The sequence below is a fragment of the Tessaracoccus pujii genome (assembly GCF_055326215.1).
The window spans coordinates 382,078-476,354 of record NZ_JBUZNP010000001.1; the positions used below are offsets into that span (position 1 = coordinate 382,078).

The window sequence follows — 94,277 nt, forward strand, 5'->3', positions numbered from 1 at the left end:
CGGGAAGTGCGAGAACAGGAAGACGAGGATGAGGAAGGGCAGGATGCTGAGGAACATCGCCTTCGAGGGCTTGCGCCGCGACGAGGTGGACCCGGCGGGGGCGTCGCCTCGGCGGAGCTTCCGCTTGGCCGAGGCGACCACCTCCGGCTTCGGGGGCTGCACCGGGGCCGCGACAGTCATCGGCCCCTGCCCTCGGGCCGCGACACCGGCGCGAGCGCGTCGGTGCCTGGATGGACACCCGGCGTGGGCGCTTGTTCCTGGTTCATATTCACACTGCCTCCGTTGGCGAAGCGTTTCGACGACTCATGGTAACCCGAGAGTATCCTCAGCGCAATAGCCCTTGTAGAGCGCTCTCAATCTCTCGAATCGCAGCGACGATCCGCCGCCCACCTGAGCACGACACGCCGTCGCGCCCCCACCACCCGGCCGCCGCCCCATGAGCACGACACGCCGTCGCAACCCGCCCCCGACGCCCATAGCAACCTCGACCCCCAACTCCGACGGCGATTCGTGCCCACCCCGACCGGGCACAACCCGCACCCCGCCGCCCCCACCGTCGCGCCCCCACCACCCGGCCGCCTCCCCCTGAGCACGACACGCCGTCGCAACCCGACCCCGACGCCCCCAGCGACCTCGACCCCCAACTCCGACGGCGATTCGTGCCGACTCCCACCTAGACCTGGGCGCGCAGAAAGACCGACGGGGCCGCGCGGTCGGCGCGGCCCCGTCGGTCGGGGAGGGGGGATCCCCGCTCAGCCAGGCAGAACCTGGTAGTTGATGGTGATCACGCCGGCGGAGGTGCCGCCGAGGATGGTCATGGCCCCGCGCGAGAGGTCCATGCAGCGGCCGTCGATGAAGGGCCCGCGGTCGTTGATCCGGACCGTGACCTCCTTGCCGTTGGCCGGGTTGACCACGCGGACCATGGTGTTGAAGGGCAGCGTGCGGTGGGCGGCGGTCAAGCCGTCAGGGTTGTAGCTCTCGCCGTTGGCGGTCTTGCTGCCCTGCCAGTAGTACGAGGCCTTGCAGGTGGTGACGGGGGCCGACGAGGGGTCTGGCTCGACGGGGAAGCCCTCGATGTCCGGGGTGCGCGGCGGGATGGCGGTCACCGGGGCGGCGCCGTCGGAGGAGAAGTGCACCAGGTTGTTGAAGACCTCGGTGGCGTACTGCACGTAGCGGCCGTTCTGGTAGCTGACGACGGTGGACTCCGCGTAGGTGCGGCAGCCGTTGCCGCCGGTCACCTCGCTGTCGCAGTCGGTGCGCCAGGCGCGGCCGTCGGCGTCCGTCCAGGTGCCCTTGTTGCCCAGGGGGTTGCCCTCCCACTGCGCGCGGTCCGAGGCCAGGTACGTCAGGTTGTTGAACACCCACCCGTTGCGCTGGCGGTATGCCCCGTTCTCCTTGACCACCTTGGTGGCCCAGATCTCGGTGCGGCACCGGATGACGGTGTCCGAGTAGTTCTCGCATTCCGTGCGCCAGTAGCGGCCGTTGACGTAGTGCTGGCCCGGCTGCGTGTAGGGATCGGTGGCCGCGTGCGCGACGCCGGGTGCGACGGCGCCGAGGGACACCGCGCCCATCAGCGTGGCCATGGCCGCGAGGAGGAAGCGCTTGAACATGGTGGTGGGTCCTTTCCACGGATCCGCGAGGGCCCGACCGTAACACCCGATACCTGAGAATTCCAAGAATTTCTCAGATGTAATTCTCAGCTTGGTTCACCCCCCGCCTCTGGCCAGGGCTTTTCCTCACGCGCAACAGGGCACCAACTGAGAAGCCTCAGGCGAGGCTTGAGGTGTCGGCAGCTCGAGGCCCTGCGACCGCCCGAGTGATCCACGGCCGGACCGGCTGGCCGCTAGCCTGAAGCGTCGGCCGCAACGTCGCGGCCCGCGACCCCGCAAGGAGCGACCCATGCGCATCGGCGTGCCCCGAGAGACGAAGAACAGCGAGTTCCGGGTGGCCATCACCCCCGTCGGGGTGCACGAACTGACCGCCCGCGGACACCGCGTCCTCGTGGAGCACGACGCGGGGGTGGGCTCGTCGTTCAGCGACGACGACTACCGCGCGGTGGGCGCCGAGATCGTCAAGGACGCCGACACCGCGTGGGGCGACGCCGAGCTGGTACTGAAGGTGAAGGAACCCATCGCGGAGGAGTACCACCGGCTCCGAGAGGGCCTGGTGCTGTTCACCTACCTGCACCTCGCCGCCGACGAGCCGCTGGTGGATGCGCTGCTGGCCGCCGGAACGACGTCGATCGCCTATGAGACGGTGCAGCTGTCGTCGGGGCTGCTGCCGCTGCTCTACCCGATGAGCGAGGTGGCCGGCTGCCTCGCGCCCCAGGTGGGCGCGCACGCGCTGCTGAAGAACCAGGGCGGCCGGGGCGTGCTGCTCGGCGGGATCGGCGGGGTGGCCAACGCGAAGGTGGTGGTGCTCGGGGCGGGCGTGGCGGGCCAGAACGCCGCCAACATCGCGCTCGGCATGGGCGCCGACGTCACCCTCCTCGACACCGACCTGCAGAAGCTGCGGATGAGCTTCTGGAGGTGGGACAACCGGGTGCACCAGATCGCGTCGTCGACGCTGGCGGTGCGCGAACAGGTGCTGGGGGCGGACCTCGTCATCGGCACGGTGCTCGTGCCTGGCGCGCGGGCGCCGAAGCTGGTCACCGACGACTTGGTGGCCTCCATGAAGCCGGGATCGGTGCTGGTTGACGTGTCCATCGACCAGGGCGGCTGCTTCCAGAGCTCACGCCCCACGACGCACGAGAACCCCACGTTCCAGGTGGAGGGCTCCACGTTCTACTGCGTCTCGAACATCCCCGGGGTGGTGCCCAACACGTCGACGTGGGCGCTGACGAACGCGACCCTGGCCTACGTCGAGGCGATCGCGGACCACGGCTGGCGGGAGGCCATGCGTCGCGACGAGGCACTGGCGAGGGGGTTGTCCACGCACGGCGGGGCGCTGGTGTCGCGGCCGGTGGCGGAGGCGTTCGGACGCGAGTGCGCGAGTGTCGCGGCGGTGCTCGGCGCCGACTGAACCATCCGGCGCGCCTACACCCGCGACAGCACCTCCATCTGCTGCACCACGAGCTTGACCGCCTCTTCGGAGCGGTCCGGCGGGTACTTGTACTTGCGCAGCAGGCGCTTGATCTTGGCGCGGATGGACGCGCGCACGTCGTCGCGTACCGTCCAATCCGTCTTCGCGTCGCGCCTCAGCAGCTCGACCAGCTCGCGCGCGATCTGCCCCAGCACGGGCTGGCCCAGCACCTCCATCGCCGAGTCGTTCGCCGCGACGGCGTCGTAGACGGCCAGCTCGTCGGTGCCGAGCGGCGGGTCGAACTGCTCCCCCCGTCGAGCCTCGGACGCGATCTCCTCTGCGGTGCGCCACAGTTCAAGCAGCACCTCGGCGGAGGTCAGCTGCCCGTTGGTGTAGCGGTTGATGACGTCTGCAACCCGGTCCCCGAAGGTCTGCTGCCGCACCAGGTTGCGGCCGGACACGCGCGCCGCCTCCAGCAGCAGCGCGGCGCGCAGCGCCTCGATGGCCAGCTGCGGGTTCTGCGATGCCTGCGCCTCCTCCAGCACCGACGGTGCCAGGTGGTCGAAGTCGGGCGGGGTGATCTGCGCCATCTGGTAGATGTCGATGACGTCGCGCGAGTCGGTGGAGTCCTCGACGACGGCGAGCAGCGCCCGCGCCACCTCCTCCGGCACCGGCCGCCCGGTGGCCTCCCGCTCGGCGGCGTCCAGCTTCGCCACCCAGGCCCGGACCTCCACGTAGAACCGGACTTCGTCGGCGATGTCGGCCAGATTCTCCGCTCCCGCCGACAGCGCCCAGGCGCGGCCGAGCTGAGTGGTGAGGTGCCGGTAGCGGTCGGTGAGCGTCGCGTGCCCCTCTTCGACGCGGTTGCCCGGGTTCCGCGGGTCCCGCAGCCAGGCGGTCAACAGACGGGCGGCGTCCATCCAGCCGCGGGGCGTGCCGAGCTTGGCGCGCCAGTTCACCGGGCGGACGAGCTCGCGGAGCTGGTCCACGAGCGCCCGCGCCAGCTCGACGGCCTCGCCCACGTCGCGACCCATCGGGCGTTCGCGCTGGTCGGAGAGGGTGTACTCGGCAAGCGCGTGGGCGAGGTTGTCGGTGAGCGGCGCGTAGGCCACCAGCAGGCCGGCGGACTTGCCCCGGAACGTCCGGTTGACCCGGGCGAGGGTCTGCATGAGCAGGGCGCCCTTGAGCGGACGGTCGAGGTAGAGGGTGTGCAGCGGCGGGGAGTCGTACCCGGTCAGCATCATGTCCTTGACAATGACGAGCTCCAGCACGTCCTCCGCGGTGGCCAGCCGCTTCTTGATCACCTTGTTCTCGGACTCGCGGCGCACGTGGTCACTGATCGGCGGCTGGTCCGAGGCCGTGCCGGAGTAGACCACCTTGATGCGTCCGCCGTCGATGGCATCCGAGTGCCAGTCGGGCCGCAGCTCGACGATCTGCCGGTAGAGGTTGGCCGCGATCTCGCGCGTCGCGCACACGATCATCCCCTTGCCCGGCCCCTCGATCTCCGCGACCACCCGCGCTCGGCGCTTCTCCCAGTGCTCGACGATGTCCGCGGCCAGGGTGCGCAGCCGCTCGGGCGCGCCGTAGATGGAGTTGATGACGGCCACCGACCGCTCGACCTGTTCGCGCTCGGTCTCGTCGAGGTCGCGGGTGAGCTCGTCGGCGGCCGCGTCGAGCTGCTCCGAGGTGACGCCGTCGTCGAACCCGACGGTGACCAGCCGCGGCTCGTAGTACACCGGCACGGTGGCACCGTCCGCGACGGCGCGGGTGAGGTCGTAGATGTCGATGTAGTCGCCGAACACCTCGCGGGTATTGCGGTCGGTGAAGCTGATCGGGGTGCCGGTGAAGGCGATGAGGGTGGCATTGGGGAGGGCATCGGCGAGGTGGCGGGCGTAGCCGTCGAGGTCGTCGTAGTGGCTGCGGTGTGCCTCGTCGACGATCACCACGATGTTGCGCCGCTCCGACAGCAGCGGATGCTCGCGGCCGGCCTCGCGCTCCTGCTGCGTGCGGCCGAACTTCTGCAGCGTGGTGAACAGGATCCCGCCGGAGTTGCGCTCGGTGAGCGCCGTGCGGAGGGCCTCGCGGGTGTACACCTGCTCCGGCTTCTCGGGGAACAGCTTCGAGGCGGCGAAGCCGTCGAAGAGTTGGCCGTCGAGCTCGGTGCGGTCGGTCACCACCACGACGGTGGGGTTCCGGAGGCGGGTGGTGCGGAGGAGGAGGTTGGCGTAGAACTCCATCTCCAGCGACTTGCCGGAGCCCTGCGTGTGCCAGACGACGCCAGCCTTGCCGTCGCTCTCGACGGCCTGGACTGTACGGCCGACGGCCTTGGTGACGGCGAAGTACTGGTGCGGCTTGGCGGTGCGCTTGAGGATGCCGCCCTCCCCCTCGGCGAAGGCGGTGAAGTTCCGCATGAGCTGGCCGAAGCGCTCTAGGTTGGCCACGCCGTCGAGCAGCGATTCGAGCGCGGGCGCCTGGTCGGCGAGCGGGAGGCCGTCGTCGTCGACGTTCCATTCGGCGTAGTGGTTGAGCGGAGCGAACGGGTTGCCGTACTTCGCCACCACCCCGTCGCTGATGAGCGTGACCACGCAGGCGCGGAAGGCCATCGGGAACTCGCGCAGGTAGGTGGCGAGCTGGGCGTGGGCGGTGGCGACCGTGGCGGACTGGTCGCCGGAGTTCTTGAGCTCCACGATGCCGACGGGCAGGCCGTTGCAGTAGAGGACGAGGTCGAAGCGACGGTGGGCGTCGCGGTCGCGGACGATCACCTGGCGGGCGGCCAGCCAGTCGTTGGCCGACGGGTCCGGGTCGATCAGCCGCAGCGTGGGGGTGCGCTCGGTGCCGTCGGGCTCCAGCCAGCTGACCCCGCGGTAGCCGTGCACCATGAGTTCGTGGAGGCGCAGGTTCTCCGAGGCGGCGTCCTGCGACGCGGGTGCCAGGATCTCTGTGACGGCCTGGTCCAGGAGTGTCGCGGGCACGGCCGGATTGAGGCGCGCCAGCGCCGCGCGGAAGTCGACGACGAGCACCGGGTCCGCCGCCGACGCGCGGCGGGCGTTGAGCTCAGAGCCGTGGACCGGACGCCACCCGAGTTCGCCCAGGTAGTCGTGGGCGAGAAGTTCGAGGTCGTCTTCGAGCATGAGCCCTAGTCTGCCCGCATGTCCGTCCGCATCCGGCGCGGCGTGCGAGAAGGCCCGTTATCGGCGGCCGCGGGCGCCACTATCGCGCTGCGGCAGGAGACAAGAAAACCCGCCTCTACTGCGTGCTACCGCACAAGCCGAGCAGCTCCTGGTAAGCCTTGAAGAACGCGTCGTTTGCCTGGGCAAAATCCCCCATTGCGTCCATGTTCTTCTCGACGTACACCTTCTCCAGAACGTCTGTCAGAGCGTGACCGGTATCTCCGACAGAGGCGGACAACGCGGCGACCTCGGGGTTGGCGGCAGTCGCGCCGAAATCCTCGAATGCCGCAGAGAGCGCTCGCCACGAGTCCACAGCCGACTGCGCGTCGTTGGTGGCTGACTCCGTGATCTCAAGCATCGCCGAATTGGCCTTCTGGAGCGGCTCTGCCAAACTCAGGCAGGCGCTCGCGAGCGACAGATCGGGGGCATCGGCTTCCTTCTCCACGTCCGCCTCTTCCGTGGCTGCGGCCTCGGTGGGCTCCGAGGTGGTCGTCGTCGCCACGGTAGTGGGTTCGACGGTTGGGTCTGCCGAACCAGAGCATCCAGCAAGGACCAGGGCTGCGGTACCGACCAGAATGAGCGTGAACGTGGTTGCTGCGCGTCGCATAAAAGATTCCCCCAAATCTGCCGAGGGCATCATTGCCTCCCGAATGAAGGGAGGTTAGCATACGGCTCCCAGGGATCGGGCCGGGACATCATTGCCCTCAACGATGACACCGACCTCGCTTTCCCAGGCGAACCTGCCCCACGATGCATTCCGTGGCGTCCAGATCGATCATGTGGCCAATGAGGACCTCCTACCGCTCGCGTGCCGACCTGAGTGCCTACTTCTGACGCCGACGCAAGGGCGCAGGTACGACAGTTCCGCCCCGGTAAACTACGTCCAGGACGGGACCTCCCTCACGCACGGCCACACGGCGGAAGGCGGCTTGTGAGCACCACCAACAGAAGCAGGGACGGCAGCGTCCACGTGACCGACGAGCGGTTCAACACCCTCTCGCACCTGGCGGCCTTCTGTTTCTCGGTCTTGGGGACGGTCCTGCTCGTCTCCCAGGCCGTCGCTCTAGGAGACCCCTGGAAGGTCGTCGGCTTCAGCATCTACGGCCTGTCGCTCATGACGCTGTTCGCGGCGAGCACGCTCCACCATGGGCTCGATCGTGGGCCCCGGCTGAATGAAGCTCTGCGGACGGTCGACTACGCGTCGGTCTTCTTCCTCATCGCCGGCACGGTCACGCCCCTGGTGCTGGTGCTCTTCCGCACCGTGTACGGATGGGCGGTGTTCGGCGCGGTGTGGGTGGTCGCGATCCTTGGGATCGTGCTGCGCTCCGTGTGGCGACGGGTCCCGAAGTACGTCACCAACACCCTCTACATCACGCTGGGCTGGATGGGCGTCGTGCTGATGGGTGCGGACGTCTCACTGCCGCCCATGGCGCTCGTCCTGCTGGCGGCGGGCGGCCTGGTGTACAGCGCGGGCTTCGTGATCTACGTGATCGAGCGCCCGAACCCCTGGCCCGGGACATTCGGCTTTCACGAGATCTGGCATGTGCTCGTGGCCGTGGCGGCGTTCCTGCACTACCTCTTGATGTACTTCTACGTGTTGCCCGCGTGACCTGGCTCACTGCAGCTCGCTGAGGTCCAGTGTGAACAGTGACGGCTGGTCACCTAAGCGGTAGGCGCGCAACCGGCTACTCGGAGGGGCGGTCGGAAGCACGGCCTTGGCCTCCACGAGGCCACGGAGCGCCGTGCGAAGTGTCCCGACTGGCCGGCCTGTCTTCTCATTGAGGTCCTGCACAGTAATAGGACCATCTGATGCGCTCATCGCCGCCAGGATGTCCAGCTGTGTCGGAGACCAGGGACGGGGCGCCAGAACTGGCGTCGGACGCGCGTACCTGTCAGTTCCCAGTTCGACGAGGAGCCCGAGAGCCGCCAGCTGTTGAAGGTCCGCTCGAGCGTCATCACTGTCGATGCCCACCTGACGCCTGAGCTCCCCCACCGTCACCACTGAAGACTGCTCAGCGAGCACCAGCGCCATCTGCTGATGCGGGGGAAGCCCGGAAGCCCCCTGGACCTTGAGCCACTGCGCTGTGTCCTCGTCCAGTAGTCCGTGCCGGAACAGCGTCACGGTCACGCGGTCGACTGCTGCGGTGAACTCCGGCCTGGGCAATCCTGCAGTCTGCATGGCGTTGAGCATCAAGGGAACACCAGAGCCCTGGTTCTCGACCACCACCCCACCACCAGGCAACGGCACCCACGTCAGAAGCTTGGCAAGTGCGTCGTTACGTGAGCGCGACTGGCCGCTGTCGATGTTCTCGGTGGTCACGCCTCCCCAGAGCCCCCCTGGGCTGCTGATCTCAACGCGATTGGGATACACATCGACTGCAACCTGCTGCCCGACCGCTTGAGGGCTGTAGTCGCGGTGAACGAGGGCGTTGGCGATCGCCTCACGGAGCACCTCGGGGGGAATCTCGGGCACGTCCTGGCCGACGGCCCCTTTCACCACCCGTCGGGTCTTGAGGTTGGCGAGGGTCGCGGACACCGCCTCCGCAACCATGTTCGGAATGGCCCCGTCCGCCTCGCGTCTATCCACGAAACGGACTCCGTCACTCAGGGCAGACTTTGCATTTCCAGGGTGCACAGTGATGTCAACGAAGAGCTGTGGAAAGAACTGCTGAGGATAGGTACCGACCGCCACCAGACCGGCCAGCGTGGGGATGCCGTCGGGATCGAGGATGTTCAGCCGCCGCAGTGCCTCGATGGTTGACCTCGTCCCGTCCACTGCCCGCGACTTGGCGCGGCTGATATTGCTGAGCAGCCGCTCTACCGTCTGGGAGTCGAGGTCCTCCACGCGAGCCTGGGGAACGGGTTGGCGGTCAGTTCGCACGTACTGATTGCGGTGCCGCAGCAGGTAGATCGCGTACGTGGACAGGTGCTCGTTCTGGTCATCCCGCCGCCTGAATGATCCGTTCTCCAGGCCTTTGTCGACGACGAAGCACGGGGCCTGCTGATCGCTGCGCAGGGGCTCGATCCGGAGAGCAACAACCTGCCGCCCAGCAACCTCGACCCTCTCGATCTCATGGTCGGGAACCGGTTCGACTCGAGGAGAGGCGGTGTTGGGCGAGACGGGCATCCCCGCGGTCAGCGCGTCGATGATCGGTTGCGCTTTGAAACCTGCGGCCGGGGCGAAGCCCTCCGCCTCATTCAGGCCCAGAAGGATCAGACCACCATCGGTGTTGGCGAAGGCGCTGACGGTGTTCCAGACATCCTTGGCCAGTTTTCCGACGGAGCTCTTCGCCTCCGCGGCAGCGTCGTCGCTCCCTTGGCGGCGTAGCCGCGCGACGGTCGCTTCGACATCCATGGGCTCCCCCTCACTGCATAATCACTGTACATCAGTCGGTCCTCACTGTATACAGTGAGGAAGTGTGGGAACAGTGAGGGAGAGCGGGGAGGAGGCTCTTTCAGTGTCTCTCAGTCTCTTTCACTCTTGATCAGCAGACTGTCGAACTGACGCTGCACGCCGCCAACGAGACCTTCACCGGTGGAGGGTCGCACGTGCACCACGCCTGCCTCTCACCCCGGCGACGGACATGGCCATCTCCCTGCGGCGTCGCCGCCACCTTGTACGACACAAGGCCCCCCGACTTTGCGACCCCATCGGCAGGCGTCGGTCGTCAACGTTGTGCTCACTGCACATCTCTGTTGTTGAGTGAACACTCAGTGACGTGCAGTGAAGGACTCAACGCTCGAGACACGAGCGCGCCATCCTGTCAGCTTTCGTTTTGTTCGTTTCGCGGTATCCTTGGTGCATGTCAACTCTCACCCCGACGGACTTCGTGTTCCTCGATGAAGCAAGCGCTGACGCGTCGGCGGAGCTGTTGCTCGAGGGCCGCAGCTACCGTCTGTCACCCCGTGCGCTCCAGGTGGTCGTGGAAATCGTCGACGGCTTGGAGGCAGGTGACGACGTCGTCGTGACGAGGGCAAAGCCCCTCCTCTCGACCCAGGAAGCCGCCAACTTGCTCGGGATCAGTCGTCCAAGCCTTGTACGCCTCCTTGACGAGGGCCTGATCCCGTTTGAGAGGCCGGCAGGCGTCCACCGCCGTGTCACCAGGGCCGCCATCGAGGCCTACCTCAAGGAGGCTCCCGCGAGGCGGGCGGCGGCGCTCACGGAGCTGGCTAAGACCTACGCGCCTGAGCTTGAGTCCGATGGGTTCATCGAGATCCGGTGAGACCCGTCGTCAACGGCTGCCCCGTGGTGTGCTCCACGTTGCGGGGCTGATTCAGCCATCCCAGGTCCCTCAGTGCGGTCCACGCCGTCTCGATGTGGTGGGCGGTGAACAGGTCACGCTTCCGCGGGTTCCAGCGCCACACTGCAGCTGTGCAGTCCTCAAGGCTCCGAGCCCCATCGTGAGTGGCAACCCAGTGGGTGCTCGCGAGCAGCTCCATGCCGAAGGGCGTCGCGAACCCGGAGCAGAGCTCCATAGTGCGGTCTAGACGCTCCGCGGACTCCGGCGTGGGCTCCGGGGCAACGGCATCGGGACGGAGCCTGATCGGTCGGAATTCGGTGACGGCGTCTGTGCCGTCTCCATAGCCGTCGACGTAGTGCCCCTCAAGCTCGACGAGCACGTGGCGCAGGTTGTCGGCGTGGGGACCGTAGTGCACCTTCGCGAACCGCAGGTTCAGCGGCTCGCCCGCCGCCTGGAGGAAGTACAGGAGGTGCCCCAGCTCAAGTTGAGAAGCGTCCTCTAGCGTGACGTCCCGGTAGCGGGTCAGGCAGTTGAAGGTCAGAGCCTCTGGCGCAGTCATAATCCGCCCCACTCAGCGACCCGTTCGGTAACGGCAGTAGTCCCGCGCTGGATGATGGTCGCAGGTCCTATCGCCCACCTCTGGCGTGTTGTGTTCATCGCACCGAATCCTCCAAGGTTCTGATCGGGAGCCGCCCGGACATGAGCTCGGGGAGGAGTGCGTCGCGGGTCGCGGCGAGGCGGCGTGACTCCTCCGCCGCCACCGCTGCCCGCCTCCAAGCCGGGCTCATCTGAGCCTCGAACTCGCCCAGCACTCTCGCTTCAGGCAGGGGAATGGGCGCCCCTAGGAAGACGGCCGCGTTCGTTGCGGGGTACGCGGAGCCCGTAGAACCAGCGACCAGGAAGTCCACGAACTCCTGGGTGCGCGTCGCCTCGTAGAGGAAGGCTGACCCAACCTTGGTCGGCGTGATCGTGATCAGACCAGTGGAGCAGACCAGATCACTAGGGGGATCGAGAATCAACGCATGGGACCTGCGCTCGGGGCGAACAGTCGACCAGATGATGTCGCCGTCCTGAACGCCGCGCCGGGCACGACTGGGCGCCTCCGACCATGCAATCTCGATGGGTTCAGCAAACTCGCCTACGCCGACAGACGAAATGTCGAGGTACCGGATGGAGCCTGAGCCAGGCTTGAGCGGTCGTTCATTGAGCTTCGCGCAGTCTCCGAGTCGAGTCGTTCGGGAGTCGCGGGTAGCGGAGGCAAACAGCACGGACGACAGCGCCCCAACAGCCCGCCTAACCCGCTCGTTGGCGGCGATCTTGTCGTCCAGCGCTCCCAGGACGTCGGCGATGGCGGTTTGGGTGGCGAGGTCAGGGAGATCTACATCTAGATTCCCGATGTCTTTGAGGCTCAGATAGGGAGCCATGTCAGTGGCCGACATCAGGTAAGAGGCTTGGGCCCAGAACTCCTGGCTCCTGAACCAGGAGAGCAGGAACTGGGCGTTCAACACACACGCGTCCAGCACCCTGAAGTAGCAGATCTGTGGGCTGTAGACAGCGGGTTCAGGCACATCACCGACCAGCGCAGCGCGCCCGACCGTCCCCTTGGTGGTGAGGGCAACGTCACCCGGCTGGACGACCTTCCGCCCGATTCCCTTGACCATGCTGGGGTTGATGAAATCTGGCCCGTCAAAGTGCACACGTCCCGAGTGAAGATCCCCGGCTCGAACAATACGGAAGCCGCTCCGGCCAAGCTCATCCTTGCGAGTGCGATACCCATCGCTGAACTCGAGAACGCCTCTGGCGGCCAGCTTTGTAAGCGTGGTTCTCACGACAGCCGTCCAAGCTGCTCGCGGACGACGGCGTCGAGGCGGGCAGACTCGTCCATCGCCTCGAACAGCTCCTTGGTCAGCCGCTCGATCTTCTCGTCGAGGGGTTCGCCGTCGTCCTCGACCGCCGCGGTGCCGACGTAGCGACCCGGGGTCAGGGCGTAGCCGGCGGCCTTGATCTCCGCCGTCGGGACGGACCGGCAGAACCCGGGGACGTCGTCGTACTCGCCCTCGATGCCGCGCCAGGCGGCGAAGGTGCCCGCGATCCTGGCGATGTCGTCGTCGCTCAGGGCGCGCTCCGCACGGTCGACCATGTGGCCGAGGTTGCGGGCGTCGATGAACAGCGTCTGGCCGCGGCGGTCGGTCGTCGCCTCGCCGGAGGCGCCCTTGTTCTTGGCCAGGAACCACACGCACACGGGGATGCCGGTGGAGCGGAACAGCTGGGTGGGCAGCGCCACCATGCAGCTCACCACATCGGCCTCCACCATCTCGGCGCGGATCTGGCCCTCGCCGCCGCTGTTGGACGACATCGAGCCGTTGGCCATCACCACGCCCGCCTGGCCGTCGGGGGCGAGCTTGCTCAGGATGTGCTGCAGCCAGGCGTAGTTGGCGTTCCCGGCGGGCGGCACGCCGTAGGCCCAGCGGGCGTCGTCCTCGCGGCGGGCCCAGTCCTTGATGTTGAACGGCGGGTTGGCCATGACCGCGTCGGCCTTGAGGTCCGGGTGGAGGTCGCGGGCGAAGGTGTCGCCCCAGGTGGGGCCGAGGTTGCCGAGGATGCCGTGGATGGCGAGGTTCATCTTCGCCATCCGCCAGGTGCGCTCGTTGAGCTCCTGCCCGTAGACCGAGATGCTGCCGGGCGAGCGGTGGTGCGACTCGAGGAACTTCTCCGCCTGGACGAACATGCCCCCCGACCCGCAGCAGGGGTCGTAGACGCGGCCCGACGTTGGGCGCAGCACCTCGACGAGCACGCGCACCACGCCGGCGGGGGTGTAGAACTCGCCGCCGCGCTTGCCCTCGGCGCGGGCGAACTTCTCCAGGAAGTACTCGTAGACCTCGCCCAGGAGGTCGCGGGCCTTGGTGGCGCCGGCACCGGTGAAGCGGGCGCCGTTGAGCAGGTCGATCAGCTCGGAGAGGCGCCGCATGTCGACGCTGGACCGGTTGAACACCATGGGGAGCGTCCCGGCCAGCGACTTGTTCTCCTCCATCAGCCGGCGCATGGCGTCGTCGACGAGTTCGCCGGTGGACTTCTCCGGCGTGCCCTTGGCGTGCGCCGCGAGGTAGAACCACCGGGCCTCCTGCGGCACCCAGAACACCTGGGAGCCGGTGTACTCGTCGCGATCTTCCAGCGTCTCGGCGACGGTGGCCTCGTCGTAGCCCTCGATGATGAGTTCCTCGCGGATCTGCTCGCGGCGCTCCTCGAACGCATCCGCGACGTACTTGAGGAACACCAGCCCCAGCACGATGTCCTTGTACTGGCTGGCATCCAGCGAGCCGCGCAACTTGTCAGCCGACTTCCACAGCAGGTCTTTGAGCTCCTTGGCGGTGCTGGGCGCGGCGGGGGCGGCGGGTGTTCTGGCCATGGTCAGCGGGTCTCCAGGGTGAGGGTGGTGGTCTCGCACGCTTCGAGGAGGGCGTCCTCGAACGAGTTCAGGGCGTCGAGCTGGGCCGTGAGCTCGGCCCGACGCTGCCCAATCCTGTCAGCCGCCGCCGACAATGCGGCGCGCTGCTCGGGATCGAGCGGGGTGAGCCGCCACTGGGGCGGCTTGGTGCCGCGCGGCGCGGAGGCGACGGCGCGGGCAAGCTGCTGCGCGGTGACGGGCGCGTCGGCGGTGAGGCGCAGGGCCCGGGCAGGGGTGGCGACGAGGGAGCCGCCGTGGGTGTCGACGACGGCGCTGGGTCCCGGGCCGAGGATCACGTCGCCCGGCTGGGTGAGCCAGGTGCGGGGACGGGCGAGGGCGGTCAGCCGGTCCACCGTCGCGGTCCGGGAGAGGCGTCCGGCGTCGACGGTCCAGACGGTGAGGTCGCCGTCGCCGAGCTGATCGGGGCCGAGCCTGGAGCCGGGGAGGAGCTTGAGCCAACCGTCGGCGAGGCCAACCTGCGCCGTGGTCCCGGACGCGGCCCGTCCAGGGCCGGGCGTGAGCCACAGCGGGCCGAGACCCACCGCCGCGGCGCGGGCCTGCAGCTCCTCGGGCGTCAGTGTCATCGTGGGCCGTCCGAGCGGCGCCTGGGACGTGGCGACGAGCGAGCCGCCGCGGGCGAGGAGATGCCGGGTGAGGGCTGGGCGCAGGACCCGCCACGCGCGATGCTGCTGGGCGGGGAGGTCCTGCGCGGCCACCGTGAGGTCGACGACGAGGTCCGCGACCACCTGCGGGGTCAGGTCCACGCCTGTGAGGTCGGCGACGAAGGTGCGGTGCTGCTCGAAGGGCAGCTCGTCGCGCTCCGCCACCAGCCACAGGGCCAGCGCCTCGCGCGGGTGGACGGGGCGGCATCCCGCCGGCAGCTTGACGACGGCGCGCACCACGCCATCGCGGAGGAGTTCGTCGCGGGCGGCCGCGTCTCCGGCCGGATCGGTGAGGAGCCTGGCGGGGCCGAGCACCAGGCGGACCTGGCCGTCGTCGCCCAGCGCGGCCCGGCCGAACAGCTCTGCGGGCTCGGCGTCGATCGCGGCGTCGACGGCGAGGGCCCATCCCCGCTCGTCGGACACCGCTTGGGCATCCCACTCCCCCACCTGCAGGACGCGGCGGGAGTGGCGCCCGACCGCCGAGTCGTCGACCGCGATCCCCACCGGGGCGGGCCACTCCGGGGGGAGCTGCTGCAGCCAGGAGAAGCCGGTACCGGCGGCATCGAGGAGGTCGGGGCGCGGGGAGAGCTCCGCCAGGGCGACGGCGGCCCTGGCCACGAGGCCGGCGGCCAGCCGCGAGAGCGACAGAGAGGCGACGGCCGGGAGGTGCCGCACGAGGCAGTCGTCGGTCAGCCAGGCCATGGCGTCGGCCGCGCCGAAGCGCTCGTCCAGGAAGGCGTCGACGGCCGCTGCGGTCTCCGTGAGGCGGCCACCCAGATCCCGGACCTCGCGACCGAAGCAACGCAGGCTGTCCAGCTCCTCCAGGACTCCCCGGTCTGGTGCTCCTGCCCTGGTGAGGTCCTCGACGAGGGCCTCGCCGTAGGCGGCGCGGAAGGCGAGCACGGCGGACAGCTCCATGGCCCGCGCCACATCCGTGCGCGCCTCGAGCAGCATTCCGAGCAGCGGAAGCGCGCGTTCGGGCTGGGGGTTGTTGCCTCGCCCGTGCTCGGCGAGCCAACTCACGACGAGATCGGCGTCGAAGCGCCCGCCCTGGGCCGGCGGGAACGCGTCGGGGCCGGTGTAGCGCTTGCGCCACATGGTGACGACGGGGCGGCGGACGCGGGCGATCATCGCCACGTCGGCAGCCGTGATGAGCATTGCGCCCTCCCCTCGTCGCCCACCCTAGCGGGATCGGCCGATCTTGAGCGCCTCTTCCTGATAACCCTCCTTATCGGCTCATCGCATGACTAGAACGTCTAGCCCTGGGACCGTGGAACCATCGTCGACCCGAAGGAGAAACCATGACCACCACCCCCCAGTGGCAGCCACCCACCGGCCCCGCCCCGGCGCCCGTCCGGCCGTGGTACCGCAAGAAGCGCGTGCTCATCCCCGCGGGCCTCGTCCTGCTCGCCGGCATCGGCGGCGCCCTGTCGGAACCGGCCGACACGGCGGCCCCGGCGGCCGCCCCCGCCTCCACCTCCGCGTCCGCCGCGACGACTGAGCGGGCCGCTTCGGCCTCAGCCCCTCCGAGCGCCTCCAGCGCTCCGGCGAGCACTGCCGCGGCCACGCCGACGGAGGAGATCACCGAGCCCGTCGTCGACCCGTACACCGAACGCTTCGGCACCTTCGCCACCATCTCCGAGAGCGGCACCGGAGACTCCGTCATCCAGCTCCCGGCGGAGGCCGAGGCCGCGCTCGTCACGGCCACGCACCAGGGCAGCGCCAACTTCGTGCTCCAGACCCTGGACGCCTCCAACCAGATGAGCGACCTGCTCGTCAACGAGATCGGCAGCTACTCGGGCGTCGTCTCCTACGGCCTCATGGGCGCCGAGAGCGCGATGCTGCAGATCACCGCCGACGGCGCCTGGACGGTCCAGATCGATCCCATCACCAATGCCCCCGTCGCGACCGCTCAGCTCAGCGGCACCGGCGACGCCGTGTTCAAGTACGAGGGGGCTGCCGCGGTCGCGGCCGTCACCCACGACGGCAGCTCGAACTTCGCCGTCCACCAGACCGACGGGACCTGGCCCAGCCTGCTCATCAACGAGATCGGCACCTACCAGGGCAGCGTGCCCGTGATGGCCGGACCGTCGCTGCTGTTGATCAAGGCCGACGGCGCCTGGACCGTCGGCACCTCATGACCGAAGGACTCCACATGCCAGATACTCACTCGGCACCGACGGTGGCCCCACGCCCTGAACCGGCCGCTCTGCATGCCTACCGGGCCATCGTCTGGGCCGCTGTGCTCGTCGCGCTGATCGTGCTGGTCAGGCAGCCGTTCCCGGCCCTTCCGGAGGCGCCCGATCAGACCCGGACAGCCGCCCTGCCCGACTTCGTCGGCGACTTCAACGGCGCGGCCTCCCTGAAGCAACTGCGCGAGTACACAGCCGACAGCGCCCCGAAGCAGCAGGTGGTCAACGGTTGGTACACCAACGACATGCTCGAGATCATCGGCCGGCAGAACGACTCGCTACTGCTCGGCCAGGCTCAGCTGCTCGAGTCTCAGGCGGCGGCCACTGCGAGCGCCTACGAACTCGGCCGCTGGCAGATCACGGACCGGCGGGTGGAGTCGCTGCTCGTCATCCTGGGCTTCGGGGTCGCGGCACACGTAGCGGGGTCGTCGCTCATCCTGCTCCTCGCGCGGCGGACCCGCCGCACCCCCGGCGGCGAACCGGACGACGGCGCAGGTCCCGCTGAGCCCGAGCTGGCGGCCGCGGCGACCGACCAACCCTTCGACCCGCGCCCGCACGGGTGACGTACCCCTGAGCCGCCGTCGGCGAGCCTGGTGAACATGGGGGGCACCCGGCTCGTCGACGGCCCACGCCGACAACCCCGGCCGACGGTTGGCCTTCGGGTCAGCCGGCGGAGGACAGGAAGGGGGCGACCGCCGTCTTCGGGCGCCCGATGATCGCCCGCGGGCGGGCGCCGCCGCGGCGGATGAGGACCGGCCGCTGGGCGAGCGCGGGGTTCTCCGCCAGCACCCGCGCCACCTGGTCGGCGCTGGCCACGTCGTCGTCGCTCAGGCCCAGCTCGTCGAAGGCCTTGTCGCGGCGCACCATGTCCGTGGGGTCGGCGTCGAGAATCTCCAGCACCTCCAGCCAGGCGGCCTCGTCGAGCGGCTCCTTGAGGTAGTTGCGCACCTCCAGGCTCAGCCCCGACGCCTCCGCGGCCTCCAGGCCGGCGCGCGAGGTGGAGCAGCGCGGATTGTGCAGGATGGTCAGGTCCTTCATGCGAATCTCCTTGTCAGTCGGGGACGTTGTCCTTGAGCTCCGCTAGCCACGCCGTCGCCGAGACGTCCGACGGCATCCGCCAGTCACCTCGCGGCGAGAGCGCGCCGCCGGAGAGCACCTTGGGCCCGTTCGGGATGGCGGAGCGCTTGAACTGGTTGCCGAAGAAGCGGCGCAGGAACACCGCCATCCACTTCTTGATGGTGGGCAGGTCGTAGGCCGTCCGGTCGGCCTCCGGGTAGCCGGAGGGCCAGTGGCCGGCTTCGATGTCGCGCCACGCGTGGTGCGCCATGAACGCGATCTTGCTGGGCCGGTAGCCGCGGCGCAGGAAGCCGAAGAGGGTGAAGTCGTGCAGCGCGTAGGGGCCGATGGAGTCCTCCGTCGACTGCGGCTTCTGCCCCTCCCCCACCGGGATCAGCTCGGGTGAGATCTCGGTGTTGAGGATGGAGGCGAGCGTCTCGTTGACGCCGGTCTCCTCGAACTGGCCGGTGTTGATCACCCAGCGGATGAGGTGCTGCATGAGCGTCTTCGGCACCCCGGTGTTCACGGCGTAGTGGCTCATCTGATCACCCACCCCGTAGGTGCACCAGCCGAGCGCGAGCTCGGACAGGTCTCCGGTGCCCAGCACGATCCCGCCGCGCTGGTTGGCGGCGCGGAAGAGAAAGTCCGTCCTTATGCCTGCCTGCACGTTCTCGAACGTGACGTCGTAGACGGGCTGCCCGTCGCCGGCCGGGTGGCCGAGGTCCTTGAGCAGCTGGGTGGCCATGGGCGTGATGTCCACCGTCTCGAACGTGACGCCCAACGCCTCGGCCAGCAGCGTGGCGTTGTTCTTCGTGTGCGACGACGTGGCGAAGCCGGGCAGCGTGAACGCCAGGATGTGGGTGCGCGGCAGCGACAGCCTGTCGCACGCCTTGGCCGCGACGATCAACGCGTGCGTGGAATCCAGGCCCCCGCTCACGCCGATCACGATCTTCGGCGCCTTCGACGCATCGCCCCCGCCGATGGCCTTCATGCGCCGCTCGAGCCCTGAGACCTGGATGTTGTAGGCCTCGTAGCAGTCGTGATTCAAGCGGGCCGGGTCGTCGGGCACGAACGGGAAGCGGTCGTGCGGGCGGCGCAGCCCCAGATCCCCCGAGGGTGGCCGGACCGCGAACTCGATGCTCCGGTACTCCCCCACCCCCACCGCGCGCCGGTTGTCCTCGAACGAGCCCTGACGGATGCGCTCCTGACGAAGGCGGTCCAGGTCCAGGTCGACGACGGTGCGCTGGGCCGCGTGCGGGAAGCGTTCGGTCTGGCCGAGGAGATCGCCCATCTCGTAGACCATCGTCATGCCGTCCCAGGACAGGTCCGTGGTGGATTCGCCGAAGCTGGCCGCGGCGTACAGATAGGCGGAGTTGTTGCGGGCACTCGACGAGCGGGCCAGCAGGTGCCGGTCCTCGGCGCGGCCCACGGTGATGGGGGAGGCGGAGAGGTTGAGTTGCACCGTCGCACCGGCCAGCGACGCCAGAGACGACGGAGGCACCGGCACCCACATGTCCTCGCACACCTCCACGTGCACCGTGAGGCCGGGCACGTCGCGCGCGTCGAACAGCAGATCGGTGCCGAACGGCACCTCGCCGAACTCGGCGGGCCAGCCGGGACGGTGGAGCGTGCCGAGGTCCAGGTCCGCACCGTCGGCGAACCAACGCTTCTCGTAGAACTCGCGATAGTTGGGGAGGTACGCCTTGGGCACCACGCCGAGCACGTGCCCGCGGTGGATCACCACCGCGCAGTTGTAGAGCCTGTTGCCCGCGCGCAGGGGCGCGCCCACCACGAGCAGCGGCAGGAGGTCCGCCGTCGCGTCCGCCAGTTCGACGACGGCGCGGTCCACCGCGTCGAGCAGTACGTCCTGCAGCAGGAGGTCGTCGATGGCGTAGCCCGAGAGCGACAGCTCCGGGAACACCGCGACCGCCACCCCGTCGTCGTGGCAGGCCCTGGCCTCCACCGCGATCGCGTGCGCGTTGGCCGACGGGTCGGCCAGGGTGACCGGGAGCGTGCAGGCCGCGACCCGCGCGAACCCGTGCCGGTAGAGCGAGGTGAACTCCATGGGCGTCAGTCTTGCACGGAGGATTGTGCCCCACCTGCGAGTTGCACTAGCGTGACCCTCGGACGCGGGGTGCCGCCGTGACGCTAGGTCACTGTCGGCTGAGATCACACCCGTTGAACCTGATCCAGTTAGCACTGGCGAAGGGACGTCGTGTGATTTCTCACCCCTCGTCATCGGCCATGCCCTGTCGGCAGGCCGAGCGCTCCGCCCACAGGGGTCGAGCGCCGTCCACGGACGCCGGCTCGCCCGGCGAAGGAGGTGTAGCTGTGCGGGTGAACGGTGAGGAGATCCCAGGAGCCGCCGGCCAGTCCCTGCTCGACCTGCTGACCAGTCGGGGATTCGACGTGCACAGGGTCGCGGTGGAGCTCGGCGGGCAGATCGTGCCCCGGGCCAGGTACGACTCGGTGCGCGTCGGCCACGACGACATCGTCGAGGTCGTCGCGTTCGTCGGGGGCGGGTAGATGGGCGCCACCGCCGTCCGGGACGCCTATGTCGAGGGGCTCATCGACCGCCACGGCTGCGACGTGTACGAGCGGCTCGCCCGGGCCCGCGTCGCGATCGCCGGCCTCGGCGGGCTCGGCTCCCACATCGCATTCGCGCTGACCCGGCTGGGTGTGGGGCACCTGCGCCTCATCGACTTCGACATCGTCGAGATGTGCAACCTGAACCGCCAGAACTACCTCCTGCGGCACATCGGCATGCCGAAGACCGAAGCGCTCGCGGAGCAGCTCACAGCGATCAGCCCCCTGACCACGGTGGACATCGTCACCGTGAAGCTCACCCCTGACAACGTACCGACCCTGCTCACCGGATTCGACGTGGTGTGCGAGGCGTTCGACCTCGCCGACCAGAAGGCGATGCTGGTCAGCAGCCTGCTGGCCGACGTGCCCGACACGCCACTGGTGTCGGGCTCCGGGATGGCCGGCTACGGCAGCTCCAACACCATCACGACGAGGAGGGCCCTGGACCGGCTGTACCTCTCCGGGGATCTGGAGAGCGGGGCGACGGCGGGTCGAGGCCTCATGGCGCCCCGCGTGCAGCTGTGCGCGGCCCATCAGGCCAACACGGTGCTGCGGCTGCTGCTGGGACACGCCGATGTCTAGCGCGACGCTCGCCCCGACCGCCGTCGGGGATTGGTCGCTGGGTGGGCGCAGCTTCGGTTCCCGGCTGATCCTGGGGTCCGGCAAGTTCTCGCTGCCGCTGATCCGCGCCGTCGTCGACAACGGCGGCGCCGAGATCGTCACCGTCGCCCTGCGCCGCGCCAACGCCGGGGGGCTCGAGGACATCCTCGACCACATCCCCGGTTCGGTGACGCTGCTGCCGAACACCTCGGGCGCCCGCACAGCCGACGAGGCCGTCCGGATCGCGCGGCTGGCCCGGGAACTGGGCTGCGGAGATTTCGTGAAGGTCGAGGTGATCAACGACTCGAAGTACCTGTTCCCGGACAACGCGGAGACGGTCCGCGCCACCGAGATCCTCGCCGCCGACGGCTTCGTCGTGCTGCCCTACATGCATCCCGACCTGGTCGTCGCCCGGGCCCTGGTGTCGGCGGGCGCGGCGGCCGTGATGCCGCTGGGCGCCCCGATCGGCAGCAACAAGGGCCTGGTGGCGCGCGAGTTCATCCGGATCCTGATCGAGGAGATCGACCTGCCGATCATCGTCGACGCCGGCATCGGCCGCCCCTCTCAGGCGTGCGAGGCCATCGAGCTGGGTGCCGCCGCCGTGATGTGCAACACGGCCATCGCGACGGCCGCGGACGTCGGGCGCATGGCGACCGCGTTCCGGCTGGCGGTCGAGGCGGGCCGGGCCGGGCACCTGGCAGGCCCGGGGCGCGTCCTCGACCGGGCGGAGGCCTCCAGCCCGCTCACCGGATTCCTGGAGGACTGATGGCCGTCGCGCTGCGCGACCCCATGTCGTACCGCCCGGGCATGGAGTCGCTGGAGTCGCCGGTGATGGCGGAGGTGATGGCCGCGGTCGCCGGATACCATCCGGGCCACTACGGCGAGGCCGACGTGCGGGCCGCGCTCGCCCGGGACGAGGTGACGACCGAGGACTTCGCCGCGTTGCTGTCGCCGGCCGCCGACCCGCACCTGGAGGCCATGGCGGCCAGGGCGCGGGAGCTGACCCTCCGCCACCACGGCAACGGGATCGCGATGTTCACGCCCCTGTACCTGGCCAACTACTGCCAGAACGAGTGCACCTACTGCGGGTTCAGCGCCTCCAACCGGATCCACCGGGCGTCGCTGACGCCGGAGGAGATGGAGGCGGAGCTGGCGGAGATCGCCGCCACCGGCCTCCAGGAGGTGCTGCTGCTGACCGGCGAGTCCGAGCAGCGTTCCGGCGTGCGGTTCATCGGCGAGGCGGCGGAGAAGGCGGCGCGCCACTTCGCCGTCGTCGGCATCGAGGTGCAGCCGCTCAACACCGAGGACTACGCCTACCTGCACGACCGCGGCGTGGACTACGTGGCCGTCTACCAGGAGACCTACGACCTCGACACCTATTCGCGGGTGCACCTGTTCGGCCCCAAACGGGTGTTCCCGTACCGGTTCGACGCACCCGAGCGGGCCCTGAAAGGCGGCATGCGGGGCGTCGCGTTCGGGGCGCTGCTGGGGTTGGGCGATGCCCGCCGAGATGCCTTCGCCGTCGGCATGCATGCCCGCTCCATCCAGCGCCGCTATCCGCACGCCGAGATCACCTTGTCGGTGCCCCGGTTGCGGCCCTACATCAACCACGACGGGGTGGAGATCAACGTGACGGAGCGGCAACTGCTGCAGGTCATGCTCGCCTACCGCCTGCTCCTGCCGTACGCCGGGATCACCATCTCGACGCGGGAGCGGGCGGGGTTCCGCGACAACGTCGCCGGGCTGGTCGCCACCCGCATGTCGGCGGGCGTCAGCGTCGGCGTCGGCGGACACGCGGCCGAGGAGAAGGGCGACGAGCAGTTCGAGATCTCCGACACGCGCAGCCTGGCGGAGATCCATCGCGTCCTCGTGGATCGCGGCCTGCAGCCCGTCTACCGCGACCACATCCGGACCTGACCCGGCGCGGACGCCCCTCGTCCGCGCCGGCGGGCCCTGCTAGCCGACGCCGCCATCGGCCCAGGCGTCCAGGAGGGCCGCTGCCCGGGCGCCCGGGTCCTCGGCGTCCATGACGCACCGCACCACCGCGACCCCCGCGACCCCGGTCCGGCGCAGGGCCGCGACGTCGCCCGGCCCGATGTCGCCGATGGCCACGACCGGCAGTTCGCTGGCTGTCACCAGCGGCGGGTAGCCGTCGAGGCCCAGGGGTGGACGGCCCGAGTCCTTGGTCGGGGTGAGCCGGTACGGGCCGGCCCCGAGGTAGTCGACGACGTCGGCCACGTCGTTCGCGGCGCGCACCAGGTCCAGGGTGCCTGTCGTCAGCCCGATCAGCGCGCCGGGCCCGAGGAGGTCGCGGGCGGAGCGCACCGGCAGGTCGTCCTGCCCGAGGTGGACGCCATGGACGTGCGCCCCGCGTCGCATGGCGGCATGGGCGACGTCGGCCCGGTCGTCGACGAGCACGCGCGTCGCCGGGTTCGCCGAGGCCACACCGTCGGCCACCCGCAGCACCAGGTCCAGCAGGTCCCGCGCGGACAGTTGTTTCGCCCGGACCTGTACGACGCCCGCACCCGCGGCCGCGGCGGCCGACGCGGCTGCGACGGTGGCGGGGCCGGCGCCCGAGGTGACCAGGTACAGCCGGTAGTCGGGGAAGGCACCGGGCGACGACGGACCGCCGGGGAGGGCCACCGGCCCCTCACCGCTTCCCGGCCGCGGTGACGTCCAGGTAGACCTGGCCGCCGCTGGCACGGAACTCCACTGACTTCTCCTTCAGACCATGGGCGGCCCTGATGTCCTGGCTGATCCGCATCGAGCAGAACTTCGGCCCGCACATCGAGCAGAAGTGGGCGGTCTTCGCCGGCTCCGCCGGCAGCGTCTCGTCGTGGTACGCGATCGCGGTGTCCGGGTCGAGCGACAGCGCGAACTGGTCGTGCCAGCGGAACTCGAACCGGGCCTTCGACAGGGCGTCGTCCCGGATCCTGGCCCCCGGGTGCCCCTTCGCGACGTCGGCGGCATGCGCGGCGATCTTGTACGTGACCACGCCCGTCTTGACGTCGTCGCGGTTCGGCAGGCCCAGGTGTTCCTTCGGGGTGACGTAGCACAGCATCGCCGTGCCGTGCATCGCGATGACGGCGGCCCCGATGGCGGAGGTGATGTGGTCGTAGCCAGGAGCGATGTCGGTCACCAGCGGGCCGAGGGTGTAGAACGGGGCGCCGTGGCACCAGTCCTGCTGCAGCCGGACGTTCTCCTCCACCAGGTTCAGCGGCACGTGCCCGGGGCCCTCCACCATCACCTGCACGTCGTGGGCCCAGGCGCGCTGGGTCAGCTCCGCCAGGGTCCGCAGCTCGCTCAGCTGCGCCTCGTCGTTGGCGTCGGCGGTGGCGCCCGGACGCAGCCCGTCGCCGAGGCTGAACGCCACGTCGTACCGGGCGAAGATCTCGCACAGCTCGTCGAAGTGCGTGTAGAGGAACGACTCCTCGTGGTGCGCCAGGCACCAGGCCGCCATGATCGATCCCCCGCGCGAGACGATGCCCGTGACCCGGTTGGCGGTCAGCGGCACGTAGCGCAGGAGCACGCCGGCGTGGATGGTCATGTAGTCCACGCCCTGCTCGGCCTGCTCGATCACCGTGTCGCGGAAGATCTCCCAGGTGAGCAGCTCGGCGCGCCCGTCGACCTTCTCCAGCGCCTGGTACAGCGGCACGGTGCCCAGCGGCACCGGGGCATTGCGGATCACCCACTCGCGGGTCGTGTGGATGTCGTCGCCTGTGGACAGATCCATCACGGTGTCGGCCCCCCACCTGGTGGCCCAGCGCGCCTTGTCCACCTCCTCGGTGATCGAACTGGTGACGGCCGAGTTCCCGATGTTCGCGTTGACCTTCGTGAGGAAGCGCCGCCCGATGATCATGGGTTCGCTCTCCGGGTGGTTCACGTTGGCCGGGATGATGGCCCGGCCGGCCGCCACCTCGCTGCGGACGAGCTCCACGTCGCAGCCCTCGCGCAGCGCCACATAGCGCATCTCGGGAGTCACCAGCCCCTGGCGGGCGTAGTGCATCTGCGTGACCGTCCTGCCCTGCCGCGCCCGCAGCACGGTGCGCTCCGGGCCGCGCCACTCCTCGGCCGACCCGCCTCGGCGCAGCGCGGCGCGTCCGTCGTCGATGAGTTGCCGCGCGCGCCGCCCCTGCCAGGGTTCGACGTCGTCGCGGGCGAGGATCCAGTCCGTCCTCAGGGGAGGGATGCCTGTCGTCGGATCGGTGTCGGGACCGCAGGTGCGGTAGACGTGCACGTCGGGGTTGTCGGTCCCATCGGGTGACGGATCCAGCGACACCGCGGTGACGGGGACGCTGATGTCGTCGTCGAGCAGGTGGACGACACGGTGTTTCGGATGGATCTCACTCACGAGCGAGCCTCTCTTCCTTCGCCGGCATAACCCGGGCAGGTTCGACGGTCCGGGCGGCATCAGCCCGATCTCAGCCCTTGCCTGGGCTCCCGTGGGGACAACAGTGACTGTAGCGGGTGCCGTCGCCGGATCTCGTCCGGGCCACGATGAGGTTTGCCTGCAGCACGACGCGGCAGGCGAAGCTCTACGGCTGCGCGGCGCTCACGCGCGCCGGGCAGGCCGACCTCCGGGAGGGGAGTCGGCGGTGGTCCACCTGGCCTTCAGCCACTCCCAGCCCCGCCTGATCCGCGACATCAACACCCACGCCAGCCACATCATCGCGATCAGCAGGACTCCCGCGACGACCGCGGCCGCCACGGGGAAGAGCACGGCCAGCGTCGTCACCCCGACGACGCCGACGTCGCCCGCCGCCGACGCCGCGACATTGGACACCGGCTCCGGCGAGGTGTTCACCGCCAGCCGGATGCCGGCCTTGGAGAGGTGGCTGAGCAGCGCCGTCACCCCGCCGACGGCGGCGAGGGAGATGGTGAGGATGTCGCCGTTCGCGCCGGCGATCAGCGCCCCGATGACGGCGCCGGCGATGGGGCGGATCACAGTCGAGGGCACGTCCCAGATGGAGTCGACGACGGGGATCTTGTCCGCGATCAGCTCCAGCAGGGCGAGGACTCCCATGACGATGAGCACGTCCGTGCGCATGAACCCCTCGGGCACGCCGCCGGTCCCGGCGTAGCGGCCGAGCAGCCCGAGGATGAACACCGTCGCGTAGGCGTTGATGCCGGATGCCCACCCGGAGGCGAACGTCATGGGGAGCAGTTCCATGCCGCCATTATGGCGAGCCGGCCTGGCCGCGCGCTGGGTCCGGATCGCCAGGGACGCGTTGAGCCGGACACGGCTCTCGCGGTGGAAGCTTGAGCCGGACACGGCCCTTGCGGCGGACGCTTGAGCCGGACTTCGGCCTCAACCGCCGATGCGGCCAGTTTGATCGATCCAACGCGCGACGAGTCCGAAGCCAGGCTCAAACCGTCCCCGCGAGAGCCGTGTCCGGCTCAAACCGTCCCCCTCGCGGGACAGCGGACGCCAGGGGCCGCGCGTCAGGCGGCGGGCTCCCACCCGGGGGGCATCATCACCCGGAGCGCCTTGGGCTCCACGTGCACAGAGAGCGACACCACCTTGCCGAAGTAGTCACCGTCGAGCTGGATCGACTCGGGCTCCCGGAGCCACACCTCGAGGCTCCGGCACCGCTGGTACCTCAGCTCGCCCTCGCCGCCCTCGCGGTTCCGGCGGCCGCGCAGGATGCCGTTGTCCACCACGACTCCCCAGGCCACCCGCACCCAGCCCAACATGCCCTGCGGCTCCATCGCCAACACATCGAGGACCCCGTCATCGACGGCGGCATCGGGCATCAGCGTCACGTTGCCGCCGATCGACCCGCAGTTACCCACGAGCACGGTGTGCACCCTGGCGCGCTGCGGGGGTTGGTCGTCGAGGCGGAACTGCAGGCGCATCCGGTGATTGCGACGCAACTTCTCCACGCCAACCTTCACGTAGGCCAGCATGCCGACCCGCTTCTTCAGTTCCTCGTCGGTGCTGGACATGATCTGGGCGTCCAGGCCCATGCCTGCCATGACGACGAAGACGCGCTCCTCGTGTTCGCCACCGGGCCGCACCCAGTCCAGGACCCCCACGTCCACGGGGCGCGGGACCCCCTGGAACGCCGCCGTCACTGAGCCTTGGAGGTTGCCCAACGGGAGACGCAGGTTCCTGGCCAGCAGGTTCCCGGTGCCACGGGGACAGAGGCCCAACGGCACCGCGCTCCCCCTCAGCCCCTCGGCGACCGCGCGGATGGTGCCGTCGCCGCCGACGGCCAGCACGAGGGCGCAGCCCTCCTCGACCGCCTGCCGCGCCATGCCCGCCCCGGGGTCATCGGCGGAGGTCTCCAGCCACAGCGAGGACCCCCAGCCGGAGGACCGCTCCGCGTCGGCGACCGCCAGCTCAAGTTCCGCACGGTCCACCTTCGTGGGGTTGAACACGACGGCGGCGCGCCTCGTCCCGGCGCCGTTCGGTTCGCTCATGGGCTCAGTCCTTCCACACGGGGATGGCGCGGGAGCCGTCGGGCTTCGCCTGTTCCTGCCAGACGATGACGGACCAGGCCGCCACCGTCGCGCTGTCGGAGACGATCATGCCCTCGCCCTCGTTCCAGAAGTTGCACGCCGGCTCCGCGAAGGTGGAGGTGTCCACCAGGCGGCGCCACACACAGCCCTCCAGAGGAGGCGGGACCTTGAACTCGATCTCCTGGTCGGCCATGTTGATCATGACCCAGAAGTCGTCGCCCGGGGAATCGATCTGGATGGAGACCGCCCGGTCCCCCTCCATGGGGAACCCCTCTCCCGACGGGGTGTGGAAGAGGTACGACACGTCCTTGTCGTCTGCCACCATGTCCCCCCAGCGCCTCTGCTGCAGTGCTTCATGGCGCTGGCGCAGGTTGGCGAGGAACGTGGCGAAGCGGAACTGGCCGTTGACGTGGGGCGCCGTCTCGTACTGGCCGAGGTTGTCGTGGTAGCCCTCGTCCACCCCGTCGGCCACCGGCACCCGCTGGGGCGCGTTGGTGGGGATCATGGCGTAGTTGTTGCGCATGGCCACCGAGTCCAGCGCCCACGGGTTGTTGTTGCCGTTCTGGGTGCGGCCGAACTCGTCTCCGGCCACGATCATGGGCACGCCGCGGGAGAAGAACAGGATGCTCCACAGGTTGCGCAGCCGCTGGCGCCTGAGCGCCTGCGAGCCCCCCGAATCCCAGGAGAGGTTGTCGTCCGAACCGCCGTCGGACGGGCCGAACGGCGGCGGCTGATCGTTCTGCTTCTCCTGGTAGGACACCAGGTCCGCCATGTTGAAGCCGTCGTGGGCGGTGACGAAGTTGATGGTCTTCTGGGCGCCGCCGCTGTCATGGAAGTGGTGGTAGTCCCCGTTGAACATGTCCGTGAACGCCACCATGTTGGCGTCTCCCTTGGTGAACCGGCGCACGGCGTCGCGGTAGCGGCCGTTCCACTCGCCCCAACCGCGCGGGAAGTTGCCCACCTCGTAGCCCCACAGGTCCCACGCCTCGGCGATGACCTCGATGTGTTCGGCCTTCGCCATGGACGCGATGTCCACCAGCAGCGGGTGGTCCGAGAAGAACCGCTTCTGCCTGGCCCAGTCGTCGGGATGAGCCTCGCCCGGGAGCCGCCCCAGGACGGTGGCCAGATCGAACCGGAAACCGTCCACCTGCATGTCCTGCGTCCAGTACCGCAGGGAGTCGAGCACCAGGTTCCTGGCGGCCTGGGAGGAATAGTTGACCTGGTTCGAGGTGCCGGTGGCACCGTCGACGAGCACCTTGTCGGAGGTCATCTGGTAGTACTCCGCGCACGCGAACCCGCCGAGGCTGGTGAAGCCGGTGGTGTTGACGTCGCCGTTCCAGTTGCCGCCTTCGGCGGTGTGGTTGTACACCACGTCGAGATAGACCTCGAGGCCCGCGTCGTGGAACGCCGAGACCATCTCCTTGAACTCGCGGGTGGGGCCGCACCAGGCCTTGTCCGCCGCGTATTGGCGGTTGGGGGCGAAGAACGACAGCGTCATGTAGCCCCAGGCGTTCACGGCGCCGTGGCGCGCCGACTCCGACGCGTTCGTCTCGTGCACCGGCAGCAACTCGACGGTGGTGACCCCCAGAGCCTTGAGGTAGGGCGCCATCATCCCGGCACCCTTGTACGTCCCCTGGAACTCCTCAGGGATGTCGACGACGCCCTCGAAACCCGGCTCTCGGCTCAGCAGCTGGGACAGCCGCGCCACCGAGGGGTGCCCGGTGAGCTGCTCCACCTGCACCTCGTAGATGACGGTCTTCTCACCCGGGATCCGCGGCTTGGGCGTGACCGGGGTGTAGTCGGCGATGAGCACGCCCTTCGGGGCGTAGGGCCCGGTGTCGATGGTGCGACGGGGGACGCCGTCGACCAGGTCCCCGCCGGTGCCGAACACGCCGTCGTTGACGCCGTACTCGTGCAGCTGATCGGTGAAGACGTTGTGGGTGACCTCGCGGGCATACGGGTCGAAGAGCACCTTGTTGGGGTTGAACCGGTTGCCGTGCTGATCCAGGTCCGAGATGAACCCGAGGTCCGACCCGGGCTTCCAGCCCTTCACGTACGGCCAGTTGCGGCCCCAGGCACGGAACCCGATGAGGGCGCCGAACTGCAGACCCTGCAGCAGCGCCCGCCAGATGCCGTCCCTGCCCTTGACGAGCAGGTAGGTGCGATCGGCTGAGGCACCCATCGCGTCGGGATAGATCTCCAGCTGGACCCTGGTGGCAGCCGGCGCGTAGATCGCGAAGGTGACGCCCTCGGCGTGGGGGTGGGTGCCGAGAGGCCAGGTGGCCTTGGACCAGGAGCGCCGGTCCAGCGCGATCACGCGTGTCATGGCGTCGATTCTGGCACGCCACCCCGACACGCACGGCAACGCGCTTGCGAGACCCCTTCCCATGGGGCGCAGACAGGAGGACTCTGAGGGTATGAACACGCGCCCGAATGTGGTGCTCGCCGTGGTGGCCGGGCTGGTGGTCCTGCTCGCGATCGTCGCCGGGGTCATGGCCACCAACCGGGAGCCGCCCGAGATGGACCCCGGCACCCCGGACGGCACGGCACAGTTGCTCGCGCTCGCCGTCATCGACGGCGACGACGAGGAGGCCGTCTCCTACCTCGACCCGGCATTGGGCTGCACGGTGCCCCTGCCGGAGGTCTACCGGCCGACCAGGATGAGCATGTCCGTGGTGGACACGAAGGTCGACGGCGACAGGGCCACGGTCGTGCTCAACGTCACCGAGTCCAGCGGGGGGCTGTTCAGTTCCTACGATCACCGCGAGGTGATCGAGCTGAAGGCCGACGGCGACGGCTGGATGGCCACCGGCCATCCGTGGCCCATCTACTCGTGCAAGTGAGGTCGTGATGTTCGAGGTGTTCGGCGCGCTGCTCTCCCTGGCCCTGCCCGTGGTGGTGATCGTGCTCGTCGTCGCGGCAGCCCGACGGCGCGGCCCGGGCATCGACGCCCACGGCGTGCGGCGGTTCTTCCAATACGCGGTGCTGTTCGCACTGGTCATCGTCGTGGCGATCGGGGTCTCGGAGCTCCTGGCGCTGCTCCTGGGGGCCGAGGTCCCCGAGTGGGAGGATCCGGACGCTCGGCTTGCCCGGGGCCTGGCGTTCGTGTTCGTCGGCGGCCCGCTCGCCGCACTGATCGCGTGGTGGACGAGGCGCGCCCACCGGGCGGATCCCGCCGAGCGCGAGTCCGGCCTCTACGCCCTCTACGTGACGCTGGCCGCGCTGGTGGGGGCCGTCGTAGCCGCGACGGCGCTCCCGGAGATCGGCTCGGCGGCGCTCCAGGGCGAACTGGAACACGAGGCGCTGGCGCGTCTCGTCGCCTTCGCGGGCATGTGGGCCTTCCATTGGTGGCTGGCCACCCGCACCCTGGACGCGGAGCGCAACACCCCGCACCTCCTCCTGGGATCGGTGGTGGGGCTGGCGCTGGGCGTGACGGGACTCGTCCTCACCCTCGGCTCCGCGCTCGACCTGCTGCTCCGGACGGACATGATCGGCAACCCTCTGACCACGCTCGGCGAGGGCGGTGGACTTCTCCTGGGCGGGGCCCTGATCTGGGTGCGTTACTGGGCCACGTCCGCGGTATCGCTGCCGCGCCGCCCGCTGTGGCTCGCGGTGGTCCTGCCGCTGGGCGTGGGCGGCGGGCTGATCATGACGCTCGTGGCGGGCAGCCAATTGCTGTGGAGCGTGTTGGTGTGGTTCCTCGGGGACCGCCAGGAGGCATCAGCCTCCAACCACTTCGACTCGGCCCCGGTGGAGATCGCCGCCGTGTTCGTCGGCCTGCTGGTGTGGTGGTATCACCGGACCATCCTCGGCGAAGGTGAGGGACGCACCGAGCCGCGGCGCGTCTACGAGTACCTGGTGGCGGGCATCGGGCTGGGGGCGGCCGCAATCGGCGTGGGCACCGTGCTCGTGGCGCTCATCGAGTCTCTGACGCCGGGCGTGGACGCGGGGATGACGGTGCTCAACACGCTCTGGTCCGCCGTCACGCTGCTCGCCGTCGGGGTGCCCGTGTGGTGGATCTTCTGGGCTCGCATCCGCCGGGCCGCCGCCGCATCCCCCGATGTGGAGCTCAGCTCGCCCACCCGGCGCGTGTACCTGGTGACCCTGTTCGGGCTTGCCGGGGTGGCGGCGGTGGTGGCCCTCATCGCGGTGGCGGTGATCCTGTTGCAGGACGTCGTCGCGGGGTCGGTGAGCGCCGCCACCGTCCGGTCGATGCGCTACGGGCTGGGCACGCTGGTGAGCGCTGCCGCCGTGTCCGCCTATCACGGCTCCGTGTTCCGCATGGACCGGGCCACCGGCGTGACGACGCGGGCGCGGGGGCCGCGGACCGTGCTGCTGATCGGCGCGGTCGGGCCAGAGGTCGACCGCGATCTCGCCCGCGCCACCGGCGCCCGGGTGGAGGTGTGGGGGCGCCTGGACTCCGCGGCCGACTCGTGGGACGTCGCGGCGCTGGCGGAGGAACTGGCGGCATACCCAGGGGCCGACGTGGTCGTGCTGGGCGAGGGTGCCGGTCACTGGGTCTTCCGGGTGGACCCGTCGGGTCGTGTCGCGGCCCCGACCGCCCCCGCGGCACCGGCTGAGGATCGAGCCGCATCTGGCGGCGAAACGGCGCAGTTCGCGCGTCCCGACAGCTGAGCCATTCGCGGCTGCGGGTCAGTCGTCGTCGACCTCGCCCGCCAGCGCCTTGGCGGCAAGGTTCTCCTCCTCCGCGACCTCCCAAACCTCCCTGGCCGCGCGCAGGTTGAGCGCGACGATCCCGAGGCCCAGGATCAGGTCGGGCCACCCGTTCGGGACCAGGGTCAGCGTGAGCACACCCATGGCGATGATGCCCAGGTTGATGATGACGTCGTTGCGCGCGGCCAGCCACGCTGCCCGGGTGAGCGACCCGCCGTGGTCGCGCTGGCGCAGCAGCAGGACGGCGCAGATCGCGTTGATGACCACGGCGCCGCCGGCAGTGAGGATCAGCGAGAGCGGGTCCGGAGCGTCCGGGTTCTGGAACTTGGCGATGGCCTGCCAGAGCGCGGCCGCCGCGGGGACGAGGATGATGCCCGCCATCACCTTGCCCGCGACGGAGCGGTGGGCGAGCGGCCAGCCGAGCGCCACGAAGATCAGCAGGTTGACCGCGGTGTCCTCGAGGAAGTCCACGGAGTCGGCCAACAGCGAGACCGACCCGATCGCGAGCGCCACCGCGTTCTCCACGAAGAAGTAGCCGAGGTTCAGCAGGGCGACGACGAGGACGGTGCGCCTGAGGGCGCGGACGCGGGTGGGGTCGATCTCGTGCACGGCCGACAGGCTATCGCGCCCCGCCGTTGGTCGGCCGAAGGGGCCGCACCCGCCGACGCCTGCGGTACCTCCCGACGCCTGCGCTACCTCCCGACGCCTGCTGAGTCGCCTGCGGTCAGTCTGGGCGCCCGCGGTCAGTCTGGGCGCCCGCGGTCAGTCTGGGCGCCCGCGGTCAGTCTGGGCGCCCGCGGTCAGTCTGGGCGCCCGCGGTCAGTCTGGGCGCCCGCGCTATAGCGCAGGCGTCCGAGCCGAACGCAGGCGGCTCAGCCAGCAGCCGGAGGGCCGCCCGGCGCACCCCCTTCCGCGACACCCTCGCATCGCGTAGGCTGATCTCACCCAAGAAAGGTCAGGACAAATGAGTCTCTCCATCGGGGTCATCGGCGCAGGCATCATGGGCGCCGATCACGCTCAGAACATCCATCGTTTCATCGCCGGCGCCGATGTCGTCGCCATCGCTGATCCGGACAAAGGTCGCGCCGAGGCGGCCATCTCCGGCATCCCCGGGGCCCGCGTCCACGCAGACCCGGAGCAGCTGATCACCGCCGACGACGTGCAGGCCGTCGTCATCGCCTCACCCGACTTCCTGCACGCGGATCAGGTGAAGGCCTGCCTGGACGCGGGCAAGCACGTGCTGGTCGAGAAGCCGCTCGCCTACGACTCCGCCACGTGCGCAGAGGTGATCGCCGCCCACCGCTCGGCCGTGGGCGGCGGGACGCCCCTCGCCACCGTCGGCTTCATGCGCCGCTTCGATCCGGGCTACGTGGCCATGAAGGCCGCCATCCGCTCGCGGAAGCACGGGCGTCCCCTGATGATCCACTCGGTGGGTCGCGGGGTGAGTTCCGGCCCAGGCGCCACCAACGAGTCCGTGATCTTCAACTCCGCCATCCACGACCTGGACCTCATCCCCTGGCTGCTGGACGCGCCCGTCACCGAGGTCAGCTGGCACGCCGGGCACCCCAGCTCGACGGCCACGGACCTGGCGGACCCGTTCCTCCTTCTGGTGCGCACCGCCGACGGCTCGCTCAGCACCGTCGAGGTGTTCCTCAACGCCCGCTACGGCTACGACATCCGCTGCGACGCCGTCTGCGAGACAGGTGTGCTGACGATCACCGAACCGGCAAAACTGCTGGTCAACGCGAACCAGGCCACCTCGTCGCCGATCGCGGCTGACTGGCGGCCCCGGTTCGCCGACGCCTACCGCCTCGAGTTGCAGGAGTGGGTGGACGCGGTGAAGGAGGGCAGGCCGTCGACGCTGGCCACCCTGGAGGACGCGGAGCGCGCCACCCTCGTGGGCGAGGCGGTCGTGGAGTCGATGCACGGAGGCGGGCTCTTCGTCGAAGTCGACCGGTGAGGTCGCTGCCGGAGCCGCGACCCGTCGGCGACGTGCCGAGCCTGCGCTGGGGCATCCTCGGCACCGGCTGGATCGCGCACCAGTTCGTCACCACCGTGCTGGCCCGGACAGGCCAGCGCGTGGTGGCGGTGGGATCGCGCAACGTCGAGCGGTCGCGGGAGTTCGCGGGCGAGTTCGGCATCGAGCAGGCGTTCGGCACCTACGAGGAACTCGTGGGAGCAGAGGTCGACGTGATCTACGTGGCGACGGGCCACCTCGACCACTTGGCGCACGCCACGCTGGCACTTGAGGCCGGCAAGCCCGTGCTGGTCGAGAAGCCGATGACGCCGCGGGTGGCGGACACGGAGGCGCTCGTCGAGTTTGCACGGGCGCGGGGGCTGTTCTGCATGGAGGCCGTCTGGACGCTCGCGCTGCCGCGCTACGACGTGGTGCGGCAGATCCTGGACAGCGGGATGCTCGGCGACATCCAGTCCGTGGCGGCTGACATGGGCGAGTACCTGGTCGATCACCACCGAGCCATGGACCCGGCGCAGGGCGGCGGCGCGATGAACGACCTCGGCACCTATCCCCTGATGTTCGTGGGCTGGGTCCTGCCGTCGGCCCGCGTGGTGGGAGCGACGGGGCAGCGGCACTCCAGCGGTTCCTTCGGGCAGTTCGCGGCCCTGTTGGTCGACGACGAGCACCGGCAGGCGGTGGTGCACGCGTCGATGGTGGCCGACACGCCCACGACGGCGATGATCGCGGGCTCGGATGCCACGCTCGTCCTCGACGGCCCGTTCTACCACCCGGGTCCGGTAGAGGTGCGGTTCCGCGACGGCGAGGTGCTCCGATGGGAGGAGGACCGCGTCGCACACGTGGGGCTCTACCACGAGGCCCTCGAGGTGGCGCGCTGCATCGGCGCCGGGTTGACCGAGTCCCCCATCCGGCCCCTCGACGCGACGCTGGCCACCGTCCGGCTGATGGAGCGGGCCCGCGACCTGATGGGCGACCCCCTCCCCTGACGCTGCCCGCGCCTCCGAACCTGGAGCGGTGCGGGTCGGCCTATCCACCCAGGTCCGGTGCGGTGGTCGTTCCTCCAGCCCGCTCACCAGTGCACTGCCAGGGCCGGGGGTCCCCTGGAGGAACAGTAACCGCAGCAGGCCACGGTGACCCCCGCCCGGACCGGCGTCAATAATTGAACATTGAATTACCTTGCGTCGCGACGTAGAATGGCCGCCGTGAACCACCGCCTCCTCCTTGTGCACGCCCATCCCGACGACGAGTCCAGCCAGTCCGTCGCCACCATGGCGCGGTACCTCGACGAGGGCGGCCAGGTCACCCTGGTCACGTGCACGCTCGGCGAGCTGGGCGAGATCATGCTGCCCGAGTGGCAGCACTTCACCCCGGCGGAGCTGGGCGAACATCGTCGCTCGGAGATCGAGCAGGCCCTCCGCGAGGTGGGGGTCACGGACCACGTGTACCTGGGGGGCGCGGGGCGCTACCACGATTCGGGCATGACCACCGGGCCCGACGGCCGCGCGGCCGTCCCCGGTGACATGCCCGACAACGCCTTCTGGCGGGCGGATCTGCTCGAGGCGGCCAACCACCTCGTGGAGGTGATCCGCAGCCGCCGGCCGCAGGTCGCCGTCTCGTACGACCCCCACGGCAACTACGGCCACCCGGATCACATCCAGGCCCACCGCGTCCTCATGTACGCCAGCACGCTCGCTGCGTCTCCGTCGCACCGCCCGGACCTGGGCGCGCCCTGGCGGATCCGGCGGGTCCTGTGGAGCACGCACAACACGGAGCGCTGGGTCGAGGCGTACGCGATCGCCAAGGAACGGGGCCTGGAGCTCTGGACCGAGGAGGATCGCGACGCCGACAGCTTCGGCCCGGACCCGGCGCAGATCGTCGCGCTGATCGAGACGGGCCCTTGGCTCGACGTGTGCCGCCGGGCCCTCGGGGCCCACCGCAGCCAGGTGAACATCGAGCACCCCTTCTGGCAGTTCTACAGCATCATGCAGGAGCTCCCGGGGTCCGGCGAGGCCTATCTGCTGGGTGCCGGTGAGCCGTTCCCCGAGGGCGTTGGGCGGGCAAGCTGCCTGTTCGACGGCCTCGACGACGCCGCCTAGTCATCGACGCCAACGACGACGGCCCCGCGATCACGCAGATCGCGGGGCCGTCGTCGTTGCGGAGCCTCAGCCGGCGAGCAGCTGCTCGAAGGCCAGGAAGCCCGCCGGCTCCCGCGACGTCGAGCGCCGACCCGCGACGGCGTCGGCCAGCTCGGACGCCCCCCGCGACACCCGCGACCGCAGGCCGGTGGAGCCCACTCCGAAGTCCGAGGTGGCGGCGAAGATGGCGGTTCGGACGGGGTCCGCTCCCAGGTAGCTGAACAGCGGGCGCATGGCGAACTCGAGCATGAGCGAGTGTCGCTCGGTGCCGCCCGTCGCGGCGAGCAGGACGGGCTTGCCGGTGAGCATGCCCGGCTCGAGGATGTCGAAGAAGCTCTTGACCAGCCCGCTGATGGAGGCGGAGAACGTCGGAGACACCACCACAAGGGCGTCGGCCTCCTCGACGGCATCGACGGCGCGCGCCAGGTCGCCCGTCGGGAATCCGGTGAGCATGGCGTCGACGATGGGGTGGGCAAGCTCGCGGAGCTCGACCACCGTCTCCTCGAGCGTGTCGCCGCGGGCGGCGAGGTCGTCGCGGAGGTGGACGAGGATGTCGTCGGCCAGGACTCTGGTGGACGACGGCGTGCCGAGGCCACCGGAGATGACGACGATGCGGGACATGTGTGTTCCTTTCACGGATCCTGCTGGGCTGTGTGTGCTGGGCGGGAGGGGGAGGGGGTTTGAGCACAAGGCAGGGGCCACGAGGGTTTGAACCTTCACCATGGCCCGTTTCGCGGTTTGACCCGTGCCATGTGCTCAAACCCCTCCACCCGCCAGGCACTCAGAGGCGGTTGCCGTCCTCGGCGCGGGTGCCGGTCCAGCGGTCGACGGAGGGCTCGATCCGCTCCGGCGCATCGACGAAGCCCCGCGCCGCCTTGAGCGACGCATGGGTGGGCGCGTCAGGCACGTGGGCCGGCTTCAGCGCCGCGAACTCCTTCCGAAGCACCGGCACCACCTCCTCGCCGAGCAGATCGAGCTGCTCCAGCACGGTCTTCTGCGGCAGGCCCGCGTGGTCCATGAGGAACAGCTGACGCTGGTAGTCGCCCGCGTACTCCCGGAACCCGAGCACCCGCTCGATCACCTGCTGGGGCGACCCCACGGTCAGCGGAGTCTCCCGGGTGAACTCCTCGAGCGACGGGCCGCCGCCGTAGACCGGCGCGTTGTCGAAGTAGGGCCGGAACTCGCGGACGGCGTCCTGCGAGTTCTTCCGCATGAACACCTGCCCGCCGAGCCCGACGATGGCCTGGTCCGCGCGGCCGTGGCCGTAGTGCTCGAAGCGACGCCGGTACAGGTCCACCATGCGCCGCGTGTGGCTCGGGGGCCAGAAGATGTTGTTGTGGAAGAAGCCGTCGCCGTAGTAGGCGGCCTGCTCCGCGATCTCGGGGGAGCGGATCGAGCCGTGCCACACGAACGGTGGGACGCCGTCGAGCGGGCGGGGCGCAGACGTGAAGCCGTGGAGCGGCGTGCGGAACTTCCCCTCCCACGTCACCATATCCTCGCGCCACAGCTGGTGGAGCAGCGAGTAGTTCTCCACCGCCAAAGCGATGCCGTCGCGGATGTCCTTACCGAACCACGGATACACCGGCCCGGTGTTGCCGCGACCCATCATGAGGTCGACGCGGCCGCCGGACAGGTGTTGCACGTAGGCGTAGTCCTCGGCCAGGCGCACCGGGTCGTTGGTGGTGATCAGGGTGGTGGCCGTCGAGAGGATCAGCCGCTCGGTGGCCGCGGCCAGGTAGGCCATGAGGACGGGCGGGTTGCCGGGCGCGACGAAGGGCGGGTTGTGGTGCTCCCCCGTCGCGAAGACGTCGAGGCCCACCTCCTCGGCCTTTCTCGCCAACTCCACCGTCGCCCGGATCCGCTCCTGCTCCGTCGGCGTGCGGCCGGTCGTGGGGTCCGTGGTGACGTCCCCGATGGTGAAGATGCCGAACTGCATTCTCTGCTCCCAACTCCGATTGCTTACCTCTACGGTAACCCAAACAAGTTGAAAACGAAACTATTCCCGTCAGGCGGCCTGATACTGCGCTGAGGCCGCGCGGCGCGCCATCAGCCACATGACCCCGCCGGTCACCATGAGCACCGCCCCGGTGCCGCCGAGAATGATCGCCCCGATGAGCGCGCGCACCGCGCCGACGTCGTTGCGCACGTCCAGGGGCGGGGCGACGACGACGCCGTCGCCCTCCTGGCACACGATGATGTAGTCGCCCGACAGCTCACCGGGGCCGCCCATCTTGCCGATCGACTCGTACGTGACGTCGTTGAGCGGGAACGTGAAGAAGCCCTCGAGCGCCAGGTTCGGCACCGCGTCGGTGGGACCGTATACGTCACAGGTGGGCACCACGCCGGCCGGCGCGTAGACCACCTGGATCTCGCCGTCGGTGACGGGGACGACGGTGTCGCCGTCCACCCGGATCACCCCGGCCGCCTCGGGCACCACCCGCGTCAGCCCCTGGCCTGCGGTGACACCCCAGAGGATCCCCGCCAACAGGAGCAGCGACCCGATGAGGGCGAGGATCGGGGCCACCTTGCCGTGCGGCTGCAGGGTGCTCATGGGCGCCTCAGCAGACCTTGCGGGTCCAGCCGAACTTGTCCTCCGCGCGCCCGAACTGGATGTCGACCAGGTGCTGGCGGATGGCGCGCGTCTTCGGGCCGGGCCGGCCGTCGGCCACCGTCTGCACGCCGCGCTGGGGCGAGTTGAAGCCGGTGATCGGCGTGACGACGGCGGCCGTCCCGCACGCGAACACCTCGGGGATCTGGCCGGACTCGACGCCGTCGAGCACCTCGTCGACGGAGATGGCACGCTCGACGGGGGTGAGCCCGTGCTCGGAGGCCAGCGCCAGGATGGACTCGCGTGTCACGCCGGCCAGGATGGAGCCGAGGGCCGGGGTGACCAGCTCGTCGTCGGCGGTGACGAACATGACGTTCATCGTGCCGCACTCCTCCACCCACTTGTGCTCGGCCCCGTCGGTCCACAGCACCTGGCTGCAGCCGTTGGCGTAGGCCTCCTGCGTGGCGACGAGGCTCGCGGCGTAGTTGCCGCCGCACTTCGCGGTGCCGGTGCCGCCGGGGGCCGCGCGCGTGTAGTTGGGCGTGATCCAGAGCTTGACCGGCTCCGAGTAGTACGGGCCTGCCGGGGTGGCGATGACGGCGAAGCGGTAGCTGTTGGCCTCGCGGACGCCGAGGTAGGGCTCGGAGGCGATCATGAACGGGCGCAGGTAGAGGCTCTGCTCGTTCTCGCCCACCGGCACCCAGTCGCGCTCCAGCTTGACGAGCTCGGTGACCGAATCGAGGAACAGCTCCTCGGGCAGCACCGCCATGCCCATCCGCTTGGCGGACTGCACGAAGCGGGCGGCGTTGCGCTCGGGCCTGAACAGCCAGATGGAGTCGTCATCGCGGCGGTAGGCCTTGAGGCCCTCGAAGATCTCCTGCCCGTAGTGCAGGACCGCGGCCGCGGGGTGCAGGGCCCACTCCGTCATGGGCACGATCCGCGGCTCCTGCCAGCCGTCGCCGGCCTGGAAGTCGATGACGGTCATGTGGTCCACGTAGTAGCGGCCGAATCCAGGGTCCGCGAGCGCTGCCAGGCGGGCGGCGTCCGACGTGGGCGTGGTGGTGCGGGTGAGCGAGAACATGGCCATGGTCACTGATGGTAGACCCCCCATTTTCCGCCGTCCTCGGTGTCCACACTCGGCTCAGTCGGTGAATGCTGGGCGTGCGACGGAGTGACCCCCGGGCTGAAGCTCGGCGTCGGGCGTGCCCGGCCACCGCAGGACAGCCGTCGCGCCCTCAGGCACCAGGATCCCGAGCCGGACCTCGTCACCGCACAGCTCCCACTCGACGGAGGCGACGCCGTGGGGCGTGTCCAGCTCGGTGCGCGCCCAGTCGATCCCCTGACCGGCATGAGGGGCGACGAGGATGCGGCGGTAGCCGGGCTCGAGGGGTGCCAGCCCTCCGACGACGCGGTGCAGCCAGTCCGCGACCGCCCCGAGGGCGTAGTGGTTGAAGCTGGTCATGTCGCCGGGGTTGACGGAGCCGTCGGGCAGCATCGAGTCCCAGCGCTCCCAGATCGTCGTCGCGCCCATGGTGACGGGGTAGAGCCAGGAGGGGCACTCCCGCTGCAGGAGCAGCCTGAAGGCCGCGTCGTCGTGGCCGGTGGAGGTCAGGGCGTCGGCGATGAACGGGGTGCCGGCGAAGCCCGTCGAGATGTGGAAGCCGCTCCGCTCCACCAGTTCGGCGAGCCGGGCGCCTGCCCACACGCGCTGCGCCGGGCCCAGGAGGCCGAACGCGATGGCCAGCGAGTAGACGGTGGCGCAGTCGCTGAGGATGCGCTCCCCGTCGATGTATTCGCGGCTGAATGACGCCCTTAGCCCCGCAGCCATCCGGGTGAACTCCGCCGCCTCGGCGGCGCGGCCGAGGACTTCGGCCGCCGCACGGATGTGGTCGGCCGTGCGGAAGGCGCAGGCGGTGGCGACCACGCCCTTGTCCGCCTTGGCGGCGCCGGGGTCGTCGGCGGGTGCGTCCGGGTCCAGCCAGTCGCCGTACTGGAATCCGGTGTCCCACACGCCCGAGTCGGACAGCAGTGAGCGCACGCGCCGGCCGTGGGCCGTCATGGAGTCGAAAGACTCCTCCAGCACCGCAGGATCGCCATAGGCCTCCCAGAGTGCCCACGGCACCCAGACGGCGGCGTCGCTCCAGAAGGCCGCCGCCTCGGTGCCGCCGATGCCGGCCTCGGCCCCAGTGGCGTACTTGAGGATGTCGGGCACGACGAAGGGGACGACGCCGTCGCGGTCGGCCTGTTCCAGCGCGAGGTCCCGGAGCCAGTCGGCGAGGAAGTCCTTCACATCGAAGAGGAACGCCGCCGTCGGCGCGAAGGCAGAGATGTCGCCGGTCCAGCCCAGGCGCTCGTCGCGCTGGGGGCAGTCGGTGGGGATGTCGATGAAGTTGCCGCGCATCCCGCGCACCACGTTGGCGTGCAGCTGGTTGAGGTCGGGAACCGAGCACTCGAAGGTGCCGGTGCGCCGAAGGTCGGACGAGATCACGACGGCGACAACGGCCGCCGAGAGCTCGTCGAGAGATCCGGCCCATCCCGCGATCTCCGCGTATCTGAATCCGTGGAATGTGAGAGTCGGCTCGAAGGTGTCCTCCCCGCCACTGAGGATGAATCGGTCGGTGGCCTGCGCGCTCCGCAGCGTGCGCAGGGCCAGTTCGCCGTGTTCGAGGACTTCGGCATGACGAAGCGTCAGCATCGAACCGCGTTCCCCGGTGACGGTGAGCCGGAGGAAGCCGACGATGTTCACGCCGAAGTCCAGGAGCACGCTCCCAGACGAACTCTCCCATGCCTTCACCGGGGGGATCTCGGCTATCCGGCGGACAGGTGGCGCGGGATCGAGTTCGAACTGCGCGGGGGTATGACCCACTTCATGGACGCTGCCCCATGACGCATCGTCATAGCCCGGCTTCATCCACTGCGGATCCCGCCGGCACGCATCGATGGACTGCCCGTCGTAGAGGTCGTTGGCCACGACATCACTCGGGCCGACCCGCCACGAGGGGTCAGTGACGACGAGTTGCTCGTGTCCGTCGGCGAACACGACCCGCAGCTCCGCGAAGGCGGCGAGCTCCTCGCCATAGCGTTGCGTCTCGATCCATCCGAGGCGACCCCTCCACCAGCCGTTTCCGACGATGATGCCGATGGCGGTCTCGCGCTGGATGAGGCTGCTGACGTCGTAGTCGACGTGGTGGAGGCGCCACTCGTAGCTCGTCCAACCGGGCGACAGGAGATCGGCGGAGACAGGAGTGCCGTTGATCCAGGCCTCCACGACACCCAGCGCGCTCAGCGCAAGAGTGGCCGAGGTCACAGCGCCATGGCCCTCGTGCAGGGTGAACTCCTGCCGGAACAGAGGGGCGCTGTCGGGCTCGAGGTCTGCGGCGATGAATCGACCTGATCGCTCGGTCATGACGTGCTCACCTCGAAGAGGGCGCGCACGAGGTCCGCGTCCTTCGAACTCCGCCCGACGAGCAGTTCGAACGTCCCGGGCTCCACGACGCGGGCTCCGTGCGCTTTGACGATGCTGCATGCGCTGATGGGCAGTTCCATCAGCACGTCCTCCTGCTCTCCCGGCCCGGGCTCGACCTGCGTGAAGGCCTTGAGCTCCTTGTCGGTCCATGTGCCGCAGGTGACGACGTCGCCGACGTAGACCTGGACGGTCTCGGTGACCCGCTCTGCGACGGAAAGTGTCGAATCGAGATAGCGGGCGCTGGGTGCATCGACGGTCATGGGGAGTTCACTTCTTTCGTCTGGGATCCGGCGGATGACGCGATCGGGTTGCGTCACCCACAGGACTTGGATGGTCGAGTGGCGAAGGGGCTGACCAGCTAGCCCTTCAGTCCGCCTGCGAATCCCTGGACGATGTACTTCTGCATGAAGAAGTAGGCCAGGAGCACGGGGAAGATGCTGATGATGATGCCCGCGAAGATCAGGTTCCACTGAGCGCCGAACTGGCCCACGAACGAGTAGATGGCGACGGTGATCGTCTTCTGATTGCTCCCCGAAAGGTAGAGGAGCGGTTGCAGGAAATCGTTCCATGTGAACACGGCGTTCAGAATGATCACTGTCCCCGTGATCGGCCGGACGAGGGGGAAGACGACCTGCCAGAAGGCCTTGAAGGCGCTGGCGCCGTCGAGCGAGGCGGCCTCCTCGTAGTCCGGCGGAAGCTCGCGCATGAAGCCGGCGTAGAGGAAGATCGAGAACGGCATCCCTTGCCCGACATTCACGATGATGACGCCGGCCAGCGTGCCGAGGAGGCCGAGATCTCGAATCATCTGGTAGAGCGGGAGCAGCGCGAGTTGGACGGGAAGCAGCAGCCCGGCGAGGAACGCCAGGTAGGTCAATCTTGACCAGCGCGCCCCGAGCCGCGACAGCGGGTAGGCCGCAGACGCCGAGAAGATCACAATGAACGCGATGGTGATGATCGTGACGATGGCACTGTTCAGGAGAGCGTTGCCGAGGGCGCCTTGCTGCCAGGCGTCGACGAAGTTCTGCAGCGTCGGTTGCGCCGGGGGCGCGAGAGTGGCGCTCTGATCCTCAGGCGCCTTCAGCGCCAGGATGACGAGCACGTAGATGGGAAACAGGAACACGACTCCCACGAGGATCATGACCACTTCGAGGATCGCCGTTCGCCACGTGTAGCGGTACATGTCAACGCTCCTGTGCTGCGAGCAGCTTGTACTGGATGGCCGAAACCACCGCGACGAATATGGTGAGGACGACCGCGAGAGCGGCCGCATAGCCGAACCTGCCGAGTTGGAAGGCGTTCGAGTAGATGAGCGTCGAAATCGTGTCGGTGGCCCCACCCGGGCCTCCCTGCGTCATCACGAACACCTGATCGAAGAGTTTGAAACCGCCGATCACCGAGAGCATGACGTTGATGGTGATCGCCGGGGCGAGCATCGGCCGGACCACGGACCAGAATCTGCGAACGGGACCGGCTCCGTCGATGGCAGCGGCCTCGAGCACCTCCGCGGGGACTCCCTGCAGTCCTGCCAGGAAGATCACCATCGAATAGCCGACGAACTGCCAGATCACGACGCCGATGACGGACCAGATGGCGATGTCGGGATTGCCGAGCCAGTTCTGCTTGAGTGCCCCCAACCCCATCGAGTCAAGCGCCGCATTGATGCCGCCGTTGGGTGCGTAGAGGTTCTGCCACAGGAACCCGACAGCGATCGACGTGATGACCACCGGCGCGAAGATCAGCACCCGCAGGACGTTGCGGGATTTGATGCGGGAGTTGACGCCGAGGGCGATCAACAGGCCGAGCAGGTTCTGGATCACGGTGACCGCTACGGCGATGAGCATGGTGTTGCGGATGGCGACCGCCGCGTTGGGGTCGCTGAACATGGCGACGAAGTTCTCCATCCCGACCAGGTTCTGCTCGGGGGTGACGCCGTCCCAGTCGGTGAACGCGAACGCTCCGCCGCGAACGCTGGGGACCACCACGGCGAAGAGGTAAAAGAGCGCGGCAGGCAGCACGAACCACCAGACGGTGTGTGCGTAGCCGCGATAGCGGCGCTTGGGCCGCTTTGAGGCAAGCGCGTCGATTTCGCCGATGGCGGCAGGTGCGAGGACCATGATCAGACTCCTGTATCGGACCGGTGGACCCGGGCGTGGCGCGGCGGTGCGAGTTGCGGACTGCGCGCCACGCCCGAGCGTGGGGCTAGCTCACTTGGGCTGGGCGGCGTCCATCTGGCCCAGCAGATCGGCGGCTGAGTTCTGTCCGCTGATGAAGGTCTGCAGTCCGTCCAGGTACGCCTTCTCGACGGTGGCCTCCATGTAGATGATGGGAGCCGTCTGCTCGTTGACGACGAACTCTGCCGCGCCAGCGAGGTAGTCGGGGGGCGACCACCCATCGACAGGAGCGCTCGGGTAGATCGACGACTGCTCCAGGGCGATCTGCAGGCCCTCATCGGACATGTAGAGATCAACGAACTTCTTGGCGAGGTCGATGTTCTTCGACTTCGCGTTGACGGCGTAGCCGGCACCGAGTGCGACCGTGAGCTTGGTCTCGGAGGGGTCGTCGGTGGCCGGCAACGGCGCGGTCTGGAAGACGGTGCCTTCGGGTGCCATCTCCTGGATGGTGCTGATCTGAGGGCTGACCGTCACAATGCCGAGCGCTTCGCCGTTGGCCACCTGCGTCTGCGCGATATCGAGGGCGGTGCCGGTCGCGTCAGGCGTGAAGCATCCGGCATCCGCCATCTCGCCGTAGTTCTCCAGCACGTCGGTCCACGCGGACTCTGCGAACAACTGGTCACCCGCGGCCAGTGCGGCGCCGGCATCCGGATCCGACGCGGTCCCGATCGTGCCCCACATCGAGTATCCGGTGTGGGGGTAGTTTCCCCCCGCCACGGCGGCAAGGGCGTACGCCACCTTGCCCTGGGAGGCGGCCGTCGCGCACAGGTCGAGCACTTCGCTGAAGGTCGAGGGCACGGCTGCGCCCACCTCCTCCAGGGCCTGGGAGTTGTAGATGGCCGGGATCAGGGTGAAGGCGTTCGCGCCCATGAGGATCGTGCCCCCCTTGCCCATGACGCTCTGTGTCGAGTCGGAGTAGTTCGACACCCACGGCGAGTCACTGAGATCGGCGAGGTAGCCACCCTTGTCGAGGGTCTGGACCGTGATCGGGTTCCCCGTGCCAGGGAAGGCCACGACCACGTCGGACGCGGTGCCCGAGACGAGTTCGGTGTTGATCTGCGTGAGAATCCCCGGCCACGGCAGGCCCGTGTACTTCACAGTCACCCCCTCGTTGTCGGCCTCGAACTTCTCGATCAGCGCGGCTGCGGTGCTGTCGTCGGCCCACCCCGAGATGGTGAGCACGGTGTCGCCCTCTGCACCGTCGGTCGATGCGTCGGTTGAGCATCCGGCGAGGACCAAGCCCGTTGCTGCCGCGGTCGCGATGAGGGCGACCTTCCTCATGGCCATTCTGGACATTTGCGTTTACCTCCTTGTAAGGACCGCGGGTCACCCCCGTCGGATCGAGTCAACCGATTGACGAAACTGTCGACGGTTGGCTCTGGGAGAACCGTACGCCCGGTGTGCGCATGTGTCAACCGGTTCACATAAACCGGTTGACGTCGGTTGCTATGATTCCTGCATGACCTCTGACACAGCCGTCCACGACCATCAAGGGTCGGCCAGGCCCGCCTCGCCCCGCCGGCGCCCGTCGATGGACGATGTCGCCCGCGCCGCGGGTGTGTCCAAGGGCGCGGTCTCCAAGGTCATCCGCGACGCCTACGGAGTCAGCCCCGCCATGCGCGAGAAGGTGGAGGCCACCATCCGGGAGCTCGGGTACCGGCCCCGCACCGCGGCGCGTGTGATGCGCGGATCGAGCTTCAGCATCGGCCTGGAGATCCCCAACCTGGGCAACGAGTTCCTGACCCAGATCATGCAGGGGTCGGCGTCGCGACTCGTCGGCACGGGCTACCAACTGGTGATCACGCCCGGGCTGGGTGAATCAGGCGGCACGACCATCCTTGAGAGCCTCGTCGACAGGCAGGTCGACGGGCTGATCGCGATCTCGCCGGAGGTCACGCCGCACTGGCTGGAGGACCTGGCGCGGGACATCCCCGTCGTTCTCATCGGCCGCCACGACAAGTCTGAGAACTACGACACCGTGACCGACGACGACGAGTCCGGCACGCGACTGGCCCTGGACCATCTACTCAGCCTCGGGCACGAACGCATCGCGCATCTCACGATCAAGGTCACGAGGGAGTCGGCCGACGCCCAGCCGCCGCACTCGATCCGCCGCTCCACCTACGAGTCGGTGCTCCGGGAGGCGGGACTCGATCCCATCGTCGTCTACTGCCAGGGCGACTACGACGACGCGTACGTGACCACCCGCGAGCTCCTCGACGACGACCCGACGATCACCGCGATCTTCGCCGGCCACGACGACCTCGCCATCGACGCGCTCCGGGCGGTCGCCGACCTGGGCCTCACCGCCCACGACGTCTCGATCGTCGGCTACGACGACATCCGGATGGCCGGCCACCCGCTGGTCTCCCTGACCACCGTGGCTCAGTTCGGAGAGTCGATGGGCGGTGTGGCGATCGACCTGCTGATGGAGCGCATCCGGGGGGGCCGGACCACCGCCCGTCACCGCGAGTTGCAGCCGGAACTGAGGGTGCGGTCGTCGACGCGGGTGATGAGAAGGCGCATCAGCGGCCGCTGAGCCCCAGCAGGGCGCTTCAGTCCTGCGGGATCCGGCCCTCGAGCGCCCAGGCCAGGAACTCCTTCAGGTCGCCGGTCTCGCCGTCGCGGCCACCTCGCCCGATCACCAGCGGCGCCAGCGTGGGCTCCAGCTTGACCCCGCGGAGACGTTCCATCCAGCCACCCGGAACTGTCAGCGAGTAGTAGTTGCCCTCGGTGTCGATGCCGACGGAGTGGTTGGTGCGCAGGTACCACCCCATCTTGTCGGTCTTCACCACGTGCCCGCTCAGCGTCTTCGCCTGCAGCGGCCGCGGCTCGAGCCCCTGGCCGCGCGCGGCGACGATGAACTCGTCGATGAGCACCTTCGCCCGGGCTGCCTCCGCGCGGGCGTGCCCCTCGGTGAGCTCGTGCCTGATCCTGGCCGCCTTCTGCCGCTCGCTGAGTTCCTCTGCCACGCCCCCAGCCTAATGCTCAGCACCCCTCGATCAGATGGTGAAGCCACCGTCGACGAGGATCTCCTGGCCGGTGATGTAGGCCGCCTCGTTCGTGGCCAGGAACGCGACCGCCGCCGCGACCTCCTCCGGCTCCCCGAAGCGCCTCGCGGGGATCGTCGACATCAGCCGTTGCGCGTCCGCCGCGTCGGTGTGCAGTCGCTTCAGCCGCTCGGTGGCCGTGTAGCCGGGAGCGACAGTGTTGCAGGTCACCCCGTCTGCCGCTACCTCCATCGCCAGTGTCCGCAGATGATTGGTCACGGCCGCTCGCATGGCGTTGCTCACCGGGAGCGTGAGCGCCGGCCGCCGAACCGTCAGGCTCGTGATCGCGACGATCCTCCCCCATCCTCGCGACCGCATGCCGGCCAGGACGCCGTCGACCAGCCGCACCGTCGACATGAACGTGGTCTCGAACCCCGCGTCCCAGGCGTCCTCGGTGACCTCGCTGGGCAGCCCCGGCGGCGGGCCGCCCGCGTTGCTGACGAGGATGTCGACATCGCCGGCCCGGTCGACGAGGCGCAGCACGTCAGCCTCATGGCTCACGTCCGCCGGCACCCAGGAGGCGCCGATCCGCACCGCGGCCGCCTTCAACTCGGCCGCGTTGCGCGCCGCGATGGTGACCTCGGCCCCCATCTCGCGCAGCGCCTTCGCCGTGGCGAACCCGATCCCCCTGCTGGCGCCCGTCACGAGGGCGCGCTTCCCGTCGATCCTGAACATGGCCATGAGACGACGCTACTCCGCACGTCGGCGCAGCAATAGACCCCGAACGCCCACCCCCACCCCCGGCGCGCCACACCGGTCTGAGAAACTGGTCGGACCCGCTCTCTAGGAGGTCCAATGCCGGAGTTTCGCTACGTTGACATGCTGCCGATCGGGCACGACGAGACGCCCTACCGCCTGCTGACCACGGAGGGCGTCGAGGTCGTGGAGGGCCCCGAAGGTCGCCGGTTCCTCAAGGTGGCTCCCGAGGCGCTGACCCTGCTGGCCGAGACCGCGATGCACGACATCGCCCACTACCTGCGCCCCGCGCACCTCCAGCAGCTGCGCACCATCCTCGACGACCAGGAGGCCAGCCCCAACGACAAGTTCGTCGCGCTGGATCTCATGAAGAACGCGAACATCGCCGCCGGCGGCATCCTGCCCATGTGCCAGGACACCGGCACCGCGATCATCATGGGCAAGCGCGGCCAGCAGGTCCTCAGCGAGGGCACCGACGAGCGGCCCCTGTCGGAGGGCGTGTTCAACGCCTACACCAGGCTGAACCTGCGCTACTCGCAGAACGCGCCGCTGACGATGTGGGACGAGAAGAACACCGGCTCCAACCTGCCCGCGCAGATCGAGCTGTACGCCGATACCGCCGAGGGTCACGAGAACTCCTACAAGTTCCTGTTCATGGCCAAGGGCGGCGGCTCGGCGAACAAGAGCTACCTGTACCAGGAGACGAAGGCGGTGCTCAACCCCGCGTCGATGATGAAGTTCCTCGAGGAGAAGCTGCGCTCCCTCGGCACCGCGGCCTGCCCGCCGTACCACCTGGCCATCGTGGTGGGCGGCACCTCGGCCGAGTTCGCCATGAAGACGGCCAAGTACGCCTCCGCAAAGTACCTCGACACGCTCCCGACGGAGGGGTCGATGGCGGCCAACGGCTTCCGCGACATCGAGCTGGAGAACGAGGTCCTCGAGCTCACCCGCAAGCTGGGCATCGGCGCGCAGTTCGGCGGCAAGTACTTCTGCCACGACGTCCGCGTCATCCGCCTCCCGCGGCACGGCGCGTCGCTGCCCGTGGCCATCGCGGTCAGCTGTTCCGCGGACCGCCAGTGCCTCGGCAAGATCACCCCCGAGGGCGTGTTCATCGAGCAGCTGGAGTTCGACCCGGCCCGCTTCATGCCCGAGCACGTCGACGAGGAGCTCGACGCGCAGACCGACGGCATCACCGGCACCGGCCAGGGCGCGGCCGTGCGCATCGACCTCAACCGCCCCATGCCCGAGATCCTCGACGAGCTGCGCAAGCACCCCGTCAAGACCCGCGTCATGCTCAACGGGCCCCTCATCGTCGGCCGCGACATCGCGCACGCCAAGATCAAGGAGCGCCTCGACGCCGGCGAGCCCATGCCCCAGTACCTCAAGGACCACCCCGTCTACTACGCCGGCCCCGCCAAGACGCCCGAGGGCATGGCGTCCGGATCCTTCGGCCCCACGACGGCGGGGCGCATGGACTCCTACGTGGACCAGTTCCAGGGCACCGGCGGCTCCATGGTGATGCTCGCCAAGGGCAACCGGTCCAAGGCCGTGACCGACGCCTGCCACACCCACGGCGGCTTCTACCTGGGCTCCATCGGCGGCCCCGCCGCGCGCCTCGCGCAGGACTGCATCAAGCACGTCGAGGTGGTCGAATACGAGGAGCTCGGCATGGAGGCGGTGTGGAAGATCGACGTGGTCGACTTCCCGGCGTTCATCATCGTCGACGACAAGGGCAACGACTTCTTCGCCGAGGTCAACAAGCCCATCGCGCTCACCATCCCCAAGCGCGAAGGACTCTGACCCGCTGAAGACCTCAGCAGCCGCGACCCACCCATCCCGGCTGCGAGGTCGCCCTCGCGCGCGGGCCACGGCTGTCCGCGCGGTTATTGTTCCTCCAGGCACGGTCTCGGGGCCGCCGGGGCGCCGAGCACCAGCCTGGAGGAACGATTACCGCAACTGTGATGAGAGTGGTCTCTGCCATCCCGGTGGTGGCCCTCCGCGGGCGCGGTCTGATGGTGACCGACACCGTGAGAGCAGCCCATCATGGCGCTCACGCCCACAGGCCGGAGGCATCGGCTCCCTGTTGTGAGATTCCCACAAGGATTTCTGCGCACGGTTGAGCGCCGCGCGCGCTCCCACACCCAATCCGGCGGTCACCGTCGCGTCGAGTCGCGCAGCAGGTCCCCATGGTGCGACATTGACACTCAGCCCCTGCGTGCGTCGCCCGCGGGTGCTCGTCGACCTTGAGGAGGAACCGGTGTTCCAACGCATCGCCATCGTCAACCGCGGAGAAGCCGCCATGCGGCTCATCCACGCGGTAAGGGATCTCAACGCCGAGCACTCGGACCGCGACCCCATCACCACGATCGCGCTGTACACGGACGCCGAGCGCTCCGCCATGTTCGCCCGCGAGGCCGACGAGGCCCTCCCGCTGGGTCCGGCATCGGAGCGCCCCTACCTCAACCACCAGCTCCTAGCCCGCGTCCTCACCGAGGCCAGGGCCGACGCCGTGTGGGTGGGGTGGGGCTTCGTCGCGGAGGACGCCGCGTTCGCCGACCTCGTCGAATCCCTCGGCATCACGTTCATCGGCCCTTCCGGCGACGCGATGCGCAAGCTGGGCGACAAGATCGGCTCCAAGCTGATCGCGGAGGAGGTGGGCGTGCCGGTGGCGCCGTGGTCGCGCGGCGGCGTCGACACCCTCGACGAGGCACTCGCGGCGGCCGAGAGCATCGGCTACCCGCTCATGCTCAAGGCGACGGCGGGCGGCGGCGGTCGCGGCATCCGCATGGTCACCACCGGCGAGGAACTGGCGGATGCCTACCAGCGAACCCGCGACGAGGCCGAGCGCGCGTTCGGCTCCGGCGTCGTGTTCCTGGAGAAGCTCGTCACCGGCGCCCGCCACGTCGAGGTGCAGGTCATCGCCGACGGCCAGGGAACCGCGTGGGCGATCGGCGTGCGCGACTGCACCATCCAACGCCGCAACCAGAAGATCATCGAGGAGTCCGCCTCCCCGCTGCTCACCGTCGACCAGAACGAGGAGCTGAAGGCCTCCGCGGAGCGGCTGGCGCTGGCCGTCGGCTACCGCGGCGCCGGCACGGTGGAGTTCCTCTACCACCCCGGGGACAGGATGTTCGCGTTCCTGGAGGTCAACACGCGCCTGCAGGTGGAGCATCCCATCACCGAGGTCACCAACGAGTTCGACCTGGTCAAGGCCCAGATCCACGTGGCCGCCGGCGGCACGCTGACCGAGCGGCCGGTCGAGTTCGGACACGCCGTCGAGGCCCGGCTCAACGCCGAGGACCCGGACCGCGACTTCGCCCCCGCTCCCGGCCTCATCACCCGCCTCGACCTGCCCGCCGGCCCCGGCATCCGCGTCGACACCGGCGTGGCCGAGGGGGATTCGATCCCCGCGGACTTCGACTCCATGATCGCCAAGATCATCGCCTACGGCCGCACCCGCGACGAGGCGCTGGGCCGCCTGCGTCGCGCCATGGCCGAGACCACCGTCGTCATCGAGGGCGGCGCCACGAACAAGAGCTTCGTCCTGGAACTGCTGAAGCAACCCGAGGTGACGGGCCGGGCGGCCAGGCAGGAGGCGCCGCGCCGCGCCGCCGCCGGTACGACCGCCGAGACGGTGCAGTGGGCCGACACCGGCTGGATCGACCGCACCCGCGCCGACGGCGGGCTCATCGCCGACGAGCACGCGGGCGTGGCCCTGGTGGTGGCCGCGATCGAGGCCTACGAGGAGAGCACCGCCATCGAGACTGACCGCCTGCTCACCACCGCGCACGGCGGCCGCCCGCAGACGCAGCACAAGTCCGGGGCGCAGGTGGACCTCAAGCTCCGCGGCACCACCCACAGCGTCACCGCCTTCGCCGTCGCTCCCGGGCGCTACCGCGTCGTCGTGGACGGGCAGGCCACCGAGGCAGAGTTGCAGCGCCTCGACGACGTCCACGGCCGCGTGACGGTGGGGGGCGAGCGGCACCGCATCGTCACCGCGACCCACGGCCCCATCCACCTCATCGAGGTCGACGGCGTCACCCACCGCGTCTCGCGTGACGAGGGCGGCGTGCTGCGCTCCCCCGCGCCGGCCCTCGTGGTGGCGACACCGGTGAAGGTGGGCGACGAGGTGGAGGCGGGCGCCGCCGTCGTGGTGCTGGAGTCCATGAAGATGGAGACGGCCGTGCACGCCCCGTTCGCCGGGCGCGTGAAGGAGCTCATGGTGATCACGGGCTCGCAGGTGGAGTCCATGGCCCCGCTGGTGCGCCTGGAGCCGTTGGGCAACGGCGGCGCCACGGTCGCGGCCGAGGACAAGCCGCCCGTCGACATCCCGGTTTGCCCGCCTGTCGCGGATCCCGCCGCACGGGCCGGTCGCCTGCTCTCAGACCTGTCCGCGACCCTGATGGGCTTCGACGTGGACCCGTCGGCCACGACGCTGCGCCGGTATCTCGAGGCCCGCGACGAGGCCCGCGACGCGGGTGTGAACGTGGTGGCGGCCGAGACCGAGCTGCTCGCCCTGGTGGCCGACCTCGCCGAGCTCAGCCGCAACCGCCCGCTGGGCGAACAGGCCAACACCGAGCTGCGGGTGCATTCGGACCGCGAGCACTTCCACCGCTACCTCACCACCCTCGACGCGGACCGGGCCGGGCTGCCCGGGCACTTCGTCGACCGCCTCGCCGATGCGCTGCGCCACTACGGCGTGGACTCGCTCGACCGCACGCCGGCGCTCGAGGCCGCCGTCTTCCGGATCTTCCTCGCACAGAAGCGGGTGGCCTCCGACGTACCGCTGATCCTGGGCATCCTGGACCGGTGGATCAGCGAGCCGGCGCCCGACGCCGAACTCGCCGTCGCGGCCCGCGCCCAGTTGGAGCGGCTCGTGCGGGCCACACAGCTGCGTTTCCCCGCCGTCGGGGACCTGGCCCGCTCGGTGCGCTTCCGGTGGTTCGACCAGCCGCAGGTGGACGCTGACCGCTCCGCCATCGTCGCGGGCGTCGGCGACGAAGTGGAGGCCCTGGCCGCGACCCCGGATGCTGCTGACTACGACGCACGTATTGCACGGCTGGCGGCCATCCCCGAGTGGACGGCCAACTTCCTGGCGGCACGGCTGGGTCGCGGCGTTCCCGCGCACGAACCGATGCTGGAGGTTCTGCTGCGCAAGTACTACACCGACTACGGCCTGACCGATGTCCAGCGCCTGACGGTGGACGGGCGCTCGGTGGTGCTCGGTCACTACGAGCTGAGCGGGCGTCCGCGCCGCATCGTCCTCACCGTCGGACAAGCCGACGAGCTGGCCTCCGGTGGCCCCCTGGAGCAGGTGGTGGCCGCGCAGATCGCGGGTCGGACGGCCGGGTACGACGCGGTCGTCGAGCTGTACGTGCTGTGGCCGGAGCGCCCCGACGCCGATGCGCTCGGCGCGGAACTCCTCGACAGGCTGCGGTCCTGGGCGTGGGACCCGGCGGTGCAGCGGGTCGCGGTGGCCGTGTGCACGGCCGACGGCGCCGTCGAGTACCGCACGTTCCGGTTCACGGAGGGCGCGATCGTCGAGGACGAGAAGATCCGCGGACTTCCGCCGATGGCCGGCCGCCGGCTGGACCTCTGGCGCCTGCGCGACTTCGACACCACGCGCCTGCCCGCCCCCGTAGACGTGCTGCTGTTCGAGTGCGTCGCCAAGACCAACCCGGAGGATCGCCGCCTGGTGGCCATGGCGCAGGTGCGCCAACTGGCCGTGGTGCGCGACGCGGAGGGCCGGCTGATCGGGCTGCCGCACGCGGAGCGCGCCGTGGCGAACTGTCTCGAGGCCATCCGGCGAACCCGGTCGTCGCGGGGTAAGGCCGGCTCGAAGCTGGACATGAATCACGTGTGGGTGCATGTGTGGCCGGAGATCGACCTCGACATCGAGGACATCAAGCCGCTGCAGGACCGGATCACGCCGCTGTCCGACGGCGCGGGCATCGAGGAGGTCCTGTGCCAGGGCCGTTTCGTCCGCCCCGACCGCACCATCCCGCTGGCAGTCCGCTTCCACGCCCAACCGGGCGCCGGGGTGACCACCACGGTCAGCTCCCCGCCGACCGAGCCCCTCAAGCCGCTCGACGACTACGCCGGCAAGGTGCTGCGCGCCCGCCGTCGCGGGTTGGTCTACCCGTACGAGCTGTCTGCGTCCCTCGCGGGTCCCGGCGGGTCCCTCGTCGAGCTCGACCTCGACGATTCGGGCCGCCTCGTCGAGGTGGACCGTGCTCCGGGGCGCAACAAGGCGGGCATCATCGTGGCCCGGGTCACCACCCCCACGGCGCTGCACCCCGAGGGCGTCACGCGCATCGTGCTGTCGGGCGATCCGACGAAGGGCCTGGGCGCCGTCGCCGAGCCGGAGTGCTCGCGGATCATGGCAGCCCTGGACCTCGCCGAGGAGACGAGCGTCCCTTTGGAGTGGTTCACGCTCAGCTCCGGGGCGAGGATCTCGATGGAGTCGGGCACGGAGAACATGGACTGGGTGGGCGCCGCGCTGCGGCGCATCGTCGAGTTCACGCAGGCCGGCGGCGAGATCAACGTCGTGGTGGCCGGCATCAACGTGGGCGCCCAGCCGTACTGGAACGCCGAGGCCACCATGCTCATGCACACCAAGGGCATCCTGGTGATGACGCCGGACTCGGCGATGGTGCTCACCGGCAAGCAGTCGCTGGACTTCTCCGGCGGCGTCTCGGCGGAGGACAACTTCGGGATCGGCGGCTACGACCGCGTCATGGGCCCCAACGGGCAGGCGCAGTACTGGGCCAAGGACCTGGGCGCGGCGATGGCGCTCCTGCTCTCGCACTACGACCACACCTACGTGGCCCCGGGCGAGACCGGGCCCCGTCGGGCGGTGACCGGCGACGCCGTCGACCGCGACGTGTCGGACTACCCGCACAACATCGGCACCGACTTCGCCACCGTCGGCCAGATCTTCTCCCGTGAGCACAACCCGGACCGGAAGAAGCCGTTCGACATCCGCACCGTCATCGCGGCGGTCTGCGACCAGGATCACCCGCGAGTCGAGCGCTGGGCGGGCATGGCAGAGGCGGAGACCGCCGTCGTGGTGGACGCCCGGATCGGCGGGCACTCGGTGAGCGTGGTCGGCATCGAGTCGACGCCGGTGCCGCGCGCAGGATTCCCTCCCACCGACGGCCCTGACACATTCACGGGCGGCACGCTGTTCCCGCGGTCGTCGAAGAAGGTGGCCCGCGCGATCAACGCGGCGTCGGGCAACCGGCCGCTGGTGGTGCTGGCGAACCTGTCCGGCTTCGACGGTTCGCCGGAGTCGATGCGCAACCTGCAGTTGGAGTACGGCGCCGAGATCGGCCGGGCCATTGTCAATTTCGACGGGCCCATCGTGTTCGTCGTCATCTCCCGCTATCACGGCGGGGCGTTCGTCGTGTTCTCCAAGCGGTTGAACGAGAACATGACGGTGCTGGCCATCGAGGGCTCGTTCGCCTCGGTGATCGGCGGCGCGCCCGCCGCGGCGGTCGTGTTCGCCGGGGATGTGGCGAAGCGGACGGCCGCGGACGCGAGGGTCGCGGATCTGGAGGCCCGTCTGCGCGTGGCGGCACCGGAGCAGCGCGCCGATCTGCAGGTGCAGCTGTCGGACGTCCGCGCCGCGGTCCGCGCCGAGAAGATCTCGGAGATCGCGGCCGAGTTCGACGGCGTGCACAACATCCATCGGGCCGTTCAGGTGGGTTCGGTGGACCGGGTGATCGCCCCGTCCGAGCTCCGTCCGGCGATCGTTGGGGTGATCGAGGCCCACCGGGGCTGACCCCCGTTTCAGTGGGGGATCCTGGATGAAAGACCGTCCAGGATCCCCCACTGAAATCGACCCTGCCGCCGGATTCCTCGGACCCCTCGGGTCGAGCCGCGCCGAGCCGCCACAGCGGCGCGCAGCGCGCGTCGACCACCGTGAACGACGTTCCCACCCGGCCTCAGGACATCGCTGACAGTAGGCTCGGGCCGTGACCGACGACGACTTGTGGCAGCTCACCCGCACCCGGCTCTTCTGGGCCGGGATCCTGGCCAACGGCGTGACCACCGACGAGGGAGCAGCCGCCGTCGAGGCCGCGCTTCCCACCCGCCCGTCGGCACGTAAGGACCTCGAACGCCTCCACCACCTGGCCACCGACGAGCTGACCGGCATGCTCGCTCTACTGTCGGACGACGAGCCGCGTTGGACCGGCGGCGAAGGCTCCACCGTGGGGGACGTCCGCCGCATGCTCGACCGTTACACCGGGTGAGCGATCGCGCGGTCATTCCCCACGCGCCGGGCGCAGCAGGCGCATGCCGTTGACGATCACGATCAGCACGGACGCCTCGTGGACGAGCATCCCGATCGACATCGTCACCCCACCGAACAACACACCCGCCAGCAGCGTCCCCACCGTCAGGAGCGCGATGACGATGTTCTGCCTCATGACCATCACGGTGCGCTTCGCCAAACCGATGGCCTGCGGGATCCGGTCCAGCCGGCTGGTCATCAGGGCGATGTCGGCCGTCTCCACCGCGACCGCCGAGCCCGCCGCCCCCATCGCGATCCCGACGTCGGCCAGGGCGAGCGCCGGGGCGTCGTTGACACCATCCCCGACCATCGCGACGACGCGGCCCTCGGCCTGGAGGGACCGCACCACGTCGAGCTTCTGCTCGGGCAGCAGCCCGGAGCGGGCGTCGGCGATCCCGACCGTCCCCGCGACCGCCGCCGCGACCCTCGCCTGGTCGCCGGTGAGCATGAGGACGCGCGTCACACCGACCCGGTGCAGGGCTGCCACCAGCTCGGCGGCCTCGGGTCGCACGGCGTCGGCCACTCCGATCGCGCCCACGACGTCGCCGTCCACGGCCACCATGAGCGGAGTGTGGCCGGCGTCGGCGAGCGTCGCGGCCGCCTGGGCGGCCCACGCGTCGCCCTGCGGCGCGACCAACGCGAGGGTGCCGACGGCCACCTCACGCCCACCGACAGTCGCGACCACGCCGTGTCCGGGCACCGTGCGCACACCGTCGGGGATGGCGGGCACGTCCAGCCCGCGGGCCAGCGCCTCCTCGACGACGGGGAGGGCCAGCGGATGATCCGAGCCGGCCTCCGCGCGCGCGGCCAAGCCGAGCACCTCGTCGGCGGTCCAGTCGCCGCGGGCCACCACGTCGGTCAGCGCGGGCCGGCCGACGGTGAGCGTGCCGGTCTTGTCCAGCGCGACGGTGTCGACTCGGGCTGCAGTCTCGAGGAATTCGCCGCCCTTGATGAGGATGCCGTCGCGGGCGGCGCGGCCGATGCCCGCCACCAGCGCCACCGGCACGGAGATGACCAGTGCGCCGGGGCAGCCGATGACCAGGAGGGTGAGGGCCAGTTCGAGGTCGCGGGTGAGCAGCCCCACCACGACGGCCAGGGCGATGATCCCCGGGGTGTACCAGCGGGAGAAGCGCTCCATGAACTGCTGGGTGCGGGCCTTGGCGTCCTGCGCCTCCTCCACCCGGTGGACGATGCGCGCGAGGGTGGTGTCGGCGCCGACGCCGGTGGCATCGAGGGTGACGAATCCGTCCGCGACAATCGTGCCGGCGAACAGGGAGTCCCCTGCGGACTTCTCGGCTGGGATGGACTCGCCGGTGATCGCGGCCTCGTCGACCGCCGCCCGCCCGGAGGTCACCACTCCGTCGACGGGGACCCGCCCGCCGTGCTTGACCACCACGGTCTCGCCGACCCTCACCTCACCGGCCGGCACCTCCACCTGGGCACCGTCGCGGACGACGGTGGCGGTGTCGGGCGCCAGCGCCACCAGCTCGGCCAGTGCGGAGCGGGTCTTGGCCAGCGTCGCGTCCTCCAGCGCGTGGCCGACGGCGAAGAGGAACGTGACCGCGGCGGCCTCCCAGTAGTTGCCGATCGCGATGGCGCCCACGGCGGCGACGGCGACCAGCAGGTCGATCCCGATCACCCGCAGCCGAAGCGCCCGCACCGCGGACCGGGCCACCGGTGCGCCGGCCACGAGGGCGGCGGTCAGCATGAGCCAGCCGGCCACGGGCCACTCGAGCGCGCCGGCCAGCCCCGAGGACAAAATGAGGAATCCGGAGAGCGCCGGCACTCGCCAGCGAGGGGACAGGAGTGTCATGGCAGGTCCTCAGAACGCCGACGGGCGGGCGGTGTAGCCGGCCTTGGCGACGGCGGCCACGAGCTCGTCGACGCTGGTGCGGGTGAGGTCGTGATCCACCTCGATGCGGGAGGAGGCGAAGTGGACCTTCGCCGTCGTCACCCCGGGCAGCGCGCTCAGCGCCTTCTCGATCTTGGCCACGCACGACGGGCAGCTGAAGCCTTCTGCGCGGAGGGTGGTGTGGGTGATGGTCGCGGTGGACATGGTCTCCTCCTGGAGGTCGGTGCCGCTGGATGCGGCGATGGCTCGACGCTACGGGGGTGCCGCCGACGCCTCCTTGACGTGGATCAAGCCGCGGCGGGCAGCCGTGGGGCAGGGTGGGGACATGACTCAGCACGTGCAGGTCCATCACGCCGGCGACACCTGCGTGGCGCTGGTCCCGGTGTTTCGCGGGCTGGACGCCGGCCAGCAGGAGGAGGTGGCAGGATTCGCGAGGCCGATCAGGGCCGCCGCCGGTGAGCAGCTGCTCGCCCCGACCGACCGGACCAGACGCCTCCTGGTCATCCACCGCGGGAGCGTCCGGGTGGTGCACCTTCTGGACACGGGCCACGAGCGCGTCGTGCGGGTGCTGGGTCCGGGCAGCGTCGTCGGCGAGGCCTCCTTCATCCTGGGCCGTCGCCCGGACAACTACGCCTATGCCGAGACCGACGCCGAGCTGTGCTCGTTCGACCACGCCGACCTCGCGCGCCTCGTCGCCCGCTACCCGGACATCGCCGTGCGGATGCTGCAGATCCAGGCCGAGCGGCTGGCCGCGGCCGAGCGGATGCTGGCCGCCTTCGGGGGGCGGGACGTGGGCGCGAGGGTCGCGGCGTACCTGCTGGACCTTCCGTCCCGCCGCGAGCCCGGAGCGGTGATCGTCGAGCTGCCCATGGCGAAGAAGGACGTGGCGAGCTATCTGGGTACCACCCCGGAGACGTTCAGCCGCCGGCTGCGCGACCTCGTCGACGACGGCGTGGTGGAGCTGGCGGGCCGCCGCGAGATCAGGGTCCTCGACGCTGAGGCGCTCGAGCGCCGCGCCGACGCTACTGGGTGATGTCGTAGCGCAGCAGGCGGGCCTTGTCCGCCTTCCGCGTGGAGCCCTGCAGTGCCAGCAGCTCGGCGTAGATGCCGTCGGTGGTGGCCAACTCGGCGGGGGTGCCGATCTCGTCGATGCGACCGTCGCGCAGCGTCACGATCCGGTCCACCGTCGAGATCGTCGAGAGCCGGTGGGCGATGATCAGCGTGGTCCGGCCCTCCATCAGCTCCTCCAACCCGGCCTGCACCGCGCGCTCGGACTTGGTGTCCAGGGAGCTGGTGGCCTCGTCGAGGATGAGGATGGGCGCGTCCTTGAGCAGGGCCCGCGCCACGGAGAGCCGCTGCTTCTGCCCGCCGGAGAGCTTGACTCCCCGCTCGCCGATCTCGGTGTCGAAGCCGTTGTGGAGGTGCGAGATGAACGTCATCGCGTTGGCGCGCCGCCCCGCGACCGCCAACTGTTCGTCGGTGACGCCGTCCTGCCCGTAGGCCATGTTCTCGCGGATGGTGCCGGAGAACAGGCTGGCGTCCTGGAACACCACGCCCACCTCGCGGCGGAGCGCCACCGTCGGCACGTCGTCGACGGACTGGCCGTGGACGCGAAGCGTCCCGGAGGTCACCGGGTAGAGCTTCATGATGAGGTTGACCAGCGTGGTCTTGCCGCCGCCGGACTCGCCCACGAACGCGATCCGCTCGCCGCGGTTCACCGTGAGGTCGATGTCCCTGAGGACGAGGTCGTCGGTGCCGTCACCGTCGCCGTAACCGAAGTCCACGTGGTCGAACTCGATCACCGGATCGGACTCCACCCACTGCACCACGGCCGACGGCGCGGCCTCCAGCGCATTGTTGGGCTCGTCCGTCTCGTCCATCACCTTGAAGTACTCGCGGCTTCCGGCGACGGCGCGCTGCGTCATGTCCACCCAGTAGCTCATGGAGGTGACGGGCATGCGCGCCATCGTGGTGAGCTGGATGAGGAGGACCATGGTGCCGACGGTGTACTGCCCGCTCGCCGTCTGGTAGAAGATGATGGCGTAGATCCCGAAGAACACCACGTCCAGCGCCCCGCGGCGCCAGAGGTCCATGGTGTGCCAGAACCGGGACTGCTGCCGCGACAATCCGATGGCGTCGCGGTAGTGGCCTTTGAACGACTCCAGCTCGCTCTTCTCGGTGACGAAGCTCTTCACCACCCGCATCTGCCCGATCACCTCGGAGAAGCGGCCGCCGGAGATGTCGTAGTGGTCGTTCTTCTGCTTCTCCCACACCTGCCACTTCGTCGACGTCCTGGCCGTCAGCCACACGAAGGTCGGGTAGATGAGGATGAGCAGGATCGTCAGCCACGGCGAGTAGAACGCCGTGATGACGAGCACCGCGAGCAGCGTCACCACCGTCGGGAAGAAGCCGTTGCTGAAGGTCTGGAGGAAGTCTGTGATCGACGTGATGGAGCGGTTGAGCCGGGAGATGATGGTGCCGGTGAGCTCGTTGTCGTAGTAGCGCTGCGGGAGGCGCAGGAGCTTGCGGTAGTAGTTGGCCGAGAGGATGGCGCGCAGCCGCACGGACATCAGGTCGCCGAAGTAGCCCGAGACGTTGGTGATCGCCGAGTTGGCCAGCGCGATGATCAGCAGCACCACCGCCAGCCACATGAGGTCCGCGACGGTCCCGCCGCGACCCTCCGCGATGTCGACCACCGTGTCGGTGGCCCGCGCGATGACGAACGGCGTCAGCAGCGCGGTGGCGGAGGTGGCGATCGCGCCGAGGGTGACGGTGAGGTAGAGGGGCCACAGCTCTTTGGCTGTGGCCATGATGGTGACGATGCTGCGCACGGATGACTCCTTCGGGGGCACTCTACCCGCGTCGACTCTGGGCGCCGAAGCGGCCGCTCAGCCCCACCGTCGGCCCACGAGGTGGGCGCAGGAGCCGTTCCGGGCGAACACCGGGATGGCGCGTAGCGGAGCCTCGACGTCCACCCAGGCCCCGCCGTCGAGGCGCTCCCCGGTGGCCAGGGAGGTCCAGGTCGCTCCGGCAGGAAGGTAGACGCGCCGCGACCTCGCCCCCTGCTCCACCACCGGAGAAACCAGCAGGTCCGGCCCGAAGAGGAACTGGTCGGTGAGCGTCCAGGCGACGTCGTCGTCGGGGAAGCCGTGGAACACCCCCCGCATCACGGGTTGGCCGTCGCGGTGCGCCTCGGCCATCGCGGCGCGGGTGTAGTCACGCAACGCCTCGCGGAGGAACAGGTGCTCGCGCAGGACACCGTAGACCTCCTCGCCGTAGCTCCACACCTCGTTCGGAGCGCCCGACGGGAGGCGCGCCGAACCGTCGGCCCCGACCACCGCGACACCCGGCGCCCGGTCCCCGTGCAGCCGCATCACCGGCAGGAAGGTGCCGAACTGGAACCAGCGCACGAGCAGCTCGTGGAACGCCGGGTCGTCGACGTGGCCGCCGTAGAAGCCGCCGATGTCGGTGGTGAACCACGGGATGCCGGCCACCCCGATGTGGATGCCTGCAGTGATCTGGGCGCGCAGCGATGCCCAGGTGGACGCGATGTCACCGGACCACACCAGGGCCCCGTGGCGTTGGGAGCCGGCCCAGGCGCACCGGACGAGGTTGACCACCCCGTCGACGCCGTCTGCGGCCTGGCCTTCCGCGAACGCCCGCGAGAACGCAGCCGGATAGAGGTTGCCGACCGCGAGCGCCTGGCCGGCATGGAACCGGTAGGCAGACGCCTCGTAGGCGCCCCACTCCGGCTCCGCCTCGTCGAGCCAGAACAGCCGCACCCCGCGGTCGGCGTAGTTGCGCCGGCAGGTGTCCCACAGCCATTGCCTGGCCCCCGGGTTGGTGGCGTCGACGAACCGGCTGGGCCCCTGGAACCACATCTGGACGTCGATGCCGGCGTTGGTGCGGGCGAGGTAACCGCGTTCGGCCAACTCGTCGAAGTTCTCGGACTCCAGCGACACCTGCGGCCACACCGACACCATCAGCTCGACGCCGAGGCCGGCCAGCTCGGCCGTCATGGCCTCGACGTCTGGCCAGAACTCGTCGTCGAAGCGGTAGTCGCCCATGTGCGGCCAGTGGAAGAAGTCGGCCACGATCACGTCCAGCGGCAGCTCGCGACGCTTGTGTTCCCGCGCCACCTCGAGCAGCTCGTCCTGGCTGGCATAGCGCAACTTGCACTGCCAGAACCCCAGCCCGAACTCGGGCATCATCGGCGCGTGCCCGGTGGCGTCGGCGTAGCGACGGTGGATCTCGGCCGGAGTGTCGGCCGCCACCACCCAGTAGTCCAGCTGGGTGGCGGACTCGGCCACCCACTCGGTCCGGTTGGCCGCGAAGGTGGCCCGGCCGATGGCAGGGCAGTGCCAGAGGAATCCGTAGCCGGCGCTGGACAGGACGAAGGGGACGCTCGCCTGGGAGTTGCGGTGGGCGAGTTCGAGGGTGGATCCCTTCAGGTCGCCGACGCCGTCCTGGTACTGCCCCATTCCCCAGAGCCGCTCGTCCGGCGGCGCCTCCAGCGCAAGCGTCGCACGGTAGCCTCCGCCCGGCAATGGCTCGTAGCGCCGGGCGTCGCGCTTGAGCGCTCCACCTGAGGTCACCTCGCGGAACAGCAGCCGGCCGTCCCTGTCGCGGAACTCGAGACGGCAGTCGAACCGGGTCTGGCCGTACTGCCAGTCCAGCCCGGAGTGTTGGTGCGCCACCACGGTGAGCCCGCCGGTGGTCAGAGTCGCGGTGTCGCCGTCTACGACGACCTCGGCCGAAGCCGCGGGACCGGGGAGCAACGCCCAGTCGGCGTCGCCCACCTCTCCGATGGCCGACCGCACGCGCACCGAGCCCTCACCCCACGCCTCGACCGTCAGGGACTCGCCACCGCCGAGCCACCGGAACCCGCAGTCGCGGACCTCGAGCACCTCACACCCCCGACGCGGCGTGCGACGGCGACGGGGCCAGGATCCCGGCCCCCCACAGGTGGCCGGTGGCCAGGAAGGCGGCCGCCGCGATGCCGAAGACGGCGCCCAGCCCCGGCATCATCACGTAGACCGCCGCGACCCCCAGCACCCCGGCGGCCACGAGCAGCGCAGAGGCCGGCCGGCCCACCGTCAGGATGAGGCTTCGCCGCAGCAGGGCGAAGGGACCCTCCGCGAAGTGGGCCTGGAGCACCCACAGGTTGCTGGTCATCACGAACAGCACCAGCATCGCCAGCAGGAGGACGGCCTCGACCGCTCCACCGGGCAGGCCGAGCTGGAAGTTGCCGAGGATCCAGTACTCGTAGGCCAGCAGCGCCCACACCGGGGTGAGCACCCAGCCCAGCCCGTTGGCGCTTCGGAACTCCCGGCGCCACAGGTCCGCGAACTCGCGGTGCAGCGGTGCGCGGGGCGTCGCAGGCGCCCCGCCGGCTTCGGCCCGCCGATCCATCGCGTCGCGACGCAGCACCCCCATCGCGGCAGACGTGGCCGGGAAGATCCCGAGCACCACGGCGCCGGCGAGCGTGAAGGCGATCCACAGCAGATTGATGAGGGACAGGCGAAGAGCTGTCTCCCCCAGGCCGGTGTGCCAGCCGACGACGCGGCGCATCAGCCCTTCACCGACCCGATCATGACGCCCTTCTCGAAGTACTTCTGGATGAAGGGGTAGACCACGATGACCGGCAGCGTGGCCACCACGATGACGGCGTACTTGATCTGGTCCGCGTAGTCCTGCCCGTACGCGCCGCCCGTCCCGCCGGCGGTTCCCGCTCCCCCGGCGAACGCCTGATTCTGCAGCAGGATGTCACGCAGCACGATCATGAGGGGCTGCTTGTCGTAGGTGCGCACGAACACCAGGCCCGTGAAGAAGTCGTTCCATCGGGCCACCAGGTAGTAGAGGCCGATCACGGAGATGATCGCCTTGCTCAGCGGCAGCGCCACCCGCAGGAAGTACTGGAAGTGGTTGAGGCCGTCGAGCATGGCAGCCTCGTAGAGCTCGTTGGGCAGGGAGTTCTCGAAGAACGCGCGCGCGATGATGAGGTTGTAGACGTTGACGGCGCCGGGGAGGATGAACACCAGCCAGTTGTCGATCAGCCCGAGGTCGCGGTAGAGCAGGTAGGTGGGGATGAGCCCGCCGCTGAAGAACATGGTGAACGCGAAGAACAGCGTGAGGAACCGTCGCGGCCGGAACTCCGGCCGGGACAGCGCGTACGCGGCCGGCAGGGTGACGAGCAGGTTCAGCGCGGTTCCCACCACCGCATACACGATGGTGTTCCGGTAGCCGATCCAGATGCGGGTATCGGCGAACACCTGGGCGTAGCCGAAGAAGTTGATGCCCTCGGGGAGGAACACCACCCGCCCTGTGGAGACGAGCCGGGGCTCGCTGATCGAGGCGATGAGGACGAAGTAGACGGGGTAGATGATGGCGAAGAGGATCGCCAGGCACACCACCACGAGGGTGACGACGAAGAGGGTGTCGCTGGGGCTCTGGTTTCTGAGCCGCGCCAATCGGGTTGTTGACATGATCCGCTCCTACCAGAGGCTCGTGTTGGAGTAACGCTTGGCGAGCCAGTTGGCGCCCACCAGGAACGCGAAGTTGATGGCGGTGTTGAACAGGCCGATGGCGGTGCCGTAGCTGAACTGGTTGCTGACGATGCCGATCTTGTAGACGTAGGTGGCGATGACCTCCGAGACCGGCAGGTTCAGCGTGTTCTGCATCAGGAAGATCTTCTCGAAGCCGGTGGCCAGAATGCCGCCCATCGTGAGGATGAGCAGGATGATCATCGTCGGCACCAGGGCAGGGATGTCGACGTGGCGGATCAGTCTCCAGCGGTTGGCGCCGTCGACGCGGGCCGCCTCGTAGAGCTGCGGGTCGATCGAGGACAAGGCGGCAAGGTAGATGATCGAGTTCCAGCCTGCGTGTTGCCACACCTCGGAGATGACGTACACCGGCACGAAGGAGGCGGTGTCGCCCAGGAAGTTGCCCTCGAAGCCGAGGAAGTAGAACAGCCGCGCGACGACGCCCGACGTCGGGTTGAGGAACACCTGCAGCATGCCCACCATCACCACGACGGAGATGAAGTGAGGCAGGTAGGTGGCGGTCTGCATGAACCGCTTGCGGCCCGGGCGGAAGATCTGGTTGACCACGAGAGCCAGGATGATCGGGGCGATGAAGCCGAACACCAGGGTCGAGAAACTGATCACGAAGGTGTTGCGCAGCAGGTTCCAGAAGAGGGGGCTCTCGAAGAACTGGACGAAGTACTTGAGGCCCACCCAGTCGCCGCCGGTGAGGCCGGCCTGGAAGTCGAACTCGCGGAAGGCCAACTGGATGCCGTACATGGGCACGTAGGAGAAGAGCCCCACGAACGCGATGGCGGGCAGCAGCATCACCCATAGCTGCCACTGCCGCGAGACGTGGCGCCGCAGCCTGGCAGGAGGGGACAGCTTGGGCCGTGCCCCGGGCGCGAGAACCGTGGTGGCCTCGCGGGTCAGTGTCGTCATGATTCGGTCCTTAGGGGTGGGACCAATGGGCGCCGGAGTTCGGCGCCCATTGGTCGGCCGATCACTGGTTGGCGACGAACTCGTCGTAGTAGCGCTGGTAGATCTCCACGTTCTCAGGCATGCCGAGCCCGTCGAGCTGGGTGACGTAGTCATCCCACTGGTCCTCGACGCCGCCCTGGGTGACCCACTCGGCGAACTTCGCCATGGTGAGCGACAGCACGTTGGTGTTGTTGAGGTTGAGCGTGTTGAGGTCCTCGGCCGTCATCTTGACGAACTTGAACGGGTAGACGTCGGCTTCGGGATCCACGGCGTCCAGGGCCGGCTGGAGCGGAACCGACTGCTCCACGGCCTCCGCGACGTCAGTGGGAAGCTCCAGCTCGATCGACTCGCGAATCCAGAACGGACCGGCGTCGGCGATGGTGTTGGTCCACTTCCAGGACGACGGATCGGACGTGCCGTCGGAGGGCGGCAGCACCTTGTAGGCGTTGTCGCCGGTCTCCTCCACGTACTCGCCGATGTCGCCGAACAGCACCTCGACGGAGCGGGTCTGGTCGTAGAACTCGTTGACCACCTTCAGCGCCAATTCCTGGTTGTTGGACTCGGCGGCCACGATGATGTGGTTGGCGGTGTAGTTCTCGTCGTCGTAGCTCCAGGTCACGGGCTCGGACTGACCGGCCTCCGCCTGCAGCTGGGGCAGCGCGGCGTACTGGGGCGCCAGCTGGGCGCCGAAGCGGTCGGACGAGGTCCACCCCCATGAGAAGCCGACGGCCGCATCGTCGCCGTTGCCGCGGCCGACCGACTGGTAGGCGGAGTAGTCCTGAGTGAACGCCTGCTCGCTGATCAGGCCGGCGGCCCAGGCCTTGTGCAGGAAGGAGACGAGGTCGCGATAGCGCTCGTCGACCATGAAGTTGGACACCTCGCCGTCCTCGACGAAGTAGCCCTGGCCGCCGCCGTTGTTGATCGGGAGGCCGGTGGAGCCGAGAAGGGCCGAGGGCTGGAAGTAGCCGAAACCACCGGTTCCCACAGGCGACCAGTCCCACGGGATCTCGTCGTTCGGGTCACCGTTGCCGTTGGCGTCCTGCGTCTTGAACGCCGAGAGCACCTCGAACAGCTCGTCCCACGTGGAGGGTGCCTCAAGGCCGAGGTTGTCCAGCCACTGCTGGTTGATGTACTGGTGCGTGATCGCCAGGGGCCAGAACCGCTTGTACGACGGAAGCGCGTAGGCCTCACCGGTGGGCAGGGTCGCCAACGCTTCCAGGCGGGGATCCGAGTCGAACATGGCGGCGACATTGGGCATGGCCTCCATGTGCTCGGCCAGGTTGAGGAACAGCGAGCTGTAGGTGGCAAGGTCAGTGTCGGTGATGGCGTTGCCGCCGATGATGATGTCGGGGACGTCACCCGCGGCGAGCATCGTGGCCTTCTTCTCGGGCCAGTCCGCCGCGACCTCCTCCCACTCGATGGTGGCGCCGGTGGCCTCCTGGATCTTGTTCACCCACTCCATCTCGGCCATGGGCTTGGTCAGGGGATGCTTGATGGCCAGGATCCGCAGCGTCTCCGGGTCCTGCTGTTCGCCGCCGCAGCCGGCCAGCAGCACTGCGCTGGTGGCCAGGGCCGCGGTGGCAGCGACAATCTTCCTGATCTTCATGTCGGTGTTTCCTCTCTTCGTTGAGGTCACGCGCTGGGGAGCCAGACGCGCATGGCACCGGAGGCGCGGTTGCCCCAGGTGTGGAAGGGGATGGCGCGCACGGTGACGAGCTCCCCGGTGGCGACCGTGGAGGGCTCGCCGTAGAGCGGGCCCTGCTGCAGTCGTGGGGTGACCGCGATCTCGAGGCCGTCGTCGGACTGGAGGGGCGGCGTGGTGGGGTCGACGACGAGGTCGTCCAGGCGGACCCCCTCGGGGAGGTCCACCTGCTCGACGCAGTACACCTGAGGCCCGCGCTCCAGTGCGACGCAGCCGCGGACGGCGTCGACGCGGTGGTTGGCCTGCGTCCAGCGCGGGGTCATGGGCAGTTCGAGGACCAGCGGGCCCTCGGCGACGGTGAGCCTGGCGTAACCGTCGGCATCGGGGATGATCGGGGCGCCGTCGACGGTGGCTGCTGTGGCCCACGTCGGGATGCGGAGCGCGAGGCCGAGACCGGCCGGGCCGGAGATCTCGACGCGCCCGTCGTCGGGGTAACTGGTGCGCACCGTCACGGTGCCGCCGCCGAGGGCCTGGGGGACGTCGATTTCGCAGGCCGTGTAGAGATGGATGGCCAGCGCGTCGCCGTCGACCGAGGCGACGTAGCCGCTGAGCTGCGCGAAGACGCGGGCGATGTTGGGCGGGCAGCAGGCGCACGCGTACCACGGGGTGCGCTCTCGGGGGGCGTTCTCCTCCGAGTAGCGGTCCGGGCGCAGCTGCAGGGGGTTGGAGTAGAAGAACCGGGTGCCGGTCTCGTCGAGCGACGCCGCCAGCGCGTTGTGGAGCTCCCGCTCGATGGTCTCCGCGTAACGGGAACCACCCTCGGCGAGGTACATCCGCCAGTTCCAGTGCATGTCGGCGATGGTGGCGCAGGTCTCCGCGTAGGCGCGGTCCGAGGGGAGCTCGTAGTCGTCGCCGAAGGCCTCGTCGCGGTGCCGCGAGCCGAAGGCCCCCGTGATGTACATCTTGCGCTCGTGGGCACTGTCCCACTGCGCGCGCATCGCGTGGAGGAGTTCATCGTCGCCGCCCTCGAGGACCAGGTCGGTGACACCGGCGTTGAGGTAGAGCTGGCGGACGGCGTGGCCGACTGCGCTCGTCGACGCACGGACCGTCGCGTGGTCCTGGAAGTAGCGGGCGCCGAGGGAACCCACCTTGAGCAGGCCGGAGCCGCGATGGTCCACCTGATGGCGGGCCAGGTCCAGGAAGCGGCGCTCCCCGGTGTGGCGGTACAGCTCCACCAGCGCGGTCTCCAGCTCGGGGTGCCCGCAGTAGCCCACCTGGTCCGCCTGCGGCCCGAAGGTCGCGTCGACGAGGTCGACGAAGGGGATCGCGAGGTCGAGAAGGTCGCGGCGCCCGGCACGGGCCAGGGCGACTGCGGCCTGGACCATGTGGCCGAGCACGTACATCTCGTGTGTCCAGTCCAGCTCGTTGAACTTCTTCTCCGGGTGCACGCCCTGGATCCAGGTCATCACGTAGCCGTCCGGCTCCTGCACGCGGGCGACGAGTCCGATCACGTCATCGAGCCAGGCGTCGAACCCGGTGGTGCCTGTGCGGGCGATCTCCCAGGCGACGGCCTCGATGGTCTTGTAGAGGTCGGAGTCGGCGAACCAGAAGCCGCGCCACTCGGACTCGGACTCGCCGATCACCCGGCGGAAGTTGTCGAGGTTTCCGGCCTCCTCCAGTTGGGCGATGCAGTGCGGAATGGTCGCGGAGGCGTTGCGCTGTTGCCAGGCGCCCAGACGCGAGGCGGGGTCCAGGCGGACCGCGGAGATCGCCATGGGGAGGCGGGAGGATGCCGCCACGGGCGCCGCGGGGGCGACGAGGGGCGGCGAGTACGAGGTGGTCACCTGTGACCCTTTCAACGATGAAATCTCTTAGGAGGATCATGCGGCTTTGATTCAGCGTTGTCAAGAGCGGGACAAGAATGGGCAAGGTCACAGTTCCATCACGACTCTCACGGCGTCAGCGACCCGGGGGCCCGAGCTCAGCGGCTTCGCTACGCAGGTACCTGTGCGGGTGGTGGCACGTTCCCGGGGGGCTCGAGGAACAGGGTGGACAGAGTGTCGGTCGTCCACGTGGTGTACCTGTCGACGGACCAATGGCGTTGCTCGGTGAGGGTGAGGAACACGTCGGAGCCGACAAGGGTGAGCAGCACCTCGGTGGCCTCCGTCGGGTCGAGTCCGTTCCTGAGCAGCCCGTTGGCGGCGAGGGCGTCGACGTAGCTGCGGTAACTCCGAACCCGGAGGGCGTCGTGGTGTGCGATCACATCGGTGATCTCGGGATCGGTCGTCGAGGCCGCCAGGACAACTCGGTCGAGGCTGGCCGACCGGGACAGGATCGTGGCGACGTTGGCGACGAACAAGCCGATCGCGTGGGGGCCATCCATGGTCGTGGTCGCCTCGCGCCACCACGGCGTCATCTCGGGCGGGACAGGCTCCTCCTCGCCCATCACGGCCGAGTCGATCGCCGCGGTGAGCAGCGCCGCCTTGGTATGGAAGACGAAGTAGACCGTCTGCACAGCGACCCCCGCCGCCTTGGCGATCGCGGCCATCGTGGTGCCGTGATAGCCGCCCCTGCGGAACTCCTGCGTCGCCGCTTGGACGATCTTGAGCCGGGTGCGGGCGGCACGCTCTTTTCGAGGAAAACTCTTGACTTCGGTCATGGCTGTGATCACTATAGAAGAAATTGACTAGTGACACTCACTAGTTACCAACTTTAGTGGAGGCCAAGATGTACCCACAGACGAGGCGAGCGGGGATCATCGGGATAGCGGCCGGCGTGTTGGGCCTAGTCAGCGCCCTGGTGCTGCTGTTCTGGCCACCACAGGTCAGTGAGGAGTTGCTGAGCTATCCGTTAACGGTGCCCGGGTTCTACGTCGCACAAGCATGGTTCTTCGTCCACCACTTCGGCCTCGTGGTCGTCCTGGTCGGGCTGGTCCGCTCGGGTGCGCTGGGATCCGGACGGATCGGCCGTGCCGGTGGATGGGTCGCGGTGGCCGGGATGGTGGCCCTGACTCTCACGGAGTTGCTGGCGATGCGTTACGCCCACTGGGACAACGACGAGGCCAACGCCGGGCTGATGGGCACCTCCTACGGCATCTCCGTCTCGGCCATCGGCGTAGGCCTGATCATCGCCGGGATCGCGGCCCTGCGGGCCGGCATCTGGTCCGGCTGGGCCCGGTGGACACCCCTGTCCATCGGGGTGACCGCGTTCGCGGTCGTCACGCCCGCCATGTTCGGTGGGTTCGTGACCGCCCGGCTGGGGATCGGCTTCTTCATGCTCCTGTTCGCAGCCCTGGGTCTGGGACTGCTGACCCAGGGTCGACGTGTCGCCACCACAGGCGTCGCGTCTGAATCCACGCAGGCATTCGGTCAAGGCATTGTCCGCAGTCCCTGAAGTGTGGATGGAGGAGCCATGGATAGCATCGTGCGCTGGGCCGGGGGCTGCTGGATCGTCGCCGGGATTCTGGGACTGGTGGGTTTGGCCCACCCCAATTCCTTCGACATCGGGATTGCCGAGTCGTCGCGTCTGCCGTTGTGGGCAACGATTCACATAGTGACGGTGATGACGTTGATCCTGACGCTGTTCGGTCTGGCGGGCCTGGCGGTCCGCCACGGCACAGCGTGGGGCAGGCTTGGTATCGTGGGTACGGTGCTGGCCGTGCCCGGCATCGTCGTCGGAGCCGGCCTCTTCCTGACCGAGGCTTTGGTCTTCCCGGTGCTGGCACAGGAGGACGCTGCGCAGCTCGACCTCGACGGCCCCCTGCTGGCTTCGGCACCTTTCCGGCTGGCCGGAGGCGTGATTCCTCTCTGGCTGGTCGGGATGGTCGTCGTCGGCATTGCCGTCGAGAAGGCAAAGGTCCTGCCGGGCAGCACCGGGACACTGCTCACCGTCGCCACTCTGCTCGTTGCCGCCTTCGCGGTTAGGTTCGTGCCGATAGCAGGTCAGCTCGCTGGCGTGGTCTTCTCCGCCGCACACGCCTGGCTCGGGTGGGCCCTGCTCGCCAGCGTCCCCCCACGCGGGCGTCGTGCCGCCGAGCCCGCCTCGGTCTCTGAACCATGAGCGGCCAACACACGTCGCAGCACCCGGATCAGTCCATCAGCAGGCCATGGATCATTCAGATCGCAAGCCAGATCATCGCTTGAGGAGTGAGCAGCCGGATCGACCGGGCTCGGCACCTCAGTCGCCTGGTCCTCCGGGAGGATGTCCCGTCGACGCGCGCGCGACGAGGTGCGCGCCGGTGTGCACCTCGCGGGGTGGGCCGGCGTAACCGTCGAGGCGGTCGACGAGCAGCCGCACCGCATGGCCTGCCATCGCGGCGGCCTCGGGAGACACGGAGGTGAGAGCAGGCAGGAGGAAGGCGCCCTCCTCGGTGTCGTCGAAGCCTGTCACCGCGACATCCTCAGGAATGCGCAACCCGGCGTCGCGCAACGCCCGCATCGCGCCGACGGCCAAGGCGTCGTTGACGCTGACCACGGCGTCGAACGATTGACCGGTGCGCAGCAGTCCGGCCATCGCTTCGTAACCGGACTCCCGCCTGTCCCAATCCGATCCGGTTACGATGGTGACGTCGTCACGGCCCAACCCCACGGTTCCCAGGGCGTCGAGGATCCCGCCGAACCGCTCCCCCGGAGCCACCCCGATCTCGCCGTTCCACAGCGCCACGAACCGACGGTGCCCCTGCGCCAGCAGGTGCTCGGTGACGAGCCGCATGCCGATGCGCTCCCCCATCGCCACCCAGTCAAGGCCGGCGGTCCTGGCGCCACCGAGCTGCACCACCGGACGGGGCGGCGCGAGGTCGGGCATCTCCCAGCTCAGGGCGTGCGGCAGGATGATCACACCATCCACGCCCGGGGCGGCGTCGCCGACGACGACGCGCCGCTCGTCCGCCCCGGCCTGGGCGATGATCAGGGTCGAGGTCAGCCCGCGCGGGGCGAGCTCCGCCATGAGCCGCTCGGCCATCTCGGCGAAGTACGGCTGGTGAAGGTTTGGCACCACGAGCGCGATCCGGCCCGTGCGCCCGGACGCGAGCCCGCGCCCGGCGGCATTGACGACGTAACCCGTGGCGGCGACCGCCTCCCAGACCCGGGCGCGCGTCACCTCCGACACATTGGGCCGCCCGAGCAGCACGTTCGAGACCGTCTTGGCGGACACTCCCGCGATGGCACCGACGTCCTGCAGAGTGGGGCGCGGGGTCACGGCCTGCGCCGTCCCATGGTGGACTCGCGCCGAACGAGATCCACCGGGATGGTGACGGCCCGCGGTCCCTCGTGCTGGCGGCCCTCGATCCGGTCCGCAAGGAGATCCAGCGCCGCCCGGGCCATCGCCCTCGGGTGAGGGTCGACCGTGGTCAGCGACGGCGACGAGAAGCGGCCGTCGACGAGGTTGCCGCTGCCGAGCACCGCGACGACCTCCGGGCACTGGACGCCGCGCGAAGCGAGCGCCACCAGCGCGCCGAGCGCCACCTCGTCGTTGGCGCAGAGGTAGGCATCGGCCTCCGGATGCCTCTCAAGTGCTGTGAGCGCTGCCGCCATGCCGGCAGCCCGGTCGAACGCGGGGCCGCACGCCACGAACGGCACCTGCTCGACGTCGATGTCGACGGCCGCCAGCGCAGCGCGCAGCGCCTGCGAGGGGCGCGTGGCCTCGCCGCCGCGCTCCAGTCCGTGGCCGCGGTCCGCCCCCAGCACCACGGGGCGCGATCTGCCCATCACCACCAGATGCCGCGACAGCAACGCTGCGGCGACCGCCACGTCCTCGTCCACCCTGTCGAGTGCGACGTCGACGCGCGCGCCCTGGATGACGACCACCGGCGGCGGCTCGGTCCCAGACGCCGCGATCCCCGGGGGCAGGTCCCCGATGATCACCACGCCGTCGTGGGTCCGGCCCGTGGCGGACAGCACGGCCCTGAGGCGGGAGGCATCGCCGCGAGTGGGCTCGACGGCTGCGTCGAACCCGCGCCGGGACACCTCGTCGACCAGAACCTCGACCAACGCGGCCAGGTAGGGCCGTCGAAGCCCGGGGACCGCGATGGCGATGGTGCCGGTGCGTCCTGTGCGAAGGTTGCGGGCGCTGGTGTTGGGCGTCCAGCCCAGCTCGGCGACGGCGGCGCGGACGCGGTGAACCACCTCGGGACGGGTGTGTGGTTCGCCGTTGACGACGCGGGAGACGGTCTTGATCGACACGCCGGCGAGCGCTGCCACCTCACGCATCGTCGTCGCCATGGCGCTCAGGATAGCCCGGTTGCTCATGACGGAGTCCGGGCCGGCAAAGGGGACGGGCCCACCCCCGCAGGGATGGGCCCGTCGGCCAAGCTCGTCGGGTCAGCGCTCGCTGATCGGCACGTAGTCTCGCTGGGTCTCGCCCACGTAGATCTGGCGCGGACGCCCGATCTTGCGGTGCGGATCGGCGTGCTGCTCGCGCCACTGCGCGATCCAGCCCGGCAGCCGGCCCAGCGCGAACAACGCGGTGAAGTGCTGCGAGGGGAAGCCCATCGCCTCGTAGATCAGGCCGGTGTAGAAGTCCACGTTGGGGTACAGCTTGCGCTCGATGAAGTAGTCGTCGTTGAGCGCCGTCTCCTCCAACTCGAGTGCCATGTCCAGCAGCTGGTTGTTGCGTCCCGAGATTCGCAGCAGCGCGTCGGCGTGGCCCTTGATGATCTTGGCGCGGGGGTCGTAGTTCTTGTACACCCGGTGGCCGAAGCCCATCAGCTTCACGCCGGACTTCTTGTCCTTGACCTGACTCACGAACTCCTTGATGTCCAGCCCCTCGTCCTGGATGCGCGAGAGCATTTCCAGGACGGCCTGGTTGGCGCCGCCGTGCAGCGGCCCGGACAGGGCGTTGACGCCGGAGCTGACCGAGGCGTAGATGTTGGCGTCGGCCGAGCCGACCAGGCGCACCGTCGACGTGGACGCGTTCTGTTCGTGGTCCGCGTGCAGGATGAACAGCGTCTCGAACGCGCGGACGATGTCCGGGTCGATCTGGTACTCCTCCTGCGGCGTGCCGAAGGACAGGCGCAGGTAGTTCTCGACGTAGCCCAACTTGGTCTGCGGGTAGAGGAACGGTTCGCCCACGGAGCTCTTGTAGGCGTAGGCGGCCAGCGTGGGCATGGACCCCAGCAGCCGGAGCGATGCCTCCTCCACCTGGTTGGTGTCGTGCACCGACAGCGTGTCGCGGTGGAAGGAACCGAGCGCCATGATGCCCGCGGCCAGCACCTGCATGGGATGGGCCCCGCGGGGGAAGCAGCGGTACAGCTCACGCATGCGCTCGTCGAGCATCATGCGGCGGGAGATCTTGAGGTTGAACTCCTCGAGCTCGTCCTGCGAGGGCAGGTGGCCGTAGATGAGGAGATAGGTCACCTCGATGAAGGTGGCCTGCTCGGCGAGCTGCTCGATGGGGTAGCCGCGGTATTGCAGGACGCCCTCGTCACCGTCGATGAATGTGATCGACGAGGTGCATGAGGCGGTGTTCACGAAGCCGGGGTCCAGGGTGGTGGTGCCGGTGGACGACAGGACCTTGCCAATGTCGAACCCGTTGTTGCCCTGCGTGGCCTCCACGATCGGCAGTTCAAGTTCGAGATCCCCGTACTTGAGGACTCCGCTGTCGGTCATGCGATTGCCTTTCTGTGGTCCCGGCGACCTTCATGGGCGCCGTCGATGCCTGTTCAATGGCCTGCGCCCCCACCATACAACGCTGGAGGGAACCTCCGGAAAGAGTCCAGTCCCGTTGTCGACACCACACAAAACAGCCCCCACCCTGAGGATGGGGGCTGCTGGGACGGTGGCTCAGATGCCGTCCGAGGACTCCGAGCGACGAATGGTCTCGCCGGTGTTGGGGTCGTTCACGATGCGCGTCTCGGTGGTGCGGCTGCGGTTGGACGCCAGCAGAGCCCAGATCAGGCCGATGACGCCGGCCGCCATGAGGATGTAGCCCACGAGGTCCAGGCTGATGTAGGGAATGTCGGCCTCGACGGCGAACGTGAGGATGGCGCCGAGCGCGATGAGGAAGACGGACGATCCGATTCGCATGATGACTCCTTGGGTTGTGGGCACATGTGACATCTTCACCGTACCCAGATCCCGCCTCGTTCAAACAGGAGGCGCGCCGGGCGGAGCACCCGTCCGTTTGCCTGGAAGACACCCGCCGTCGACCTCTTCGGAATAGATTGCTCGCGTGACGATCCAGCAGCCTCCCGCCGTCGACGGACTCCCACACGCCGGCGCCCTGTCGAACATCCCGGCACCGCGGGGGAAGGTGGTGAGCTGGGCGTTCTGGGACTGGGGGACCCAGCCGTTCGCGACCGTGATCACCACCTTCGTGTTCTCCGTCTACCTGACCAGCTCGGCCTTCGGGGACAAGGACGACGTCACCATGAAGCTGGCCTGGGCGACGGGGTCCGCCGGGTTGCTGATCGCCCTGCTGGCACCGGTCCTGGGCCAGGGCGCAGACCGCACGGGCAAGCGCATGTTCCACCTGCGCTGGCAGACGTGGCTCCTGGCGGCGATCTGCGCCGCCATGTACTTCGTGGCGCCCGCTCCCGAGTACTTCCTGCTCGGCGCCGTGCTCCTCGGCGCGGGCAACGTGGTCTCCGAGATCGCCAACGTCAACTACTACGCGGCGCTGGACCAGGTCAGCACGCCGTCGAACGTCGGCCGCGTCAGCGGCCTGGGATGGGGCCTCGGCTACCTCGGCGGCATCGCCATCCTGCTCGTCATCATCGTCGTCCTGGGCTCCGACTTCACACCCGACGACGTCCGGCTCGCCATGCTCATCTGTGGCGCCTGGACCGTGCTGTTCACCATCCCCATCTTCCTCGCGCTCAAGGACCGCCGCCCAGACCACGTGGCACCGGCCCTGGGCATCGTCGGCTCCTACGTGGCACTCTTCCGCTCGATCAGGAAGGTGTGGCGCGACAGTCCCAACACCCTGTTCTTCCTCATCGCCTCGGCGCTGTTCCGCGACGGACTGGCCGGCGTGTTCACCTTCGGCGGCGTGCTGGCTGCCGGCACGTTCGGATTCACCTTCGGCGAGGTGGTGATCTTCGGCGTGGTGGCCAACGTGGTCGCCGGCCTCGCGACGATGGCGTTCGGCCTGCTCGACGACAAACTCGGCCCCAAGACCGTCATCCTCATCTCCCTGGGAATGCTGGTCGGGCTCGGTCTGGGCATCTTCTTCTTCCACGACGGCGGCAAGCCCGTGTTCTGGGCGTTCGGCCTGGGCATGACGCTGTTCGTGGGGCCGGCGCAGTCGGCCAGCCGTTCCTTCCTCGCACGGCTCATCCCTGAGGGCATGAGCGGGGAGATGTTCGGGCTCTACGCCACGACGGGAAGGTCGGTCAGCTTCCTGGCGCCGCTGATGTTCGGGCTCGCCATCGCCGTCGGCGTGGCCGTCACGGGCTCCGGGGAGGAGTCCAGCCAGTACTGGGGCATCCTCGGGGTGGTCCTGGTCCTCCTGGCCGGCTTCATCGTCGCCCTGTTCGTCAAGCAGCCCGCTCGCGCCGCTGCCTGACGAGCCCACGGACCCGTCGCCACGAGGAAAGATCGCGCCCCCGGTTGTGCGACCTACGGCTCGACGGACCTCAGGAGGAGGCGTGGTCCCCGCCGAGTTCGCGCAACTGAGCGATGAACTCGTCAGCTTTCGCGACCTGAAGCGCCAGGTTCTCGCGGCGCTCAGATGCCGTCCGGGTGTAGCCGGCCAGCGCGGCCGCCGTGTCCTCCGTGGGTTGGGTGCGGTGGGCGTCGGCCGTCTCAAGCAGCGCCGCCATCTCCTCCAAGCTGAACCCGAGCGGCTTCATGCGGCGGATCAGAAGCAGCCGGCTGACGTCGTCGTGGGTGTAGAGCCGGAACCCGCCCACCGATCGCCCGCTCGGTCGCACCAGGCCCACGTCGTCGTAGTGACGCAGCGTCCGGATCGAGAGCCCGGTGCGATCTGCGACAGCACCGATCTGGAGGGTGGGCGCATGCGGGCCGGGCTGGGTCATGGCAACCAGTGTGCAGCACGCGCAGCGCTGCACCTCGGCACCCGCGGCCGAACCCCGCCCACGGTCCCGCGGCTCAGTGGGTCTCGCCGAGCTGGCCGGTCAGGAGGTTGTGGCGCGCGGCGGAGGAGCGGTTGAGTCCGACGATCTCCACCGTCTTGCCCATCCGTTGGTACTTCGTCTGCACCGCGTCGAGTGCCGCGACGGTGGACGCGTCCCAGATGTGGCTCTCGGAGAAGTCGATCACCACGCGCTTGGGATCTCCGGCGTCGTCGAACTGGTAGACCAGATCGTTGCTGGTGGCGAAGAACATCTCGCCGGTCACCTTGTACATCCGTACGTCCACGGTCCCGTCGCCGTCGACGTCGGTCTCGGTCACCTTCTCCACCGAGGCGAACCGCACAACGCGCCGCGCGAACACGATGATCGCGGCGTTGACGCCGACGATCACGCCGTAGGCGAGGTTGTGCGTCAGCACCGTGACCCCCACGGTCAGGAACATCACGATGTTCTCGCTGTGCGGCATCCGCTTCAGCGTCGCGGGATGAATGCTGTGCCAATCCATCGTGGCCACCGACACCATGATCATCACGGCGACCAGCGCCGCCATCGGAATCATGCCCACCGCCGGGCCGAACCCCACCACCAGGATGAGCAGGAACACGCCGGCAAGGAACGTCGAGATCCGGGTCCGGGCCCCGGAGACCTTCACGTTGATCATCGTCTGCCCGATCATCGCGCACCCGCCCATGCCACCGAAGAAGCCCGACAGGACGTTGGCCACGCCCTGACCCCAGCCCTCACGCGTCTTGTTCGAGTGCGTGTCGGTGATCCCGTCGACCAGCTTGGCGGTCATCAAGGACTCGAGGATCCCGACCAGCGCCATCGCCAACGCATAGGGGGCGATGATCTGCAGCGTCTCCAACGTCAGCGGCACCTGCGGCAGGAGCAGCCCCGGCAGCGAGCTCGGCAGTTCGCCCTGATCAGAGACCGACGGCAGATCCCACCCGGCCCCCACCACCAGCGTGGTGATGACGACGATGGCAACCAGGGGTGCCGGGACGAGCGTGGTGAGCCTCGGCAGCACCACCATGATCAGCAGCCCGAGGGCCACCGTCGGGTACACCAACGACGGCACCCCGAGCAGATGCGGGACCTGCGCCATGAAGATGAGGATCGCCAACGCGTTGACGAAGCCCACCATCACCATCCGCGGCACGAACCGCATCAGCTTGGCCACACCGATCAGCGACAACACGATCTGCAACGCACCCGCGAGGATGACGGTGGCCAGGAGGTAGTCGAGACCGTAGTCACGCGCCACGGGGGCGATGACAAGGGCGATGGCCCCCGTCGCGGCGGAGATCATCGCCGGACGGCCACCCACGACGGAGATCGTCACGGCCATCACGAAGCTCGAGAACAACCCCACCCGGGGATCGACACCGGCGATGATCGAGAACGAGATCGCCTCCGGGATCAACGCCAACGCCACCACCAGGCCCGCCAGGACCTCGGTGCGCAGGCGACGTGGGCTGCGCAGCGCCGCCCACGTGGAGGTCTCACGCTCACCCGCCTCCGGGACCAGCGGATGGGTGTCCCGGACGGATGCGGGCGCGCTCGACTCAGCCATATGGCTCCTTCGTTGGGGGGTGGTGCCGACAAGGGGCCAGCACGACCCGAACCCTCCCGGAACCAGAGAGTTAGTTGAAATCTGCCGCGCCTCGGCAGCCGGGTCAGACGATCACACAGCCCCACCGAAGCGCCGACCGTGCCCCAGGTGATAGACCCCCGCCGCGACCAGGACCAACGCGGAGAGACCGAGGTACATCGCCGGAAGGCCCCACTGCCCGATCACGGCGCCGAGAGCCAGGGGTCCGAGACCGACGCCGAGGTCCATCATGATGAACAGGGTCGAGGTGGCCAGCCCCACCCGATGCAGCGGCGCGACCGAGACCGCGATGACGTGCGCCGAGGACTGCAGCGTGCCCATGCCCAGCCCCAGCAACCCCCCCGCCACAAGAAGCGCGACGCTGGTCGAGGCGAGCGCCAGGACCACCAGCCCAGCAGTCAGGCTGACGAGGGCGGGGTACACGATCACGTTGTCGCCCCGCGCGTCGTGCAGCCGTCCGACGAACAGCCGCGACACCGCGATGACCGCCGAGTAGACCAGGAAGAACCCTCCCAAGGCGCTCGCCAGGTCTAGCGCGGCGGCGTGGGTCGACACGAAGGTCAACACCCCCGCGAAGGCAACACCGAGCAGGAGCATCATCGACGCGATCGGCAGCACCGACCGTTCCATGAAACCGCCCACCCGAACGTTGGCGGGTCCGGTCTCCGCGCCGTCGCCCCCCGGACCCGGCAGCCTCAGCCCCAGCGCAAGCAGCAGGGCCGCCGTCGACAGTGCCGTGGAGAGCGCGAAGAGCCACTCGACGACGCCCAGCTGCAGCACCGCCAGGGCGATCATCGGGCCGACGGCCGTGGCCACCGTCCCGCTCAACGTGAAGTAGCCCATGCCCTCCGAGCGGCGTGCCCGCGGTAGCACGGTCATGATTGAGGCGGAGATCGCGGTGTGGGCCGCGCCGAGGCCCGCGCCGTGCAGCATCCGCACCGCGAGCAGCAGGCTCAGATTGTCAGCTGGAATGTAGAGCAACGAGGCGAGGGCGAAAACCCCCAGGCCCAGCAGCAGCATCCGGCGCCGCCCCACCACGTCGAGGAACCGGCCGGCGAACGGCCGGACGAGGAGCGCTCCGACGATGAAGATGCTCGCCGCCAGTCCGGCCATGCTGTCCGCGGCCGAGAAGCGTTCCGCCGCGTAGGTGGCCATGGTGACCATCAGCATGAAGAACACCAGCGACACCAGGAAGTTCACCACCGTCGCCAGGATGAAGGTGCGCGTCCAGATCGTCACGCGGTGCGCTCGGCGAACGTACCCTCCTCGCGGATGCGGTCGTTGAGGAGCGAGAGGTACTCGTCCTCGTCGAACGCCAGCGGGACCTCTTCGCCCTTCCAGCTCGACAGGTGGATGGCGTTGGCCAGCCGGACCCCGTGCATGCCGTCGGCCCCCGGCGCGACCAGTGGGGTGCCGTCGAGGACGTTGAGGGCGAAGTTCTCCAGCACGTCGGCGTGCTGGCTGCCGAACACCGACTCGAACTCCAGCGTCTCCTGCGTGTAGAGCGTGTCGAGGTCCACCTTGCCGGTGAACAGTCGCATCACGTCGTCCATGCCCATGCCGGCAGAGAGCTCCTGCTCCGGCTTACGGAGCCTGGTGATGATGGCCCGCTTGCTGTCCTCGACGACGATCTTCCCGGCGTCGCCGAGGATCTCGAGCCTGTCCGTTCCGGCGATGTCGTACGTGCAGGTGATGAACGACCCGGTCACCCCGTCGCCGTAGTCCACCATCGCATTGACCTCGTTCTCGACGGCGATGTTCCGGTTCACGCCGTAGCCCAGCTTGGAGAACACCGTCTGCGGCACGCCGCAGATCCACTGCCACAGGTCGAGCTGGTGGGGCGCCTGGTTGACCAGCACGCCGCCACCCTCTCCGCCCCACGTCGCGCGCCATGCGCTGGAGTCGTAGTAGCCCTGCGGCCGCCACCAGGTGGTGATGGTCCAGGTGGAGCGTCGGATGGCGCCGATCTCGCCGCCGTCGACGATCTCCTTGAGCTTCCGGTAGAGCGGATTCATCCGCTGGTTGAACATGATCCCGAAGGTCAGTTCGGGCTTGGAGACGGCGAAGTCGACGAGCTCCTGGGCCTGCTTGGTGTAGACGCCTGCCGGCTTGTCCACCAGCACATGGAGGCCGGCCTTCAGCGCGGCGATCCCCATCTCCGGGTGCAGGTAGTGGGGGGTGGTGGTGACCACGGCGTCGACGTCACCGCCGGCCAGCAGCGCGTCGAGGTCCTCGTAGACCGGGACGCCGGGGTACGTCGACCGGGCGAGGTCGCGCTTGGCGGGGTCCGTGTCGCAGATCGCCCCGATGGTCATGTGCGGGACGCGCCCGTCCTTGATGAGCGACGCGTACAGCCCGCCCTGCTGTCCCAGCCCGATGATCCCGAGCCTCACCTGCTTCGTCATGTGCGTCTCCTTGAGCGTGTTGAGCGTCCGCGCCCGCCTACGTCGGTGGGCTGTCCGGGGGTCACCCGAGGTTACGAGTAGAACAGGCACACGGCACGCCTCGCACTGTGTTGCCCCCAGTTGCCTCGGGAGACGGCCATGGCACGGCAACATATGGCAATCCATTGGCCACGAGGAGCTCCGTGCGTAGCGTCGTGATCAGCGCCCACCCGAAACCCCGGGTCCGCCCAGCGGGAGGGCGCCACGACGGTGCAGTGGTGCACCCCAGACCCCCTTGATCGGAGCTCACCCATGTGGACCCTGTCCGGTTTCGCTGACGAGATCGACAACGACCTCGAGGTGCAGTGCGCCCTCCTGGACCAGCTCGGCATCAGGTTCATCGAGTTCCGTAGCGCCTGGGGTGTCAACGTGCTGGACCTCGACGACCACGAGGTGGAGCGGGCCCGCGACATCCTGCGCAGCCACGGCATCCGGGTCTCGTCCATCGGCTCGCCGATCGGCAAGGTCAACATCACCGACGACTTCGACGCGCACCTGGCACGGATGGACCGGGCGGTGTGGGTGGCCCAGCACCTCGGGGCCCCCTACATCCGGGTGTTCTCGTTCTTCCTGACCGCCGACCAGCGGCCCGAGGATCACCGCGACGAGGTGGTCCGACGCATGGCCGCCCTCGCGGCCCGGGCCGAGGCCGGGGGCGTCGTGCTTCTGCACGAAAACGAGAAGGACATCTTCGGCGACATCCCCGAGCGGGTGCACGACCTCGTCACGGCCGTCGACTCGCCCGCGCTCCGCCTCGCCTGGGACGCGGCCAACTACGTGCAGGTGGGTGTGGTCCCCTTCCCCGAGGCCTACGACCTGCTGCGCCCCTACACCGACTACATCCAGATCAAGGACGCCCGGCTCGGCACCGGCGAGGTCGTCGTGGCCGGCGACGGTGACGGCCGGCTCCCGGACACCATCCGGGCCCTCGCGGCTGACGGGTTCGACGGGTTCTTCTCGATGGAGCCGCACCTCGCGTCGGCGCACCACCTCGGCGGCTTCTCCGGGCCGGACAACTTCGCCCGGGCCACGCGCGCGTTCACCGCGATCCTGGACGCCCAGGGCATCTCGTACCGATGAACGTCGTCCGGTTCGCCCTCGTGGGCTGCGGGTCCATCGCTCCGACGCACGTCAGGGCGCTGCAGCAGCTCGCCGGGCGGGCTGACCTGGTGGCGTGCAGCGACATCCTGCCGGACCGGGCGGAGGCCCTGGCCGCGGAGTTCGGCCTCACCGTGATGAGCTTCGAGGAGATCCTCAGTAACCCCGACATCGATGCTGTCACGGTGTGCGTTCCCAGCGGACGCCACGCCGAGGTCGGCGTGCCCGCGCTCCTCGCCGGCAAGCACGTCATCATCGAAAAGCCCATGGAGGTGACGCTCGAGGCGTGCGACCGGCTTCTGGCGGCCCAACGGACCTCGGGCCGCACGCTGGCCGTCGTGTCCCAGCATCGCTTCGATCGGGCGGCCCAGCTGGTGCACGAGGCCGTCAGCGAGGGGCGGCTCGGCACCCTGGTGCTGGCCGAGTGCAGGGTCCCGTGGTTCCGGACCCAGGAGTACTACGACTCGGGCCAATGGCGCGGCACGTGGGAGTTGGACGGCGGAGGTGCGCTCATCAACCAGGGCATCCACACCGTCGACCTGCTGCGCTGGATGTGCGGCCCCGTCGTCTCGGTGTACGCGCAGGCGCGGACAGCCACGCACGAGCGGATCGAGGTCGAGGACGTCGTCTGCGCCACCCTCACGTTCGCCAACGGCGCCATCGGCACCGTGATGGCGTCGACGAGCGCGTACCCCGGGTTTCCCGCGTCCCTCTCTCTGCACGGCAGCGCCGGAGGCGCCGTGATCCACGGCGACCGCCTCGCGACCCTGACGCTGATCGACGGACCTACCGTGGGCGGCGAGGGGACCACCGCGCACGCGCAGCAGGTGGCCAGCGGGGGCACGCGCGCGGCCACGCGCGCCGTCGACGAGGCCTCCGACCTCCCGGCCGATCCCGCCGACGTCTGGGGCGAGGCCCACCGGCTTCAGCTGCTGGACTTCGTCGACGCCGTCGTCGAGGGCCGCGACCCGCTGGTCGACGGTGTCAGCGGCAGGCAGAGCCTCGAGCTCGTACTCGCGATCTACGAATCCGCACGGACCGGCAAAGTCGTCGAGCTGTGACCACCCCCCTGAAAGGAACCTCCATGACACGCATCGGTGTCCAGGCAAGCACCATCAAGGGCTCGTTCGTCGAGCACGGCACCTTCGAGACGCTGCGCAGGATGGTCGACGTCGGCTACCGCGACATCGAGATGTCGCAGGTGGCCATGACGCCTGAGAACGTCGCGGAGATGCGGCGGGCCCGGGACGAACTGGGGGTGACGATGGTGGCGCTGTCGGCCGGCCTGACCCCGCCCCCCGGCGGCGGCGACTCGCTCAGCACCACCTACGACAAGATCGTCGCCGACTGCCGCACGCTCGGCACCTCCATGCTGCGTATCGGGATGCTGCCGATCGACGCCATGGGTTCGCCCGACGGTGTCATGAACTTCGCACGCAGCGCCGAGGAGTACGCGAAGCGGCTGGCCGACGACGGTATCGCGCTGTACTACCACAACCACCACGTCGAGTTCGCCCGCCTGGACGGCCGCTACATGCTCGACGTCATCGCCGACCTGGCGCCCAGCATCGGGCTGGAGGTGGACGTCCACTGGGTCCAGCGTGGCGGCCTCAATCCGGTCTCCGTGCTCGCCAAGTACGCCGGGCGCGTGCGACTGGTCCACCTCAAGGACTACCGGATCGGCCTCTTGCCGGACTCCGCCCGCGACGCCATCGCCGCTGGCGACTTCGCGGGCTTCATGTCGGGGTTCTACGGCGTGGTGCAGTTCGCCGAGGTGGGTGAGGGCAACCTGGAGTGGCAGCCCATCATCGAGCAGGCCATCGCGAGCGGTGCGGAACACCTGCTCGTCGAACAGGACGACACCTACGGCCGCGACCCGTTCGAGTCGCTGGCCATCTCGCGGGCCAACCTGGTCGAGCTCGGCTACGGCCACCTTCTCTGATTCTCGTCACCCCACCACCCACACCCACCCCCGCAGGAGAACTCCATGGGCGCCACCGTCCCGGCCACCGAAACGACGTCGCGGACCGCGACCCTCGCTCTGCCGGACTCCGTCCAGCTCGAGGAGGCTGCCGACGGGCTGCGCCGGGTGGTCGTCAGCACGCCGGCGGCGTCGGCGGTGGTCCACCTCCAGGGTGCGCACGTGACGTCGTGGGTGCCGGCTGGTGAGCGGGACGTGCTCTGGGTGAGCCGCCGCAGCGCGTTCGCGCCCGGCGCCCCCATCCGTGGCGGCGTCCCGCTCTGTTACCCATGGTTCGGGCCCCACCCCACCGACGGCGCCGCGCCCCTTCACGGGTTCGCGCGCGTGGCCACGTGGGAGCTGGAGTCGGCCCATGAGGCCGACGGCGAGGTCGTCCTCACCTTCACTCTCGACACCTCCTCCGTGCCCGGCGTCGATCACGGCCCGGCGCTGCTCCGCTACACCGTCACCGTCGGCACAGGGCTCCGGCTCGCGCTCGAGGTGACGAACAAGGGGAGCCTGCCTCTGAGCGTCGAGGAGTCGTTCCACACCTACCTGGCGGTGGGCGACGCACGGCTCGTGTCGGTCCGCGGCATCGAGGCCGTGGAGTCGCTGGACCGCCTCACCGGCGAAACCCTCCCCCCGACGGGCGAAGCGCTCACGCTTCACGGCGAGACCGACCGCCTCGTCCCCCAGCCGGGCACCATCGTCGTCGAGGACCCGGCCGGCTCGCGGTCGCTGACCGTCCGGGCGATCGATTCCGCCAACGCGGTCGTCTGGAATCCCGGCCCGGTCAAGGCCGCCGCGATGCCCGACTTCGGCGACGACGAGTGGACCGAAATGATCTGCGTCGAGACCTGCAACGTCGCCGACGGCCGCATCGCGGTAGCCCCGGGCACGACCCACACGATGACCGCCGCACTCACGGTGGACGCGCTGGACTGAGAGATCGCCCCTGACTCTGGGAGTTGGAGAGGCGCCCCGCGGTCAGCGTCGGTTGGCGTGGAGGAAAGGCGACGGCGGTTGGGCGCGGCGTTCCTGGTCGGTCAGCCTCGAGAGCGGCACGGCCTGGCGGGCCGCGGTCAGCATCGCGGTCACGGCGAGCGGCTCAGGCGACGTCCTCCCCCTCGTACCCGATCAGCCAGTGCAGGCCATACCGGTCTAGGACCTGACCGTCGGTGGCGCCCCATGGTCTGGACTGCAGGTCGTCGATGACCCGCCCTCCCTGGGCAAGGCCCCGGAACCACTCACGCAGGGTCGCGGGGGCGGCGGCGCCGAGCAGTCACAGCATCATGCCTTCGCAACGGAACGACGGCCGATCGCCAGTGGCGTCGGCGACGAAGAGAGCGACCGGACCATCGGCGAGGAAGCCGTGGGCGATCGCCTCCGGCGGACCGTCAGTCCTGCCGAACTCCTCGAGTGTGTGCAGCTGGGCGGTGCAGCCGAAGACGTCGGCATAGAACGCCAACGCCACACGGGCAGCGCCGGGCAGGAAGAGGTACGGACTTGGAGCGGACCCTACCCATCGGAGCATCACCTCCACTGCTGGCGGGGCCGACGGTGTGCGGCAGAGTCGTGCGATTGGCGGCCGTCACAGGGATCGGGTGTCAAGCTGGAGGTGTGGCCACCAACGACGGCTCCTACGCTCGCATGTTCCGGCGACACGCCCATCCGTTCAGCGCCTGGTCGAGGCTCCTGACTACACCGCTGCTGCTGGTTCCGCTGTGAACACGGCGCTGGTGGCTGTACGTGCCGATCGGCGTCTGGTTTGCGGTCAACCGGTGATCACCCCGCCGGCCCAGGACATGTCGTCGTTTGCGACGCAGGCCATCCTGGGCGAGGAGTCCTGGACCCGGGATCCGACGTCTGAGCCGACACCCCTTGGCCCTGTCGGGCGTAGCCAGCGAGTCACTCGTGTGCGCCATGGTGGCCGCCCACAGGCGCAGGCCGATCGGTGCGATCGCCGGCACCGCGATCTTCATGGCACTCACGCTGTGGCAGTGGAGGCTGTGGGCGCGCCGCTTCACGGACTGAGTGCGAGGGAGGAATACCGGCACCGATTGGGCGGCCAGCGCGTCGATCGGCACCACCCCCAATCGGCACGACACGCCGTCGCGATGCACCCTCGGGGACCTATGCGGGCACCGACGCGGGATCCGACGGCGTTTCGTGCACGCCACCCAGGATGCAGTTCCTCCCGTGGGTGAAGTCTCGAGGTGCCTCACTTTGCCCTTTCAGCTCCGTGTCAGGCTGCAACTTGCTATCCAGAGAGCGGCTTCTGTGCATATACACAGAAACCGCCCCATGGATAGCATCCTGCAGGCCATGCCGACCTGAGTCAGGTCAGGCCGCCGCCGTCTCACGGGCGTGGCGCCGACGCTCCTCCCGACGGATGGCCTGTCGGTCCGGGTCCGGAACCGGCGAGGCGAGGAGGAGCTTCTGCGTGTAGGGGTGCTCGGGGCGCGTCGTGACCTGCTCCGCCTCCCCCTGCTCCACCAGCTCGCCCTTGTACATCACGGCGACCCGGTGGCTCACGTGCCGCACCACATCGAGGTCGTGCGAGACGAACAGGTATGCCACCCCGGTGAGCTGCTGGATCTCGAGCAGGAGGTCCAGCACCCGGGCCTGGGTGGAGAGGTCCAGCGCGCTGACCGGCTCGTCGCACACGATGAGCTTCGGACGCAGGGCAAGCGCGCGCGCGATGGCGATGCGCTGTCGCTGACCGCCCGAGAACTCGCGCGGCAGCCGTCCCATGGCATCCTGCGGCATGTGCACGCGGTCCAGCAGCTCGCGCACCCTCTTCCGCGCGTCGGCGCCGGTGACGCCCTGGATGCCGAGCGGTTCGGCGAGGATGTCGCCGACGGTGAGCGACGGGTTGAGCGAGCTGTAGGGGTCCTGGAAGACCACCTGCAGGTCCTGGCTCAGCTTGCGCCGGTCGGAGCGGCTGGCGTGGCTGATGTCCTGGCCACGGAAGACGATCCGGCCATCGGTCACCGGCGCCAGGCCGAGCACCGCCCGGCCGAGCGTCGTCTTGCCGGAGCCAGACTCGCCGACCAGTCCGAGCGTCTCGCCCTCCCCGATCCGGATCGACACGCCGTGCAGCACCCGGAAGTGCTTGGCGAACCAGCCCTTTCCTGGGTATTCCACCACGAGGTCATCGACGGTGAGGAGTTCCTTCTTGGGAGCGTTCACGGGGCCACCTCCACGGGGGCGTCGGGATTCGGGGTGGTCGCGCCAAGCAGGGGCGTCATCGGCGGCTTGCCCTCGAGCATCGAGGACAGCAGCATCTGGGTGTAGGGATGTTGGGGCGTGCGCAGGATCTGCCTGACGGGACCGCCTTCGACGAGCCGGCCGTTCTGCATGACGAGCACCCTGTCGCAGATGTCGGCCACCACACCGAAGTTGTGGGTCACCAGGATGATCCCCAGGCCCAGCTTGCGCTGCAGCTCGCGGAGCACGTCCAGGACCTCGGCCTGCACGGTGACGTCCAGCGCTGTCGTCGGCTCGTCGGCGATGATCAGGTCCGGCTCGCAGGAGATCGCACCGGCGATAAGGACGCGCTGCGCCATGCCTCCGGAGACCTCGTGCGGGTAGGCGTCGTAGGTCCGCTGGGGGTCGGGGATGCCGACGCTGGCCAGTAGCTCCAGGGCCCGCTGCTTGGCCTCCGCCTTGGTGACGCCCAGCACCCTCACCATCGGGGTGGAGAGCTGGGACCCGACGGTGAAGGCGGGGTCCAGGTTGCTCATCGGCTCCTGCGGGATGTAGGAGATCCGCTTGCCGCGCAGGGCGCGCATCTTGGATTGCCGCACGTGGTCGTCGCCCGGCGCGACGGTGTACGCGCCGTCGAACAGGATGGAGCCGCCGGTGATCATGGCGTTGTCGGGCAGGAGCCCGAGGATCGAGAACGCGGTCTGGGACTTGCCGGATCCGGACTCGCCGACGATGCCGACCACCTCGTTGCGGTCAACATGGAAGGACACACCGTCGACGACCGTCTTGGTGGAGCCGTCGGGTTGGGGGTAGCCGACGCCGAGGTTCGTCACTGTCAGCAGGTGGTGCGCGGCATCGGCGATGCCGGCGGCGTGTTCCTCAGCCACGCGGGCGTCGGGGACGGGCTTGGCGCGGACCGCCTTGGTCTTCTCCAGGTCCTCGAGCGAGTCGCGCACCGCGTTGCCCAACAGGACGAAGGCCCCGATGGTCAGGGCGATGGCGATCGTGGGCCAGAGCAGGTTGAGCGGCTGGCGGTAGATGCTGCGGAAGCCGTCGCTGACCATCACGCCCCAGGTGGGGACGGTGGGGTCGCCCAGTCCCAGGAACTCCAGGGCGGACTGGATGGAGATGGCCACACCGGAGACCATGGCGGTCTGGATGATGATGGGGGCCCGGACCACGGCGAAGATGTGCCGGGCGATGATGCGGGAGTCCGACAGGCCGGAGACGCGCGCGGCGTCCACGTACAGCTCGTTGCGGACCGACTGCACGGCGGTCCTGGTCAGGCGGTAGTAGCCCGGGCTGAGCAGGAGGCCGAAGACGATCATGGAGACCCACACGGACGGGCCGACGGCGGCGCGCACCGCCAGCAGGACGATCATGCCGGGCAGGGCGAGCAGGATGTTGGTCATCCAGCTCGCGACTCCGTCGAACTTCCCGCCGTAGTACCCGGCGATGAGGCCGGAGGGGAGGCCGACCGCGATGGCGACCCCGGCGGCCAGGGCCGCGGACACCAGGGTCACCCTAGCGCCGAAGATCAACCGCGACGCGATGTCGCGGCCGGCGCTGTCGGTGCCGAGTGGGTAATCCCCACCGGGGCCGAGCAGCACGTTGCTGAGGCTGGCGAAGTTAGGGTCGTGCGGCGCGAGGAGGGGCGCCAGGACCGCCACCAGCGTCACCGCGACGAGGAAGATGATGGCCGCGAGGCCCATGGGGTTCTTGAGGAGGCGGCGCACCAGGGAGGCCCGGACGACCGCGCCCACCTGCCCCACCGTCACCGTGGGGGTGATCTCGCTCATGAGACACGCACCTTCGGGTTGAGCCAACCGTTGAGGATGTCCACAACGAGGTTGACGAGGATGACGATCACGACTGTGTAGATGACCACGCCCATCACCAAGGGGAGATCGCTCATGGTGGTGGCGGTCACGGCGAGTCGACCGAGGCCAGGGATCGCAAAGATGGATTCGATGATCACCACACCGCCGAGCAGACCGATGAACTGCAGGCTGAGCACCGTGAGCCCGGCGGGTGCTGCCGAGCGCAGGACATGCTTGAAGAGAATCTCTCGCTCGCTGATGCCCCTGCTCCGGAGAGTGCGCACGTAGTCCATCTCGAGCTGCTTGATGAAGGCGCTGCGGATCTGCTGCGCCGCGCTGGCGACGCCGTTGATGACAAGGGCCAGGACGGGGAGCGCAAGCGACGCGGCCCACACCCCCGCGTCGGCGCCGGGCGCGATCCGGGAGATCGCGGGGAGCCAGCCCAACTGGATGGCGAAGAACCACACGAGCAGCACACCGATGATGAAGCCGGGAACGGCGTTGCCGATGACGGCGCCGATCTGGACCGTGCGGTCGGCGGCTCCGCGCCGTACGGCTGCGAGCATTCCGAGCCCCGTGGCCACGAGGGCGATGAGGAGGATCGAAATGCCGATCATCACCAGGGTGACCGGCAGGCGGCTGCCGATGGCCGAGAAGACGGGCTCGTTGGTGAACCAGGACTTGCCGAACTCGCCGCGGACGGCGTCGCCGAGCCACGCCACGAGACGGGTGGAGAGGGACTGGTCGAGGCCCAGTTCGGCCTCCTTGGCAGCGATGGCTTCGTCAGAGGCCTGGTCGCCGAGGATGTTTCGCGCGATGTTGCCGGACGACGCGTACAGCATCGTGAACGTGAGGACGGCCACGACGAACAGGACGGCGATTCCAGACGCGATGCGCCGCAGGATCATGGTCAGCATGAGTCAGCTCCGTTGCAGACAGGGATGGGGGGCGCCGGGGGACGGCTGAGCCGTCCCCCGGCCACGTCGGTCAGGAGGCCGGCGAGTAGTTGTAGATGGAGGGCACGGCCATCTGCGTCTGCGGTTCCGCACTGACCTTCTCCGCATTCACGAAGTAGAGCTGCGAGGGGCGGAACCAAGGGCTGAACCAGGCGTTCTCGGTCACGTACCGGTTGATGGCCTGCGCGGCCTCAACCGCGTCGTCACCCTCGAGGCGCAGCTGCTCGACGGCCGCCTCGATCTCGGGCGAGGTGGAGTCGAACGGGTTGTAGAGGGCGTCGGTGGAGAGCAGCTGGCTGTAGGCGACCCACGACGGGCCCTGGAAGAGGCTGAACCATGCGCTGGCGAACTTCCCCTGGCCCAGCATGCCGACGTAATCGGCTCCCGGAACCGAGGTCTGCTTGACAGTGATGCCGATGTCGGCCAGCTGCTGCGTCGCGAAGGTCATGATGGTCTCGGCACCGGGGGTGAGGATCGGCATCTCGATCGTGAGGCCGTCGGCGTACCCGGCCTCCGCGAGGAGCTCGCGGGCCTTGTCGGGGTCGTAGGTGTAGTAGTCCTCGAGCTCCGGCAGGAAGGCGCTGGTGTCGGGGCCGAACACCTGGCTCGTGATGTCACCGAAGCCGCCGCCGAGCTCCTTGAGGAGGGCCTCGCGGTCGAAGGCGTAGTTGATCGCCTGGCGGACGCGGACATCACCCAGCGCGGGGTTGACGGCGCCGTCGCGGTCGAGGAGCAGGAGACCCTGCCAGTCGGTGGCGTATTCGAGGAGCTCGAAGCCGGCGCCCTGGGCCTGCTGGTAGGTGGTGGCGTCGAGCAGGGTGGCGTCCACCTCTCCGGAGACGAGTCCGTTGACGCGGGAGGTCACGTCGGCGAGCAGCTTGAGGGTGATCTGGTCCCACTTCTGCAACTCGGGGTTCCAGTAGTCCTCCCGCGCCGTGAACACGTACTGCGAGCCGACGACGGCCTGCGCGGCGTCCATGACGTAGGGGCCGGTGCCGACGGGCATGCGGTCGAGCTCGTCGGTGCCGAGCGCCTCGGGGCTGCCCATCAGGCCGAGGGCCTGGCTCAGGTAGTACTCCAGCGCGGGATCGGGCTGGGACAGCGTGATCTCCACGGTGTCCTCGTCGACGGCAGCGGCGGAGGCCACCGCGGCGGCCTGGCCGGCCTGGCGGCCGTTCGCCGTCTTGAAGTGGTCGATGTTCGCCACGACGGCCGCCGCGTCGAACGCGGCTCCGTCGGAGAAGGTGACGTCGGTGCGCAGGTCGAGGCTGAACACCAGGTTGGTCTCGTCGGTGTAGCCCCACTCGGTGGCGAGCATGGGGGCGTAGGATCCGTCGGGCTCGCGCAGGATCAGCGAGTCGTAGACGGTCTGGTAGGGCTGGAGACGGTGGCCGACGTGCGCCTGCGCCGGATCCCAGGAGGCGGGCTCGTCGAGGACGCCGAGCGTCAGGAGCTCGCCCCGTTCGGACGTACCGGCGGTGGTCGACTCCGCCGCGCCGGTCGAGGAGGGGTCGCCAGCAGGCGCGGGGTCGTCGGCAGGCGCGGAGCATCCCGCGAGGGCCAGGGCGGCGACGGCGGCGAGCGCCGTGGCCGAGAGAATGCGTGACTTCATTGTCGGTTCCTTCGAGAAGGGGTCCCCTGCGGCGCGAGGCCTGTCTGGGACCAGCTGTCGGACTTCTCCGCGCTGCTGTGTCAGGACTCAGGGGGCCGAGCCGTCAGTGCGGGTGTGCTAAGTACGCCATTCTGTTGCCCGGGCGACAACAAGTTGCAGCTTGTTGCCGCAGCTGATCCTGATCCTACGACCGCACCGCGACGCGCGTGGGCGTCACCGCAGATCCTCAGGAGCCCCACCCCCGAAGCGCGTAGGCAACGCTCCCCAACGAGACCCTCAGAGCTCAGGGGCGGGAGCGGCCTCAGGCTGGTAGACGCAGGTGGGGTCCGAGGCCAGCGGGTCGCCGAGCATGGCGTGGGCGCGCGCCCGCGACCCGCCGCAGATCCAGTTGAACTCACACACCCCGCACTTGCCCGAGTACGACGACGGGTCGCGCAACGCCTTCATCATGGGCGCCTCGGCGTAGATCTCGCGGAAGCTCTGCTCCTTCACCGAGCCACAACGGTGCGGCAGGAAGCCTGAGGGATAGACGTCGCCGATGTGGTCCACGAACGCGAAGCCGCGACCGCTGTTCACGCCGATCGGTGGCCGCGGCGGCCGGCGCTCGAGGACCTCGCCCAGCAGGGCCTCGGTCTCCGCGGTGAGCCAGGCGTGCAGCTCGCCGCGCACCGGCAGCGGCTCGCCGGCCGCGCGGGCGTCGTCGCGCTGGATGGCGACCCGGCGGTAGTTGGGCGCCTCTGTCACCTTCACCGCGATCCGGTCCGAGACGTCGTGCAGCCAGTGCAGCACGTCCTCCATCTCGTCGGGATCGAGCGGCTCGAGGTTGGAGCCGCGACCCATGGGCACCAGGAACAGGACGTACCACATGCCTGCGCCCATCTCCATGGTCCGCTTCAGTAGCTGAGGCAGCTCGCGCAGGTTGTTTCGGCAGATGGTGGTGTTCACCTGGAACCGGAAGCCGTGCTTCACGACGAGCTCGGCGGCGGCCATGGTGTCGTCGAAGGTGCCTTCGATGCCGCGGAACGAGTCGTGCGTCTCCGCCGTGGCGCCGTCGAGGGACAGCGAGAACGCCTTGACCCCGGCCTCGCGCACCGAGGCGAGCCGCTCGTCGGTGAGCAGTGGCGTGACCGACGGCGACAGCGCGATGGGCAGGCCGATGCCGGTGCCGTAGGCGATGAGCTCCTCGAGGTCGTCGCGCTCGAACGCGTCCCCACCGGAGAGGATGACGATGGGCTTGGGCGTGCCGTAGGCGGCGAAGTCGTCCAACAGCGCCTTGCCCTGAGCCGTGGTCAACTGCCGGGGGTCCGCCCGGGTGAAGGCGTCCGCCCTGCAGTGGCGACACGCCAGCTGGCACGCGCGGGTCACCTCCCACACGAGCACGTGTGGGCGCTCGCCTGCGTCGTGATGCAGGGTGCGGACGACGCCCTTGCGGGCCTCGTGCGGAACGGTGCCAGGGTGCGGAGTCACCGCCCGAATACTACACGCCGTCATTTCGACGCACCCGGGCACCCCACCTCGACGAAACACCACCTGAGAGCGCTTTCGGATCGTTACAAATCTGCAACCATGTCCGGCTGCCGAATCGGTTGACAGCGCTGCCATCGACCGACAGACTCGGGCCCAACGGAGCGACAACGCCGTCCTGAAATCCGCCCCTGCCGTGGGCTTCGGTCGAGTTCAGCCCGCGCGTTCAGCGCTCCGCCACACGCTTCCACATGCACCCACAGGGCGGCGTCGGACCGCTCGAAGTGAACGTTCTCAGGAGGAACGAATGAAAATGAACAAGCTCATGACCGCAACCGCGGGCGTGCTGATGGCTTTCGCCCTCACCGCATGCGGTGGCGGCGGCGCCGGCAGCACCACCGCCCCTGCCACCTCCGGTGGCGCTGACCCCAGCGCCAGCACCAGCGCCCCCGCAGGCGAAGAGGGCGGCTCCGTCGGCGTCTCGATGCCCACCCAGACCTCAGAGCGTTGGATCGCCGACGGCGAGGCCGTCAAGTCCCAGCTCGAAGAGGCCGGCTTCGAGGTGGACCTCCAGTTCGCCAACGACGACATCCCCACCCAGAGCCAGCAGATCGACCAGATGATCACCC

78 protein-coding genes, 1 pseudogene and 1 riboswitch (1 of these 80 running past the window's edge) are annotated in these 94,277 nt (G+C 69.2%); of the genes and pseudogenes, 27 read left to right on the top strand and 52 right to left on the bottom strand.

Going from position 1 to position 94,277, the window contains the following annotated elements:
• Nucleotides 1–180: the 5' end (the start) of an ABC transporter permease subunit gene (locus tag ACZK5N_RS01605; RefSeq protein WP_459018139.1), read on the bottom strand. 822 nt of this gene lie to the left of the window's left edge; only the first 180 of its 1,002 coding nucleotides appear in the window; the start codon lies at nucleotides 178–180; the stop codon falls past the left edge of the window.
• 572 nt (nucleotides 181–752) lie between these two features.
• Entirely contained in the window at nucleotides 753–1,610 is an 858-nt protein-coding gene (locus ACZK5N_RS01610; protein WP_458995305.1) for a septal ring lytic transglycosylase RlpA family protein, read from the bottom strand.
• Nucleotides 1,611–1,899: 289 nt separating this feature from the next.
• Here ACZK5N_RS01610 and ald point away from each other — a divergent pair, with 289 nt between their 5' ends.
• Nucleotides 1,900–3,021 (top strand): alanine dehydrogenase, encoded by a 1,122-nt coding sequence (gene ald / locus ACZK5N_RS01615; RefSeq protein ID WP_458995306.1) that lies wholly within the window; start codon nucleotides 1,900–1,902, stop codon nucleotides 3,019–3,021.
• A 14-nt stretch (nucleotides 3,022–3,035) separates the two neighbouring features.
• On the opposite strand, the gene ACZK5N_RS01620 is transcribed toward ald, so the two are convergent.
• Nucleotides 3,036–6,152 carry a type I restriction endonuclease subunit R gene (locus tag ACZK5N_RS01620; protein WP_458995307.1) on the bottom strand — a complete coding sequence of 1,039 codons (3,117 nt, stop codon included), beginning with the start codon at nucleotides 6,150–6,152 and terminating at the stop codon, nucleotides 3,036–3,038.
• Nucleotides 6,153–6,267: 115 nt separating this feature from the next.
• Complete coding sequence (locus ACZK5N_RS01625; protein WP_463624579.1) at nucleotides 6,268–6,693, bottom strand: hypothetical protein; 426 nt, start codon at nucleotides 6,691–6,693, stop codon at nucleotides 6,268–6,270.
• A gap of 429 nt (nucleotides 6,694–7,122) precedes the next feature.
• On the opposite strand from ACZK5N_RS01625, the gene trhA reads away from it, so the two are divergent.
• Nucleotides 7,123–7,800, top strand: a complete 678-nt coding sequence (gene trhA / locus ACZK5N_RS01630; protein WP_458995309.1) for a PAQR family membrane homeostasis protein TrhA — start codon at nucleotides 7,123–7,125, stop codon at nucleotides 7,798–7,800.
• A gap of 6 nt (nucleotides 7,801–7,806) precedes the next feature.
• Here the strand turns inward: trhA and ACZK5N_RS01635 are convergent, their stop codons facing one another.
• Nucleotides 7,807–9,546, bottom strand: a complete 1,740-nt coding sequence (locus ACZK5N_RS01635; protein WP_458995310.1) for an ATP-binding protein — start codon at nucleotides 9,544–9,546, stop codon at nucleotides 7,807–7,809.
• Nucleotides 9,547–9,994: 448 nt separating this feature from the next.
• Here ACZK5N_RS01635 and ACZK5N_RS01640 point away from each other — a divergent pair, with 448 nt between their 5' ends.
• On the top strand, nucleotides 9,995–10,414 hold the full coding sequence (locus tag ACZK5N_RS01640; protein ID WP_458995311.1) for an excisionase family DNA-binding protein: 420 nt from the start codon (nucleotides 9,995–9,997) through the stop codon (nucleotides 10,412–10,414).
• Here ACZK5N_RS01640 and ACZK5N_RS01645 read toward each other — a convergent pair.
• The 4 genes from ACZK5N_RS01645 to ACZK5N_RS01660 all read right to left on the bottom strand — a co-directional run bounded on the left by ACZK5N_RS01645 (nucleotide 10,398) and on the right by ACZK5N_RS01660 (nucleotide 15,697).
• Nucleotides 10,398–10,991 carry a hypothetical protein gene (locus tag ACZK5N_RS01645; RefSeq protein WP_458995312.1) on the bottom strand — a complete coding sequence of 198 codons (594 nt, stop codon included), beginning with the start codon at nucleotides 10,989–10,991 and terminating at the stop codon, nucleotides 10,398–10,400. The genes ACZK5N_RS01640 and ACZK5N_RS01645 overlap by 17 nt on opposite strands.
• A 94-nt stretch (nucleotides 10,992–11,085) precedes the next feature.
• On the bottom strand, nucleotides 11,086–12,261 hold the full coding sequence (locus ACZK5N_RS01650; RefSeq protein WP_458995313.1) for a restriction endonuclease subunit S: 1,176 nt from the start codon (nucleotides 12,259–12,261) through the stop codon (nucleotides 11,086–11,088).
• A complete protein-coding gene (locus ACZK5N_RS01655) occupies nucleotides 12,258–13,838 on the bottom strand; it encodes a class I SAM-dependent DNA methyltransferase (RefSeq protein WP_458995314.1) in 1,581 nt (526 codons plus the stop codon). Before ACZK5N_RS01655 ends, ACZK5N_RS01650 begins: the two co-directional genes overlap by 4 nt.
• A 2-nt stretch (nucleotides 13,839–13,840) precedes the next feature.
• A complete protein-coding gene (locus tag ACZK5N_RS01660) occupies nucleotides 13,841–15,697 on the bottom strand; it encodes a hypothetical protein (RefSeq protein ID WP_458995315.1) in 1,857 nt (618 codons plus the stop codon).
• A gap of 143 nt (nucleotides 15,698–15,840) precedes the next feature.
• Between ACZK5N_RS01660 and ACZK5N_RS01665 the strand changes: the two genes are divergently transcribed.
• A complete protein-coding gene (locus tag ACZK5N_RS01665; RefSeq protein WP_458995316.1) occupies nucleotides 15,841–16,680 on the top strand; it encodes a hypothetical protein in 840 nt (279 codons plus the stop codon).
• A gap of 14 nt (nucleotides 16,681–16,694) precedes the next feature.
• The gene (locus tag ACZK5N_RS01670; RefSeq protein WP_458995317.1) at nucleotides 16,695–17,294 is read left to right on the top strand and encodes a hypothetical protein; all 600 of its coding nucleotides are present in this window, start codon (nucleotides 16,695–16,697) and stop codon (nucleotides 17,292–17,294) included.
• Between the two features lie 100 nt (nucleotides 17,295–17,394).
• Here ACZK5N_RS01670 and ACZK5N_RS01675 read toward each other — a convergent pair whose 3' ends face one another.
• On the bottom strand, nucleotides 17,395–17,769 hold the full coding sequence (locus tag ACZK5N_RS01675) for an ArsC/Spx/MgsR family protein (RefSeq protein ID WP_458995318.1): 375 nt from the start codon (nucleotides 17,767–17,769) through the stop codon (nucleotides 17,395–17,397).
• Between the two features lie 13 nt (nucleotides 17,770–17,782).
• The gene (locus tag ACZK5N_RS01680) at nucleotides 17,783–19,852 is read right to left on the bottom strand and encodes an NAD(+) synthase (RefSeq protein WP_458995319.1); all 2,070 of its coding nucleotides are present in this window, start codon (nucleotides 19,850–19,852) and stop codon (nucleotides 17,783–17,785) included.
• Between the two features lie 55 nt (nucleotides 19,853–19,907).
• A riboswitch (TPP riboswitch) is annotated at nucleotides 19,908–20,015 on the top strand.
• 103 nt (nucleotides 20,016–20,118) lie between these two features.
• On the opposite strand from ACZK5N_RS01680, the gene thiS reads away from it, so the two are divergent.
• The 4 genes from thiS to thiH are packed head-to-tail and all read left to right on the top strand — an operon-like array spanning nucleotide 20,119 to nucleotide 22,890.
• A complete protein-coding gene (gene thiS / locus ACZK5N_RS01685) occupies nucleotides 20,119–20,313 on the top strand; it encodes a sulfur carrier protein ThiS (protein WP_458995320.1) in 195 nt (64 codons plus the stop codon).
• On the top strand, nucleotides 20,314–20,955 hold the full coding sequence (gene thiF, locus ACZK5N_RS01690; protein WP_458995321.1) for a sulfur carrier protein ThiS adenylyltransferase ThiF: 642 nt from the start codon (nucleotides 20,314–20,316) through the stop codon (nucleotides 20,953–20,955). It abuts the gene before it with no gap.
• Nucleotides 20,948–21,739, top strand: coding sequence for a thiazole synthase (locus ACZK5N_RS01695; protein ID WP_458995322.1), 792 nt, complete (start codon nucleotides 20,948–20,950; stop codon nucleotides 21,737–21,739). The genes thiF and ACZK5N_RS01695 overlap by 8 nt, the downstream gene beginning before the upstream one ends.
• Nucleotides 21,739–22,890, top strand: coding sequence for a 2-iminoacetate synthase ThiH (gene thiH, locus ACZK5N_RS01700; RefSeq protein WP_458995323.1), 1,152 nt, complete (start codon nucleotides 21,739–21,741; stop codon nucleotides 22,888–22,890). Before ACZK5N_RS01695 ends, thiH begins: the two co-directional genes overlap by 1 nt.
• Before the next feature lie 39 nt (nucleotides 22,891–22,929).
• Here the strand turns inward: thiH and ACZK5N_RS01705 are convergent, their stop codons facing one another.
• From ACZK5N_RS01705 to ACZK5N_RS01725, 5 genes are all read right to left on the bottom strand, one after another.
• On the bottom strand, nucleotides 22,930–23,616 hold the full coding sequence (locus ACZK5N_RS01705) for a thiamine phosphate synthase (RefSeq protein WP_458995324.1): 687 nt from the start codon (nucleotides 23,614–23,616) through the stop codon (nucleotides 22,930–22,932).
• A gap of 7 nt (nucleotides 23,617–23,623) precedes the next feature.
• The gene (thiC, locus tag ACZK5N_RS01710; RefSeq protein ID WP_458995325.1) at nucleotides 23,624–25,324 is read right to left on the bottom strand and encodes a phosphomethylpyrimidine synthase ThiC; all 1,701 of its coding nucleotides are present in this window, start codon (nucleotides 25,322–25,324) and stop codon (nucleotides 23,624–23,626) included.
• Nucleotides 25,325–25,525: 201 nt separating this feature from the next.
• Nucleotides 25,526–26,143 carry a DUF4126 domain-containing protein gene (locus tag ACZK5N_RS01715; protein ID WP_458995326.1) on the bottom strand — a complete coding sequence of 206 codons (618 nt, stop codon included), beginning with the start codon at nucleotides 26,141–26,143 and terminating at the stop codon, nucleotides 25,526–25,528.
• 272 nt (nucleotides 26,144–26,415) lie between these two features.
• On the bottom strand, nucleotides 26,416–27,396 hold the full coding sequence (locus ACZK5N_RS01720) for a diacylglycerol/lipid kinase family protein (RefSeq protein ID WP_458995327.1): 981 nt from the start codon (nucleotides 27,394–27,396) through the stop codon (nucleotides 26,416–26,418).
• Between the two features lie 4 nt (nucleotides 27,397–27,400).
• Nucleotides 27,401–29,761, bottom strand: a complete 2,361-nt coding sequence (locus ACZK5N_RS01725) for a glycogen debranching protein (protein ID WP_458995328.1) — start codon at nucleotides 29,759–29,761, stop codon at nucleotides 27,401–27,403.
• A 91-nt stretch (nucleotides 29,762–29,852) separates the two neighbouring features.
• On the opposite strand from ACZK5N_RS01725, the gene ACZK5N_RS01730 reads away from it, so the two are divergent.
• Nucleotides 29,853–30,278, top strand: coding sequence for a hypothetical protein (locus ACZK5N_RS01730; protein ID WP_458995329.1), 426 nt, complete (start codon nucleotides 29,853–29,855; stop codon nucleotides 30,276–30,278).
• Nucleotides 30,279–30,285: 7 nt separating this feature from the next.
• Nucleotides 30,286–32,070 carry a DUF5671 domain-containing protein gene (locus tag ACZK5N_RS01735; RefSeq protein WP_458995330.1) on the top strand — a complete coding sequence of 595 codons (1,785 nt, stop codon included), beginning with the start codon at nucleotides 30,286–30,288 and terminating at the stop codon, nucleotides 32,068–32,070.
• An 18-nt stretch (nucleotides 32,071–32,088) separates the two neighbouring features.
• On the opposite strand, the gene ACZK5N_RS01740 is transcribed toward ACZK5N_RS01735, so the two are convergent.
• A complete protein-coding gene (locus ACZK5N_RS01740; RefSeq protein ID WP_458995331.1) occupies nucleotides 32,089–32,718 on the bottom strand; it encodes a cation efflux transmembrane domain-containing protein in 630 nt (209 codons plus the stop codon).
• Nucleotides 32,719–33,073: 355 nt separating this feature from the next.
• On the opposite strand from ACZK5N_RS01740, the gene ACZK5N_RS01745 reads away from it, so the two are divergent.
• From ACZK5N_RS01745 to mshB, 3 genes are all read left to right on the top strand, one after another.
• Nucleotides 33,074–34,069, top strand: coding sequence for a Gfo/Idh/MocA family protein (locus ACZK5N_RS01745; protein WP_458995332.1), 996 nt, complete (start codon nucleotides 33,074–33,076; stop codon nucleotides 34,067–34,069).
• Nucleotides 34,066–35,070: a Gfo/Idh/MocA family protein gene (locus ACZK5N_RS01750; protein WP_458995333.1), complete on the top strand. Its 1,005-nt coding sequence runs from the start codon at nucleotides 34,066–34,068 to the stop codon at nucleotides 35,068–35,070. Before ACZK5N_RS01745 ends, ACZK5N_RS01750 begins: the two co-directional genes overlap by 4 nt.
• A gap of 216 nt (nucleotides 35,071–35,286) precedes the next feature.
• A complete protein-coding gene (mshB, locus tag ACZK5N_RS01755; RefSeq protein WP_458995334.1) occupies nucleotides 35,287–36,180 on the top strand; it encodes an N-acetyl-1-D-myo-inositol-2-amino-2-deoxy-alpha-D-glucopyranoside deacetylase in 894 nt (297 codons plus the stop codon).
• A 66-nt stretch (nucleotides 36,181–36,246) separates the two neighbouring features.
• Here the strand turns inward: mshB and ACZK5N_RS01760 are convergent, their stop codons facing one another.
• From ACZK5N_RS01760 to ACZK5N_RS01800, 9 genes are all read right to left on the bottom strand, one after another.
• Nucleotides 36,247–36,840: a CE1759 family FMN reductase gene (locus ACZK5N_RS01760; RefSeq protein ID WP_459018155.1), complete on the bottom strand. Its 594-nt coding sequence runs from the start codon at nucleotides 36,838–36,840 to the stop codon at nucleotides 36,247–36,249.
• A 160-nt stretch (nucleotides 36,841–37,000) separates the two neighbouring features.
• A complete protein-coding gene (locus ACZK5N_RS01765; RefSeq protein WP_458995336.1) occupies nucleotides 37,001–38,155 on the bottom strand; it encodes an LLM class flavin-dependent oxidoreductase in 1,155 nt (384 codons plus the stop codon).
• A gap of 69 nt (nucleotides 38,156–38,224) precedes the next feature.
• The gene (locus ACZK5N_RS01770; RefSeq protein WP_458995337.1) at nucleotides 38,225–38,770 is read right to left on the bottom strand and encodes a hypothetical protein; all 546 of its coding nucleotides are present in this window, start codon (nucleotides 38,768–38,770) and stop codon (nucleotides 38,225–38,227) included.
• Between the two features lie 7 nt (nucleotides 38,771–38,777).
• Nucleotides 38,778–39,854: a branched-chain amino acid aminotransferase gene (locus ACZK5N_RS01775; RefSeq protein ID WP_459018156.1), complete on the bottom strand. Its 1,077-nt coding sequence runs from the start codon at nucleotides 39,852–39,854 to the stop codon at nucleotides 38,778–38,780.
• A gap of 54 nt (nucleotides 39,855–39,908) precedes the next feature.
• Complete coding sequence (locus tag ACZK5N_RS01780; protein WP_459018157.1) at nucleotides 39,909–42,173, bottom strand: alpha-L-rhamnosidase; 2,265 nt, start codon at nucleotides 42,171–42,173, stop codon at nucleotides 39,909–39,911.
• On the bottom strand, nucleotides 42,170–42,493 hold the full coding sequence (locus ACZK5N_RS01785) for a fibronectin type III-like domain-contianing protein (RefSeq protein ID WP_459018158.1): 324 nt from the start codon (nucleotides 42,491–42,493) through the stop codon (nucleotides 42,170–42,172). Before ACZK5N_RS01785 ends, ACZK5N_RS01780 begins: the two co-directional genes overlap by 4 nt.
• A 98-nt stretch (nucleotides 42,494–42,591) precedes the next feature.
• Nucleotides 42,592–43,413, bottom strand: a complete 822-nt coding sequence (locus ACZK5N_RS01790; protein WP_459018159.1) for a carbohydrate ABC transporter permease — start codon at nucleotides 43,411–43,413, stop codon at nucleotides 42,592–42,594.
• A 1-nt stretch (nucleotide 43,414) separates the two neighbouring features.
• Complete coding sequence (locus ACZK5N_RS01795; protein WP_459018160.1) at nucleotides 43,415–44,347, bottom strand: carbohydrate ABC transporter permease; 933 nt, start codon at nucleotides 44,345–44,347, stop codon at nucleotides 43,415–43,417.
• Nucleotides 44,348–44,437: 90 nt separating this feature from the next.
• Entirely contained in the window at nucleotides 44,438–45,685 is a 1,248-nt protein-coding gene (locus ACZK5N_RS01800) for an ABC transporter substrate-binding protein (protein ID WP_459018162.1), read from the bottom strand.
• A gap of 178 nt (nucleotides 45,686–45,863) precedes the next feature.
• On the opposite strand from ACZK5N_RS01800, the gene ACZK5N_RS01805 reads away from it, so the two are divergent.
• Nucleotides 45,864–46,943 (top strand): LacI family DNA-binding transcriptional regulator, encoded by a 1,080-nt coding sequence (locus ACZK5N_RS01805; RefSeq protein WP_459018164.1) that lies wholly within the window; start codon nucleotides 45,864–45,866, stop codon nucleotides 46,941–46,943.
• A gap of 16 nt (nucleotides 46,944–46,959) precedes the next feature.
• Here the strand turns inward: ACZK5N_RS01805 and ACZK5N_RS01810 are convergent, their stop codons facing one another.
• Nucleotides 46,960–47,376 carry a hypothetical protein gene (locus ACZK5N_RS01810; RefSeq protein WP_459018165.1) on the bottom strand — a complete coding sequence of 139 codons (417 nt, stop codon included), beginning with the start codon at nucleotides 47,374–47,376 and terminating at the stop codon, nucleotides 46,960–46,962.
• A gap of 30 nt (nucleotides 47,377–47,406) precedes the next feature.
• On the bottom strand, nucleotides 47,407–48,135 hold the full coding sequence (locus ACZK5N_RS01815) for an SDR family oxidoreductase (RefSeq protein WP_459018166.1): 729 nt from the start codon (nucleotides 48,133–48,135) through the stop codon (nucleotides 47,407–47,409).
• 114 nt (nucleotides 48,136–48,249) lie between these two features.
• Here ACZK5N_RS01815 and ACZK5N_RS01820 point away from each other — a divergent pair, with 114 nt between their 5' ends.
• The 3 genes from ACZK5N_RS01820 (at nucleotide 48,250) to ACZK5N_RS01830 (ending at nucleotide 56,405) form a co-directional block, all read left to right on the top strand.
• Entirely contained in the window at nucleotides 48,250–49,950 is a 1,701-nt protein-coding gene (locus tag ACZK5N_RS01820; protein ID WP_459018167.1) for a fumarate hydratase, read from the top strand.
• A gap of 457 nt (nucleotides 49,951–50,407) precedes the next feature.
• Nucleotides 50,408–55,933, top strand: a complete 5,526-nt coding sequence (locus ACZK5N_RS01825; RefSeq protein WP_459018168.1) for an ATP-binding protein — start codon at nucleotides 50,408–50,410, stop codon at nucleotides 55,931–55,933.
• 193 nt (nucleotides 55,934–56,126) lie between these two features.
• On the top strand, nucleotides 56,127–56,405 hold the full coding sequence (locus ACZK5N_RS01830; protein WP_459018169.1) for a hypothetical protein: 279 nt from the start codon (nucleotides 56,127–56,129) through the stop codon (nucleotides 56,403–56,405).
• A 12-nt stretch (nucleotides 56,406–56,417) separates the two neighbouring features.
• Here the strand turns inward: ACZK5N_RS01830 and ACZK5N_RS01835 are convergent, their stop codons facing one another.
• Together ACZK5N_RS01835 and ACZK5N_RS01840 are read right to left on the bottom strand one after the other, a co-directional pair.
• Nucleotides 56,418–58,259: a heavy metal translocating P-type ATPase gene (locus ACZK5N_RS01835; protein ID WP_463624580.1), complete on the bottom strand. Its 1,842-nt coding sequence runs from the start codon at nucleotides 58,257–58,259 to the stop codon at nucleotides 56,418–56,420.
• Between the two features lie 9 nt (nucleotides 58,260–58,268).
• The gene (locus tag ACZK5N_RS01840) at nucleotides 58,269–58,502 is read right to left on the bottom strand and encodes a heavy-metal-associated domain-containing protein (RefSeq protein WP_463624581.1); all 234 of its coding nucleotides are present in this window, start codon (nucleotides 58,500–58,502) and stop codon (nucleotides 58,269–58,271) included.
• Nucleotides 58,503–58,623: 121 nt separating this feature from the next.
• On the opposite strand from ACZK5N_RS01840, the gene ACZK5N_RS01845 reads away from it, so the two are divergent.
• A complete protein-coding gene (locus ACZK5N_RS01845; protein ID WP_463624582.1) occupies nucleotides 58,624–59,331 on the top strand; it encodes a Crp/Fnr family transcriptional regulator in 708 nt (235 codons plus the stop codon).
• On the opposite strand, the gene ACZK5N_RS01850 is transcribed toward ACZK5N_RS01845, so the two are convergent.
• The 8 genes from ACZK5N_RS01850 to ACZK5N_RS01885 all read right to left on the bottom strand — a co-directional run bounded on the left by ACZK5N_RS01850 (nucleotide 59,321) and on the right by ACZK5N_RS01885 (nucleotide 70,101).
• Complete coding sequence (locus ACZK5N_RS01850; protein WP_463624583.1) at nucleotides 59,321–61,129, bottom strand: ABC transporter ATP-binding protein; 1,809 nt, start codon at nucleotides 61,127–61,129, stop codon at nucleotides 59,321–59,323. The two genes, ACZK5N_RS01845 and ACZK5N_RS01850, sit on opposite strands and share 11 nt — an antisense overlap.
• Nucleotides 61,130–61,186: 57 nt before the next feature.
• Nucleotides 61,187–63,205 (bottom strand): glycoside hydrolase family 31 protein, encoded by a 2,019-nt coding sequence (locus ACZK5N_RS01855; RefSeq protein WP_463624584.1) that lies wholly within the window; start codon nucleotides 63,203–63,205, stop codon nucleotides 61,187–61,189.
• A gap of 1 nt (nucleotide 63,206) precedes the next feature.
• On the bottom strand, nucleotides 63,207–63,869 hold the full coding sequence (locus tag ACZK5N_RS01860; RefSeq protein ID WP_463624585.1) for a YesL family protein: 663 nt from the start codon (nucleotides 63,867–63,869) through the stop codon (nucleotides 63,207–63,209).
• On the bottom strand, nucleotides 63,869–64,783 hold the full coding sequence (locus tag ACZK5N_RS01865; RefSeq protein ID WP_459018180.1) for a carbohydrate ABC transporter permease: 915 nt from the start codon (nucleotides 64,781–64,783) through the stop codon (nucleotides 63,869–63,871). Before ACZK5N_RS01865 ends, ACZK5N_RS01860 begins: the two co-directional genes overlap by 1 nt.
• 9 nt (nucleotides 64,784–64,792) lie before the next feature.
• Complete coding sequence (locus tag ACZK5N_RS01870) at nucleotides 64,793–65,761, bottom strand: ABC transporter permease (protein WP_459018181.1); 969 nt, start codon at nucleotides 65,759–65,761, stop codon at nucleotides 64,793–64,795.
• Between the two features lie 61 nt (nucleotides 65,762–65,822).
• Nucleotides 65,823–67,406: a type 2 periplasmic-binding domain-containing protein gene (locus tag ACZK5N_RS01875; protein WP_459018182.1), complete on the bottom strand. Its 1,584-nt coding sequence runs from the start codon at nucleotides 67,404–67,406 to the stop codon at nucleotides 65,823–65,825.
• Nucleotides 67,407–67,432: 26 nt separating this feature from the next.
• Nucleotides 67,433–69,286 (bottom strand): glycoside hydrolase family 127 protein, encoded by a 1,854-nt coding sequence (locus ACZK5N_RS01880; protein ID WP_463624586.1) that lies wholly within the window; start codon nucleotides 69,284–69,286, stop codon nucleotides 67,433–67,435.
• A 149-nt stretch (nucleotides 69,287–69,435) separates the two neighbouring features.
• On the bottom strand, nucleotides 69,436–70,101 hold the full coding sequence (locus ACZK5N_RS01885; protein ID WP_463624587.1) for a TetR/AcrR family transcriptional regulator: 666 nt from the start codon (nucleotides 70,099–70,101) through the stop codon (nucleotides 69,436–69,438).
• Between the two features lie 68 nt (nucleotides 70,102–70,169).
• On the opposite strand from ACZK5N_RS01885, the gene ACZK5N_RS01890 reads away from it, so the two are divergent.
• Nucleotides 70,170–70,835: a hypothetical protein gene (locus ACZK5N_RS01890; protein ID WP_463624588.1), complete on the top strand. Its 666-nt coding sequence runs from the start codon at nucleotides 70,170–70,172 to the stop codon at nucleotides 70,833–70,835.
• A gap of 18 nt (nucleotides 70,836–70,853) precedes the next feature.
• The gene (locus ACZK5N_RS01895) at nucleotides 70,854–71,501 is read left to right on the top strand and encodes a hypothetical protein (RefSeq protein WP_463624589.1); all 648 of its coding nucleotides are present in this window, start codon (nucleotides 70,854–70,856) and stop codon (nucleotides 71,499–71,501) included.
• Between the two features lie 117 nt (nucleotides 71,502–71,618).
• On the opposite strand, the gene ACZK5N_RS01900 is transcribed toward ACZK5N_RS01895, so the two are convergent.
• From ACZK5N_RS01900 to ACZK5N_RS01915, 4 genes are all read right to left on the bottom strand, one after another.
• Nucleotides 71,619–72,638 carry a LacI family DNA-binding transcriptional regulator gene (locus ACZK5N_RS01900; protein WP_463624590.1) on the bottom strand — a complete coding sequence of 340 codons (1,020 nt, stop codon included), beginning with the start codon at nucleotides 72,636–72,638 and terminating at the stop codon, nucleotides 71,619–71,621.
• Nucleotides 72,635–73,660, bottom strand: coding sequence for a LacI family DNA-binding transcriptional regulator (locus ACZK5N_RS01905; protein WP_463624591.1), 1,026 nt, complete (start codon nucleotides 73,658–73,660; stop codon nucleotides 72,635–72,637). Before ACZK5N_RS01905 ends, ACZK5N_RS01900 begins: the two co-directional genes overlap by 4 nt.
• A gap of 99 nt (nucleotides 73,661–73,759) precedes the next feature.
• Nucleotides 73,760–75,046 (bottom strand): citrate synthase, encoded by a 1,287-nt coding sequence (locus ACZK5N_RS01910; RefSeq protein ID WP_459018189.1) that lies wholly within the window; start codon nucleotides 75,044–75,046, stop codon nucleotides 73,760–73,762.
• Nucleotides 75,047–75,220: 174 nt separating this feature from the next.
• Entirely contained in the window at nucleotides 75,221–75,463 is a 243-nt protein-coding gene (locus ACZK5N_RS01915) for a DUF6458 family protein (RefSeq protein ID WP_459018190.1), read from the bottom strand.
• 145 nt (nucleotides 75,464–75,608) lie between these two features.
• Here ACZK5N_RS01915 and ACZK5N_RS01920 point away from each other — a divergent pair, with 145 nt between their 5' ends.
• Entirely contained in the window at nucleotides 75,609–76,943 is a 1,335-nt protein-coding gene (locus tag ACZK5N_RS01920; protein ID WP_463624592.1) for an MFS transporter, read from the top strand.
• A 70-nt stretch (nucleotides 76,944–77,013) separates the two neighbouring features.
• Here ACZK5N_RS01920 and ACZK5N_RS01925 read toward each other — a convergent pair whose 3' ends face one another.
• The 4 genes from ACZK5N_RS01925 to ACZK5N_RS01940 all read right to left on the bottom strand — a co-directional run bounded on the left by ACZK5N_RS01925 (nucleotide 77,014) and on the right by ACZK5N_RS01940 (nucleotide 81,489).
• On the bottom strand, nucleotides 77,014–77,415 hold the full coding sequence (locus ACZK5N_RS01925; RefSeq protein WP_463624593.1) for a helix-turn-helix domain-containing protein: 402 nt from the start codon (nucleotides 77,413–77,415) through the stop codon (nucleotides 77,014–77,016).
• A 73-nt stretch (nucleotides 77,416–77,488) separates the two neighbouring features.
• Nucleotides 77,489–79,045 (bottom strand): SulP family inorganic anion transporter, encoded by a 1,557-nt coding sequence (locus ACZK5N_RS01930; RefSeq protein WP_463624594.1) that lies wholly within the window; start codon nucleotides 79,043–79,045, stop codon nucleotides 77,489–77,491.
• A gap of 111 nt (nucleotides 79,046–79,156) precedes the next feature.
• A complete protein-coding gene (locus tag ACZK5N_RS01935; RefSeq protein ID WP_463624595.1) occupies nucleotides 79,157–80,323 on the bottom strand; it encodes an MFS transporter in 1,167 nt (388 codons plus the stop codon).
• Nucleotides 80,320–81,489: a Gfo/Idh/MocA family protein gene (locus tag ACZK5N_RS01940; protein ID WP_463624596.1), complete on the bottom strand. Its 1,170-nt coding sequence runs from the start codon at nucleotides 81,487–81,489 to the stop codon at nucleotides 80,320–80,322. The genes ACZK5N_RS01935 and ACZK5N_RS01940 overlap by 4 nt, the downstream gene beginning before the upstream one ends.
• A 291-nt stretch (nucleotides 81,490–81,780) precedes the next feature.
• Here ACZK5N_RS01940 and ACZK5N_RS01945 point away from each other — a divergent pair, with 291 nt between their 5' ends.
• The 4 genes from ACZK5N_RS01945 to ACZK5N_RS01960 are packed head-to-tail and all read left to right on the top strand — an operon-like array spanning nucleotide 81,781 to nucleotide 85,531.
• Nucleotides 81,781–82,608, top strand: a complete 828-nt coding sequence (locus ACZK5N_RS01945; RefSeq protein ID WP_459018198.1) for a sugar phosphate isomerase/epimerase family protein — start codon at nucleotides 81,781–81,783, stop codon at nucleotides 82,606–82,608.
• Nucleotides 82,605–83,687 carry a Gfo/Idh/MocA family protein gene (locus ACZK5N_RS01950; protein WP_459018199.1) on the top strand — a complete coding sequence of 361 codons (1,083 nt, stop codon included), beginning with the start codon at nucleotides 82,605–82,607 and terminating at the stop codon, nucleotides 83,685–83,687. The genes ACZK5N_RS01945 and ACZK5N_RS01950 overlap by 4 nt, the downstream gene beginning before the upstream one ends.
• Before the next feature lie 23 nt (nucleotides 83,688–83,710).
• Nucleotides 83,711–84,568, top strand: coding sequence for a sugar phosphate isomerase/epimerase family protein (locus ACZK5N_RS01955; protein ID WP_459018201.1), 858 nt, complete (start codon nucleotides 83,711–83,713; stop codon nucleotides 84,566–84,568).
• Between the two features lie 45 nt (nucleotides 84,569–84,613).
• On the top strand, nucleotides 84,614–85,531 hold the full coding sequence (locus tag ACZK5N_RS01960; RefSeq protein WP_459018203.1) for a D-hexose-6-phosphate mutarotase: 918 nt from the start codon (nucleotides 84,614–84,616) through the stop codon (nucleotides 85,529–85,531).
• A gap of 337 nt (nucleotides 85,532–85,868) precedes the next feature.
• Here the strand turns inward: ACZK5N_RS01960 and ACZK5N_RS01965 are convergent, their stop codons facing one another.
• From ACZK5N_RS01965 to ACZK5N_RS01990, 6 genes are all read right to left on the bottom strand, one after another.
• The gene (locus ACZK5N_RS01965; RefSeq protein WP_459018205.1) at nucleotides 85,869–86,120 is read right to left on the bottom strand and encodes a VOC family protein; all 252 of its coding nucleotides are present in this window, start codon (nucleotides 86,118–86,120) and stop codon (nucleotides 85,869–85,871) included.
• An 809-nt stretch (nucleotides 86,121–86,929) separates the two neighbouring features.
• Complete coding sequence (locus ACZK5N_RS01970) at nucleotides 86,930–87,778, bottom strand: ATP-binding cassette domain-containing protein (RefSeq protein ID WP_459018207.1); 849 nt, start codon at nucleotides 87,776–87,778, stop codon at nucleotides 86,930–86,932.
• On the bottom strand, nucleotides 87,775–89,595 hold the full coding sequence (locus tag ACZK5N_RS01975) for a dipeptide/oligopeptide/nickel ABC transporter permease/ATP-binding protein (RefSeq protein ID WP_459018209.1): 1,821 nt from the start codon (nucleotides 89,593–89,595) through the stop codon (nucleotides 87,775–87,777). The genes ACZK5N_RS01970 and ACZK5N_RS01975 overlap by 4 nt, the downstream gene beginning before the upstream one ends.
• Entirely contained in the window at nucleotides 89,592–90,533 is a 942-nt protein-coding gene (locus ACZK5N_RS01980; RefSeq protein WP_459018210.1) for an ABC transporter permease, read from the bottom strand. Before ACZK5N_RS01980 ends, ACZK5N_RS01975 begins: the two co-directional genes overlap by 4 nt.
• Before the next feature lie 70 nt (nucleotides 90,534–90,603).
• Nucleotides 90,604–92,184, bottom strand: a complete 1,581-nt coding sequence (locus ACZK5N_RS01985) for an ABC transporter substrate-binding protein (RefSeq protein ID WP_459018211.1) — start codon at nucleotides 92,182–92,184, stop codon at nucleotides 90,604–90,606.
• Nucleotides 92,185–92,460: 276 nt separating this feature from the next.
• Nucleotides 92,461–93,675 carry a TIGR04053 family radical SAM/SPASM domain-containing protein gene (locus ACZK5N_RS01990; protein ID WP_459018212.1) on the bottom strand — a complete coding sequence of 405 codons (1,215 nt, stop codon included), beginning with the start codon at nucleotides 93,673–93,675 and terminating at the stop codon, nucleotides 92,461–92,463.
• Between the two features lie 286 nt (nucleotides 93,676–93,961).
• Here ACZK5N_RS01990 and ACZK5N_RS01995 point away from each other — a divergent pair.
• A pseudogene (locus ACZK5N_RS01995) lies at nucleotides 93,962–94,277 on the top strand (hypothetical protein); the annotation flags it as partial.

Excerpts from the sequence above, each read along its gene's own strand:
- ACZK5N_RS01610 (WP_458995305.1), bottom strand. The coding sequence starts at position 1,610 with ATGTTCAAGCGCTTCCTCCTCGCGGCCATGGCCACGCTGATGGGCGCG.
- ald (WP_458995306.1), top strand. The coding sequence starts at position 1,900 with ATGCGCATCGGCGTGCCCCGAGAGACGAAGAACAGCGAGTTCCGGGTG.
- ACZK5N_RS01620 (WP_458995307.1), bottom strand. The coding sequence starts at position 6,152 with ATGCTCGAAGACGACCTCGAACTTCTCGCCCACGACTACCTGGGCGAA.
- ACZK5N_RS01635 (WP_458995310.1), bottom strand. The coding sequence starts at position 9,546 with ATGGATGTCGAAGCGACCGTCGCGCGGCTACGCCGCCAAGGGAGCGAC.
- ACZK5N_RS01640 (WP_458995311.1), top strand. The coding sequence starts at position 9,995 with ATGTCAACTCTCACCCCGACGGACTTCGTGTTCCTCGATGAAGCAAGC.
- ACZK5N_RS01645 (WP_458995312.1), bottom strand. The coding sequence starts at position 10,991 with ATGACTGCGCCAGAGGCTCTGACCTTCAACTGCCTGACCCGCTACCGG.
- ACZK5N_RS01655 (WP_458995314.1), bottom strand. The coding sequence starts at position 13,838 with ATGGCCAGAACACCCGCCGCCCCCGCCGCGCCCAGCACCGCCAAGGAG.
- ACZK5N_RS01660 (WP_458995315.1), bottom strand. The coding sequence starts at position 15,697 with ATGCTCATCACGGCTGCCGACGTGGCGATGATCGCCCGCGTCCGCCGC.
- ACZK5N_RS01665 (WP_458995316.1), top strand. The coding sequence starts at position 15,841 with ATGACCACCACCCCCCAGTGGCAGCCACCCACCGGCCCCGCCCCGGCG.
- ACZK5N_RS01670 (WP_458995317.1), top strand. The coding sequence starts at position 16,695 with ATGCCAGATACTCACTCGGCACCGACGGTGGCCCCACGCCCTGAACCG.
- ACZK5N_RS01675 (WP_458995318.1), bottom strand. The coding sequence starts at position 17,769 with ATGAAGGACCTGACCATCCTGCACAATCCGCGCTGCTCCACCTCGCGC.
- ACZK5N_RS01680 (WP_458995319.1), bottom strand. The coding sequence starts at position 19,852 with ATGGAGTTCACCTCGCTCTACCGGCACGGGTTCGCGCGGGTCGCGGCC.
- thiF (WP_458995321.1), top strand. The coding sequence starts at position 20,314 with ATGGGCGCCACCGCCGTCCGGGACGCCTATGTCGAGGGGCTCATCGAC.
- ACZK5N_RS01695 (WP_458995322.1), top strand. The coding sequence starts at position 20,948 with ATGTCTAGCGCGACGCTCGCCCCGACCGCCGTCGGGGATTGGTCGCTG.
- thiH (WP_458995323.1), top strand. The coding sequence starts at position 21,739 with ATGGCCGTCGCGCTGCGCGACCCCATGTCGTACCGCCCGGGCATGGAG.
- ACZK5N_RS01715 (WP_458995326.1), bottom strand. The coding sequence starts at position 26,143 with ATGGAACTGCTCCCCATGACGTTCGCCTCCGGGTGGGCATCCGGCATC.
- ACZK5N_RS01720 (WP_458995327.1), bottom strand. The coding sequence starts at position 27,396 with ATGAGCGAACCGAACGGCGCCGGGACGAGGCGCGCCGCCGTCGTGTTC.
- ACZK5N_RS01725 (WP_458995328.1), bottom strand. The coding sequence starts at position 29,761 with ATGACACGCGTGATCGCGCTGGACCGGCGCTCCTGGTCCAAGGCCACC.
- ACZK5N_RS01730 (WP_458995329.1), top strand. The coding sequence starts at position 29,853 with ATGAACACGCGCCCGAATGTGGTGCTCGCCGTGGTGGCCGGGCTGGTG.
- ACZK5N_RS01735 (WP_458995330.1), top strand. The coding sequence starts at position 30,286 with ATGTTCGAGGTGTTCGGCGCGCTGCTCTCCCTGGCCCTGCCCGTGGTG.
- ACZK5N_RS01745 (WP_458995332.1), top strand. The coding sequence starts at position 33,074 with ATGAGTCTCTCCATCGGGGTCATCGGCGCAGGCATCATGGGCGCCGAT.
- ACZK5N_RS01760 (WP_459018155.1), bottom strand. The coding sequence starts at position 36,840 with ATGTCCCGCATCGTCGTCATCTCCGGTGGCCTCGGCACGCCGTCGTCC.
- ACZK5N_RS01765 (WP_458995336.1), bottom strand. The coding sequence starts at position 38,155 with ATGCAGTTCGGCATCTTCACCATCGGGGACGTCACCACGGACCCCACG.
- ACZK5N_RS01770 (WP_458995337.1), bottom strand. The coding sequence starts at position 38,770 with ATGAGCACCCTGCAGCCGCACGGCAAGGTGGCCCCGATCCTCGCCCTC.
- ACZK5N_RS01775 (WP_459018156.1), bottom strand. The coding sequence starts at position 39,854 with ATGGCCATGTTCTCGCTCACCCGCACCACCACGCCCACGTCGGACGCC.
- ACZK5N_RS01780 (WP_459018157.1), bottom strand. The coding sequence starts at position 42,173 with ATGACCGAGCGATCAGGTCGATTCATCGCCGCAGACCTCGAGCCCGAC.
- ACZK5N_RS01785 (WP_459018158.1), bottom strand. The coding sequence starts at position 42,493 with ATGACCGTCGATGCACCCAGCGCCCGCTATCTCGATTCGACACTTTCC.
- ACZK5N_RS01790 (WP_459018159.1), bottom strand. The coding sequence starts at position 43,413 with ATGTACCGCTACACGTGGCGAACGGCGATCCTCGAAGTGGTCATGATC.
- ACZK5N_RS01795 (WP_459018160.1), bottom strand. The coding sequence starts at position 44,347 with ATGGTCCTCGCACCTGCCGCCATCGGCGAAATCGACGCGCTTGCCTCA.
- ACZK5N_RS01800 (WP_459018162.1), bottom strand. The coding sequence starts at position 45,685 with ATGAGGAAGGTCGCCCTCATCGCGACCGCGGCAGCAACGGGCTTGGTC.
- ACZK5N_RS01805 (WP_459018164.1), top strand. The coding sequence starts at position 45,864 with ATGACCTCTGACACAGCCGTCCACGACCATCAAGGGTCGGCCAGGCCC.
- ACZK5N_RS01815 (WP_459018166.1), bottom strand. The coding sequence starts at position 48,135 with ATGGCCATGTTCAGGATCGACGGGAAGCGCGCCCTCGTGACGGGCGCC.
- ACZK5N_RS01820 (WP_459018167.1), top strand. The coding sequence starts at position 48,250 with ATGCCGGAGTTTCGCTACGTTGACATGCTGCCGATCGGGCACGACGAG.
- ACZK5N_RS01835 (WP_463624580.1), bottom strand. The coding sequence starts at position 58,259 with ATGACACTCCTGTCCCCTCGCTGGCGAGTGCCGGCGCTCTCCGGATTC.
- ACZK5N_RS01840 (WP_463624581.1), bottom strand. The coding sequence starts at position 58,502 with ATGTCCACCGCGACCATCACCCACACCACCCTCCGCGCAGAAGGCTTC.
- ACZK5N_RS01845 (WP_463624582.1), top strand. The coding sequence starts at position 58,624 with ATGACTCAGCACGTGCAGGTCCATCACGCCGGCGACACCTGCGTGGCG.
- ACZK5N_RS01860 (WP_463624585.1), bottom strand. The coding sequence starts at position 63,869 with ATGCGCCGCGTCGTCGGCTGGCACACCGGCCTGGGGGAGACAGCTCTT.
- ACZK5N_RS01865 (WP_459018180.1), bottom strand. The coding sequence starts at position 64,783 with ATGTCAACAACCCGATTGGCGCGGCTCAGAAACCAGAGCCCCAGCGAC.
- ACZK5N_RS01870 (WP_459018181.1), bottom strand. The coding sequence starts at position 65,761 with ATGACGACACTGACCCGCGAGGCCACCACGGTTCTCGCGCCCGGGGCA.
- ACZK5N_RS01875 (WP_459018182.1), bottom strand. The coding sequence starts at position 67,406 with ATGAAGATCAGGAAGATTGTCGCTGCCACCGCGGCCCTGGCCACCAGC.
- ACZK5N_RS01885 (WP_463624587.1), bottom strand. The coding sequence starts at position 70,101 with ATGACCGAAGTCAAGAGTTTTCCTCGAAAAGAGCGTGCCGCCCGCACC.
- ACZK5N_RS01890 (WP_463624588.1), top strand. The coding sequence starts at position 70,170 with ATGTACCCACAGACGAGGCGAGCGGGGATCATCGGGATAGCGGCCGGC.
- ACZK5N_RS01895 (WP_463624589.1), top strand. The coding sequence starts at position 70,854 with ATGGATAGCATCGTGCGCTGGGCCGGGGGCTGCTGGATCGTCGCCGGG.
- ACZK5N_RS01905 (WP_463624591.1), bottom strand. The coding sequence starts at position 73,660 with ATGGCGACGACGATGCGTGAGGTGGCAGCGCTCGCCGGCGTGTCGATC.
- ACZK5N_RS01910 (WP_459018189.1), bottom strand. The coding sequence starts at position 75,046 with ATGACCGACAGCGGAGTCCTCAAGTACGGGGATCTCGAACTTGAACTG.
- ACZK5N_RS01915 (WP_459018190.1), bottom strand. The coding sequence starts at position 75,463 with ATGCGAATCGGATCGTCCGTCTTCCTCATCGCGCTCGGCGCCATCCTC.
- ACZK5N_RS01925 (WP_463624593.1), bottom strand. The coding sequence starts at position 77,415 with ATGACCCAGCCCGGCCCGCATGCGCCCACCCTCCAGATCGGTGCTGTC.
- ACZK5N_RS01930 (WP_463624594.1), bottom strand. The coding sequence starts at position 79,045 with ATGGCTGAGTCGAGCGCGCCCGCATCCGTCCGGGACACCCATCCGCTG.
- ACZK5N_RS01940 (WP_463624596.1), bottom strand. The coding sequence starts at position 81,489 with ATGACGAAGCAGGTGAGGCTCGGGATCATCGGGCTGGGACAGCAGGGC.
- ACZK5N_RS01945 (WP_459018198.1), top strand. The coding sequence starts at position 81,781 with ATGTGGACCCTGTCCGGTTTCGCTGACGAGATCGACAACGACCTCGAG.
- ACZK5N_RS01950 (WP_459018199.1), top strand. The coding sequence starts at position 82,605 with ATGAACGTCGTCCGGTTCGCCCTCGTGGGCTGCGGGTCCATCGCTCCG.
- ACZK5N_RS01955 (WP_459018201.1), top strand. The coding sequence starts at position 83,711 with ATGACACGCATCGGTGTCCAGGCAAGCACCATCAAGGGCTCGTTCGTC.
- ACZK5N_RS01960 (WP_459018203.1), top strand. The coding sequence starts at position 84,614 with ATGGGCGCCACCGTCCCGGCCACCGAAACGACGTCGCGGACCGCGACC.
- ACZK5N_RS01965 (WP_459018205.1), bottom strand. The coding sequence starts at position 86,120 with ATGCTCCGATGGGTAGGGTCCGCTCCAAGTCCGTACCTCTTCCTGCCC.
- ACZK5N_RS01975 (WP_459018209.1), bottom strand. The coding sequence starts at position 89,595 with ATGAGCGAGATCACCCCCACGGTGACGGTGGGGCAGGTGGGCGCGGTC.
- ACZK5N_RS01980 (WP_459018210.1), bottom strand. The coding sequence starts at position 90,533 with ATGCTGACCATGATCCTGCGGCGCATCGCGTCTGGAATCGCCGTCCTG.
- ACZK5N_RS01985 (WP_459018211.1), bottom strand. The coding sequence starts at position 92,184 with ATGAAGTCACGCATTCTCTCGGCCACGGCGCTCGCCGCCGTCGCCGCC.
- ACZK5N_RS01990 (WP_459018212.1), bottom strand. The coding sequence starts at position 93,675 with ATGACGGCGTGTAGTATTCGGGCGGTGACTCCGCACCCTGGCACCGTT.